95 protein-coding genes, 1 pseudogene and 1 riboswitch (2 of these 97 running past the window's edge) are annotated in these 115,343 nt (G+C 45.3%); of the genes and pseudogenes, 42 read left to right on the top strand and 54 right to left on the bottom strand.

Annotated elements, in window-relative coordinates; translation table 11 throughout:
- From atpD to MRK00_12820, 4 genes are all read right to left on the bottom strand, one after another.
- Positions 1-260 carry the start of a F0F1 ATP synthase subunit beta gene (gene atpD, locus MRK00_12835; GenBank protein ID MDR4518257.1) on the bottom strand. It extends 1,141 nt beyond the left edge of the window, so only the first 260 of its 1,401 coding nucleotides appear in the window; the start codon lies at positions 258-260; its stop codon lies off the left edge, out of view.
- Positions 261-544: 284 nt separating this feature from the next.
- On the bottom strand, positions 545-5,119 hold the full coding sequence (locus tag MRK00_12830; protein MDR4518256.1) for an Ig-like domain-containing protein: 4,575 nt from the start codon (positions 5,117-5,119) through the stop codon (positions 545-547).
- 899 nt (positions 5,120-6,018) lie between these two features.
- Complete coding sequence (locus MRK00_12825; protein MDR4518255.1) at positions 6,019-6,438, bottom strand: CopD family protein; 420 nt, start codon at positions 6,436-6,438, stop codon at positions 6,019-6,021.
- A gap of 67 nt (positions 6,439-6,505) precedes the next feature.
- Positions 6,506-6,715: a dodecin family protein gene (locus MRK00_12820; GenBank protein MDR4518254.1), complete on the bottom strand. Its 210-nt coding sequence runs from the start codon at positions 6,713-6,715 to the stop codon at positions 6,506-6,508.
- 226 nt (positions 6,716-6,941) lie between these two features.
- Between MRK00_12820 and MRK00_12815 the strand changes: the two genes are divergently transcribed.
- Positions 6,942-7,592: a hypothetical protein gene (locus MRK00_12815; GenBank protein MDR4518253.1), complete on the top strand. Its 651-nt coding sequence runs from the start codon at positions 6,942-6,944 to the stop codon at positions 7,590-7,592.
- Between the two features lie 106 nt (positions 7,593-7,698).
- Complete coding sequence (locus MRK00_12810) at positions 7,699-8,235, top strand: RimK/LysX family protein (GenBank protein MDR4518252.1); 537 nt, start codon at positions 7,699-7,701, stop codon at positions 8,233-8,235.
- Positions 8,236-8,380: 145 nt separating this feature from the next.
- Here the strand turns inward: MRK00_12810 and MRK00_12805 are convergent, their stop codons facing one another.
- From MRK00_12805 to MRK00_12760, 10 genes are all read right to left on the bottom strand, one after another.
- Positions 8,381-11,917, bottom strand: a complete 3,537-nt coding sequence (locus tag MRK00_12805; protein ID MDR4518251.1) for an FAD-dependent oxidoreductase — start codon at positions 11,915-11,917, stop codon at positions 8,381-8,383.
- A 259-nt stretch (positions 11,918-12,176) separates the two neighbouring features.
- Positions 12,177-13,373 (bottom strand): EAL domain-containing response regulator, encoded by a 1,197-nt coding sequence (locus MRK00_12800; GenBank protein ID MDR4518250.1) that lies wholly within the window; start codon positions 13,371-13,373, stop codon positions 12,177-12,179.
- A gap of 3 nt (positions 13,374-13,376) precedes the next feature.
- Positions 13,377-15,350, bottom strand: a complete 1,974-nt coding sequence (locus MRK00_12795) for a response regulator (GenBank protein ID MDR4518249.1) — start codon at positions 15,348-15,350, stop codon at positions 13,377-13,379.
- 525 nt (positions 15,351-15,875) lie between these two features.
- Positions 15,876-17,165: a sulfate adenylyltransferase subunit CysN gene (gene cysN, locus MRK00_12790; protein MDR4518248.1), complete on the bottom strand. Its 1,290-nt coding sequence runs from the start codon at positions 17,163-17,165 to the stop codon at positions 15,876-15,878.
- 136 nt (positions 17,166-17,301) lie between these two features.
- Positions 17,302-18,207 (bottom strand): sulfate adenylyltransferase subunit CysD, encoded by a 906-nt coding sequence (cysD, locus tag MRK00_12785; protein ID MDR4518247.1) that lies wholly within the window; start codon positions 18,205-18,207, stop codon positions 17,302-17,304.
- Positions 18,208-18,288: 81 nt separating this feature from the next.
- Positions 18,289-18,987 carry a phosphoadenylyl-sulfate reductase gene (locus MRK00_12780; protein ID MDR4518246.1) on the bottom strand — a complete coding sequence of 233 codons (699 nt, stop codon included), beginning with the start codon at positions 18,985-18,987 and terminating at the stop codon, positions 18,289-18,291.
- Positions 18,988-18,998: 11 nt separating this feature from the next.
- Positions 18,999-19,532 (bottom strand): DUF934 domain-containing protein, encoded by a 534-nt coding sequence (locus MRK00_12775; protein ID MDR4518245.1) that lies wholly within the window; start codon positions 19,530-19,532, stop codon positions 18,999-19,001.
- Between the two features lie 5 nt (positions 19,533-19,537).
- Positions 19,538-21,286: a nitrite/sulfite reductase gene (locus tag MRK00_12770; protein ID MDR4518244.1), complete on the bottom strand. Its 1,749-nt coding sequence runs from the start codon at positions 21,284-21,286 to the stop codon at positions 19,538-19,540.
- A 111-nt stretch (positions 21,287-21,397) separates the two neighbouring features.
- Entirely contained in the window at positions 21,398-21,628 is a 231-nt protein-coding gene (locus MRK00_12765; GenBank protein MDR4518243.1) for a hypothetical protein, read from the bottom strand.
- A gap of 184 nt (positions 21,629-21,812) precedes the next feature.
- The gene (locus tag MRK00_12760) at positions 21,813-22,592 is read right to left on the bottom strand and encodes a sulfite exporter TauE/SafE family protein (GenBank protein MDR4518242.1); all 780 of its coding nucleotides are present in this window, start codon (positions 22,590-22,592) and stop codon (positions 21,813-21,815) included.
- A 306-nt stretch (positions 22,593-22,898) separates the two neighbouring features.
- On the opposite strand from MRK00_12760, the gene cysB reads away from it, so the two are divergent.
- The 4 genes from cysB to MRK00_12740 all read left to right on the top strand — a co-directional run bounded on the left by cysB (position 22,899) and on the right by MRK00_12740 (position 27,995).
- The gene (gene cysB, locus MRK00_12755; protein MDR4518241.1) at positions 22,899-23,828 is read left to right on the top strand and encodes an HTH-type transcriptional regulator CysB; all 930 of its coding nucleotides are present in this window, start codon (positions 22,899-22,901) and stop codon (positions 23,826-23,828) included.
- 168 nt (positions 23,829-23,996) lie between these two features.
- Positions 23,997-25,046, top strand: coding sequence for a class I fructose-bisphosphate aldolase (locus tag MRK00_12750; protein ID MDR4518240.1), 1,050 nt, complete (start codon positions 23,997-23,999; stop codon positions 25,044-25,046).
- An 80-nt stretch (positions 25,047-25,126) separates the two neighbouring features.
- Positions 25,127-26,776 carry a gamma-glutamyltransferase gene (locus MRK00_12745; GenBank protein MDR4518239.1) on the top strand — a complete coding sequence of 550 codons (1,650 nt, stop codon included), beginning with the start codon at positions 25,127-25,129 and terminating at the stop codon, positions 26,774-26,776.
- Between the two features lie 166 nt (positions 26,777-26,942).
- On the top strand, positions 26,943-27,995 hold the full coding sequence (locus MRK00_12740) for an alpha/beta fold hydrolase (GenBank protein MDR4518238.1): 1,053 nt from the start codon (positions 26,943-26,945) through the stop codon (positions 27,993-27,995).
- A 15-nt stretch (positions 27,996-28,010) separates the two neighbouring features.
- Here MRK00_12740 and MRK00_12735 read toward each other — a convergent pair whose 3' ends face one another.
- Both MRK00_12735 and MRK00_12730 read right to left on the bottom strand, forming a co-directional pair.
- Complete coding sequence (locus tag MRK00_12735) at positions 28,011-29,291, bottom strand: aminotransferase class I/II-fold pyridoxal phosphate-dependent enzyme (GenBank protein MDR4518237.1); 1,281 nt, start codon at positions 29,289-29,291, stop codon at positions 28,011-28,013.
- Positions 29,292-29,718: 427 nt separating this feature from the next.
- The gene (locus MRK00_12730) at positions 29,719-30,906 is read right to left on the bottom strand and encodes a DUF4157 domain-containing protein (protein ID MDR4518236.1); all 1,188 of its coding nucleotides are present in this window, start codon (positions 30,904-30,906) and stop codon (positions 29,719-29,721) included.
- Positions 30,907-31,339: 433 nt separating this feature from the next.
- On the opposite strand from MRK00_12730, the gene MRK00_12725 reads away from it, so the two are divergent.
- The 3 genes from MRK00_12725 to MRK00_12715 all read left to right on the top strand — a co-directional run bounded on the left by MRK00_12725 (position 31,340) and on the right by MRK00_12715 (position 34,689).
- The gene (locus MRK00_12725; protein ID MDR4518235.1) at positions 31,340-33,013 is read left to right on the top strand and encodes a methyl-accepting chemotaxis protein; all 1,674 of its coding nucleotides are present in this window, start codon (positions 31,340-31,342) and stop codon (positions 33,011-33,013) included.
- A gap of 58 nt (positions 33,014-33,071) precedes the next feature.
- Positions 33,072-33,278, top strand: a complete 207-nt coding sequence (locus tag MRK00_12720) for a hypothetical protein (GenBank protein MDR4518234.1) — start codon at positions 33,072-33,074, stop codon at positions 33,276-33,278.
- A 199-nt stretch (positions 33,279-33,477) separates the two neighbouring features.
- Positions 33,478-34,689 (top strand): IS256 family transposase, encoded by a 1,212-nt coding sequence (locus MRK00_12715; protein ID MDR4518233.1) that lies wholly within the window; start codon positions 33,478-33,480, stop codon positions 34,687-34,689.
- A gap of 287 nt (positions 34,690-34,976) precedes the next feature.
- Here the strand turns inward: MRK00_12715 and MRK00_12710 are convergent, their stop codons facing one another.
- The 3 genes from MRK00_12710 to MRK00_12700 all read right to left on the bottom strand — a co-directional run bounded on the left by MRK00_12710 (position 34,977) and on the right by MRK00_12700 (position 43,112).
- On the bottom strand, positions 34,977-38,723 hold the full coding sequence (locus MRK00_12710) for a WD40 repeat domain-containing protein (protein ID MDR4518232.1): 3,747 nt from the start codon (positions 38,721-38,723) through the stop codon (positions 34,977-34,979).
- Positions 38,720-40,222 carry a toll/interleukin-1 receptor domain-containing protein gene (locus MRK00_12705; GenBank protein MDR4518231.1) on the bottom strand — a complete coding sequence of 501 codons (1,503 nt, stop codon included), beginning with the start codon at positions 40,220-40,222 and terminating at the stop codon, positions 38,720-38,722. Before MRK00_12705 ends, MRK00_12710 begins: the two co-directional genes overlap by 4 nt.
- A gap of 223 nt (positions 40,223-40,445) precedes the next feature.
- Positions 40,446-43,112, bottom strand: a complete 2,667-nt coding sequence (locus tag MRK00_12700; GenBank protein MDR4518230.1) for a cation-translocating P-type ATPase — start codon at positions 43,110-43,112, stop codon at positions 40,446-40,448.
- Positions 43,113-43,370: 258 nt separating this feature from the next.
- Here MRK00_12700 and MRK00_12695 point away from each other — a divergent pair, with 258 nt between their 5' ends.
- The 5 genes from MRK00_12695 (at position 43,371) to MRK00_12675 (ending at position 52,762) form a co-directional block, all read left to right on the top strand.
- Positions 43,371-43,916 carry a hypothetical protein gene (locus MRK00_12695; protein MDR4518229.1) on the top strand — a complete coding sequence of 182 codons (546 nt, stop codon included), beginning with the start codon at positions 43,371-43,373 and terminating at the stop codon, positions 43,914-43,916.
- Between the two features lie 323 nt (positions 43,917-44,239).
- Positions 44,240-44,515 carry a toll/interleukin-1 receptor domain-containing protein gene (locus MRK00_12690; protein ID MDR4518228.1) on the top strand — a complete coding sequence of 92 codons (276 nt, stop codon included), beginning with the start codon at positions 44,240-44,242 and terminating at the stop codon, positions 44,513-44,515.
- Positions 44,512-45,723: an IS256 family transposase gene (locus MRK00_12685; GenBank protein MDR4518227.1), complete on the top strand. Its 1,212-nt coding sequence runs from the start codon at positions 44,512-44,514 to the stop codon at positions 45,721-45,723. The genes MRK00_12690 and MRK00_12685 overlap by 4 nt, the downstream gene beginning before the upstream one ends.
- Positions 45,724-45,852: 129 nt before the next feature.
- Positions 45,853-52,077 carry an AAA family ATPase gene (locus MRK00_12680; GenBank protein MDR4518226.1) on the top strand — a complete coding sequence of 2,075 codons (6,225 nt, stop codon included), beginning with the start codon at positions 45,853-45,855 and terminating at the stop codon, positions 52,075-52,077.
- 175 nt (positions 52,078-52,252) lie between these two features.
- The gene (locus MRK00_12675) at positions 52,253-52,762 is read left to right on the top strand and encodes a protein tyrosine phosphatase family protein (GenBank protein MDR4518225.1); all 510 of its coding nucleotides are present in this window, start codon (positions 52,253-52,255) and stop codon (positions 52,760-52,762) included.
- A 281-nt stretch (positions 52,763-53,043) separates the two neighbouring features.
- Here MRK00_12675 and MRK00_12670 read toward each other — a convergent pair whose 3' ends face one another.
- Both MRK00_12670 and smpB read right to left on the bottom strand, forming a co-directional pair.
- The gene (locus tag MRK00_12670) at positions 53,044-54,084 is read right to left on the bottom strand and encodes a COX15/CtaA family protein (GenBank protein MDR4518224.1); all 1,041 of its coding nucleotides are present in this window, start codon (positions 54,082-54,084) and stop codon (positions 53,044-53,046) included.
- Positions 54,085-54,127: 43 nt separating this feature from the next.
- Complete coding sequence (gene smpB / locus MRK00_12665) at positions 54,128-54,571, bottom strand: SsrA-binding protein SmpB (GenBank protein MDR4518223.1); 444 nt, start codon at positions 54,569-54,571, stop codon at positions 54,128-54,130.
- 94 nt (positions 54,572-54,665) lie between these two features.
- On the opposite strand from smpB, the gene MRK00_12660 reads away from it, so the two are divergent.
- From MRK00_12660 to MRK00_12650, 3 genes are read left to right on the top strand one after another with little or no spacing between them, the layout of a single operon-like run.
- On the top strand, positions 54,666-55,103 hold the full coding sequence (locus MRK00_12660; protein MDR4518222.1) for a type II toxin-antitoxin system RatA family toxin: 438 nt from the start codon (positions 54,666-54,668) through the stop codon (positions 55,101-55,103).
- Positions 55,090-55,416 carry an RnfH family protein gene (locus MRK00_12655; protein MDR4518221.1) on the top strand — a complete coding sequence of 109 codons (327 nt, stop codon included), beginning with the start codon at positions 55,090-55,092 and terminating at the stop codon, positions 55,414-55,416. Before MRK00_12660 ends, MRK00_12655 begins: the two co-directional genes overlap by 14 nt.
- Positions 55,417-55,476: 60 nt before the next feature.
- Entirely contained in the window at positions 55,477-56,136 is a 660-nt protein-coding gene (locus MRK00_12650) for a hypothetical protein (GenBank protein ID MDR4518220.1), read from the top strand.
- On the opposite strand, the gene flgL is transcribed toward MRK00_12650, so the two are convergent.
- The 11 genes from flgL to flgB form a co-directional block, all read right to left on the bottom strand.
- Complete coding sequence (gene flgL / locus MRK00_12645) at positions 56,137-57,345, bottom strand: flagellar hook-associated protein FlgL (protein MDR4518219.1); 1,209 nt, start codon at positions 57,343-57,345, stop codon at positions 56,137-56,139. It lies immediately after the preceding gene.
- 19 nt (positions 57,346-57,364) lie between these two features.
- Positions 57,365-59,278 carry a flagellar hook-associated protein FlgK gene (gene flgK, locus MRK00_12640; GenBank protein ID MDR4518218.1) on the bottom strand — a complete coding sequence of 638 codons (1,914 nt, stop codon included), beginning with the start codon at positions 59,276-59,278 and terminating at the stop codon, positions 57,365-57,367.
- Between the two features lie 69 nt (positions 59,279-59,347).
- Positions 59,348-60,433, bottom strand: coding sequence for a flagellar assembly peptidoglycan hydrolase FlgJ (gene flgJ, locus MRK00_12635; GenBank protein ID MDR4518217.1), 1,086 nt, complete (start codon positions 60,431-60,433; stop codon positions 59,348-59,350).
- A gap of 11 nt (positions 60,434-60,444) precedes the next feature.
- Positions 60,445-61,551 carry a flagellar basal body P-ring protein FlgI gene (locus MRK00_12630; GenBank protein ID MDR4518216.1) on the bottom strand — a complete coding sequence of 369 codons (1,107 nt, stop codon included), beginning with the start codon at positions 61,549-61,551 and terminating at the stop codon, positions 60,445-60,447.
- 47 nt (positions 61,552-61,598) lie between these two features.
- On the bottom strand, positions 61,599-62,303 hold the full coding sequence (locus tag MRK00_12625) for a flagellar basal body L-ring protein FlgH (GenBank protein ID MDR4518215.1): 705 nt from the start codon (positions 62,301-62,303) through the stop codon (positions 61,599-61,601).
- A 24-nt stretch (positions 62,304-62,327) separates the two neighbouring features.
- Positions 62,328-63,110, bottom strand: a complete 783-nt coding sequence (gene flgG / locus MRK00_12620; protein ID MDR4518214.1) for a flagellar basal-body rod protein FlgG — start codon at positions 63,108-63,110, stop codon at positions 62,328-62,330.
- A gap of 41 nt (positions 63,111-63,151) precedes the next feature.
- Complete coding sequence (gene flgF / locus MRK00_12615) at positions 63,152-63,895, bottom strand: flagellar basal-body rod protein FlgF (GenBank protein MDR4518213.1); 744 nt, start codon at positions 63,893-63,895, stop codon at positions 63,152-63,154.
- Positions 63,896-63,908: 13 nt separating this feature from the next.
- Entirely contained in the window at positions 63,909-65,171 is a 1,263-nt protein-coding gene (flgE, locus tag MRK00_12610) for a flagellar hook protein FlgE (GenBank protein MDR4518212.1), read from the bottom strand.
- A 13-nt stretch (positions 65,172-65,184) separates the two neighbouring features.
- The gene (flgD, locus tag MRK00_12605) at positions 65,185-65,850 is read right to left on the bottom strand and encodes a flagellar hook assembly protein FlgD (GenBank protein MDR4518211.1); all 666 of its coding nucleotides are present in this window, start codon (positions 65,848-65,850) and stop codon (positions 65,185-65,187) included.
- 14 nt (positions 65,851-65,864) lie between these two features.
- Positions 65,865-66,269 (bottom strand): flagellar basal body rod protein FlgC, encoded by a 405-nt coding sequence (gene flgC / locus MRK00_12600; protein ID MDR4518210.1) that lies wholly within the window; start codon positions 66,267-66,269, stop codon positions 65,865-65,867.
- Positions 66,270-66,271: 2 nt separating this feature from the next.
- A complete protein-coding gene (gene flgB / locus MRK00_12595) occupies positions 66,272-66,676 on the bottom strand; it encodes a flagellar basal body rod protein FlgB (GenBank protein MDR4518209.1) in 405 nt (134 codons plus the stop codon).
- A gap of 210 nt (positions 66,677-66,886) precedes the next feature.
- On the opposite strand from flgB, the gene flgA reads away from it, so the two are divergent.
- The 5 genes from flgA (at position 66,887) to MRK00_12570 (ending at position 72,271) form a co-directional block, all read left to right on the top strand.
- Positions 66,887-67,603, top strand: coding sequence for a flagellar basal body P-ring formation protein FlgA (flgA, locus tag MRK00_12590; protein MDR4518208.1), 717 nt, complete (start codon positions 66,887-66,889; stop codon positions 67,601-67,603).
- A gap of 149 nt (positions 67,604-67,752) precedes the next feature.
- Entirely contained in the window at positions 67,753-68,001 is a 249-nt protein-coding gene (locus tag MRK00_12585) for an acyl carrier protein (GenBank protein ID MDR4518207.1), read from the top strand.
- Between the two features lie 21 nt (positions 68,002-68,022).
- Positions 68,023-69,915, top strand: a complete 1,893-nt coding sequence (locus tag MRK00_12580) for an HAD-IIIC family phosphatase (GenBank protein ID MDR4518206.1) — start codon at positions 68,023-68,025, stop codon at positions 69,913-69,915.
- Between the two features lie 19 nt (positions 69,916-69,934).
- Entirely contained in the window at positions 69,935-71,389 is a 1,455-nt protein-coding gene (locus MRK00_12575) for an SDR family NAD(P)-dependent oxidoreductase (protein MDR4518205.1), read from the top strand.
- A 3-nt stretch (positions 71,390-71,392) separates the two neighbouring features.
- A complete protein-coding gene (locus tag MRK00_12570; protein ID MDR4518204.1) occupies positions 71,393-72,271 on the top strand; it encodes a hypothetical protein in 879 nt (292 codons plus the stop codon).
- 27 nt (positions 72,272-72,298) lie between these two features.
- On the opposite strand, the gene MRK00_12565 is transcribed toward MRK00_12570, so the two are convergent.
- Positions 72,299-72,538 (bottom strand): DUF465 domain-containing protein, encoded by a 240-nt coding sequence (locus MRK00_12565; protein MDR4518203.1) that lies wholly within the window; start codon positions 72,536-72,538, stop codon positions 72,299-72,301.
- A 196-nt stretch (positions 72,539-72,734) separates the two neighbouring features.
- A complete protein-coding gene (locus MRK00_12560) occupies positions 72,735-73,115 on the bottom strand; it encodes a DUF393 domain-containing protein (GenBank protein ID MDR4518202.1) in 381 nt (126 codons plus the stop codon).
- Positions 73,116-73,435: 320 nt separating this feature from the next.
- Here MRK00_12560 and MRK00_12555 point away from each other — a divergent pair, with 320 nt between their 5' ends.
- Together MRK00_12555 and MRK00_12550 are read left to right on the top strand one after the other, a co-directional pair.
- Positions 73,436-74,431, top strand: a complete 996-nt coding sequence (locus tag MRK00_12555; GenBank protein ID MDR4518201.1) for a galactose oxidase — start codon at positions 73,436-73,438, stop codon at positions 74,429-74,431.
- Between the two features lie 213 nt (positions 74,432-74,644).
- The gene (locus tag MRK00_12550; protein ID MDR4518200.1) at positions 74,645-74,989 is read left to right on the top strand and encodes a metal-binding protein SmbP; all 345 of its coding nucleotides are present in this window, start codon (positions 74,645-74,647) and stop codon (positions 74,987-74,989) included.
- A gap of 80 nt (positions 74,990-75,069) precedes the next feature.
- On the opposite strand, the gene rpoH is transcribed toward MRK00_12550, so the two are convergent.
- The 4 genes from rpoH to ftsY all read right to left on the bottom strand — a co-directional run bounded on the left by rpoH (position 75,070) and on the right by ftsY (position 78,929).
- Entirely contained in the window at positions 75,070-75,915 is an 846-nt protein-coding gene (gene rpoH, locus MRK00_12545; GenBank protein MDR4518199.1) for an RNA polymerase sigma factor RpoH, read from the bottom strand.
- A gap of 151 nt (positions 75,916-76,066) precedes the next feature.
- The gene (ftsX, locus tag MRK00_12540; protein ID MDR4518198.1) at positions 76,067-76,975 is read right to left on the bottom strand and encodes a permease-like cell division protein FtsX; all 909 of its coding nucleotides are present in this window, start codon (positions 76,973-76,975) and stop codon (positions 76,067-76,069) included.
- The gene (ftsE, locus tag MRK00_12535; protein ID MDR4518197.1) at positions 76,972-77,625 is read right to left on the bottom strand and encodes a cell division ATP-binding protein FtsE; all 654 of its coding nucleotides are present in this window, start codon (positions 77,623-77,625) and stop codon (positions 76,972-76,974) included. Before ftsE ends, ftsX begins: the two co-directional genes overlap by 4 nt.
- Positions 77,626-77,771: 146 nt before the next feature.
- Positions 77,772-78,929 (bottom strand): signal recognition particle-docking protein FtsY, encoded by a 1,158-nt coding sequence (ftsY, locus tag MRK00_12530; GenBank protein ID MDR4518196.1) that lies wholly within the window; start codon positions 78,927-78,929, stop codon positions 77,772-77,774.
- Between the two features lie 81 nt (positions 78,930-79,010).
- Here ftsY and MRK00_12525 point away from each other — a divergent pair, with 81 nt between their 5' ends.
- Positions 79,011-80,405, top strand: a complete 1,395-nt coding sequence (locus tag MRK00_12525; protein MDR4518195.1) for an insulinase family protein — start codon at positions 79,011-79,013, stop codon at positions 80,403-80,405.
- A gap of 187 nt (positions 80,406-80,592) precedes the next feature.
- Here MRK00_12525 and MRK00_12520 read toward each other — a convergent pair whose 3' ends face one another.
- Positions 80,593-81,105 carry a hypothetical protein gene (locus MRK00_12520; GenBank protein MDR4518194.1) on the bottom strand — a complete coding sequence of 171 codons (513 nt, stop codon included), beginning with the start codon at positions 81,103-81,105 and terminating at the stop codon, positions 80,593-80,595.
- A 256-nt stretch (positions 81,106-81,361) separates the two neighbouring features.
- Positions 81,362-81,913: an oligoribonuclease gene (gene orn, locus MRK00_12515; GenBank protein ID MDR4518193.1), complete on the bottom strand. Its 552-nt coding sequence runs from the start codon at positions 81,911-81,913 to the stop codon at positions 81,362-81,364.
- Between the two features lie 112 nt (positions 81,914-82,025).
- Between orn and MRK00_12510 the strand changes: the two genes are divergently transcribed.
- Genes MRK00_12510 through MRK00_12495 form a run of 4 tightly spaced genes read left to right on the top strand, consistent with a single transcriptional unit; the run spans position 82,026 to position 85,167 of the window.
- Positions 82,026-83,285 (top strand): M48 family metallopeptidase, encoded by a 1,260-nt coding sequence (locus MRK00_12510; GenBank protein ID MDR4518192.1) that lies wholly within the window; start codon positions 82,026-82,028, stop codon positions 83,283-83,285.
- 19 nt (positions 83,286-83,304) lie between these two features.
- Positions 83,305-83,634 (top strand): 4a-hydroxytetrahydrobiopterin dehydratase, encoded by a 330-nt coding sequence (locus MRK00_12505; GenBank protein ID MDR4518191.1) that lies wholly within the window; start codon positions 83,305-83,307, stop codon positions 83,632-83,634.
- A complete protein-coding gene (rsgA, locus tag MRK00_12500) occupies positions 83,631-84,527 on the top strand; it encodes a ribosome small subunit-dependent GTPase A (protein MDR4518190.1) in 897 nt (298 codons plus the stop codon). The genes MRK00_12505 and rsgA overlap by 4 nt, the downstream gene beginning before the upstream one ends.
- Positions 84,528-84,540: 13 nt before the next feature.
- Entirely contained in the window at positions 84,541-85,167 is a 627-nt protein-coding gene (locus MRK00_12495; GenBank protein MDR4518189.1) for a hypothetical protein, read from the top strand.
- 17 nt (positions 85,168-85,184) lie between these two features.
- Here MRK00_12495 and MRK00_12490 read toward each other — a convergent pair whose 3' ends face one another.
- Positions 85,185-86,342, bottom strand: coding sequence for a cation diffusion facilitator family transporter (locus MRK00_12490; protein MDR4518188.1), 1,158 nt, complete (start codon positions 86,340-86,342; stop codon positions 85,185-85,187).
- A gap of 127 nt (positions 86,343-86,469) precedes the next feature.
- The gene (locus tag MRK00_12485) at positions 86,470-87,030 is read right to left on the bottom strand and encodes a plasmid pRiA4b ORF-3 family protein (protein MDR4518187.1); all 561 of its coding nucleotides are present in this window, start codon (positions 87,028-87,030) and stop codon (positions 86,470-86,472) included.
- A gap of 581 nt (positions 87,031-87,611) precedes the next feature.
- On the opposite strand from MRK00_12485, the gene MRK00_12480 reads away from it, so the two are divergent.
- The 9 genes from MRK00_12480 to MRK00_12440 all read left to right on the top strand — a co-directional run bounded on the left by MRK00_12480 (position 87,612) and on the right by MRK00_12440 (position 95,704).
- A complete protein-coding gene (locus tag MRK00_12480; GenBank protein ID MDR4518186.1) occupies positions 87,612-88,742 on the top strand; it encodes an ABC transporter permease in 1,131 nt (376 codons plus the stop codon).
- Positions 88,743-88,748: 6 nt separating this feature from the next.
- Complete coding sequence (locus MRK00_12475; GenBank protein ID MDR4518185.1) at positions 88,749-89,558, top strand: ATP-binding cassette domain-containing protein; 810 nt, start codon at positions 88,749-88,751, stop codon at positions 89,556-89,558.
- Positions 89,531-90,433 (top strand): MlaD family protein, encoded by a 903-nt coding sequence (locus MRK00_12470; protein ID MDR4518184.1) that lies wholly within the window; start codon positions 89,531-89,533, stop codon positions 90,431-90,433. Before MRK00_12475 ends, MRK00_12470 begins: the two co-directional genes overlap by 28 nt.
- Positions 90,430-91,056 (top strand): ABC-type transport auxiliary lipoprotein family protein, encoded by a 627-nt coding sequence (locus MRK00_12465; GenBank protein ID MDR4518183.1) that lies wholly within the window; start codon positions 90,430-90,432, stop codon positions 91,054-91,056. Before MRK00_12470 ends, MRK00_12465 begins: the two co-directional genes overlap by 4 nt.
- A 96-nt stretch (positions 91,057-91,152) precedes the next feature.
- Positions 91,153-91,329 (top strand): lipoprotein, encoded by a 177-nt coding sequence (locus MRK00_12460; GenBank protein MDR4518182.1) that lies wholly within the window; start codon positions 91,153-91,155, stop codon positions 91,327-91,329.
- Positions 91,329-92,588 carry a diaminopimelate decarboxylase gene (gene lysA, locus MRK00_12455; GenBank protein MDR4518181.1) on the top strand — a complete coding sequence of 420 codons (1,260 nt, stop codon included), beginning with the start codon at positions 91,329-91,331 and terminating at the stop codon, positions 92,586-92,588. Before MRK00_12460 ends, lysA begins: the two co-directional genes overlap by 1 nt.
- Positions 92,589-92,697: 109 nt before the next feature.
- A complete protein-coding gene (locus MRK00_12450) occupies positions 92,698-93,756 on the top strand; it encodes a phytoene/squalene synthase family protein (protein ID MDR4518180.1) in 1,059 nt (352 codons plus the stop codon).
- Between the two features lie 58 nt (positions 93,757-93,814).
- Positions 93,815-94,798, top strand: coding sequence for an NAD-dependent epimerase/dehydratase family protein (locus tag MRK00_12445; protein ID MDR4518179.1), 984 nt, complete (start codon positions 93,815-93,817; stop codon positions 94,796-94,798).
- A 180-nt stretch (positions 94,799-94,978) separates the two neighbouring features.
- On the top strand, positions 94,979-95,704 hold the full coding sequence (locus MRK00_12440) for a glycosyltransferase (protein ID MDR4518178.1): 726 nt from the start codon (positions 94,979-94,981) through the stop codon (positions 95,702-95,704).
- A 42-nt stretch (positions 95,705-95,746) separates the two neighbouring features.
- Here the strand turns inward: MRK00_12440 and MRK00_12435 are convergent, their stop codons facing one another.
- From MRK00_12435 to MRK00_12415, 5 genes and pseudogenes are all read right to left on the bottom strand, one after another.
- Positions 95,747-100,840: an Ig-like domain-containing protein gene (locus MRK00_12435; protein MDR4518177.1), complete on the bottom strand. Its 5,094-nt coding sequence runs from the start codon at positions 100,838-100,840 to the stop codon at positions 95,747-95,749.
- 187 nt (positions 100,841-101,027) lie between these two features.
- Positions 101,028-101,177, bottom strand: a complete 150-nt coding sequence (locus tag MRK00_12430; GenBank protein ID MDR4518176.1) for a hypothetical protein — start codon at positions 101,175-101,177, stop codon at positions 101,028-101,030.
- Positions 101,133-101,224: riboswitch (cyclic di-GMP riboswitch) on the bottom strand. (Overlaps the previous gene by 45 nt.)
- A 246-nt stretch (positions 101,225-101,470) precedes the next feature.
- Positions 101,471-102,228, bottom strand: a protein-coding gene (locus tag MRK00_12425) for an IS5 family transposase (GenBank protein MDR4518175.1) whose coding sequence is annotated in 2 segments (ribosomal slippage) — positions 101,471-101,877 and positions 101,877-102,228 — 759 coding nt in all. Because the reading frame shifts where the segments join, the coding sequence is not laid out codon by codon here.
- A gap of 98 nt (positions 102,229-102,326) precedes the next feature.
- Positions 102,327-102,425, bottom strand: a pseudogene (locus tag MRK00_12420) (IS1595 family transposase).
- A 12-nt stretch (positions 102,426-102,437) separates the two neighbouring features.
- A complete protein-coding gene (locus MRK00_12415; GenBank protein ID MDR4518174.1) occupies positions 102,438-104,264 on the bottom strand; it encodes a hypothetical protein in 1,827 nt (608 codons plus the stop codon).
- A 385-nt stretch (positions 104,265-104,649) separates the two neighbouring features.
- Here MRK00_12415 and MRK00_12410 point away from each other — a divergent pair, with 385 nt between their 5' ends.
- The 3 genes from MRK00_12410 to MRK00_12400 all read left to right on the top strand — a co-directional run bounded on the left by MRK00_12410 (position 104,650) and on the right by MRK00_12400 (position 109,030).
- Complete coding sequence (locus MRK00_12410; protein MDR4518173.1) at positions 104,650-105,927, top strand: TIGR02270 family protein; 1,278 nt, start codon at positions 104,650-104,652, stop codon at positions 105,925-105,927.
- 256 nt (positions 105,928-106,183) lie between these two features.
- On the top strand, positions 106,184-107,281 hold the full coding sequence (locus MRK00_12405; protein ID MDR4518172.1) for an EAL domain-containing protein: 1,098 nt from the start codon (positions 106,184-106,186) through the stop codon (positions 107,279-107,281).
- Between the two features lie 90 nt (positions 107,282-107,371).
- Entirely contained in the window at positions 107,372-109,030 is a 1,659-nt protein-coding gene (locus tag MRK00_12400) for an FHA domain-containing protein (protein MDR4518171.1), read from the top strand.
- 82 nt (positions 109,031-109,112) lie between these two features.
- Here the strand turns inward: MRK00_12400 and MRK00_12395 are convergent, their stop codons facing one another.
- Genes MRK00_12395 through istA form a run of 4 tightly spaced genes read right to left on the bottom strand, consistent with a single transcriptional unit; the run spans position 109,113 to position 111,806 of the window.
- Positions 109,113-109,523: a sel1 repeat family protein gene (locus tag MRK00_12395; protein MDR4518170.1), complete on the bottom strand. Its 411-nt coding sequence runs from the start codon at positions 109,521-109,523 to the stop codon at positions 109,113-109,115.
- Positions 109,524-109,574: 51 nt separating this feature from the next.
- Positions 109,575-110,321 (bottom strand): IS21-like element helper ATPase IstB, encoded by a 747-nt coding sequence (gene istB, locus MRK00_12390; GenBank protein MDR4518169.1) that lies wholly within the window; start codon positions 110,319-110,321, stop codon positions 109,575-109,577.
- Positions 110,311-111,207: a hypothetical protein gene (locus MRK00_12385; protein ID MDR4518168.1), complete on the bottom strand. Its 897-nt coding sequence runs from the start codon at positions 111,205-111,207 to the stop codon at positions 110,311-110,313. Before MRK00_12385 ends, istB begins: the two co-directional genes overlap by 11 nt.
- A 17-nt stretch (positions 111,208-111,224) precedes the next feature.
- Positions 111,225-111,806, bottom strand: a complete 582-nt coding sequence (gene istA / locus MRK00_12380; GenBank protein MDR4518167.1) for an IS21 family transposase — start codon at positions 111,804-111,806, stop codon at positions 111,225-111,227.
- 100 nt (positions 111,807-111,906) lie between these two features.
- On the opposite strand from istA, the gene MRK00_12375 reads away from it, so the two are divergent.
- A complete protein-coding gene (locus MRK00_12375) occupies positions 111,907-112,401 on the top strand; it encodes a hypothetical protein (GenBank protein ID MDR4518166.1) in 495 nt (164 codons plus the stop codon).
- A gap of 63 nt (positions 112,402-112,464) precedes the next feature.
- Here the strand turns inward: MRK00_12375 and MRK00_12370 are convergent, their stop codons facing one another.
- The 3 genes in view from MRK00_12370 to MRK00_12360 are tightly spaced (at most 19 nt apart) and all read right to left on the bottom strand, a layout consistent with a single transcriptional unit that may run on beyond the window.
- Positions 112,465-113,556: an endonuclease/exonuclease/phosphatase family protein gene (locus MRK00_12370; GenBank protein MDR4518165.1), complete on the bottom strand. Its 1,092-nt coding sequence runs from the start codon at positions 113,554-113,556 to the stop codon at positions 112,465-112,467.
- A 19-nt stretch (positions 113,557-113,575) separates the two neighbouring features.
- A complete protein-coding gene (locus MRK00_12365) occupies positions 113,576-114,964 on the bottom strand; it encodes a mechanosensitive ion channel (GenBank protein MDR4518164.1) in 1,389 nt (462 codons plus the stop codon).
- A gap of 10 nt (positions 114,965-114,974) precedes the next feature.
- Positions 114,975-115,343, bottom strand: the 3' end of a protein-coding gene (locus MRK00_12360) for a DUF2254 domain-containing protein (GenBank protein MDR4518163.1). The gene runs 975 nt beyond the window's last position; the window shows 369 of its 1,344 coding nt (coding positions 976-1,344); the start codon falls outside the window, past its right edge; it ends in the stop codon at positions 114,975-114,977.

Raw genomic sequence — 115,343 nt, 5'->3', positions numbered from 1 at the left:
GGCATTTGTAATGTAGCGCCGGTATTACAAACCCGCATACCTCTTCCCAAACGGCGTGTTGCGTTCAATGCGACACAGCGTACTGTTGAAGGATCCAGATGTGTCTGAACTTCCAGTACAACCTGTCCGGTTGCACCTGCCAGCAATTGAAAATTTCGTGCCGGAAGCGGCGGCGGAAAATGCACATCAACGACGTTCCCCATCACCGCAACAACCTCTCCGTGAGGATAGCTGGATTCAAGTGTCGTGAAGTTCTTCATAGGGTCATCAATAACCAATACACTATCAATTTGATATTGCGGGTTCGTGCGCAAGTCAGTATGCATGAAATGCGCGCCTTACATCCAACCACTCAAATTCTACTTGAGTAAACCGCCGACTTGAAGACAAAAAAAAAAAAAACAAAACGATATCCGGCAATGCCGGAGGCTTATGGCTGAAGCACTCTCTCAATGCAGCACCAAACCACATAACTGTTACGGCAACAGCCGTAACGGTTATGCTCCTGGCAATCCTCTGGCAAAACCGGGATTACTTGCTTTGCTTATTCAAGTAGATATTCAATTTCCAGCGCAGGCCGTAAAGTAACGCCTTCAGCATATTCACTGCTGACAAATGTCTTCGTATTGGTATTACCGCTAACAGGCACCAACTTCCATCCAAAGTTTGCCCTGCCGCTTTGAATCGCCTGCACACCACTGGTCACGTCAACAACAAGCCAATCCGGACCCCACGGTGCAGAACCTTCACCATCGAACTGACTATCGATGTCGACTCCAATACCATTAGCCCCAACCTGGTCCCAGAAAACCGCTAACTGACTCTCGTGCCAGGTCACTTGATTTTCCAGCCAAGGCACGAGTACTGGATGCGCCCTGTAGACATGATCATAGAATGAAGACTTGTACAACTTCAGCTTGGCAGATGTAACTACTGCTTGATCGGGAACCAAACCGCCTTCCGATTCAAAAATCGCAAACTGAACCAGTGTCGCCAAGCGAGAACCTGTTGATTTATCGAAAAGTTTCTTACTTGTACCGAAGTTCACGAAATCATGGTATTCATAAATATAGCTATCCCATACATTGGCAAAGCCATTTACCCCTCTTTGTAATGTAACACGGACACTACCATTATTGATGGTTTGCGTGACATCAATGCCAACTGATTCAGAGGCGCCTGTCAATGCGCCGTCGTCAGTAACAATCGCATGGACTGTATGCATACCTTCGGTTGCATTCGTCCAGGAAAATTCATAAGGCGCTTGTGTCACTTCTCCGAGCAAAGCACCATCAGCATAAAAAGCTACCTTAGTAACAGTGCCATCAATATCATTCGCATCGGCTGAAATCAATATAGGAACGCCTACTTCAAAAATAGCACCGGCACTTGGTGCGGTCAATGACACCACTGGCAGTTGATTGATCAAGTCAGTAATGATAATTGTGGTGCTCAAAGAAACTGTTGTTTTGCCGCCATCGTCAGTAGCCACCGCCTGTAGCGTTTGCGTACCTGGCAATGCATTTGTCCAAGAAAACTCATAAGGACTGCTTGCATCTGCCCCTATCAATACCCCATTTGCGTAAAACTCGACTTTTGTAATCACACCATCGGGATCACTTGCATCGGCAGTTAATAAAACAGGTGTACCTTCAACAAATTCAGAGTCCGACGCCGGCGCTGTCATTCTGACGGTCGGTGGCAAATTTACAGAGCCGCTATCGGGTAGATACTCAATTTCCAACTTTGGCCGTAGCGTCGCATCTATTTGGTATTCGCTGCTGGCGAATTTTTTCAAATTGCTATTACCGCTCACCGGCACCAGTCTCCAGCCATGGTTTTGCCCTGTTGCACTCATGCTTTGGACACCACTTGTCACATCAAGGCTTAGCCATCCTGGATTCCAGGACACAGCAGCTTCCCCATCAGGAGCGACCGCAATATCCTGACCCATGCCTAACGCACCTGCGCTGCCCCAGAGTATCCCAGACTCGCTTTGTTCCCAGGTAACATCTTGCTCGGCCCAGTTCTTTAACACGCGATGGGCGCGATAAACATGGTCGTAAAATGAATATTTGAATAACCATAATTTTGCCGATGTGATCACAGCACCATCTGGCACCGGACCGCCCTCGCTATCGAAAATGGCAAACCGGATAAACGGCGCCAACCGGCTTCCGCTTGGTTTTTCCAGTAACGAATCGCTATTACCATAATTGATGGTACTGAAATGTTCATAAGCATAGGCGTCAGCCGTTCCCGCATAGCTATTCAGCCCTTCCTGAAGTACTACTTTTGTGCCGTTACTCGGCGTGGACTGAATCACATTAATTTGATTGGACTGCGATGTTGTAGCGCTACCGTCATCATCGGTTGCAATCGCATGAAGACTGTATGAACCCACTGCAGGATTCGTCCAGACAAACTGATAAGGCGCGTTAAACACCTCACCGAGCAAGTTTCCATTGGCATAAAATGCCACCTTGGCAACAAAACCGTCCGAGTCAGATGCTGTTGCATTGAATTGAATGGACGTTCCGATCTGAAACTCTGCGTTTTGAAGCGGTGAAGTTAGATTTACAGTCGGTGGAAAATTGTTGGCAACAACTGGGTTCACGGTAATTGAAACACTTGCGGACGTTCTTTTCTTACCGTTATTGTCTGTCGCAACCGCATGTAGCGTGTGCGCACCAACTGTCGCATTGGCCCAAGAAAATTCATAGGGACTGGTCAAGTCTTCATTGAGCAAAACACCATCCGCATAAAATTCAACCTTGGCAATGCTGCCATCCGCATCACTCGCGTTGGCAACCATCAAAACTGGAGAGCCTTCAATAAATGCCGCACCCGCTGTGGGAGCCGTCATACTAACCGTTGGCGCAGAATTTACTGGTCCAGATCCTGAAACGTACTCTATCTCCAAAACAGGTCTTTGTATTGCATTAGCGCTCTCACTGCTTGAAAACCTGATTAGATTATTATTTCCACTGATTGGAACCAGCTTCCAGCCATAATTTTGCCCATTTGCACTCATATCCTGAACGCCCGGTGTCACATCGACCTCAAGCCATCCAACATCCCATGCAATGCTGCCCTCGCCATCGGCTAGATTCGAAAAATCAACGCCGGATGTGTTTGCGCCTGGCGAACCCCAATTTACGCCGGAAGTTCTCTGCAACCAAGACACACTACTGCCATCCCAATCGGATAGTATTCTGTGCAAACCATAGACATGATCGTACACAGAATATTTGTAAAGTGACAATTTTGCTTTTCGGATTAAGGCGCCGTCAGGTATTGGTCCACCTTCACTCTCAAAAATTGCAAATCGAACAAGTGGCGTCAAACGTGCACCGGTTGGCCGGCTATACAAAGTATCTTTTCCGGAGAAATTAAACGCATTCAGACCTTCATCAAGATAGGTATCTATAGTTCCGGTATAGGCATCCAGGCCATTCTGAAGTTTTAATGTTTGAATCGTGTCAGACGATACGACAACATTGATAGGCGAAGATCCGGCAGATGTACCGTCGGTAAACAAGGCGTTAGCGGTTAAAACATACGAGCCGGGGATTCTATTATCCCACTGAAAACCGAATGGTGCGATATCAGATGAACCAATGACATTTCCATCAAGCAGATACTGCACACTCGAAATCGTTTTTCCCAAAGCATAAACAGAGATTTCAATCGACTGATTTGAATATATTACTTCACCTTCTACAAGATTTGCTATCGCTACGCCGTCATTTGCAATTTCAGGTTGCCAGTTTGCCGGCTTATAAACCCAAATATCGCCCGCATTAGCATCATACAGGCCGATATAAGCATCCAGTGCACGCGCATATTTCCACTTGCCAAGAACAGGATTCACTATAGTATTTTGGGGTGCTGCAAGACCATCCGGAGTAAAGCGACTTAATGTCCAGGTCCCGGAAGCCAGATCCGCCGGCGGTATTAATTGCCAAATATCCTGATTACCGTCCCATAAAAGAAAGACCTGACGCAAATGATCATAATCGAGACCAAAGTAGATTAATTTGCTGAAATCAAATGTACCTTCACTATCTACCGGAGAAAAAATTACATTTCTGGCGATTACACCATTTGGCTGATTGAGATCCCAGAAGATAAAACTACTGCCAGCAGTTCGCACAAAAATTTTACGTTGTGGATCATAGGCGCCAGCACCTTGTCCAGAAAAAGTAGATCCGGACTGCACCGTTCCGACAACTTCATAGGTGTCCTGTGATGAATCCGTAGTTGAAAAGGCAGAGTATCGAAACAACTGGCTATTCGTCTGAAGATAAAGTGCATCAACGCCATTTTCTTCAGCATAAGCAGACGCCGTATTAATAAAATAATTCGGCAATACTTCCCCCGGAGTACTTGGAATTAGATTATCCCGGTTAGTCCACATATTTTTACCGACGACATTGGTAAAAATTTCTGGACTCACCTGCGAGCCGGTTGTACCGCCCACTGCATTAGCGTCAGCTAACGCGGGATCAAAGAAATAGGGGCCCGTTGGCGAGCCGTCCGCGTGGACAAAGCGTGTGCCTGTATTAAAAGCAGCGCCGCCAAATGTTACAAACCGATCCAGAATAGGAAAAAATTCCGAGTTATCATAAGTATGTGCGGCGATTGGCGCATTGAATACGCCATCAATAGCCTCATATTGAACACCGGAAATCAGCTTGACATCCGAAGGTAACGAGCCGCGTGTCCAATTCAGTGAAGACGTTTCCCAAATATAGGTTTCGTTCCCAGGATAATTTGCATGGCCGCCACCCCAGATAATGATATTACCCCGGTTAGAGTCCCACGCCATTGAGCTCCAGGCTAGAATGATACTGTGCGGCGACCCGACATTAGGTGCTTCGGGTGGTTTTGGCCTCTGCTCAAATGGCGTCCAGGCATCGTCATATCGATTTGCATTCAGTTTTACCCAACTATTCTCAGGCGCGAGGGCCAGAATACGGGCGATATCCGAGTTGACATCTAACTTCCAACTGCCTTCAGTTCTACCGGGCGCTACAATTAAAAATAATAATAATAAAATGCCAATGAAAACTCTACAGAACATTTTAGCAAACCATTCATATTCCAGTTCTTTCATAATTTCTAATCCTTGCGATCCAGTAGATGTTTAAACGATACTGAATTTGTTCATCAATCAAACAATATCAGTTCGAATGAGACGGGCATCTCTTTCTAGACTTAAAGCAGATTTAGCCCTTTGTTTTTACATTGAATTTATAGTGTTATGGAAACAGGATTCAGATAAACCCCGATTTCTAATGCAGGCTGTTTATTCTGGCAGTGATGCTCTGTCAACAGAATACTGTGCTAAATATTCATTTTTGGCAGTATTAAATTAGAGTGCCAGATACAGATCAAATGGTCACAAATGATTTTCTTGAACAAAGTAATTTTTTGGGGTACCCATAAGATAAGTAGCCATTTTAGCGCTGCACGTTTTTTTGATCATACTGAGATTTCATGCATGCTACCTTTAGTATAAGCAAGAAATGTGCCGAATATAAAATGGCAATTATAAACAGTCTATTATTTAAGTTGCCTCAGTGACCAAAGCATGAGGTGTAAAATTTACCGACAATTATCCCTGTTTATTGTTATGTCAGATAGCGAATAAAGATAATCTCTAAAAACGATGACGCCCATTCCTGCTGCTTTTTCAGTTTGCTGACCGTTGGAAACACTAACGAGGCGGTCGGCACAATGCAAAACAGCCAGAAAAAGAAGTTGATACAGAATAAGTGAGCAATTTAAGCCTGTTATGATTGATAACGCTACTAATGCCCAAGAATGGTTGCCAGCCCAACAGTTATTCCTGAAATGATGCCACATCCAGCTATTCGTTGCTCTTTTGGAATAATCAAACTTCACTACGCATGTTTCGCTGGCACCATTAACAGGAGCAACAAAAATAATTCACTCATTGAGCACAGTCTCTGGAAAAACTTCAGGTAACTGCTCTTCAAATACAGAAGTTAATCAAAACAATACTGGCTTAATCACAACGAGCATCACAATAGCAAACAAGATCAACACGGGAAACTCATTAAACCAGCGATAAAAAACATGGCCATGCGTATTGTTATCCAGTTTGAATGCCTGGACATATTTACCGCAAAAATAGTGATAAACAATTAGCACCATAACCAATGCAAGTTTTGCGTAAAGCCAATCGCCTGTAAAACCATAGCCAAGCCATAGCCAGATACCAAAAACAACCGTCAATACCGCACCCGGTGTCATAATGCCATAATAGAGCTTGCGCTCCATAATTTTGAATCGCTCTTTGCCTGGCGTATCTTCGCACATAGCGTGATAAACAAACAAACGAGGCAAATAAAACAACCCGGCAAACCAGGTCACCATAAAAATGATATGCAGGGATTTTATCCAGAGCATAGGCGTCAGTTCATTGGATCGATAGTGTTAAACGTCCACAGGTGTAACCCAAACCAACTAACATGAATTAATCTCTCAATGTAAAACCCACTTTTATGGTCACCTGCCAGTGCTTGATTGTACCTTCTTCGATATGTCCGCGTGTTTCGGTAACCTCAAACCAGCGCATATCTTTAACGGTTTTAGCCGCTCTTGCGATCGCATTCTCTATCGCGCCTTGCATGCTGACTGTGGACGAACCGGTAAGCTCCATGATTTTATAAATATGATCTGACATGATTGACCTCCCCTATCTCGGTGGTTAGATTAAAATTAGGAGTATACCTAAATTCTGGTTTCAAGAAAGTGGTTTAGGATCCGAATCTATTCGAACAGCATCGTTTTTTTCTGTCATCCGCATTTAAAACAGTTATACTGGCGTTATCGTGACAGCACATACATATCGAAGCAACGTCCAGACAAGCCTCTGCAGCGATCCAGATAATCATTAAACGACTATTACCATGTGTTTTTCAGCAGAAGCGAGCTTTATCGTTGGCGGTTCTCTTTTAGTCGTCGGCGCAGCAATCATCAAAAGAATTGATGCCAAGAAAGATATTCCAGTAGCGCTAGTCCCGTTTATTTTTGCAGCACAGCAAATCGTGGAAGGCCTGCTGTGGCTCTCAATAGACAGTGGTAACCCGCAGGCTCAATTCTGGTTAAGCAATAGTTACGGTGTATTTGTTGGCGTTATATGGCCACTTTATGTTCCTTTTGCAATATATTTCGCAGAAACAGATAACACGCGCAAGAAAATAATTGCATTCATTGGAATCTCAGGCCTGTTGTTGGCACTTTATACTGTTATCGGCATAGCCCGTCAGCCGATTACGGCCGAAATCATCAACGACAATATTTATTATGAACATGATGTTCATATCTATCCGCTGGTCATCGTGCTATATCTGATATCCACCTGTTTACCTTTTATTCTATCGAGTTTTAAAAATCTACACTTGGCCGGTTTTGTCATCATGATTGGTTTTTGTATAGCAATTCTCATCTATGCCAAAACCTTTGTATCTGTCTGGTGTTTTTTTGCCGCCATTGCAAGCACACTCATCTTTTTGTATTTTAAGAATAGAATTCAAAAACCGCTTATTCCTGTTCCATAGGGAACGATGTGAATCAGCTACAATCAAACCCAACATAAAACCAATCCGAATTTAAACTCATTATGGATTCGCACAAATAACACCCTATATTGACTTAAATTTTGTTATGACATTACAAAAAAATCATCAAAACTTTTTAATTAATTCTATTGTTTTGACATTTATTTTTCTGTCTTCATCAGCTGCAATAGCAGAAAAATCTATCTACGGTTATCTTGAACCGGTCACATTGGCACCTGACAAAGTCACACTCACAGCAAAACTGGACACAGGTGCAGAATCTGCTTCTATATCCGCAAAAGAAATACAGCGTTATGAAAAAGATGGCACAGAATATGTGAGGTTTAAAGTTTCTCACCCTGAGATGGAACAAACACTGGACTATGACCTACCCATTGTTCGACATGTGCGAATAAAGAAACGAGCAACCGGAAGCATAAAAACCAAAAAGTCTCATTCGCGACCAGTCGTTAACATGCAAATTTACTTTGATGGGAAACCGCATGAAATCATGGTCAATCTGATTGATCGTTCCCACTTCTCAACCCCAATGCTTCTGGGTCGAAAAGCACTAGAAAAGGTAGGCGCCATTGTCGACAGCACTGTAGAGAATACGCTAGCAACAGAAAACGACAATGTTTAAGGGCGAAATAAGCAAAAAACCACTGTAGTGCAATAGTCATCAAAGTCAACAAGCCCTCAACAAAGCTGAGGGCCAGCAATAATCTTCAATTTCCCGTTATATATTCGGGGTTGTTCCCAATGCGTGAACAACCCCAGCAATTAAGCTACATTTTTTCAAGGCAGCGATCAATCCAGCGGCTGGTTAATTTTTCCTGCACGCTGTTTTGTCGCAAGCGAGAAGCCAGTCCCGCAAAATCAACCTGATCGAGCGGTTGATCCTGATTAAAACAGGAAAAAACATACGTTATCTCGCCCGTATCGGGATCCCGATGTGGTTGCAGGCATTGCGCACAGATTTCTTTCATCATGCATTGCATCGGCGAATTAATTGAACCGATCGCAAAATGCTCCGCTTTCAAGTATGGTTTTAGCTGGTTATGCCGTGCCGCACCCACAGCAGCCATCATACGATCCGAACCAATGGCGATAATCCGGTCGACTTCTGATAACGGCACAGGCTGTTCGCCCAATTGACCGTTGCCATACGCCACCATCGCTTCCACAATATTACCGACAAACTGTTTATCACCTGGCCGTGTCGCTTCAAACCCCGGCGCTTCATCGCAACACCAGACAACCGTATCCGCCGCCGCCTCGATTTCAGCGACTTTATATCGATCAGCAAGTTTTTTATAACCCGCAAAATACAGTACTCTGGAACCTGCTGCACGTGCCGCGGCACCAATGGAAAACAATACGGCGTTACCCAGTCCTCCGCCGACAAGGGTGACAGTTTCACCCGGTTCAATTTCTGTCGGTGTTCCTGTCGGCCCCATTAAGATGACCGGATCGCCTGGTCTTAATGTCGCGCACAAATCGGCTGACCCACCCATCTCTAGTGCAATCAATGATACCAGACCGCGCGAAACATCGACCGAGGCACCTGTCAAAGCAATGCCTTCCATTGCCAGGCGTGTATCGCCTGATAAGGGCGCTAATGTGGCGTAATTCTGGAATCGGTAAAACTGACCAGGCTGAAAGCGTTCCGCAGCCAAGGGCGCATGCACAACCACTTCAATAATATTCGATGTCAGTCTCTCAACTTTATGGACTGTAGACCTTAATTGCTGATTGAGGTCAGTGAAGAACTGTTCAGCTGTTTTGTTTGAAACCGGTGCAATTTGTTCAAGCACGCGATTTACGACAGGATAGCCTTGCTTTGCACTGGACATGGCCTTGACGACATTCCCCGAATACGAGGGGTGCAGATCACCAAAAAAGCTGATAAACCGTCCATCCTGCACATTCCTGTAACGTCCCAATAAAACAGATGCGCCAGACTTCGGATTACCGTATTCCGGTGTCGCTGCATTTCCCATCTCATCGCACGAAGCAAAATAACGCCCGTCCAGCTTATAGATTTCCGCATCTTCCCTGGCCAGCACAGTATTGGGTTGTGTGCCCGCAGCAACCAATAACGCATAAGCAGGCAATTCCACCTCACCCATTTTTTGCCATTGACCATCTTCATCACGCTTTTGAACCGCAAACTGAACAGATTGCACATGCTCCCATTGATTTACATTGACCCGTGTCGGTGTTAATCCCTCAGCAAACCAAATCCCTTCTTCCAATGCCTTCTCAACTTCTTCATGGTTCAACGTGTAAGACGGGCTGTCAACCAGGCGTTTCCGGTAAGCAATGGTAGCACCGCCCCAAGACTGCAATAGCGTCAGAATATTGGCTTCCCGTCCTTCCTGCTCGGCTGCTTCACGTTCTGCACGAATGGCGCGCGCATGATTCAGGAATTCATTGGCTATTTCAGTTTCCTCAGCATCCCAGATTGTGCGTAATTTTTCTTCTCCCTGCACAGCAGCGAGAATTTCAAAACGCTGCAGGAATTTCTCGACTTGTATGGGGTAATACGCCAACGCCTCTGTTGCGGTATCAATTGCAGTCAACCCGCCACCGATCACAATCACAGGCAAGCGCAGTTGCATATTTGCGATAGAGTCGTACTGGGCAGCGCCGCTTAATTGTAAGGCCATCAGAAAATCTGAGGCGGCACGCACCCCCCGCGCCAATCCATTAGGCATATTCAACACCGTTGGTTTACCTGCGCCTGCCGCTAAAGCAACATGATCAAAGCCCATCGCAAACGCATCATCGGTTGTCAAAGTACCGCCAAAACGTACACCGCCAAACAATGCAAACTGATCTCTGCGTTCAAGCAACAGGCGGATCAGCTTGAGGAAATTTTTATTCCAGCGAACTGTAATGCCATATTCAGCCACACCGCCAAAACCGCTTGGCATTCGTTCATCCAGATTTTCTTCCAGCTCGCTAGCAAGCCGTATCGGCTGAAACGGTACGCGCGCTCCACGCATATTGACACCGGAAACATGCTCCGGCAAAGGTTCGATTTTAAGCCCGTCAACGCCCACAACAGCATGCCCTTCATTCATCAGATGATGCGCTAATGTATAACCCGCCGGTCCCATCCCCACAACCAGTACTTTTTTACCCGTCGGTGCTTTAGGTACAGGCCGCTTTAGGTTCAACGGATTCCATCGCGTCAGCAAGCTATAAATTTCATAACCCCATGGCAGCGCCAGCACGTCCTTCAACGTGCGGGTCTCGGCCTGAGGAATATCCACAGGTTGCTGTTTCTGGTAAATACAGGATTTCATACAATCGTTGCAAATACGATGCCCCGTACCTGCGCACATAGGATTATCCAGCACAATCATGGCCAGACTGCCAATGGCAATTCCCTGTGTTTTGAGTTTATGAAATTCTGAAATACGTTCTTCCAACGGACACCCTGCAAGTAATGCACCGAGTTCACTTTTTTTGAATGCAGGCATTTCTTCCGGCGATTTGGCTTTTTCCTTCAATCCTTTGGAGCATGAGTCCTTGCCCTGCTCGTGGCACCAGATACAGTAATTCGCCTCATCGAGCGCACCGACAAGGTCTGTGCCTTCATCGGTCAACGCAAATCCTTTTCGTTGCCGCACATGGCCGAGCCGATGGTGCGGAAAACCGTTTGATTCGTCGGTATCCAGGGATATCAGGTGCTGAAAATCCAGTTTGACCGGTGATTTGAATAAAATGCCGTCTTGCGTATGCGCTTGTCCCTCCGGCGTTCTCAACGCCCAGGCAGCGTATTGCAACGCCATTTTCAGGCGTTCTTCATGTCTTGCTTCGTCTTCCATCCACTGCGATACTCTGGTGGCAAAAACCAGTTCCGAGAACGGCTCGCCAAATTCTGCAACCAGTGAATTTTCCAGCGCAATTCCATCAATCTCTGCAAGTTCATCAGCACTGATTTTTCCCTTGGCACGCCGCTGAACAAACTGCCGTTTACAAAAATACAGCGGCGCCAGTTCATGATGTTTTGCCGCTAACACGTTAACTTCCGATTCAATTCCGAACAATCTTGCTACAAAATCCTCCAGCCATGGTGCAATTTCAATTAACAACGCCGATTCATCCTTTGGCTGTAACAACTCCGACTGGGCGCGGGCAGCACATAGTTTTTCGCACAGTGCTTGGTCACCTTCCCGAAGAAAATCCAAAAATGCCTGATCGATTTTGACTAGTCCGTCCCGTTTGTATAAATCCGGTGTTGTGATATTAAAATGATAGTTTGGCGAAGAATCAGTTGCCTGATTGCGGGATGCCGAATCCAAAGTTGTCATAGCGTAATAATAATTAAATTCGAAGATTAAATGATTAATGGATAATGGGTATTTTTATTAATATGTTATTTTCAAAAAAGATTCATACCAAGCCAGCATCGCAACGGATCTGAAAAACAGGCATAAACTAGGCAACGAGAAACAGATGCTCAAATAACATAAACCAAATATTATAATTATAGAGCATTAACACTGATATGCGGCTCATCAGATTTGTGAGAATTAGAGAAGCCACATTTTAATGAAGCTTGCAAGAAAGTCAGGTGCTCAAGCCGTTCAACTGGCTGAATTCGTCATGCGGAAGTGGTTTTGAGATAAAGTAACCCTGAACTTCAGTACATCCAAGTTTTGCCACAAGGTCCCATTCGGCTTGATTTTCTACACCTTCGGCAACAATGTTTAATCCAAACTCTTTTCCCAGATTTACGCTCGACTCTACAATTGCACGTGATGAGGAATCGCTTACAGCCGCATTAACAAATGTTCTGTCTATTTTAAGTTCAGTGAATGGCAAATTATTCAATGTTTCCATACTGGCATAACCTGTTCCAAAATCATCAATTGCCAACCCGAAACCTTTCAATCTAAAACGCGTCAGAATATCCAAACATAAGGCAATATCTTTTCCTATCTTACTTTCTGTTATTTCCAGAATTATCTTATTCGCAGGCACATGAGCAGCACGCGTCACCTCCTCGAAAACCTCAGGCAAATCATGCCGATTCAAGTTTTCCATGGACAGATTAACCGCGGCCTTTAAGTCGAAGCCCATGTTAAGCCATTGCGCTAATTGCTGCACAGATTTTCTGAATATCATCAGCGTAAACTGATCAATCAGATCATATTCCTCAACAACCGGTATAAATTTGTCTGGGGAAATAAAGCCTCTTTTCTTATGAGGCCACCGTGCGAGACACTCAAATCCCGTTATTCGAGAATTTCTAATTGCCACCTTAGGTTGATAGAATACACAGAAATCATCATTTGAGAGCGCATTCTTGACTTCTTTAACGCTAACAAGAGCATTGTCCTCTGACCGTTTTACTTTTACCGCGGGTTGCCGTTGCGGTATTTCCATCAAAATGGCAGTCAACGCATTCAATGTAACCGGTTTTGACAAGGTGCCCGTCACACATAAACCACTGGCTTTTGCAAAACGTTCTGCAGCCTTCAGCAATTGTCGATCAAGCCCGGAAAACAAAACGATATTACCCGAATACCCCTGAACAGCAATATTACGCAGAAATTCGATCCCATCCATTCCAGGCATTTCAATATCACAGATTAATAAATCTATATCCCGTTTCATGTCCTTTATCACAGCAAGGCCCGTCGCACCATCTTGAGCCACCCATATTTTATGAACACCCAGTTCTCTGAGCAATTCACTGACATATTCGAGCATAAATTGGTCATCGTCCAGCAAAAGGACACGATTCTTTTTTTGAGTATTCATTGACTAAGTAACAATAGTGCTTTTCAGGATATTCTTATTGGCCACATCTTCAATTGACTTCAATACGGATTTCAGTTGAGCAACTGTTTCAATCGCTTTCTCAAACTTTTCCTTATCTTTGCAAGTCTCCAGTATTCCGCATAATTCAGAAAATTGAATCGCGCCAATTGTTGCTGACGATGATTTAAGACGATGGCCGATCACAGCGATAGCGAGCATATCTTGCTTTTCTAGCGCATCTTCCAGTTCGATTATGCCTAGATTGGCCGATTTAATAAACATCAATGTGAACTTATGAATTTGTTCAACTTTTACACCCAACTGGTCCGCTAACACCGATGCTTCGGTAAGTATATGGGCACGCTCATCAATTTTGCCATTCAACTCCGGTTTTTCGGGCTGTTCACTAACAGAAATCCTGGCTGAATTGGGCGCAAGCCATTTTGTGAGTGTAGAAAAAAACAGCGACGGATTAACGGGCTTGGCTATAAAATCGTTCATACCCGCGTCCATGCACAACGCCCTGCTATTCTCATCAGCATTCGCTGTATATGCCAGCACCGGGATATTAGTCCATTCTTCTTTTTCACGAATAATCCGCGTTGCTTCCAGACCATCCATAACAGGCATTTGAATATCCATCAAAATACAGTCAAATTCAGACTGACCAAGATAATCAATAGCTTCCTTACCATTTCTGGCAACCACAACATATGCACCACCCGATTCAAGCATCTCCTGCACAAGCTGCGAGTTAATTTCATTATCATCAACAACCAAGATAATACAACCCTTGAAAGGATGGTGCACGTCTTCAATCAGACTGTAGGGATAAGGGTCTTCATTTTCATCATTGATATCTTCTTTAACAGAACTTAATCGAACGGTAAACCAGAAGCAACTTCCCGCACCCAATTTACTCTTTACACCAATTTCCCCGCCCATCATTTCGACCAGGGTCTTGCTGATCGCAAGACCTAATCCAGCACCTTCAAATGATCGTGAATTAGAAGCATCGACCTGATTAAATGGCTGAAAAAGCATATGGAGCTGACTTGCATCGATCCCAATTCCGGTATCCTCGACTTCAAAAGATAACAAGCAGTCAGTTTCGTTATTCTGAAGCATACTCACACGAATAATAATCTTTCCCCGATCAGTAAATTTGACTGCATTACTGACCAGGTTATAAAGCAGCTGACCCAGTCTTTGGGCATTGCCATACAAACTTAAAGAACTATTCAGTTCAAGTTTCTGAACCAGTGCAATCCCCTTTTTGTTCAGGATAGACGTAAATTTATTAATAACGTTATTAACCAGTTGAGGTATATTGACTAACTCAATTTCTGCGGCATTCTGTATTTCCTTCAATCCGGATTGATCAATGATATTGTCAATCATCGTGAGTAATCTTTCAGATGAAACGAGAATATTTGAAATATACCCATTTTGTTTCATATTCAAATTTGTTCTTTTAAGCAAATGCGCCATGCCAATAATGCTGTTCATTGGCGTTCTAATTTCATGACTCATATTGGTCAAGAATCTGCTTTTTACCCGGTTTGCAGCATGCGCAGCAAGCCTTGCCTGTAACAATTCAGTCTCATACTTTTTTCGCTCGGTTGTATCGATCCGAACCGAAATGTAATTGATTATTTGACCCGTTTCATTCAAATGCGGCACTATTGCCGTGTTGACCCAAAAAAAAGTACCGTCTTTCGCCCGATTACAAATTTCTCCTGTCCAGATTTCCCCTTTACTTATGGTCTTCCACAAGTCTTCAAAGAACGCCTTTGAATGCTTACCGGAATTCATGATGCTATGTTTCTGGCCTAATAATTCTGCGCGCGTATATTTACTGGCAGATAAAAATCTGTCATTAATTTCGAGAATTCTCCCGGCCTTGTCTGTTACAGAAACCAGGACAAATTGATCTATTGCATGCTTATAGCTGAGTAATTCAGTTGCACTGTTCACTATATCTATAGTTTCTTTATTAATATCTTGTTCGTACTTTTAATTGATTTCACTATGGCGCTTCACTATTTGAGATCAAAAACAAGCAAAATACCACTTCACACACACATGACTGCAGGCACTGAAAAACGAATTGCTTATTAAAGTTAACAAAACCCATCTCATCAGAGATTTATTAATCCCACTTTATTTACCGAAACAATTTTCGATAGAAGAAAAGTGCAAAGCGCAATAAAAAATAGGACAAAAAGCAATTACAACGGCAACAAAATACACAAATTCAAACCTATCGATGTGGCACAAGAACTCCACCTCCTGAATCACTTATACTGTGTTGATGACAATTCACATAGCCAGCCCACCAAAACCAGAGTAAAAACATCAGCTTTGCAGAAAGCAGCACCATTTTTGACAAGCTGGTTCATCCAAAGCCGAAATACGAATACTCAAACGATCGCTAATTATGCTTCGAGTGAAAGCAGTTCAATTGAAAGAAAAAAATGGAAAGCACCGCTTAATTATTTGTTAAGAATCGTGCTTGTTAGAACCAATCATGCCAGCCGCAACAGTATTATTACTGCTTTCATCGATTACAATAAAACAACCCATTGAACGATTGTGCTGATAGTCGTCACAAACCAGTGGCTGTTGCACCTTGATACCTACATGTGCAATATCATTCATTTTCAGGGTCTGTACCGACTCATGATCCATTGTATTGACATCAACCCGGTAATCGATGCGATTTATAACGGCCTTGACTATACGCGTCGTATGTTTGATCAAGTACTTTCGCCCCGGATCAAGCGACTGCTCTGAAAGCCAACATACCATCGCGTCAAATTCCTTGGTGACCTGCGGCAAATCGCCTGTTTTTACCAGAACATCGCCACGTGAAATATCCAGATGGTCTTCGATCGTTAAGGTCACAGATTGCGGCGCAACCGCGTCATCAATATTGCCTTCGTATAACACAATTTCTTTGATCCGTGAGTTAAGTCCTGAAGGTAATACTGTAACCGCATCACCTACACACACTGAACCTGATTCAATGCGGCCCATATATCCCCTGAAATCATGCATCTCCTTGGTTTGTGGCCGGCATACCCACTGCACTGGAAAGCGGAAGTCCTCACGATTGACATCATGGGTAATAGAAATATTTTCAAGCAAATCCATTAATGTCGTCCCTTTATACCAATTCAGATTCTCTCCCCGTTCAACAACCATATCGCCATTAAGCGCGGACATTGGAATAAAATCAATATGATGCAGATCCAGTCGTTCAGCAAAACTGGAAAAATCCTTGCAAATTTCATCAAATACCGATTGAGAATACTCAACCAGATCCATCTTGTTGACTGCCACGACCAGATGCGGAATACCTACCAAACTGGCCAGATAGGCATGGCGACGTGATTGTGTCAGCACGCCTTTGCGGGCATCAATCAGGATAACTGCCAGATTTGCAGTAGAAGCGCCGGTTACCATGTTACGGGTATACTGCTCGTGCCCGGGTGTGTCTGCAATAATGAACTTGCGTTTTGGCGTAGCAAAATAGCGATAGGCGACATCAATGGTAATACCCTGTTCGCGCTCTGCCTGCAGCCCATCGGTCAACAAAGACAAATCAACACCTTCCATTCCACGTTTACGTGTGGTGTTGGTAATAGAGCTCAATTGATCTTCAAAAATAGACTTTGAATCATGCAACATACGTCCAATCAAAGTGCTTTTACCATCATCCACACTACCAGCGGTTATAAAACGCAGCAACTCGGTCTGATCAAGTGCAATTTTTTCAATTTCAGACATTTGGATCCCTTCAGGAAATTCAATCCACCGCGGCAACATAACACACGCTATCGTTCATGCTCTGTTCAATATTTGAGTTGATTAAAAGCGGTGTTTTTTCAACCAACTCAATCCGACCGTCAAAAAACAGGAAATGCTAAAAATAACCTTCTTTCTTGCGTAATTCCATGGAAGCATCAGAAGTCTGGTCATCCATTCGCGTGGCGCCACGTTCGGTAATACGCGTCATCGCTGTCTCGGCAATGATATCCTCTACAGTGGCAGCGTCAGATGCGACAGGACAGGTACAGCTCATGTCGCCAACCGTACGAAAACGTACTGTTACCTGCTCAGCTTTCTCCCCTTCCCTGGGTTGCACCAGATGAGATACGGGAAGCAGACCGGCATCCCGCCGAATCACTTCACGTTCATGGGCAAAATAGATTGACGGCACTTCAAGTTTTTCACGCGCGATATATTCCCAGACATCCAGTTCAGTCCAGTTACTGATTGGAAAAACACGAATATTCTCACCCGGATGTGTACGGGTGTTATATAAATCCCACAATTCGGGGCGCTGGTTCTTGGGGTCCCATTGACCGAATTCGTCTCGAAACGAAAAAATCCGTTCTTTGGCGCGTGCTTTTTCTTCGTCACGGCGTGCCCCGCCGATACAGGCATCAAAACTGAACTCAGCGATTGCATCCAGTAACGTTACAGATTGAAATGCATTGCGGCTCTGTGTTTCTGAACGGAGCACTACCCTGCCTTTTTTGATCGAATCTTCCATACTCCGCACAATCAGGCGTTCACCCAGTTCTGCAGCACGATGATCGCGAAACTCGATGACCTCCGGAAAATTATGCTCGGTGTCAATATGCATTAACGGAAAGGGAAAACGGCCGGGACGAAATGCTTTTTCAGCCAAGCGCAATAAAACAATTGAATCTTTGCCGCCCGAAAATAACAAAACGGGATTACTACATTCTGCAGCTACCTCTCGCATGATATGAATGGATTCACTTTCCAACGCATCGAGATGGGTGAAGGGACGATTACTCATATAACATTCTCTCTACTCACAAAAACATCAACAAAACATCCATGCTCGCCGACAAACAATAACGCTTCGCATTAAAAATACTTATTTGAGCGGAATAACATTATTCATATGCAACCCGCATTCTTTATTTTCCGGAGCTTCCCACCACCATCGCCCGGACCGTATATCTTCACCCGGTGTAATTGCACGCGTGCAGGGCGTACAGCCTATACTCGGATAGAACTGATCATGCAGTTTGTTATACGGCACATCGAATTTTTTGAGATACGCCCAGACTTCATCCAGCGTCCACTCTAGCAATGGATTCACTTTCTGCATGCGGTTACTGATATCGTAAGCCGAAACTTTGAGATCTACCCGTGTCGTTGCCTGTTCACGCCGAATACCCGTTATCCATGCATGTTTACCAACCAGCGCGCGTCGTAATGGTTCGACTTTACGAACATGACAGCAGGCCTTGCGTAATTCAATACTCTGATAAAATCCATTGACGCCATTTTTCGAAACATAGGCTTCGACCTGCTTGACATTTGGAAAATAAATACGCAACGGCGTTTGGTAGCGATCACGCACGATCTGCATCAAATCATAAGTTTCCTGAGGCAAACGCCCGGTGTCCAGGCTGAACATTTCAATATCGAGCTTGTAACGATCAATGACATCTGTCAGCACCATATCTTCTGCACCCAGACTATTGGCGAATGCTACCGGAGCAAAATTATGCACCGTATCCGCAAGCACGGTAACTACCTGTTCAATTTTTTGTACCAAATCAATCATGCTCGGCCATTTTAGCTATTTATCGTTTCAGCGGAAGGTTTACCCTTCCGTTGAACACGCCTAAATAGCGGCAGTTTTTCTTCAAAGGAAGTTTGATACACTTCGGAAAAATCCTCAAAACCTCTCATTGCATCATGAATATCACGATCCGGTCTTGGAGCAAAAGCGTCAAAACCAACACGGCGCATATAGAAAAGCTGATCGCGTAAAACATCGCCTATGGCGCGTAATTCACCGGTATACCCCAAACGCGCCCTCAAATTATAGGCGATAGAATAACCCCGTCCATCAGAGAATTTTGGAAAATCAACTGCAATAACCTGAAATTTCTGCACGTCTGCTTTTAAATCCTCGGGGCGTTCGTCACTGGCAAACCAGACACCCAGATCATTGCGCTGTTTTAAACCATCTCGCTGCGCGAACCAAACTTTCAACGGTACAATCACCTTTCCGTCTGGAATGGAGACATTTTCCGCAGTTTCCTGCTCACCTAACCGAATAACCTGCCAGTCGTCTTCCACGAGCATTTTATTTTTAATAATCATCATGATCAAAACCTTGGAGAGTAGAAAGGAATCGCATACTGGGCAGGATCCATCGCCTCGTCGTCGTGATCGTTTTTTACAGGCTCCTCTTCAAAATCTGTCGCATACACATGGTCTTTAAACGGTTTATGGCCTATTCTGCATACCGTATCAATAAAACGTTCGCCTTCGTCGATACGCTCCCTTAGATAAACCTGCAAAATCCGGTCAATCGCTTCAGGTACCTGATGAAACGTAAACGAAGGCCCCAAAATTTTGCCCATTGCGCAATCGTTGCCTTCAGCACCACCGATAGAAACCTGATACCACTCCTCGTGATTCTTTTTTTCAACGCCGGTCACGCCGATATTTCCGATATGATTCTGTCCACATGCATTCATACACCCCGAAATATTCAATGTTATTTCACCGATATCTTGCTGAAAATCAATGCGCTCAAAGCGTTCCGCGATTAATTTGGACAATGGGATAGAACGCGCATTGGCCAACGTACAAAACTCTGCACCCGGACAGCTTATCATATCTGTCAACAAGCCTATATTTGGCGAGGCAAGTTCAAATTTTTCAACTTCATGCCAGAGCGCAACCAAATCGGATTGTCTGACATCTGCAAAAACGACATTTTGTTTATGGGTAATACGCATTTCACCAAAACTATACCGATCGGCCAAATCAGCAATGGCATCCATCTGCGCATCAGTAGCATCACCGGGCGCATTACCCGGCTTTTTCAAGGACAATACCACGATGGCATAACCCGGTACGCGATGCGCAATGACATTCCGTGACATCCAGTTGGAAAAATTCCGATTATCCGCTTTAAATTCATTCAGTTTTGAATCATGGTCCGGTAACGTTTCATAATCCGGATCGGTAAAAAAACTGGCCATGCGATCGACTTCCTCGACAATCAACGTGCCCGGACCATCTTTGAGATCAGCCCAGTCTGCTTCAACCAGACGTCTGAATTCATCTATTCCCAGCGCTTTCACAAGAATCTTGATACGCGCCTTATACTTATTGTCGCGTCGACCGAACTGATTGTATATGCGCAAGATCGATTCCACATAAGTCAGCAAATGCTGCCACGGTAAAAACGCACAAATTTCACTGCCTACAATCGGCGTTCGTCCAAGACCGCCACCCACCAGAACACGAAAACCGATTTCCCCCTGTGCATTTTTCGTAACGGACAGCCCAATGTCGTGTGCAAGTATTGCGGCGCGGTCTTCCTTGCCGCCACTGATCGCAATCTTGAATTTACGCGGCAGATAAGCAAATTCCGGATGGAAGGTACTCCACTGGCGCAAAATTTCTGCATAGGGACGAGGATCGACAACTTCATCCTGCGCCACGCCGGCAAACTCGTCTGAAGTTATATTGCGTATGCAATTACCGGATGTCTGAATCGCATGCATTTGCACGGATGCCAGATCGGCCAGAATTTCAGGCGTATCCTCCAACTTGAGCCAGTTGAACTGTATGTTCTGCCGCGTGGTGAAATGCCCGTAGCCGCGATCATATTTGCGCGCAATATGTGCAAACATACGCATCTGTGTTGAAGAAATCAGCCCATATGGCACAGCAATGCGCAACATATAACCATGCACCTGCATATACAGTCCATTTTGCAGTCTTAAAGGCAAAAACTCCGTCTCCGTCAATTCATTTGCCAAACGCCGACGAACCTGATCGCGATATTGCGCAACACGTTCATCAATAATGTTTTGATCATATTCATCGTAACAATACATAGTTTTAAAGCCCCGTTTATTTTTTCTACCTGCTACTCAAACCGCTCAACAAATCTACCTGCATTTTTATAATCGAATTCAAACATTTTTATCGATCAACTGTATTCAACTTCAGGATTCAGTTTTACTGTAAACTTTGGAGGCAGGCAACTTCAACGCCGCATCCAATGGAAACTTGGCGCCGTATTTCATGATGTGGTCGACATCATCATCTTCATCATGCCTGAGCGCCATACCGATATAGGCAAAATCGCCTGTCTCTCCGACCACAATACCTATACGCCCGCCACATCCATTAAACCAGGTAACCTGTTTCGGTTTATTCTCTACATTCGTACTCATAACAATAATTCCTTGTTTCGTATTAACTTAAAACCGTTGAAGCAATTCCTGGCCAATTCATCCCGTAGCCTTTCTCAAACCACATCGCTTTTATACTCCTCCGATTCAGTTCCCAAATTCAATTATAAAACTTCTATCGATAGGCATCTTTACATGCATCCATCAATTACATCCCCAATTATCGCTACAAAATCAGCTTGACGCCAATCAGAATAAGTATTGTCGCCAGCACCGGCCGTAAAAAGCGATCCGGTATCCGTTTACTGACATGACTACCAAAGTATATTCCTGGTAAAGAACCTACCAACAGACTCATCAACAAGCTGTAATCCACCGACCCCATATAAGCGTGTCCCATGCCCGCGACCAGTGTCAATGGTACGGCATGGGCAATATCACTGCCCACCAGCGTGACAGCGGGCAAACGCGGATACAGCATAAATAATACAACCATACCCAGAGCACCCGCACCAACCGATGAAATGGTAACAAGCACACCCAGAATTACGCCTGTAATAACTGTCGCAGATAAAATATGCCGATCACGCCATTCTACCAAAAAACCAAAATGCGACCTGCCCAGACGCGTCAACTGCTGTCGGAATAACAGTGCCATCGCAGTCAAGATCAAGGCAATACCAAGTGTGCTGGTAATCAAACTGGAAAAAAATTCTTGATCGACACTGATAACGCTTAAAAATATAATTGTAGCAATAGCCGCCGGCACACTCCCCATTGCCAGATGACCAACAAGCGTCCAGTGTACCGTTTTCTGCCTACCATGAACCCACGCGCCACCAGCCTTTGTCAATGCAGCATACAGCAAATCTGTTCCAACCGCTGTGGCCGGCGGAATATTAAATACCATAATTAACAATGGCGTCATCAAGGAACCGCCGCCTACACCGGTCACGCCAACAATAAAACCAACAACGAGCCCCGATAACGTATAACCCCATTCCATTATGTTTACCTGGTTATGGGCTTCCCTAAAAACTCATATTTGCGAGCATCCGCATCGCGGATTGCCTGCATACCCCGTTTCGTTACAGTGCTGCTATACTCACAAAAAATGTTCCCTGCAAATCAATCAAATTGCGTCAACATTTTTTGTTCTCGCCGCTTATTGTATAGAGCGCTGAATTTTTAGAGACACCCTTATTATTTTTAATTTTTTTGGAAAGGCGGCATCTTAACAACATCTCTATATAATTCAAAATACTATTATGTTAGATTATTATAATAATAAATTATTAAAATCGGCTTTTAAATGAAATTACAGCAATTACGTTATCTCTGCGAGACTGCAAACCAAAGTCTCAATCTGTCCAAAGCCGCAAAAAAACTGTACACATCGCAGCCCGCTATCAGCAAACAGATCCAGCAACTTGAAGAAGAACTGGGCGTGCTGATATTTATTCGCAACGGCAAACGCATTGTTCAAGTAACGCCTCAAGGAGAAATCATTATTCAGATTGCACGAAAAATATTGCAAGAAACTGAAAATATGAAAAAAGCCGCGCAAGATTATACGCGTGAAGGTGGAGGATCATTGACCATTGCCACTACACATACACAAGCCCGTTATGCCTTGCCGCCCGTTATTAAGCGCTTTACCACGCTTCACCCCAAAGTCCGGCTTGTTTTGCGCCAGGGCAGCCCTACCCAGATTTCCGAACTGGTTTCCTCGGGTGAAGCCGATATCGCCATCGCAACCGAAGCGATTGAACATTTTCAAGAACTCATCATGTTGCCTTGCTATCAATGGAACCGTTGCGTTGTCGTTCCGCCTGACCATCCATTGTTGACTAATACAGTGTTGACACTCAAAGCAATCAGTCAACATCCTATTATCACTTATGACTTTGCATTTACCGGCCGTTCTAAAATAAACCAGGCTTTCGAAAGAGAAGGGCTCACGCCCAATGTCGTATTAACAGCGATCGATTCCGACGTCATCAAAACCTATGTGGAACTGGGATTGGGTATCGGCATTCTGGCCAAAATGGCGTTTGACCCCAAACGCGACAAACAACTCAGGGCAATCGACGCAAGCCATTTGTTCGAACCCAGCACAACACGCATCGGCATCAGCCGCAACAGCTATCTACAAGGATTTGTGTTCGATTTTATCGAAATGTTCGCACCGCACCTGAAAAAAGCCGAGGTCAAATCCAAATTGAAAAATTATCCAGTTTGAATTTTTATATCATAGTTCACACAGTCATTATTATTATGGCAAGATATCAGTGCTCACATATTCCGGGCAGGCAAGTTTTTCTGACAATTTTTACTGGAAACTCGTTACGCAATCAACGATTCCAACAGCCAACCGATCAATCCGCACTTGATCCAAATAGGAGGAAACATGACAAACATCTCTGCCATCCTGAAAGAAGAGGTCGATATACTGCTCAATCATGCCTGCAAAACTATTCCGAAGGAAAGGCTGCACATTCCGGGTCCCGATTTTGTCGATCGCGTGCTGATCACAAACAATCGCAAGCCAGGTGTATTACGCAACCTGCAGTCGTTATACAACCATGGACGTCTTGCGGGAACAGGCTATTTATCCCTGCTGCCGGTCGACCAAGGCGTTGAACATTCCGCTGGCGCGTCCTTTGCGCCCAATCCGATGTTCTTTGATCCGGAGCATATTGCCAGACTTGCCATCGAGGGCGGCTGTAATGGTGTCGCATCCACTCTGGGCGTACTCGGCAGTATTGCCCGCAAGTATGCGCACAAAATACCGATGATCCTCAAAATTAATCACAATGAATTACTGACTTATCCCAATCACTACGACCAGACCATTTTTGCCAGCGTTGATCAGGCCTTCGAGATGGGCGCCTGCGCAGTCGGCGCAACTGTATTCTTTGGTTCTGCAGAATCGCGCCGGCAGATACAGGAAATCACGGAAGCATTCGAACATGCGCACGACTTGGGCATGGTCACCATCCTGTGGGCTTATACGCGTAATCCGGCCTTTCAAACCGCGGATAGAGATTACCACGTCAGCGCCGATCTGACAGGCCAGGCAAATCATCTCGCGGCAACCATCGGCGCCGACATCATCAAGCAAAAAATGGCCATCAACAACGGCGGCTACAACGCGCTGAAATTTGGCAAAACAAGCTCCAAGGTCTATGACGAACTGACCACAGACCACCCGATTGATCTGGTTCGCTACCAGGTCGCCAATTGTTATATGGGACGTATCGGCATGATCAATTCAGGCGGCGAATCCGGCAGCGATGACTTGCACCAGGCGGTACGCACCGCAGTCATCAACAAACGCGCCGGTGGCATGGGTCTTATTTCCGGGCGCAAGGCATTCCAGAAACCGTTCGAGGAAGGCATCAAACTGCTTAATGCCATTCAGGATGTGTATTTATCCAAAGAAATCACCATCGCATAAACAATGCTGGAGAATCGCGCTTTAAAGGGACAACCAAATTGAATGAGCACTGAAATATGGATATTTCTTAGTCCGGATTTATGAAATTATCCGATGAAATCATGCTGGACAGAGAAGACGCGAGAAATAACCCATCGTTATGGTATACCTCGTCATCAAACGGAATTGTTACCTCGGCGCACTATAAAGCCACTGAAGCCGGTGCCCAGGTGCTTGCGATGGGCGGCAATGCGGTGGACGCAGCCGTTGCAACATCGCTCGCTCTTGGCGTTGTAGAACCGGCGGGCTCGGGCCTCGGCGGCATGGGCATGATGATGGTTCATTTAAAAAAGGAAGCCAGAACATTCGTCATTGAAGGTCCTTGCCGTGCCCCGGCAAAGGCAAAACCTGAAATTTACATTTCCATGGCGAATGAATATATGAATCATCGCAGCATGGAATCCACGCGCGAAAATCTTGAATCAGCCGCAGGTATTGTCAGGAAATCGGGTTACCCGGCAATAGCAATCCCCACGAATCCAGCCACGCTCTCACATGCGCTTAAAAATTACGGTTCAATGAATCTTGAACAGATCATGGCGCCCGCCATCAGTCTCGCCGAAAATGGTTATCTGATCACACCCTTCCAGAACAAGTTAATGACAGAATACAGGTCTCAGGTCAGGAAAGGGAATGCGGCCAGTCTCCTTTTCGGCGGCAGCGATGATGTTCCCAAATCGGGCACGCTCGTAAAGAATCCATCCCTTGCCAAAACCCTCAAACACCTGTCCAGGCATGGTTTGGAAGATTTCTACAATGGCGCAATTGGCAAGGAAATCGTTGAAGACATGCGTCTAAATAACGGTTTCATTACTGCCGACGACATGGCAAACATACCTTGGCCCCGCGAATCCAGGCCAATTAATGGAAACTTCAAGGACTGGAAAATCATGAGTACGCCACCGCCGGGCGGAGGAACCACGCTGATCCAGATGCTAAATCTATTTGAAGCAATGACCCGGGATAACTTTGACCCTGACACACCCGAAGCAGCCGTGCTTTTTGCTTCAATAATTAACAAAGCAAGGATTGACAGAAGAGATTCCTTCAAAAAAGCGCACGACAAATCGGAAAACCTTTCAAGTGGCACATATGCTTCTCAGACCGCCGACCGGCTCAGGGCAAATCTTTCCGGCGAAGGTGAAACAACCCATTTTAACGCGATTGACCGGTATGGCAATGTTGTATCCATGACCCAGTCCATAGAACGGTCATTTGGGTCGAAAATTGCCACGCCGGGGCTCGGTTTCTTATATAACGGCTTCATGAAGGCTTTCAAGCTCAGAAACAAAAAACATCCTCATTACCTAAAACCCGGCGCCGTCGCGCGCTCAAATGCTTCACCGACTATCGTTTTCAAGGATAAAAAGCCGATATTTGCAATCGGTTCAACCGGTTCCGAACGGATAGCCTCGAGCATGTTCCAGGTTTTGACAAGACTTCTTAATCAATCGCCTTTTGAGGCGGTAAAAGCACCGAGACTGCACTGTACCCCCGAAAGACAGGTATTTCTCGAAGCCGAAAGATTTAGCACAGATACAATATCATTACTAAAAAAACATGGCTTTGAAATAAACCCCTATGATGCATGGTCATTTTCTGTCGGAGGACTTCACCTTGCCGGGACAAATGACAACAAATGCTGGGGAGTGGCTGAACCCAGAAGAGATGGAGCCGCGGCAGGGTATTGAATTTAGATTCGGTATTTTTTACCTTGTTAGGCCTTCAACTTTGTAGCTCATCAGTTTCATTTGTTTTGGCGACAATCCACTTTTGATTCACAAAACACACTGCATTGAATATCATATTCATCGCTTTATAAACGCATCAAATAATTCACCTCAAGAAAATATCACTATGGATGCAAAACAGTATTACACCGCCGAAGTACATGGTGAATATCGGATTTTCGAACTAGGCGACTTTACCGTAGCCGAAGGCGCCACCATACCCGATTGCCAGCTTGCCTACACAACATTGGGTACGCTGAATGCCGCCAAAGATAACGTTATTCTAGTCCCCACCTGGTTTTCAGGCAGCCACCAGATCATGCAGCAGGTCTATGTCGGCGAAGGGCGCGCATTAGATCCGGAAGAATACTTTATCGTCATTATCAATCAACTGGGAAATGGCTTATCCAGCGCACCGCACAACACACCATTTCCGCGTAATCAGGCCAATTTTCCGCAACTGCGTATCAGTGACGATGTCGGGGCGCAGCACCAACTGTTAACCGAACTATATGACATTGACTCTTTGGCATTAGTTGTTGGCGGCTCAATGGGTGCGCAGCAAACGTATGAATGGACAGTGCGCTATCCTGACATGGTAAAACGCGCAGCACCGATTGCCGGAACTGCACAAGTCACACCGCATAATTTTCTGTTCACACAAGGCCTGCAAAACAGCATTATGTCCGACCCCGCTTGGTTGAACGGCTGGTATGAACAATCAACGGATGTGCATATCGGATTAAGACGGTTGGCTGAACTTTGCAACTTGATGGGCTGGAGTCCGGTGTTTTTTACCCAGGAACGCTGGCGTGCGCTGGGTTTTACCACGCTGGAAGATTTTATCACCCGGTTTATGATCGGTTATTTTGGGGCGATGGATCCGAATAACCTGTTAGCCATGATCAAAAAATGGCAGCTTGGCGATATCTGTTACCAGCGCAGCGTTACGCTGAAGGATGTGCTGGCCAAGATAAAAGCCAAGGTTTTTGTCCTGGCCATTGAGGGCGATTTAATGTTCCCACCAGCAGATTGCAAGAACGAACAAACAATGATTCCGAACAGCGAATTTCACATCATCCGCACCGCGGACGGACATTTTGCTTTATTTGGCACGGATCCACACTATCTGGAACAAGTCGACGCTCATCTTAAGACACTTCTTGCCACACCCGCCTAAACTGCTGACAAATCGTTAACTCCCTGAGGCAACATCCAGGGCTTGACGAATATCGGCTAGAATATCGTCAATATTCTCGATACCGATAGAAAGTCGCACCAGATCACGGCTGACACCCGCTCTGGCCAACTCTTCATCGTTTAACTGACGATGCGTGGTCGAGGCGGGATGGCAGGCCAGCGACTTTGCATCACCGATATTAACCAGCCGCAAAATCATTTGTAAGGCATCGATAAACCGGACGCCAGCTTCAAAACCGCCTTTGATGCCAAAACTTAAAATTCCCGAAGCCTTGCCACCGGTTATTTTCTGACACGCTTGGTAATACGCACTGTTTGGCAGCGCCGCATAATTTACCCATTCCACCTGAGGATGATTCTGTAAGAAAACAGCGACTTTCCCGGCATTCTCGCAATGCCTTTCCATACGCAATCCCAGCGTTTCCAGACCTTGCAGAATCAGAAACGCATTAAACGGAGACAAAGCCGCGCCCATGTTTCTTAGCGGAACCACCCGGCAGCGCCCGATATATGCCGCAGCTCCCAAAGCCTCGGTATACACCACGCCGTGATAGGAAGGGTCCGGCTCATTCAGCATCGGAAATTTGGATTTGTTCGCCACCCAGTCAAACTGGCCGGAATCGATAATCACCCCACCGATACAGGTTCCATGACCGCCGATATATTTGGTTAGCGAATGCACCACAATATCGGCCCCCAGTTCAAACGGGCGGCACAAATACGGGGTGGCTACGGTGTTGTCGACCATTAACGGAATACCGAATTTGTGGGCAATAGCGGCCAGACGCTCAATATCAACGACATTTCCGGCCGGATTGCCGATCGATTCGCAAAAAATGGCCCGGGTATTTTCATCGATCGCTTTTTCAATCCCGTCGTAATCGTCAAACGACACCATGCGCACAACGATACCCTGTCTGGGCAACGAATGTGCAAACAGATTATACGTGCCGCCATAAAGCTGGCTGGTACTAACGATATTGCTGCCGGTATCACAAATGCACTGAATTGCATACGTAATCGCCGCCATACCCGACGCAACTGCCAATGCACCGATACCGCCCTCCATTGCAGCCAGACGCTTTTCCAACACATCGGTCGTTGGATTCATGATGCGGGTATAAATATTACCCTCAACCTTTAGATCGAATAAATCCGCGCCATGCTGCGTATCTTCAAAGGTAAAAGATGTGGTTTGATAAATCGGCACAGCTGCCGCGCGGGTAGTGGCTTCTGAATTGTAGGCATGATGCAATGCAAGTGTTTCAAGTTTCATTTTTTTATCCAATGTCTGTGTTCAACCTTAAACCGGCAGATACAAATTTATACCAAACGTTTACCAGCGTTTTCAGACGTTGCGAAACATCAATACACAAGCAAGTTAATTCCATCTGTCGGCAAAAAAGTATTCAGTTCAGTTTGCCACCGGCTTTTCCGTAAAAACACGTCGCCATATAGCATTGCTCCGTGTTTAAAATATCTTCCTGACGTTGATCAATCTTACGACGAATCAAAAATTTTAGCATTCACTTTTTATTGTTTCATTGAAATATGAGTACGCCATCAAATCCGGCAGCGATGATTTGTATCCGGTTTTATTAGGCCGCAATCATCAATAAACGCACCGGTGGCATGGAATACATTTCGAATACAAGGTATTCAGAAAACCTTCGCTGAAGACATCAAACAACCCAATGCCATTCCTACAAATCAAGTTCTTCAGCGAGATAATCTGGAAATTCCCGGTAAATATCAACCGGTGTACCACTATAAGCTTGTCCTTCTTCATTATAAGTTTGGTAAAAGGACGTCGTACCTGGAGCAGGCATGTAGGTTATCGGGTTATCAGAACCCGGATAATAGACTTCAATTGTTCCGTTGGCATATAAGCGCGCATCAGCCTCCTGGCCCATGAACGTGTTGCTCATAGACACAACAGGTCCATACCGTGTTACGGGATCATCAGGGATTTCGATATCCGTCGGTAATACACCGGAGGAAACTTCATGCGCTTCACTAGCCGGCTCTTCTGCCGGCTGCGCAGCTCCAGGTTCATCTGTAAATACCATCAACACCCCGCCGGAAGGGTGCACCCAGAAATCAAATCCTTGTCCGGTCAGGCCAATACGATTCCAACCCCGGCTTTCAAGCCGCCTGCGATCTACTGTTCTGTAGTCGCTGTAATTGCGCACAGTCACGGGGCCACGCATTGAATCCGCAACACGTTCAAATGATTCGACAAAACCGGTGCCATGGCGGGAAACCATTAGGCCGAGCAACTGCCCTCTTTCGGCTGAATCCAGTTGCGGCCATCTCACCAAAGCCTGACTTGGGTCATTGGCAAAAATCTGAAGCTGCTCCCGGCTGAATGCCTCACCTCCTTCCCCCGGTGATCTGTACAGGACAGGCGAATTGAAATGCGTCTTTCTTTGCTGCAAAACATGGGCCAGTTCATGCGCCAGCAACTTTCTTCCACGGCTTGTTTCGGGCGCGTATTGTCCGTTTTCAAAAACAATATTGTTCTTAACCGTGTAGGCCAAAGCATTGACGGTTTGTGCCGACTCGCTGGCCACAGCATCTGTATGCACACGGACACGGCTAAAATCCTGCCCGAATCGCTGTTCGAAGAAAAACCGGGTAGCGGGATCCAACGATTGACCATGAGAACGGATGACCTCTTCCGGCATACTTGTATTGACAACATATTCAGACTGCGCATTCGCTTGCACATCTCGATCCATCGGGACTTGACCAGATTTCTGATTCACCCGCTCTGGATGCAAAATGGAACGTACCGCAGGCGTTTGCCCGATGACATTACGTCCTTGCGCTACCGTACTGACAGGAGTCTTGCGCTGAATCGACTTCGGTTTCCGGGAAAAAATAAGCACAACCGAGGTTCTCCTCTTCAAACATGTCATAAATCACGGAAACTACTATTCCAAAAGCAGATTCCATCCGGTCATGCTACCAGATTTCTACTGCGTAGATCCACACTCGAAACATGACATACTTGCCCATTTTGAAACAGCACATCGCATGACAGCTGACATCTTCATGCCCGACAATTACCGAAACTCAACACGTGCTTGCACGGGTTTCCCGATTGATCAACAAATGCCAACGATGCGCCTATCTCTCCGGTTTAACAGAATCTTGAATTGAAAAAAGCGGACATCTCAATCTTTAATTGATAAATTGATTGTGCGATCAATCATATATATTGGCAAGAAATTGCAAAAATAGAGGGCCACTTCGCTGAGCAGTAATTTTTTCAAGCTCGGTCGAAGATTTTTGGTTAATAGTCATTGATAGAAGGAAAAAATGAGAGTCAATTTACCGATAACTGAGACTGAATATCCAATTGATGATGATACATTGATCTTGTCAACAACTGATACTAAAGGTCGCATAACTTATGTGAACCCGACTTTCATTGAGGTGAGCGGGTTCACGAAAGAAGAATTGATAGGTAAAGCACATAATATTGTTCGACATCCCGATATGCCGCCGGAAGCTTTTGAAGATTTATGGAAAACATTGAAAGCTGGCTTGCCCTGGACTGGTCTGGTCAAAAATCGTCGCAAAAATGGTGATTATTACTGGGTGCTGGGTAATGCTACGCCTTTAATGGATAACGGAAGAATTACTGGCTATTTGTCTGTTCGCACTAAACCCCCGCGGGAATTAGTTGAAAAAACGATACCAATTTATCGTCAAGTATTGGAGGGAAGCGCAAAGAATCTCCGAATTGAAAAGGGCAGAGTAGTTCGAACTGATTTTGTGAGCAAGATTATGTCATTTCTTGGAATGACAGTCAGTAAGCGTATTGCCCTTTTAGCTACAATTTCTTTATTATTTCTGATAATTACCAGCGGTGTAGCTTGGTGGGGAATGACACAACAAACCACGCCTTCATGGTTGAACGATTTTCTAGTTGGAATAACATTGAGCGGTATCGCGTTAATATCCTTAATGGCTGTCAATGTAATAAAAAATACAGTTTCGCCTTTACGGCAGGGAATTAGCATTGCCAATACACTTGCCGCAGGTAATCTTGTGACACAAATTCCATTGTCAAATCGCGATGACGAATTCAGCGAACTTGTAAATGCACTTAGACAAATGGGAATAAACTTAAGGGCAACAGTAGCTGATGTACATTCTAATGCGCAATCAGTACGCCTTGCAGCTCAGGATATCGCTTCAGGAAATTGGGATTTGTCGCAGCGCACAGAGGAACAGGCGTCTTCTCTCGAAGAAACATCTGCAAGTATGGAAGAACTCACATCAACGGCAAACCAAAATACAGATAACGCCATGCAAGCTTATCAATTGACTATCAATTCCGGGAAAATAACGGAGAAAGGCGATGCAATGATGCAAGACGCCATTGCAAAAATGTCTTCTATTAGTGATAGATCTAGTCAGATAGCCACCATTATTAATGTCATTAATGACATCGCTTTTCAAACCAATATTCTTGCCTTAAATGCCGCCGTTGAATCTGCACGCGCAGGCGAACATGGCCGTGGTTTTGCGGTTGTGGCATCTGAGGTACGCAATTTAGCCCAAAGAAGTGCTACTGCTGCTAAAGATATAAAGACTTTAATTGATGGTTCAATTAAAAATGTGGATGAAGGCGCAGAGTTAATTAACCAACTGGGCATTACCATGGGAGAGATAACGCATTCGATTAATCGCGTAACCGGTGTTATGACAGAAATTTCTGATGCATCGCGTGAGCAAAACGCGGGTATTGAACAAATTAATCAGGCAGTGACACAAATGGATCAAGTAACACAGCAAAATGCGGCCTTGGTTGAAGAGTCTGCCGCCGCCGCAGATATCCTTAAGCAACAGGCCGTGGAGCTTGAGGGCGCTATTTCAATCTTTAAAATTGGTCAAACTGCAAAAAACGATGCAGATATTGTTCAATTATCCTCTGATAAATCTTTTTATAAGTCAGGAAAACAATCAACAACCAAAGCTGCATGATAATGAGGGTTTCCGGGCTGCGTTTTAACGCAGTCTCAGGGCACCATGGAAGCACATCATGAAATCAAAACGAATGCTTTACTTATCTGCTGGAATTGTTGCACTTTTCCTCCTCGCATGTATGGCAACGCCGCATTCTGACGGGCCGGGACTTTACGGGAAACAGGCTATTACAATAATACGGGGTTTTTTAGTGGTGTCGGCGCAAGTTTCGGAAATCACCCGTCCTCTTATAGCAATCAAAGACACTTTGGCAGAACAATAAACTCTAGCAGCGGGCATATTCATGTCGATAGCGGGCACGGTGGAAAAGGTCATAATATCATTATGAATGGGCAACGGGGCGGAGGACGCAGAAGCAGTTTCTAAAGATGAGACAGTTTCGATCATTCAATGTCAGATTTCGAGGGAGTATTAGAAATTCTGTGTCATTCCTTTAGTATTAAATTTTATAGGAGTGACGAATGAACAAGACTACAGTGCAATTTGATTTTGAAGAAGCTCTGGAAGCCTTAAAAGCAGGGCGCGATTTGAATGGAAAAGATGGCATATTAACGCCATTGATCAAACAACTCACTGAAGCTGCATTGGCGGCGGAACTTGAGCAGCATATAAAATCCGGGAATGAACAGAACCGGAAGAATGGCACGACGCCAAAGACTGTAAAATCAGCATCAGGTAGTTTCCAACTGGATACACCCAGAGACCGCAACGGTACATTTGAACCTCAGTTGGTTAAAAAGCATCAGACTCATCTTACCGATGAAATCGAACGCAAAATTCTATCGTTATTTGCGTTGGGCTCCAGCTATCAGGATATTTCTGGGCATATTGCCGAACTGTACGGCATTGATGTTTCAACGGCGACGATCAGCGCAGTCACAGATAAGCTTATTCCGGAGCTTAGGGAATGGCAACAGCGCCCGCTGGATAGTCACTATCCGTTCGTGTGGCTGGATGCCATACATCACAAAGTGAAAGACGATGGCCGGTATGTCAGCAAGGCAGTTTATACCGTACTCGGCGTAAACATTGAAGGAAGGAAGGAAGTGCTGGGGTTGTATGTTTCGGAAAGCGAAGGCGCCCGATTCTGGCTTTCCGTACTGACAGACCTGAATAATCGTGGCGTACAGGATATCCTCATTGCCGCCGTTGACGGCCTTACGGGCTTTCCTGAGGCGATCAACAGCATATTTCCTGAAACCGAGGTTCAATTGTGCATCATTCATCAGATCCGCAATTCAATGAGATATGTGGCGTCAAAAAATCAAAAAGCGTTCATGGCTGATCTGAAGCCGGTATACAAAGCATCGGCCATTGATGCAGCCGAAGATGCGCTTGATGCATTGGAGGCCAAGTGGGGAAAACAGTATCCCATCGTGATCCAGTCCTGGCGCAACAAATGGGAAAATTTATCGGTATACTTTAAATATCCAGAACCGATACGCCGTGTGATTTATACAACCAATACCATTGAAGCCGTACATCGTCAGTTCCGCAAACTGACGAAAACCAAAGGTGGATTTCCAAATGAAAACAGTCTACTAAAGCTACTGTATGTCGGAATTAAAAATGCCAGCAAGAAATGGACAATGCCAATACTAAACTGGAATTTGACATTATCCCAGCTTGCGATATATTTTGAGGGGCGTTTGGATGCGGCGCTGGATTTATGAATTTAATACAGATTTTTATGTCACCGCTGAAACTGGTTAGCGTATCGACACGAATTGTGTCGATCGGTCACCGGTTTCAGTGGTCAACAAGCGAAGCGCGTTAGGTGATTGGCAAACTGACACAGAATTTTGAACACCCTCGATTTCGATTTTGATTTCGCGTTCCGTCCAACCGCGCATCAGCGTTGATCACCACGCTTTTTTGTGTTCCACTGAAACTGAACCGCAGCAGCTCATAACGGCTTCAATGATTACGCATTCAAATTCCTGTAAAAAGCTCTAAATCACTATCCGCAGGCACGCTGCTGGTCGGGGGTCAACGGTCTTTGTGCGGCTTCAGCCTGCGGGTCGATCAGATGCAATTGCTGGCGTTCTTCCAGGCTTAACGGGCAAAGTTTTTCCGCCTTCTCAACCAACTCCTCTAATGATGCCATAATTAATCCCGCGTCCCAGATACGCAATGTATAATCCCAACTACCAGAAACGATCCGTTTGCCATCGGGCGAAACCGCCACACTTGAAACACGACTTCCATGGCCTTTCAGTGGTTCACCAACCGGTTTGCCTGTCTGTACATCCCAGATGCGCAACGTTTTATCCCAGCTCCCCGAAACAATGCGCTTGCCCTCAGGGAAAACCACCACACTCGTAACTCTGTCTTCATGACCGCTGAACGGTTCGCCAATTGGTTGGCCCGTCAGCGCATCCCAGATACGCAGCATCTTGTCGGAACTCCCCGAAACAATGCGCTTGCCATCGGGCGAAAACGCGACACTCAAAACAGGTTCTTCATGGCCCTTGAGCGGTTCGCCGATCATATGGCCGGTCAGAACATCCCAGATGCGTAGCGTTTTATCTTCACTTCCCGAAACAATGCGACTACCATCGGGCGAAAAGGCAACACTCCAAATTCCATCTTCATGTCCTTGAAGTGGTTCGCCGATCTGTTTTCCCGTTTGCGCAACCCAGATACGTAGCGTGTTGTCAGAACTCCCTGACACTATGCGGCCGCCGTCGGGCGAAATCGCTACGCTCCTAACAGAACCTTCATGGCCCTTGAACGGTTCGCCAATCAGTTTTCCAGTCAGCGCATCCCAGATACGCAGCGTTTTATCAGAACTCCCCGAAACGATGCGGTTGCCATCGGACGAATATGCCACACTCAAAACAGAGTTTTCATGACCCTTCAACGGTTCACCTAACTGCTTTCCGGTCTGCGCATCCCAAATGCGCAGCGTTTTATCCCAACTACCCGAAACAATGCTGCTGCTATCGGGCGAATACGCTACACTATTAACGCGATATCCATGCCCTTCAAGCGGCTCCCCGATTGACTTACCGATCGATACATCCCAGACACGAAACGTCTTGTCTTGACCACCTGATAGGATAAAATTGCCACTAGGCAAAAATGTAACACCTGTAACACTTGCTTCATGCCCTGCCAAAAGTTTTCCTATTTGCTTTTTAATTTCCACATTCCAAATACGTACCGTCTTATCGTCGCCACCCGAAACCACCTGACTTCCATCGGGTGAAAAAGCGACACTGTTTACCGGTCCTTGATGACCTGCCAATTTTTTTGTACTTTCCCCTCCAAGCCACACACGTATCGTACCATCGTGACTGCCCGAAACAATAACAGCACTGTTTGCCGCTGAAAATGCAACGCTTGTAACCGCCTCTTCATGTCCGGTCAGTGGTTCACCTACTGCTTCTCCTGACTGGGCATTCCATATTCGCACTGTTTTATCCTTACTGCCCGATACAATACGGCTGCCGCCATGAGAAAAGGCTACGCTTGTAACGGCATCCTGATGACCTGTCAGCGGACCAGCGATCTGCGCCCCTGTTTGACTATCCCAGATACGTACCCCCCCAGTTCTGCTGCCAGAAACAATACGGTCGCCATCGGGAGAAAACGCGACGCTTAAAATTGGCCCTATAGCAGAGCCTACATGACTGAAACCGATTGGCTGATCTGTCAGTCTACTGGTTTGTGTATCCCACAAGCGGATTGTGCCGTCAAAGCTACCCGACGCCACGCGCCGATTATCGGGTGAAAACGCAATACTTGTCACACGATCATCATGGCCGGTTAATTCACGAACTTGCTTTCCCGCAAAAACATCCCACAAACGCAACACGCCGTTACTATCGCCCGATACCATGTAACTGCCATCGGGTGACACCGCAAAACTGGATATTGGGCTCGGCTGCATCCATCGCCTAATCTCAATAGGCTTTACCAAAGCATCAAGAAATACAGCCCCTGCTTCATGCACATAACTGGGATCGTCTCTTCTACGACTTTCAGGCATCACTTTGAGCGCAATCAACGCGCCGATACGGGCATTACCGCTATCGACAAAACTTTTTGCATAGCCTGTGGCCACCAATGCCGCTGCACGTGCCTGGCGTATTGTTTCCACTTCCTGACGTTTTGCCTGCTCAAGGTTTCTCAACGCTTCCCTGGCATTATTCTGCGCCAGTTCATAATTCATCCATGCCAACCCGATACTGATTGTCAAAACCACGGTAATCGCGCTCAAGATCGAAACAGCGATTACGCCATTTTTAATTAAACTCTTGCGGATGAACTGACGTATCATTTCCCAGGCATCGCCATATCGTTTCGCCCAAACCGGACCGATTTTCTTCCGCTTGATCCAGCGGCGCGCCTGCCACGCATCGGTCAGAGACAATTCCTGCTGGTTTTTCTCACGCCGCACCAGATCCCACCAGTAATGGCCGTCATCACGTTCTTCAACAAGCCATCCGTTTTTAAACCGACGGTCTTCGCCGCATAACCGCCGCCAGCTGCGGATCAGCGCTTCATGGCCGATATCGATTTCCGGATCGTCACTGCCGCCCAGCTGAATATAGCTTATTTCTTCGCTGGCCAGCACTGCAAGCACACGGTTCAGTGTTGCTTTAGCTAATTGCTCATCTTTGGCCGCTTCTGTGAGCAGTGCCAGCAGATCACTGCGTTTCTGCGGCCGCCGTGTCGCGCGGCCCTGCTCGTCAAGATCGGTAATCGCTTTCATCACGCGTTTCAGCGTACTGAAATCTTCCGGGTGTATTTGTATGAGTCCAGCTACGATCTGTTCCGCCTTGAAATCGATCGAACCGGCGATACCGCCAATTGTCTGATAATCTTCCTCACGCAACCGGCGCTGCCCGGACTCAACCGGCGCCATTTCCCATAACCGCCGCAACGTGTGCTGCAACGAGGGCAAATGTTCGGTCTGTTCGGCCACTTCAAGCAGCAGCCGCTGCACCAGCGATTCATCGATTGCGCCACCGGCGTCGAGAACGGGTTTGCGGATGATATCCTGCATTTGATCGCGCCGCGGCAAGGGTACGAGGTATTGCGACGCGCTGACCGCCTCGGCTAACCCATCGTATACCGCGCAATTGCCGAAAAAGTCGGAACGCATGGTCAGAATGACATGCAAACGGCCGTAAGCCTGCGATGCTGCGGTCAGCAGCAGTTCGACAAACGCGCGGCTTTCCTCCACCATTGCTGCTCTTTCAGCCCCTTGCGCTTCCTCGCCATAGCGGAACAATTCTTCGAACTGGTCGATCACCAGCACCAGGCGCGGCGCATCGGACGCAAGCTGCTGACAAATTTTAGTCAGGCCGTAGGCCGATTGGCGCAACAAGACGTCATAGCGGAACAAACGCGCATCAGCCAGGCTATCGCCAGTTGTTTCGCCCGTCTTTAAACCGTGCGCCGTTTTACTCAACGCAGCGGCTAATTTGGATATCGGCGCCGAACCAGGTTTGGCGATAATCGCCTGCCAGCCATCTTCGGCAAGCGGCACCAGAATTCCCGCGCGCACCAGCGATGATTTGCCCGAACCTGATGCACCCACGACCGCGGTAAACCGGTTGTTGCGCACCTTGCGCAACAATGCCGCAATTTCACGTTCGCGGCCATGAAACCAGCGGTGATCGGCGCTATCAAACGGCCGCAGACCAACAAACGGGATCAACGCATTGACTTCCGCTTTCTTTTTCGATTCCGTCATGTTTTTTCTTCAGCCTGGGTTGATCGGGACGGCAGGACAACAATGCCCAATGCTTCGAACAATGCAATGACTGCATTGCGGTCAGCAGGCAGCGTATCAAGCTTCTCCAGCACAATATTTTCACGGAAAAAACGGCGTTTTGCCTTTTCATCGCCACCGGGCAGCCGCAGGCAGACAATTTGCCCCGCTGGAACAAACCTGTCGAGCATCGCATCCAAATCGCCCCCATCAGCTTGATTCCACGGTATCAATATCAACGCATAACCGCTCTGAGACGCTGGTGTCGACTCAAAATCAGAACTGTCATCGCTGAAGCAAGGCCGCACGGAAAATCCGCTGCGCTGAAGTAGATTGGCAAGATCGGCGGCCAGTTCGTCATCGTCTTCATGCGCCGACATAACACAAATACGATCGAACGAAGTCGAACTGGTTGCGTTCAAGGCATCGTTTGCACTTGAAACCGGTTGAATCCGCTGGCGCAGCCATTGCGAAAGATCGGTGACTACGCCATGATGAATTTCTTCTTGTTCCTTCAATCCATCAAAACGCTTGATAATGTCAAACGGATTACGCGGACTGCCCCTGTGGTTAGGCAGCCAGCGCGGCACCCAGAGAATGCGTGGCAATCCTGCCTGACGCGCAAGCCGCAGTTGCTGATTGACAATCGGTTCCGAACCGCCTTCAACCGTTATGCCACGGTTTTCACCGATCAAATGCACGGCGTATTCCGCTTCAGTCAGCGCTTTGTTCAGCATTGCCTCCAGTGCATCGCTGGTTTCAGGCAATGCGCTGTCTTCCGGCAACACGGTAAAACCGGATGATTTCAGATCATTAACCAGCCGCTGACGGGCGTCTTTCAAATCACTGGCTGCCACAGCAACAAACACTGTTTTTCCCTGTCCCGATACAGACGGTTTTAACGACGTCATCGGCTTTGACGGCACAATACCCAGCCGTTCAATAATAAACTGTGCAATCTGTCTGACCAGATCGAAGTAGGCGTCCTGGTCTTTCAGGCCGCGCCAGTAGAACTCATGAATTTTTCCGGTATCGTCCGACGTGAAAAAACGAAAACCGACTCGAGCCTGATAACCTCGTATCAGCACCGGCAAAAGTTCCCGGTGTAGATCGCTTTTATAAACCGGCACAATTCGATCACTGGCGTCGGTGTGTTGTTTTCCGAACCAATCAATTTCTTCCTGGCACCATGTACTTTGCACCCAGTTTTCGGAAAATACAGCAATTAGCATACTGGCCTGTGCCAGCGCCTGCTCTATTTTTGGCGTGAACGCTTCGGCAGGTTCAATCTGGTAACGGTCGAGCCAGAGTTCCGCCTGCTTCGCACCACGATCAGTCAATTCAAAACGCAACTGATGCCAGAAAAAAGTCACCCAACCCTGTGTAGACTCTTCAAACGGTGGTTTCTGATCGTCAGCACGCGCATAACTGATAAAAACAAAATCATCACGCGAGACTGTAGATGTAGAAGGTATTTGCATATGAGTCTTGCTAACTCCACTATAAAACCAGCCATTATCATACTATTCGTGCATTTATTTGACCAGAAACCATACAAGGGTACCTCTAAAAATTCAGAGTTTTAAACAAGACGAGGCGAGAACAAAAAATATTGACGCAGCATATGATTGATATGTAAGGAAGTATTTTTTGCGGACAACGACGTATTGTGACAAAATATGGATTTTTAGAGATGTTCACAAGTTATTGATTCCCATACAACCACCCCCGCCGCACCATCCATTTCTCAATTTCAACCGCGACAAAGACGACAGCAGCCAGTAAAACGCAGATAAACAAATCATATGCAGGCAATGGTGAAGTCTTGAAGATGTCATTGAAGACCGGCACATAAATCACCGCGAGTTGCAGCAGAACAGTCAGGAATACCGCGACGAGCAACTGGGGATTACTGGCAACACCGATCTGGAATAATGAATCGCGTTCCGAGCGTATGGCCATGACATGGAATAACTGTGCAAATGTCAGCGTCGTGAACACGATGGTCTGCCAATGTTCCACTTGACGGTCGAGCGCCCAGATTTGCGCACCGATCGACAGCACACCGATCAGAATACCGATGACGACAATGTGCTGCCACATGCCGTGTGCAAAAATGTTTTCCTGCGGCGGTCGCGGCGCGCGCTGCATGACCTTGCGTTCGGCGGGTTCCGAAGCGAGCGCGAGACCGGGCAATCCGTCTGTAACCAGATTGATCCACAGGATATGAATCGGCAGCAACGGCAGTGGCAACTCCAGCAGCATCGCCAGCACCAGCGTCCAGATTTCGCCGGAATTGCTGGTCATGGTGTATTTGATGAATTTGCGGATATCATCAAAAATGCGCCGTCCTTCCTTGACCGCAGCGACAATAGTGGCGAAGTTGTCGTCAAGCAAAACCATATCGGCTGCTTCACGCGCGACATCGGTGCCTTTCTTGCCCATGGCTACACCGATACCGGCGCGTTTCAGCGCGGGCGCGTCATTCACACCGTCACCGGTCATGGCGACAAATTCACCCTGCTGCTGCAGTGCACTGACAATGCGGATTTTCTGTCTGGGATCCACGCGCGCATAAATACGCAAATTCTTCACCTGGTCAGCCAGTTCAGCATCGGAGAGCCTTTCCAGTTCCTTTCCGGTCATGACGTGGTCATGATCATCGGCAATTCCCAAACGCCGCGCGATACTGCGTGCAGTGGCCGGATGGTCCCCAGTAATCATGACCGGCACGATACCCGCAGCCTGGCAATCGGCAACAGCCTGTGGCACTTCTTCACGTGGCGGATCCATCAGGGCGACAAGCCCCAGAAAAATCAATTCGGATTCTATTTTTTCCGGCGATTGTTCGTCCGGCATGGTGGCATACTCCCTGAATCCAATGGCTAGCACGCGATAACCGTCTTCAGCCAGTTCATCCGACTTTTCCAGAACCCGTTTCTGGTCGAATTCCTGGTAACCCTTGGTGGTCAGTGTGCTTTTGCAAACTGCCAGTACCGCCTCCGGTGCGCCTTTGGTAAAACTCACTACATTTGCATCCAATTGATGTATGGTCGTCATGCACTTACGTTCTTCATCAAAGGTCAGTTCACCCACCTTCGGCAACTGTCCGGATAATGTCTCTTTATCAAATCCAGCATGTTTTGCAGCCAGATACAGGGCAATCTCTGTAGGATCGCCCGCCAATGATTCATGTACAAATTCTTCTTGATTGGATGAACGATTGTCCACTTCATTATTGAGCGCCAAAGCCTGACCTAGCCGCTGCCATAGCAGACTTTGCAGATTCTGGTTTTCCCCGGCAGGCAGTGCATTCAACTGTTGGTCATCCGCAAACAACACTTCCACATGCATGCGGTTTTGGGTCAACGTGCCGGTTTTATCCGAACAAATGTAAGTCACCGACCCCAGTGTTTCGACTGCAGGAAGTCTTCTTGCCAGCGCATTGCGTCGGCTCAACTTGCGCGCGCCGAGTGCCAGTGAAATCGTCACGACCGCTGGCAGCGCTTCGGGAATCGCGGCGACAGCGAGACTCACAGCCGTGAGAAACATCAATAACACGGGTTGTTGTTGCAACAACCCAGCGGCAAAAATTAATGCACAGACAGCAAGTATCGCGAGTGCCAGGTGTTTTCCAAACCGCGCCAGACGGATCTGCAAAGGCGTTCTGGCGCTTTCTGCTTGCTGGAGTAGTTCTGCGATATTGCCAATCTCGCTATTCATCCCTGTCGCCACAACCAGTCCCTTGCCGTTTCCACGGGTAACCATCGTGCCATTAAATGCCATGTTGCGGCGATCACCCAGAGGGAGATCATTTTCCTCAAGCGCTTCGGTATGTTTGGAAACCGTATGCGATTCACCGGTCAACGCGGACTCATCCACGTACAACTGACTGGTTTCAAAAAGCCGCAAATCTGCCGGTACCACATTGCCCGCTTCCAGCAAAACCAGGTCACCCGGCACCAGGCTAGATGCTGAAATCGATTCGGTTTTTCCGTCACGGATGACGGTTGCATCTGGCGCGGCCATTTTTTGCAGCGCCGCTATTGCCCGCTGAGCACGGTATTCCTGAACGGTGCCAATAATGGCGTTGAGTATGACAATGACAATAATAGCAGCCGCATCACGCAATTCGCCCACGATGCCCGATACGACTGCGGCGACCAGCAACACCAGAATCATGAAATCGGCAAACTGCGCCACAAAAATATGCAACGGCGTGCGCTGCATGCCACGCTCGATACGGTTAGGCCCATACTGCGTTAAGCGCCTGGCTGACTCTACAGCCGTGAGCCCTTGCGAATAATTACTGTTGAGCGTTTGCGCTGTTTTATCAATTGACCAACAATGCCATGGATTATTTTGCGTCATGAAAGCAGGCTAACTTATTTATTCCAGATGGAAAAACTTTTACAGCAAGTAAGATAGATTGAAGTATAAGCGTGCGTTTAATCACAGTCTATTCGATTAGAAACCGTTAAAGTCACAATCGTAAAATGTTATCAATTGTATTAAAACACATTAAAACTCAGTGATGATTTTAGTTTATAAAGATAACACAATTTTTTATAAAGCAAAGACATCAGTCTTTAGATTAATCAATTTATAAACAATAGGATATATAAGCACATGAGTACTAAATATGGAACCAAAAATAGTGATTTGTTATTATCTGGAACTAATTATTCAGATACTATCTACGGGTTAGGTGGTTATGACTGGATAGAAGGAAATGGAGGAAACGATTATTTATACGGCGGAGCTGATGGTGATAATATCTTCGGCGGCACCGGAAATGATCGGCTTTATGGAGAATCAGGTTCCGATCATCTTCGCGGCGACGCAGGAAGTGATTATCTTTCTGGAGGATCAGGTAACGATATATTAGAAGGTGGCGCTGGTAACGACAACCTTTATGGTGGCAGCGGAAGCGATACTTTTTGGCTTGAATTAGGTTCTGATGTTGATTATATCTGGGATTTTAATAGGGCAGAATCGGATCATATACAAATGTATAGTTCCCTGAAGGGCAGCATAAATCTGGTACCGGTTTATAATTTTGGAAATCCCTATCTACCCGACACCTTTATTTATAGTGATGGAGATTTACTCGCTATAGCTGTAGATGACTGGATCGTGCCTTCTGATATTACATACCTTACCCCAGTACTTTAATTAACCTGAAATATACAGTAGATTACAGTCAGGCAATCATATTGTTTAAAAGCTACCGATTTCTATCGGTAGCTTCATGTTCAAGGTAATAAATTCAACATCACAAAGCAGTCAAGAAAGTACCGGACATTTCAATCAATCCCTTGTAATTCCTCTAAATGCATAAGAGTCGTGCGAATTTACAGCGAGTAAATTTTCGAATTTCTCTGCAAACTCATATTTGAGCCTTGTTTAAGCAGATAACAAAATAAAACAAAACTACAGGAATATACTTATAATCCTGGAATAGATCGTTGTTTACGACTTCATGAAAAAACTCACCCATGAGTGATATTTTTATCTGCTATTCCAGACAGGATTTGTCAATCGCCGATAAATTAATCCGGTATTTGCAAGAATCTGGCTGGACGGTATTTATCGACAGGCAAACACATGTAGGCCAGCGCTGGCATCAGGAAATCGAACAGGAATTACATGCCGCCAAAACTGTTGTGGTGCTCTGGTCCGCCAGTTCGCGCGAGAGTGACTTTGTGCTCGAGGGAGTATTAGAAATTCTGTGTCATTCCTTTAGTATTAAATTTTATAGGAGTGACGAATGAACAAGACTACAGTGCAATTTGATTTTGAAGAAGCCTTGGAATCCTTGAAAGCGGGGCGGAATTTGAATGGAAAAGATGGCATATTAACGCCATTGATCAAACAACTCACTGAAGCTGCATTGGCGGCGGAACTTGAACAGCATATCAAATCCGGGGATGAACAGAACCGGAAGAATGGCACGACGCCAAAGACTGTAAAATCAGCATCAGGTAGTTTTCAACTGGAAACACCCAGAGACCGCAACGGTACATTTGAACCTCAGTTGGTTAAAAAGCATCAGACTCATCTTACCGATGAAATCGAACGCAAAATTCTATCGTTATTTGCGTTGGGCTCCAGCTATCAGGATATCTCTGGGCATATTGCCGAGATATACGGCATTGACGTTTCATCGGCGACGATCAGTGCAGTCACTGACAAGCTTATTCCGGAGCTTAGGGAATGGCAGCAACGGCCATTGGATAGTCACTATCCGTTCGTGTGGCTGGATGCCATACATCACAAAGTGAAAGACGATGGCCGGTATGTCAGCAAGGCAGTTTATACCGTACTTGGCTTAAACATTGAAGGAAAGAAGGAAGTACTAGGGTTGTATGTATCGGAAAGCGAAGGCGCCCGGTTTTGGCTTTCCGTACTGACAGATTTAAATAACCGTGGCGTACAGGATATCCTTATTGCCGCCGTTGATGGACTCGTGGGTTTTCCTGAGGCAATCAACAGTATTTTTCCAGAAACCGAGGTTCAGTTATGCATTATTCATCAAATCCGCAATTCGATGAAATATGTGGCGTCAAAAAATCAAAAAGCATTCATGGCTGACCTGAAACCGGTATACAAAGCGCCGACCATTGATGCAGCTGAAGATGCGCTTGATGCATTGGAAGCCAAATGGGGAAAACAGTATCCCATCGTGATTCAATCCTGGCGCAACAAATGGGAAAATTTATCGGTATACTTCAAATATCCTGAACCGATACGCCGTGTGATTTATACAACCAACACCATTGAGGCCGTACATCGCCAATTTCGCAAACTGACAAAAACCAAAGGTGGATTTCCGAATGAAAACAGTCTACTAAAGCTACTGTATGTCGGAATTAAAAATGCCAGCAAGAAATGGACGATGCCGATACAGAACTGGAATTTGACATTATCCCAGTTAGCGATATATTTTGAGGGTCGTTTGGATGCGGCGTTGGATTTATGAATTTAATACAGATTTTTATGTCACCGCTGAAACTGGTTAGCGTATCGACACGAATTGTGTCGATCGGTCACCGGTTTCAGTGGTCAACAAGCGAAGCGCGTTAGGTGATTGGCAAACTGACACAGAATTTTGAACACCCTCGTGCTCGAAGAAGCCGAGTATGGCAAACGCAATCATCTGCTCTTTCCCGTTTATATTGAGTCAATTGAACCCCCCTATGGATTCAGCCGCATCCAGACTGCAGATTTAACAGGCTGGATAAGCGGTACGGACAATTCCGGTTTGCTACAGCTGACCAAAGCACTGCGTCAACACCTGCGGGTCATAAATGCTCCTTTCGCTACGGGTGAAAATCCTTACCAGGGACTGACAGCATTCAAGGAGAGCGATACGGAACGATTTTTCGGACGCGACGAAGAGATCGAAAAGTATCAGCAGCAATTCCAGAGCCTGATTGACAAACCGTTACATGATTCGACACCAGCGCGTATCCTTTTTGTTATCGGACCTTCCGGCAGCGGCAAGTCTTCACTGGTTCAAGCCGGTTTGTTGCCACGTCTGCGCAAAGTATTTGCACCGCCCGGAAAGGGACTGCTTCATGTATTGGTATTCACGCCACGCAACAGGCCGCTGCGTCAATTGGCTATCGCGCTGGCGCGTCTAAGTCCAGAAGACACTTCCAAAGCTACGCGCATTCATGAATATGAAATGCTGCTTAAACAAAAAATCGATGGGCATTTTAACGGATTGGCCGATATCGTTGATGCACTGAATGCAGAAACGGATTCGGAATCGCAAGCCAGTCAGCATCTATTAATTGTTGCCGACCAGTTTGAAGAAATTTACACACAGGCTGGCCAGAATAGCGCCGAAGCGGACATGCTTGTCAGTAATCTGCTTGAAGCCGCACGTGAGCCGAGAGGCCGGATAGCCATTATTATCACACTACGCAGCGATTTCTTGGAGCAGCTCACCTACCGGCATAAAGCATTGGCGGGTATTTTTTCTGCGCAAGCAGCACTGCTGGGCCCTCCAACCCAGCAGGGTTTACGGCAAGCCATTACAGTTCCCGCGGCAAGCGCCGGCTCACCATTAAACGAGGTTGTCGTTGATCAACTGGTAGAACAAACATTGGATCGAAATGGCGCACTGCCGTTGTTACAAGTCGCGCTGGGTTCGATATGGGAAGGCATGCAACAAGGCATCCAACCCGAAGTTACATTACATCAACTGGGTGGCGTTGGCGGCGCCTTGCATGAACAGGCTGAACAGCTATTCAACGCATTAAATGATACAGAACAAAAACTGGCCCGGCATGCGTTGCTGGCCATGGTGCAAATTGGAGACAGCCCTATACCGGATACACGCCGGCGTATTCAGGTCGATGAATTGATAGCCGATAGTGAGCATCCGCAACAGCTCGAACAAGTGCTGCTTTATCTTTCTGGAGCAACCACTAACCCGTCTAGTCATACCGGCAGTTTGCGTTTGATTACGCTGTCATCGGCTAAAAATGATAACGATCAGCACCAGGATGAGGAAGGCGCGCGCTACGCCGAAATCGTGCATGAAGCCTTGTTGCAACGCTGGAAGCGCTTGAAAGCATGGATTGATACCAATCGTGACAATCTGCGCATTCGTGAACGCATACGCGATCGTATGCAGGTATGGCAGGAAAACAAATGCCCGAATGACCGACTGTTGCCAAGCGGCAGTGAGCTGGAAGACGGCCGCAAACTGCTGACTGTAGATAAAGACATTCCAATTTCAGATATTAAGCCGTACATACAGCGCTCGATCACGCATCGACAACGCAATGCCAGAATTGAAAAAATAGTGTGGGGAAGTGTTACTACCCTTCTTGCAGGTTTTCTCTACTGGGCCTTGATTTCCGAACAAGAGGCGCAACAAAACTTGCTGTCGGCCAATTTCAAATCAGCCAATTTCTACGAAGAACGCTCGCTGAATGCGCTTACCGATGCACATGACAACAATGATACTGGTCATTATCGCGCAGCCTGGCTGTATGCACTGGAAGCCGCTCTGTTGCCGATACCGGCAGAAAAACAGGCGCTATCTGAAGAAACCATTGGCGCATTATTATTTGGTGGATTAATACGCAATGCATTTAATGAATACTGGTTTTCACCGAGTATGGATCTGGGTGACAGCCTTGGCCAGGCTGCAATCAGTTCTGATGGACGATTGCTGGCTGTAGGACAAGGCCAGAAAGGCGCATTTGGTCTAAACAAACAGCTCTTTTTCTGGGATATTGCCAGCGGACAACTGGTACGCCGGTTTGAAGACCCTAAACAGGGACCCATTTCAGGGCTGGCTTTTTCACCTGATAATCAGTTTGTCGCAACCGTTTCCCGTAGCAACAATATTTTTCGTGCACAACTGTGGGACCTGAATAGCGGAAATAAACAGCATGTGCTGGAACAAAAAGACGATCTTTACGATTTAAAGTTCTTTCCGGATGGTCAGCGTCTGGCCATCTCGTCGTCTAAAGGTATTCTGGAATGGACGCCGAATGACACAGATACTGAAATAAGACATTTCAAAACAGAAGTAAGACCATGGGCATTTGACCTTGATGCTTCGGGAAAGTGGTTGGCGGTCAGTAACGATTCAAATAAAGCCCTTATTTATGCAATCGACAGCGACGAATTGATTCATACCTTCAAACCAATCGATGAATCTATAGATTTAGCCCGAAAATCCGAATGGCTTCAGTCGTCGTTAGGAATATCACCCGAAGAAACTTCCAAACGTGCCGCAGGTGTTGTTTATCTAGTAAATAATATCACATTCAGTCCGGACACAAGCTTGCTGGCAATCACAGACTCAAATCATGTAAACATCATGAAAATTCAAACTGAGGCACTCTGGCGTCAGTTGAAGCAAGATGGCGGCATGATTACCAGTTTGGCCTTCAGACCTGATAGCCTAGCATTAGCTGCTGGTAACAAGAAAGGTGTAACACACCTATGGAGTTTGAATAATGATCGTGAGGTTGAAGTACTTCAGGGCCATAGCGATTCCGTTAATGGTATTGCGTTTACCCCGGATGGCAAGTATTTGGCGACAGTTTCCTCCGACCGGTCTGCGCGCATCTGGGATGCCGGTACAGGAAAGCCCATCCAACCGGGCGACGGTCACTGGGGCGTTATCTACAGCATTGCGGGCAATCCCGATGGACAACTCGTTGCATCGGGTTCAATAGACAAAACGGTACGGCTCTGGAATGTGGCAACCGGTCAGCTCGTTTCAACCTTCGAAGGCCATTCATCTAATATTTTTGACGTCAAATTTGATTCGGCCGGCAATATACTGGCTTCAGGATCATACGACGGCACCGTCAGAATATGGGACGCTATAAACCATAAGCTATTGCATGTGCTATCGCCCACCACGGGAGACGAGAAAATTGAAGTGAAGGGGATTTCAAACTTGTCATTCAGTCACGACGGCACTCTTCTTGCGGCAAGCAGTGAAAATACTGCTTTTCTCTGGTCGGTCACCAATGGAAAACTGCTCAAACGATTCAACAGCAAGTATGGCGCAGTCTGGACGGCTTTCGATTCCAACAGCAATACACTCAATGGCGTCACGATTGACGACGATCTGGTCATCCGCTTTTGGGACATGCTCAGCGGAAAGGTGTTGCACAAGTTTGATGGCGCATCCTTAAAGCGATTGTCCGGCCTGGGTTTCGACCCAACGGGGCAGATTTTCGCCACAACCGATTATGATTATATTCCTGCTAAAAGCGCCATGCATTTATGGGATGTGCATAACGGACAATTGCTGCGGGCGATACCCATGGATTTTGGGTCCGATAGAATCGCATTTACCAGCAATGGCAGCTTGATCGCTGCGCCAAAAAACAATCAGGTTTATATGTGGAACACCGCCACGGGCGACCTTGATCGTATTGTCAATACCGATTGCCAATGGATGCGAAGCATCGCGTTTTCCAGTGACGATCAAATGCTGTTGGCAGGCTGTGAAGACAAGACCTTGCGCATGATCAATGCTGGCGGCAGTGCAGCCAAATTAACACTCAACAAAACGAAAATCGATAGCACCAATCAAGAAGCCCGCTTCAGCCCCGACGGAAACAAGCTCGCTCTGGCTGGCATGTCGCCTGTCGTTGAGCTATGGGATACGCATTCAGGCCATCTTACACGTGAATTACCCAGTCAAAGTGTCGCTTCCTGGGATATCGCATTTCATCCCAATCAACCCTGGCTTGCAGTCGGGTCGAACAGAAGCCCGGTCAGCGTTTGGAATGCGACTAGCGGTGAGCTTTTGCAACGTTTCGATGGCAATAGCATGTCCCAGGGGTTTATTGTGAGCCCTGACGGCCGATTTATTGCCACCCTCTCACCGGATACGAGATCCCTGATACTGTGGGATATACAACGTGGCGCACTGCATCACACCATTGACATTCGACAACAAAATATTACGGACTTTACTTTCAGCCCCGACAGTCAAACGATTGCAGTGACATCGTTTAATCGCAGCAAGAACGGAGGCGAAACAGTCAGTCTATGGAATATTGCAACGGCTGAAAACAGTCAGACCCTGCCGCATGAACAATCCGCAAATTCAGTGGTCTTTAGCACGCATGGCGGTACGTTATTATTTAGCCCGGATGGCGGTGGGTTATTAGGTGGTAGCAGCAGCAATTTCTGGCTGTGGAACGTCAACACTGAATCTTTGATGCATTCTTTTGACTTGGGCGCCGGCGCACACAGTACCGTACAATTATTCAGCCCGGATGGCGCGTTGATCGCTTTTTTTGATCCACGAGGCAATATCCACTTATGGGAAACCGGCTCGGGAGCAAAAGTGGATACCTTTGCCGTGGGTCAAAAGACCAGGGGCATGGCTCAGGCTATACAGTTTTTATCCAATAACCTGCTAATGGTAGCCGGTGGTCAGCTAGAAATTCTCAACACTCAAACAAAGGAATGGCTGACGCCGGACGAAGTACTGGAAGCCGTCCATTTGAACGAACAGAGTGGCACAAACCAATTGTCCTTGCCTGCCTGGATGGGTGGTCTGCTGCTGGTTAAAAACGATCGAACAACGGTTCGTGCTGAAAAATCCGCGCTTAGCCCCAACGGTCAATGGTTGGCCAGCGCCGGAGAGAACGAATCCATCCAAATTCGCAGCCTGCAAAACGATACATTGATCAAACAGATCGGCCATCACGCTGGCATTCTCCAAAAAATTGCGTTTACCCCGGATGGCAAAAAAATCATTACCCAATACTATGGTGCATACGTAAACCTGTGGGATATCGACGCCGGGCAGTTACTGGGCAAACCGATTGAATATGGCGAAGTTGCCGGTAGTGATAGGTTGGAACGCATTGTATTCAGTCCGAATGGTTATTTTCTGGCCGCTCAAGGACCTAATGGGCAATCTATTCAGATACGAAAAATCCCTGAAGGAACCCTTCATCAAACCCTGCCGGGTGATAAACACACGGTAACCCACCTTGCGTTCACCCCTGATAATCAGAAACTGATTACGGGAGCCAGGGAATCGTTAAAGGTCTGGAACGTCGAGACCGGCGATCTGATTGAAATCCTACCCACCGGTAGCAGTATGCCACCCAATGCACTGGCCATCAGTCCAGATGGTAAATTTCTGGCTAGCAATCGTTCTGGAATAACTCCTGATGAGATTTATTTATGGAACATGGAATCACTACCCATATTGCATGTATTGAAAAATGGCAGTGGATCGCTGGCATTCAGTCCCGATAGCAGAATTCTGGCCGCAGATACCGGAGAGAGCGAAGTCGCGCTCTGGGATGTCACCAACGGACAAAGACTGCACACAATACCTGGAAAGATTGATGAAAGTGGAATTGGCGCATTCAGTCCCGACAGCCGAGTGATTGCCACTCGATTAGGAAATGGAGCATTGATTTTCTGGGATACCCGAACCGGCAACAAGCTGCATGAACTGCCGGGTAATCATCCGTTCTCATTCTCTCCCGATGGACAATCCTTTGTTGCGGGTATTGGTGGTGAACAGAACGGGGTTAATATCTGGCCGCTCGAAGCGGCAAAACTGTGGGATTTGCTGGCCGCAAATACGGATCAGCAACGCGCTGTCTTAAGCAATCTCAAGCAGGCATCCGAGTTTTTATGGCAACGCAGGGTTGACGGTCTCAATATCGTCGATGCGCCGCATCAGCCGCGTCTGTATCCACATAATGGCTATTTCTTCGAACATGAAAACCGCATGCGCCCGCTGCTCGACCCGCCCTCACCTGGTCAAAGTAAATTTGATCAGGTTTATCAGTGGGCTATTGAACAAACGAAGTAAGAATATTCTTCGAAATTGGTCGTTCCAGGCTTTATCCGCTTTATCATGATTCCGGTTAAAGTCAACAAGAACTGGATTAACCAAAAAACTACAAACTTGTCAGTTTTTACCTTATCATCCAGATTGTCTGATTTATACATTAAAGAACTAAATTCCATAAGAAACGAGGCTTATCATGAAATATTTAGTCACACTTACCCTTGCGCTTGTTGCACTGCTATCAAGCACCGCGTTTGCTGAACGAATTCCATTCGGACACCAGGTCAGCACTGTTCAAAACTACAACCGTGCTACTCCACAAGTGGCCACATCCGGATTAATCGGCGATGGCGGCGCGCCATTACTGGCGGCGCATGGCTTTAGAACAGTCATCGATATGCGCACGGTTAATGAAGGTACACGTGAAGAAAAAGCACTGGTGGAGGGTGCGGGAATGGTCTATGTCAATATCCCGATGACGGTCGCCGATCTGAGCAACGAACACCTGGAAGCTTTCACAAAAGCGATGAATCAATCACCCAAACCCATTCTGGTGCATTGTGGATCGGGTAATCGGGCTGGAGCAATTTGGGCAAGTTATCTTATCAGCCAGGGAACAGACCCTGAAAAAGCATTGGCCGAAGGCCGTAAAGCTGGCATGCGCCCACCTCTGGAAAAGATAGTTAAAACACTTTTTATAAACTAAATCGCAAAAACAGTCTGCCTAAATTTCACGCAGACTGTTTTTTGTCAGGATTAATCTTTTTTAACCTTCATAGACTTTCTGAAATCATATCTTCGGTGCCGCTTGTAGCCATTCTGTCCATTTTATCCGCAACGCCTCTGGCATAAAGGGTAATCCAGACAAATCATTTGCGTCATTCCCGGGTAGTTTTTTCGTTCCCTATTCTCTACAAACCTAGTTGATTTGGTTGATGTGTAATAAATTGCCTATGTTGCCGCAATATTTTATGCATGATTGCCGCTCTATGCTGATTTTCTCAAGCGATGACTCACCCAAAGCGATGCGGCAAACAAGAGTACCGCACCACCTTGATGTGCTGCAGCCAAATTAATCGGCACGACATGTAACAAGGTGGCAATACCCAGACTGACTTGTATCGCCAGCGTAATCAGGAACAGGTGACATGCCAAGCGTGTTGTTCCGGATAATTCGGCTTTGAAAACGGCTTTGAACCAGAACAGTGGTACGGTAAATATCAGTATCCATGCGATCAGCCGGTGGTCGAATTGTACCGTTGTCATGTTTTCAAAGAAATTGCGGTACCAGGGCTCGAGTATGAAAAGATCCGGTGGAATGAGATGGCCGTTCATCAATGGGAAAGTGTTGTAGGCCAGTCCGGCACGGATACCGGCGACAAAACCACCCGATAACACCATTAAAAAAATAAGCCACGATAATCCATACGCAAAGCGGCGGAGCCCTTTCAACGGATCAGCTTTCTGATTTGCCGATACATTAGCAGGTTGTGATAATAGACCTAACGCCACCCAAAACATGGTTGCAAAAATGATGAAGGCGAGTCCCAGATGGGCGGTAAGACGGTATTGACTGACACGCGGGTTGTCTACCAGGCCGCTCATGACCATATACCAACCCATGAATCCTTGTAACCCACCGAGAATGAAAATACCGGTGAGTTTGTAACCCAATGGTTTGTCAATTTTCTTTTTGACCAGGAAATAAACAAACGGAATGAAAAATACCAAACCGATAAGCCGTCCCAGCAATCGATGCAAATATTCCCACCAGAAGATGGTTTTAAATTCATCGACGCTCATGCCTTTATTGACTTGTTGATACTGCGGCGATGAACGGTATTTTTCGAGTAGTTCGTCCCAGTCTCGCTCGGTGATTGGCGGCATGGTGCCGACCAAAGGTTGCCACTCCACAATGGAGAGGCCTGAGTCGGTCAGACGTGTAACACCACCGACAACAACCATGGCAAATACCAGGGCACAGCAGATCAGCAACCAGATTGCAATGGGTTTTTTTTCTGTATTCATGGATGATTCGACTAAAAAATTAATACGATGAACTTTGAATTTCTTATTTGGCGCGCATTAAACGCTGTTTCTCCCGATCCCATTCTTTTTGTTTTTCGGACTCGCGTTTATCATGCAGTTTTTTTCCTTTGGCAAGACCGATTTCAAGTTTGATGCGCCCGGCTTTATAATGCATATCCAGTGGAACCAATGTATAACCCGCGCGTTCAACTTTGCCAATGAGCCGTTTGATTTCCTCAGCATGTAATAATAACTTACGCGTTCTGACCGGATCAGGCAGGATGTGTGTCGATGCCGTATTCAATGGACTAATATGGCAGCCAATGAGGTATAATTCACTGTTACGGATAATAACATAGGCTTCTTTTAATTGAACGCGCCCGGCTCGGATGGCTTTGACTTCCCAGCCTTCTAAAACCATACCTGACTCGTATTTTTCTTCGATAAAATAATCGTGAAAAGCTTTTTTATTCTGAATAATACTCATGCAGGTTTTATTAAAAAGATGATTGTTTTTTAAATTTTGTGTATTTTATCAGTTTTTCGATGAGACCTCATTTGAACAAGAGACGGTTTATTTTATGGCAGAAATAGAAAAGACAGTTTTAGTGGAATATTCAGCAGAACAGATGTTTAATCTGGTCGATGGTGTTGAACAATACCCGGAGTTTCTTCCCTGGTGCGGCGGCACGGTGGTAAAACCACAAAATGAAACCATTACGCATGCAACCGTGAAGATCAACTATCATCATGTTAAACATAGTTTTACCACTGAAAATAAACGCAAACCTCCCGAACTCATCGAAATGACTTTATTGGATGGGCCGTTTGAGCATCTCGATGGACACTGGCGTTTTATTCCATTATCCGACAATGCTTGCAAAATAGAGTTTCGTCTGCATTATACGTTTTCACATAAAATCCTGGAAAAACTGGTCGGGCCAGTGTTTCATATGATTGCCAACAGTTTTGTGGAATCATTTATAGAGCGTGCTGAGTCGGTCTATGGTAACCCATGAACGATCTGGCTGTCTTGGGGCAACACATGAGTTTATTGAGGTTGAAATTGTTTATGCATTGCCTAAGCGCCAAATGCTTATCAAGGCACAAGTGCCAGCGGGAACAACTGTTGAACAGGCAATTTTTCATTCCGGCATTATGAGTCAATTTCAAGAAATTGATTTGAATGAAAACAGGCTTGGTATCTTCAGTAGGTTGGTTGAAAGAAGCACGGTTTTACAGCAATTCGACCGTATCGAAATCTATCGGCCATTGTTGATTGGGCCTAAGGAAGCCAGAAGATTACGTATAAAACAAAAATCTACAATGTAAATGAACGGCAATCCTTGAAAGAATTCTGTATCAAGCTAATATTTTAGTGAGGGTTTATACATGAAGATGATATTTTTTCGAACCCTGTCATTGGCAGCGATTCTGTATTCGAGCACGATATTTGCGCAATCTATTTCATATCAAGGATTTGAGTGCTTTAATGCAGTCAACTCGAATGACCCAACACCGACAGAAAAAATTGTTGAGAGCCGATTTGAGGTCATCGAAGTGCTGGATGGCGGAATGGTGCGTTTAAGCTTGTCAGGAGGACTACCGAGATTTGTAAACAACAATCAGAATATTTGTATTGATCGGGACACGGCCATTGGTTTCCTGGGCACACCTGAGGCGGCAGGAGCAGGCGGATTGCCGGTAAAATTGGAGAATATTGATGCCACTGCATATTTTAATGGCCGCGAACTGGTAATCGTAGTGAATTCGATCTTCACAGACTTGGATGCAACACGGGGAACATTCTCTTCTTTCAGCACCAGCCGCGTACAGCCGGTTTCAAATACACTTATATTGGAATATGATCGGCAGACAACATCATTCTTGCTCAGAAAGCTAATTCATAACAAAGGGTTTGTACATACCAGCGGCTCAACGGCTTCGTTTCCATTTATCGAAACCATAGTTCCTTCATTTGGAGAAACGGGGTCGTTTGAATTACCCTTGATCCTGACGCCGCCGTCAAGAATAGCCTACCGGTTGGAATAATTAAATAAAGTCAAATAGAGAAAGACCTGAAATTGTGGCAAATGACTTCTGTGCAGCTTCTAAGTAGATCTGTTGCCGATTGAGATCCGAAATTGCCTTAGCAAAGTCTACATCACGCAGTTCAGAAAGTCTTTGCTCATATTGAATATCAAGATCTTCTCCCATACTTTCGAGTGATTCAATTTCCTGGAGTCTTGAACCAACTGAAGCACGGGTCGAAAGAATTTTTTCAAGGCCATTATCCAGGTTCTGTAACGCAGAATTCAAATTGTTGGTTAATTGTGCACCGCCGGGTTGGCCGCTTGAAGGTGCTTCCAATGCAGTAATCAAATTGCCAATTGTAGTAAAAATACTTTGATTGGTGCTTGGTGATACCGTGAACTTGTCACCGTTCGCCGGATCTCCAGTAATACTGAATTGCAGACCGTCAAAGCTGATAGTGTTGTTATTGACAAAAGAATTTCCCGTTGAAAGCGTATTGCCAGACGTGGTGTCTACAATATCGTAAGTAGCAACACCGCCGGACACAGTAAAGGAAACTTCATAGTTGTGACCGGTAAGACTAGCTGGTGCAGTTACTGAACCGGAATTGACTATCCCAGTACCCGTATTTGAGGCATTAGCCGCAGTAGTGAAAATTCCATTTCCATTCCTTATGCGTTCAAAAACATCAGTTCCAGAGTTACTAACAGCAATTTGACGCGTAGGGCCTACCTGATTCAACCGCTGTCCCTGGTCGCCATTATATTGAACATTGAGCCCTTTGTTAGTGAACGGCTGTGTACTTTCCTGAAAGCCGGAAAACAGAAAATTCCCTGTACCATCGGTAATGTTTGCTTGCCCAAGCAATGCTTCGAATCTTCCTCGTAACTCAGTCGCAAGACTTTTTCTATCGGTGTCGGTTAACGTTGGATTACCCGCGTTTACAGTAATTTGCCGAATATCCTGCAAGTTCGATGAAATGTTTCCTAATGTCGTTTCAACCAAACCAAGGGATGACAAGGCATGGTCACGATTTACTGAATACTGTGTGTTTATGGACGAGGCTTGCGAAACACTCAGTGCCTGCGCAGCTGCGATTGGATCATCAGCGGGGGTAAGAATCCGCCGCCCGGTTGAAATTTGTTGCTGTGTTTTAATTAAGGCATCCTGCTGTTGCAATATTGCAGATGTTCCCAAATCATACATTCCGTTCGTGCTGACCCGCATAAATTAATCCTCTAGTCTCTTAACCAATTCGAAGTATGGAATCAAAAAGGGAGCTGCTGATTTCGATCACTTTACTTGATGCTTGAAAAGCTTGCTGGTAACGTAATAAATTAGCTGCTTCTTCATTCAAATTAACACCCGAAATAGCTTCTATTGATTGTTCGGTCTGTGTTACCAGATTGGCCTGCGCTTTACTGGTAATCTCCAGTTCTCTTGTTTTATTACCTATCAAACTGACCATCTGACCATATGCAGCTTGGAATGATGCTGTGCCACCAGCCATCGTGTTTTGAGTCTGGAGATCCGCCAGCAATAATGCATTGCGATTGTCGGCGTTACCATTGTTATTCGATTTAATGGTAAACACATCTCCCGCTGCAGGTGTTCCGTTAATCTGAGCAGTCCAGCCATTAAAGGCAATATCGGCGCCATCTGTAAATATCTGGTTATTGGCCGGCAATCCAGTACCAACGCCAGTAACGTCAAATTGACCATCATAGGGTGAATGAAACGTAATGGTAACAGGTTGCTGCAGATTTGCATCAACTGGCAATGGATTGATACTGCCTTGACTGATAGTGGCATTACCGGTGTTGGAAAGCGCTGATTCAGTACGTACAGGTGCGGCCGCAGCAATAGCCGCTGTATCTGAAATGTTCACTGCAACGTTTTTTGCACCATTAATGGTTGGCTGAATCAGGAACTTCTCATTGGCATTGATAGTAACATTGGTGATACTGACACCATCCATAATTAACGGGGAGCCTACTGTAGGTGCTGCAGCGCTGCTGACAGAGTTATTATCTGATAAACGGGTCAGTGTATAGTTCGCGCCATCATATGAAAACTGATAATCACTGGTTGTTAAAGCGCTAACATCACTGATGCTGGCGGTGATATTGGATGCTGGATTGTTGCTTGTAGATGAAAAAACCTGCGGACTAGGCACAGAGAAAAAATCAGTCCCCAGAACGCCATTAAGATCAAGGCCCAACCGATGTTGTGCATTAAAAGCTTGGGCTAAATTGAGCGCAATTCGGCCCAATGAATTTTGCGCAACATTCAGTGAATCATTGCGGAAATCCAGAATGCCGCCTAAACTGCCCCCCTGAATCTGATTTTCTGGCAAAATAATTGTTTTATTACCGTTTACAAGACCAACAGTGACTTGTTGCGGATTTTCTGGCGATATCATTGCCTTTAGCGTCATGGACTGCGTTCCGACGACCAACGCCTGTCCAGTACCTATAAAAACGTTCAGCGTTCCATCACTTTGTTTTACCACGTCTGTATTGACAAGCTTACTTAGCTGATGGATTAATTCATCTCGCTTATCGAGCATATCATTTGGCGCATGTCCACCAGAGGCGCCTTCGGCCATCACTATATTGTTATTAATTTCCGAGATTTGTTTTGCCAAGGAATTTATTTCACCGACATGACTTTTGATTTCGGTGTTAGCACCATCCTGCATTTCAGATAAACGCTGGTCCAGGCTATGAAAACGTGAAACCAAAGATTCTGCATTACTGATCAGAGCCTGTCGTGAAGGTACAGATGAAGGGTTTGCCGCCACATCATTGACACCACTAAAAAAATCTTGCAATGCGGGCGACAATCCGGAAACAGGATCAGCCAATAAATTGTCAATTTGCTTGATTTGTGAATAGTGGGCATCTAGCTGGCTACTTTGCGTCTGCACCTGTAACAATTGTGTTGTGAGGAATTGATTATGAATTCGCTGAACCGTTGTAACATTCACACCACGTCCGATAAACCCGGCGCCGGTTGACAGAGGAATATTCGTGCTTTGAATTGCTTCCTGGCGTGTATAACCGGGCGTATCAGCATTTGTAATATTATGGCTGGTCGTCAATAGATTGGTTTGTGCCGCATTCAGACCGGAAATGCCTGTTCCTAGAATATTTCCCATTGCTATAATTGAGTAGTAAACTATTTATAAATTAAATCTTTATATGGAAACGGCAAAAAAACCAAGAAATTAAATTGCTTCCTGATGATATGAAACCGAATTGTTTAATATGCGCAAAAGCTTATCTGCATACTGTGGATCTGTTGCATAACCAGCCCGCTGCAGGCCATTGGCAAAATCAGCAGCATTTTGGGTATTGATTACTTCAGCATAACGCGGATTATTGGATAGTAAATTGGCATAATCGCGAAATCCCTCTTCGTATGAATGATACGCGCGGAATTTTTCAACTGTTTTTTGTGGCACACCATTGACGTATTCGGTGGTTATTGTTTCAACTATTTCACCTTTCCAACTACTACCCGCTTTAATACCAAAAAGATTGTGGCTTGGAGAATTATCCGGATGACGTATTTCGTGTTTACCCCAGCCACTTTCAAGCGCAGCCTGCGCCAACATAAAATGTGCTGGAATACCTGTTGACTCAGACGCTACGCTGGCGTGGGGCATGAGTGCAGTAAAAAAATCTGTTGCTTTATCTGATTTGTTCCTATCCGTCTTGTTATCAGGGGCGGGTTCGTCAGTCAGACGCGTTATGGTTTGATGATTTGACCATAGCTGATGAGACATGTCCGTATCAGGTGTAGCGTTGGAAGTAACCGCCACATCGGGTCTGGACGAGGCGGACATAGCATCCTCACTTGAACTGAGCTGCTCTGGCTGATTCGTTGCCGGAACATTTTGTCGATTGTCAGGTTGAATTTCCACTTTTTTAGGAGATGTAATGTTTTCTTCTGGGGTTTTTCCAAGGGCCTCTTGTGATTGTGATTGTGATTGTGATTCAGGAATATTATAAGTGCGTGTTAGTTGTTCCACCATTATATCGGCTAGTCCGATTCCTTTTGCTGACATGCTTTGAGCCATTTGCTGATCATACATTTCTGTATAAAATTGGGTCTGCTGACTGTCTATAAGGCCACTTTTTAGCGTAGCGTCTCGCATGCTTTTAACCAACATCTGCAAAAACAGTGCTTCAAATTGTTTAGCTGCCTCCTGTAACGCCCTTTTCGAATCCTGTTTTGACAACAGATGAAGATCATCAATACTTTTTGTATCAATCGCAAGCCTGTTGGTCATATCAAGTGAATTAATCATGAGTCATTTCCCTATATGATTTCCAGATCGGCACGTAATGAACCGGCTGCTTTTAATGCCTGAAGAATGGATAATAAATCCTGTGTGGTTGCGCCAATCGCGGTTAATGCCTTGACGACTTCGCCCAGGTCAGCGCCACTTGGCAAAAGCATCAGATTTCCTTCATCGCTGCGTATCTCAACTTGTGCCCGTTGAGCCACGACAGTTTCTCCGCGTTCAGCAAAAGGCCCAGGTTGACTGATAATGGGTTCATTATTGATGATGATAGACAGATTGCCATGCGCGATGGCACTTGACTCCAATGTAACTGCCTGATTCATGGCAACCGAGCCGGTGCGTGAGTTAACAATCACTTTTGCTGCATCTTTGGCTGGCGTAATATCGAGATTTTCTATTTGTGAAATAAACATGACACGCTGATTATTTTCTGTGGGCGTGCTAACCTGAATCGATCGGCCATCAATGGCTTTTGCCGCATCGGGATAGGAGGCGTTTATTGCATTTACAATACGTTTGACATTTGTGAAATTGGTTGTGTTGAGTTCCAGATTGATATATCCAGTTTGACCGAGTGCGGAAGGCACTTCGCGTTCAACTGTGGCGCCGCCACTTATCCTTCCAGCGTTCAAATGATTGACTTGCACACTGCTGCCTGCGGCGGCTGCACCGGCGCCACCAACCAGTATATTGCCTTGAGCCATGGCATAAATTTGATTGTCTACACCTTTTAGAGGCGTCATCAGAAGTGTTCCGCCTCGCAAACTTTTCGAGTTACCCATTGATGAAACGGTAACATCGATTAATTGACCGGGTCTGGCAAAAGCCGGTAATGTTGCTGTTACCATAACTGCAGCAACATTACGAAGCTGAAGATTAGTTCCGGGGGGCAAATTGACACCCAATTGCCCAAGCATGCTGATGATACTTTGAACGGTGAATGGCGTCTGCGTTGTCTGGTCGCCGCTGCCATCTAGCCCAACGACAAGTCCATATCCAATTAATTGGTTGCTGCGCACACCCTGTATACTGGCCAGATCCTTGATACGTTCAGCCTGGCTGAAACAAGGGATTAATAGCAGAACGGCGATAACAAAACAAATTAGGCTAGGTTGTTTCATAATTCTGTTGATCTCATTTTTATCAATAAACGTTTTTTCAACAAATTCTAGAATGGTGAAATATTGAGAAAGAAACGTGATAACCAACCCATAGTTTGTGCTTCATCGATATATCCATTAGCACGATATTCAATACGGGCATCCGCAACTTGTACTGATGAAACAGTATTGTTCGTAATATTAATTGGATTAATAATTCCTGAGAGGCGAATAAATTCATGACCTTGATTAATACCGATCTGTTTTTCCCCACTAACTAACAAATTTCCGTTGGGAAGCACTTCGATAACGGTTACCGTTATCGTGCCAGTAAAATCATTGTTGCTGGAACTTGCGCCCTTTCCATCAAATGTATTGTTGGATGCTGCTTCCATCTGTGTTCCACCCAGAAAGTTTAATGGCACACCCAGAATGGCCGTGGGGATTGAAAAATCGATGCTGCCTGAACGATCAATATTACTGCCTGATCGTTTGCTTGCATTGGTTCTTTCATTTAATGTAACAATAATCGTATCGCCGATACCTCTGGCACGCCGATCTTCAAAAAGTGGCGTATAACGTGTGACAGAACTACTACTTATGCTTTGGAAAATTCCACCATTCGCTTCGGTCACTACCACGGGCTGCTGTGGTAGTGATGATGCAGGTTGGTGGATACTGGTTGACGGTGTTATTGCACATCCTGTGGCCAACATGACCACAATCAGCACCACCAAAAATCGTATTTTGTTTTGCAGCAAGTTATGAATCATTGCCTGTCCCAATTCTAAGTCATCTTATAATTGCGCCAGTCGTTGGAGCATTTGGTCTGATGTCTCAATCGATCTGGAATTGATTTCATAGGCACGTTGCGTCTGTATCATACCAACCAATTCTTCCACGACGTTGACATTAGATGTTTCTACAAAACCTTGATTTAACAATCCAAGTCCATTTGTACCGGGCGCATTGGGATTGGCAACACCACTGGAGGCTGTCGGCAGGTAAAGATTTTCACCGATTTTTTGTAATCCTGCAGGATTAATAAAGCTTGCCAGCTGAATGTTACCGACTTGTATAGGTGTTGCTGCACCGGGAACCAAAGCTGAAACGGTTCCATCACGTCCAACGGTTATACTTAATGTATTAGGCGGAATAGTAATGGCGGGTTGTATGACATAACCACTTGAAGTTACAAACTGTCCATTGATGTCAGACTGAAAAGCACCATCCCGGGTATAAGCCGTTGTTCCATCAGGCATTAAAACTTGAAAAAAACCTTCACCTTGGATTGCGATATCACGTGAATTACCCGTTTGCTGGAGACTACCCTGCGTAAAAATACTCTCTGTGGCAACAGGACGAACACCAACGCCAAGCTGCAATCCAGAGGGTAATTGGGTTTGCTGAGATGATTGCGCACCAGGCTGACGAATGGTTTGGTAAAGCAAGTCTTCAAAAACAGCGCGAGCACGTTTAAATCCATTCGTACTGACGTTTGCCAAGTTGTTGGAAATGACATCCATTTTGGTTTGCTGGGCGTCAAGACCGGTTTTTGAAATCCATAATGAGCGAATCATAATATACTCCAGTCGTATTGTTTTGGCATTCTTGTTATTGTTTATGCTCTGATAACCATTATTTCACTGGCTTGTTGAGCATTCCGTTCCGCACTTTCAAGTACCTTCATATGCATATCAAACTGACGTGCCAATGCGATCATGCTGACCATTTCATGAACCAGATTGACATTGCTGCCTTCAAGCGCACCGGCAACCAATGTGACATTAGCGTCAGGAAGTGGAACAGTTTCATCTTTCATTCGGAAAAGTCCATCCGTACCTTTCACTAACTGATCTTCAGGAGGATCAACGAGTTTGATGCGACCAACGATAGCAACAGTATTAGGCAAGGGCGTAATCGGTACGGCAGAAATTGTACCGTCTTTTGCAATGGTAATACTGTTGTCCTGGGGCACGGTAATAATACCGGCATCGCCTTTTACATTAAGGCCGTTATGTGTCTGTAAAACTCCGTTAGGGCTGATCTGTAGACTGCCATGACGGGTATACGCTTCTTTGCCGTTAGGCAGTTCGACAGTAATCCAGCCAGAACCGCGAATCGCAACATCAAGATTGCGATCGGTTTGTTGAATTGGGCCCGGTGCAAAGTCGGCACCGGTTGTTGAATCGACGACAAAAGCACGAGTTGGCAAGCCATCACCAAAAACCGGAACGGCACGAAAAGCATTCGTTTCTGCACGATAACCCGTAGTTGATGCATTGGCTAAATTGTGCGATACCGTTGCTTTTTGATTCAGCGTATGCGCTGCACCTGTCATTGCAGTATAAATTAAACGATCCATGGTTTCTAAACTATTAGAGGTTTACCAACGTCTGCAAAATTGCATCTTGTGTTTCGATTGTTTTCGCATTTGCCTGATAGGTTCGTTGAGTTGTGATCATATTGACGAGTTCGGAAGTAAGATCCACATTCGAATCCTCAACAGCAGAAGACTGAAGAACGCCCATTGTGCCGGTTCTTGGCGCACCCACCAGCGGTTGACCGGATGCTGATGTTTCAATCCACTGATTATTGCCAATTGGCGATAAACCTTGAGGGTTACTAAAATTGGCCAAGACAACCTGTCCAAGCGTTCTGGACTCTCCATTTGTGTAATTGCCGCTGATAATGCCGTCGCCATCAATCGCAAAACCTGCAATGCTGCCAGATGAATAACCATCCTGGTTGAGCGCGTTGACACCAAAAAAAGTGCCAAACTGAGTGGAGCCCGTCAAATCCAAGGCAAAGTCTAATGGTGATGTGGCGCCTAACGTCGGATCGATTGTTGCCAAATCAACTGAAACTGCGATCGGCGTTACTGGGGCTGTCAAGTTACCGTTGCTGTCAAAAGTAACCGCTTGAGAAGGCCCACCGTCAAGTGTGATACCAATCGGCACACCAGCAGGCGTTGTTGCGCCATCAACAGTGGCGAAAAGATCCCATGTATTTGATGCATTTTTTTGAAAATATAATGAAAGAATGTGCGAGTTGCCCAGACTGTCAAAAATAGTTCCGGATGTTGTGCCGCTATAAGTAGATGGATCAGTTGCGTCAAAGACTGGCAACGGTGAAGGAACAGTGACACGGGAATCCAGATTCAACTCGGCGTTGAAACCGGTTGTTGCGTTCGGCGCCAGCGCAGCCGTGGAAATTCTTAAATTTGTAGGATCTGCGGCAAGAATATTTCCTGTGGCGTCTGTGGCATATCCGGTCAAATTCAAATTAGTGTTATTCACGATGAAACCATTATCGTCGATATGAAATTGACCATTACGACTGTATGTGACCGCGCCGTTGTCGCTCAAACGAAAAAAACCATTGCCGTTAATTGCGATATCCAATGGATTGTTTGTTGTAGTAATGGTGCCTTGAGAGAACTGTTGCGCAACATTTGCAACCTTGGCGCCTATGCCGGCATTGTCTCCAGTTGCACCGGATAATGAATTGGCGTAGATATCACTAAATTGCGCATGTGCCTGCTTAAAACCTACCGTATTTGCATTTGCAACATTATTACCGATTACATCAAGGCTTTGTGAAGCAACACTCAGTCCGCTTAATCCATGTTGAAAACCCATGATTGACTCCTTCTTAAAATATTTGTTTAATATCTGTCATGCCGACGAGACCAAGGTTGCCCATATCCAGTACCGCATCATGTTCGCCGGGAGATACACTTTTGACGAGGCCGAGTGCTAGTTGGTTGACAGGAATTTCTCGATCACCCTGTTTGGCACTAATGGTAAAGCTGTAATTGCCATTGGCCGCCAGACTGCCGCTATCCGTAACGCCATCCCAGACAAATGTATTCACACCGGATGCCTGCGCGCCCAAATCGAGTGTGCGTACCGCGATACCTGAGCCGTCAAGTATGGTCACACTTAACTGATCCACCGATTGCGGAAGCTCATATCCACCGACGGCAGCATTTTCTTCAAGGGACAGCGCTGAACCAGGTACCAAAGCTTTATGACCGATCAGATTTGCCGCTTCCATTGTTCGACTGTCTTCGATTCCAGACAATAAAAGTTGCAACGTATCGTTCAGTTTGTCTATGCCGGTCACCGTACTGATTTGTGCAAGCTGACTGGTTACTTCCGCATTATCCAACGGGTTAAGTGGATCCTGATTTTGCATTTGTGTAACAAGCAGCTTTAAAAACCGGTCCTGAGGATTTTCAATACTGTTTTTTTCTGATTTGACAGTGCTATTTGCTGCCTGAAATATCTGCTTGCTCGTTTCCTGTACCGAATTCATACCTGTTCGTCTCCTTACTGACCGATGGTGAGCGTTTTTTGCAATAAAGACTTGGTTGTGTTCATCATGTCCACATTGTTCTGATACGAACGTGATGCTGACATCATGTTGACCATTTCGTCGACGATATTGACATTCGGTTTGATAATGTAGCCATCCTCGTCGGCGAGTGGATGATTGGGTTCAAAAACCTTTTTCATCGGGGATGAATCATGTACGACACCTGCAACCTTGACACCGCTGGCACCATTTGCATCCGCTTTTAATGTGCTAAATACCACTTGACGCCCACGGTAAGGTTCGCCGGAGGAATTTGTAACACTATCGGCGTTTGAAAGATTGCTGGCAACCACATTCAAACGATGAGATTGTGCAGTCATTGCCGAACTTGCAATATCAAATACCTTGAACAATGACATGATTAGCGCTCCTGTATCGCTGTCAGCAGGTTCCTGAATTGTCCGCTGATAAAAGTCAGACTTGCGTCATATTTAATAGAGTTATTGGCAAAACGAGTGCGTTCTGCGTCCATATCAACGGTATTTCCATCCGCACTGGGCTGTAATGGCACACGATAAAGAATATTGCTGCTTATGCCGTTTCCTCTATTGTTGTTGATATGCATGGGTGAAGTTGTTGAGAGTGTTGTTGCCGGCGTTGTTGAAGAAAGCTTTTCCTTGAGCACACTTGAGAAATCAATATCTTTAGCTTTAAAATTGGGTGTGTCAGCGTTGGCAATATTACTGGCGAGCAGTTCCTGCCTTGCTGCCCTGAGTCCCAATGCCTGCTGGTGAAAGTGAACTGCTTTGTCTAGTTTGCTGATCATTTGAATTCCTGATTAAATGTTCTATTTTCTTTTAAGCATTTTCTGTGCCAACAATACTATTGCATTTATGCTGTTAATGAATGAATGAAAAGCATGTGAAACTGCCTTTAACTCAAAATTCAGTGAAAACTATTTTTCTTTAATATATGACTGAGACGGCAAAAATTGCCGGTTAAGGCAAAATGCGGCAAAAATTATTGGGAAAATATGATGCGACACGCTAGCTTGAAATTCTGCGTATTCTTGATATGCGCAAAACTTTCTTTTCAATTGTTTGCTGAAAATCAGCATGTGTTATCGCAATATCAGGAGATACCACTCATCCAAAAAGCAATTGAGGAGTTTATTTACAGCCATACTATCGGTTCTGCTGGTGAAGTCAAAGTTGAAGTAGGACAGATCGACAAGCGAATTACATTGCCTAAATGTGCAAAACTTTCGCCTTTCATGCCACCTGGCAGCCGTTTATGGGGAAAAACCTCGGTGGGTGTGCGCTGTGAAGAGCAGGAATCCTGGACAATATATGTGCAAGCGGAAGTTAAAATTATGGCAGATGTATTGCATATTGCACGGCCAGTGTCGCGTGACCAGATAATTGATTATGGCGATGTTGCGCTTCAGATTGTTAATCTGACACAAATGCCCGAAGGCGTCCTAACATCGTATACACAGGCTGTCGGGAAGATCGCCGTAACGAATCTGTCCTCAGGACAACCTTTGCGTCAAAATATGCTGCGGGCGCCCTATGTCATTTTGAGAGGCCAAAATGTAAAACTAATGGTTAAAGGCCGTGGATTTAGTGTCAGTTCAGAAGGCCATGCACTGTCAGATGCCGCTGAAGGACAAGTTGTTCAAATACGAAATCCGTCGGGTCGTATAATAAGTGGTCTTGCAAGGCATAATTCTATTGTTGAAGTGAGCCCATAAGATTGATCTGCCGGGAACATTAAACACCGTTAACACTATCTTTGGTTAACAAGCTAAAATTGCAAGGTGGAATAATTACATCCAATAGTATTTATTGACAACCAAGTAGCGTACAACTGACTTTCTTAATAATTTGGAAGATTCGAATAATGAAGCAAGACAAGGCAGAAATACTCGAGCAGCTGGAACTGATTTTTCAGGATACTTTTACGGAAATTAATCATACTTTTTCAATTGATATGGCACGAGATGATATTGAAGAGTGGGACAGTTTGAGTCATATCCGATTGTTGACTGCTATTGAAGCAGGTTTCGGCGTCCAGTTCGATCTTGATGAAATAACGAACATGAACAACGTAGCCACTATTGTGGACCTATTAAGCGAGAAGTTACAATAAAATACTTTTTTCTGATTTCTCATGCACGATCTTCCTTGGTTACTCAAGCCCACAGATAATTTTAATGAACGCTGCTCCATGCTGGCAAGCCACAAAGAACCAGTTAGAGAAATACTTGCATTAGCAAATTGTGCGTTAACCATTAATCAATCCAATCGCTTATATCGAGCCATACAAAAACTCAGCGCAGAAATACGTGCTGTACTGTACGGCACATTGACACCATTTAAATTAGGAATCGTGAGCAATGCCACAATGGATTTGATAACGCCACCACTGGTAACTGCGGCAATGCGAAATGGCGTGAACCTTGAAGTAATAATTGCAGATTTCGGGCAAGTGGCGCAAGAAGCATTAGATCCGGCTTCAAAACTCAATCAATCAAAACTGGATGCCGTTTTGCTGGCACTCGATTATCGCGCTTATTCCTTTTTTGCCAAAGATTCTGCCCCTTTTGAAGGCAAATCCAGTCATAAGGCATTTTCATATTTGCAGCAAATCAGGGAATCATTTACAAATAATGGCGGTATGATTTGTATAACGCAAACACTCGCCTGCCCGCCCTATGAATTAAGTGGAAATTTTGATGCCCAGCTTGATGGCATGTTACGTAGGTCTATCACCGAATTTAATCTCACATTGGCCAACGATGTAAGAAACAGTGCCGATGTTATGCTCGATGTTTCAACAATGGCCAATATGGTCGGCACTTGCCAATGGTTTGACGAAAGGCAATGGTATACGTCAAGGGTTCCGATGGCCAATACATTCATCCCGTTTTATGCTGAGTATTTGACAAAATTGATCACAGCATTACGTGGCAAAAGCAAGAAATGCCTGGTACTTGATCTGGACAATACACTATGGGGCGGTGTAATTGGTGATGACGGATTGGAAGGAATCCACATCGGACAAGGGCATCCAATCGGCGAATCCTTTTTAGCGATTCAACACTGGGTAAAAACGTTAAAAGAACTGGGTGTTATTATAGCGGTATGCTCCAAGAATGAAAAAAATACCGCCCTGGAAGTATTTCAGAAACATTCTGGGATGTTGTTGCAGGAAGAGGATTTCGCAGTTTTTATCGCCAACTGGGAAGATAAAGCGTCGAATATTCGTCGTATAGCAGAAATACTGAATATTGGACTCGATGCTATTGTTTTTGTCGACGATAATCCGGCAGAACGCGAAATTATCCGGACAATGTTGCCTGAAATCAGTGTACCGGAATTACCCAAAGATCCTTCACAGTTTCTGGGAATATTATGCGCGGCACGTTATTTTGAGAAAATTGATTTTACCGCTGATGACGCGCAACGCAATGCGCAGTATGCCAGTAATTTCCGGCGCCAGGAAATTCAGAAGACCGCACCCAGTCTGGAAGACTATCTGATTTCTCTGGAGATGCACATACGTTTTGCACCTTTCGATGAAATGGGCCGTAAACGCGTGGTACAGCTGATTAACAAAACCAACCAGTTTAATTTGACGACATATCGCTATACTGAAGCCGAGGTGCTACAGTTTGAAGAATCAGACCAAAATATAACCTTTCAAATCCACTTGCAGGATAAATTTGGTGATAATGGCATGATCAGTGTTGTCATTTGCAGAATCAATGGCGATTGTCTGGAAATCGATACCTGGTTGATGAGTTGCCGGGTCATTAAGCGCAGAGTTGAGGAAGCAGTATGCGATGAATTGGTTGCACTTGCGCGTTCAAAAGGTATGCATAAACTGCGCGGATTTTACCGTCCGACAGAAAAAAACAAACTCGTTAAGGAGCATTATCCACAACTCGGATTTGAATTTGCTTATTCGAATGATTCCGGGGAAGTTTGGGAGCTTTCAATTGAACAATATCAAAAACGAAATCCTCCGATTAAGGTGGAAAAATCGTCTGTAATAGTATAAAAGCGGTTAATAAAATAAAATGAGCTGGAAAAACATAGGAGCATTTCAGGTTGATCAGGCGACAAGCTGCCAATTTGCGCAAGCTTCGGGTGATTTTAATCCGTTGCATGTTGACCCCATACTCGCACGCCGTTATCAGTATGGTTCAACTGTGATTCATGGGGTCTGCGGCATTCTTAAAGCGCTTGACATACTTCTCATGAATTTGGACCGCCCTGTGTCTTTGACCGCTATAAAAGCTCACTTTACCAGGCCTATTTTACATGGCGATCATGTTGAAGTATTCAGCTATCAATCAACATGGCATGATCAAAAGCTGCGATTGTCGGTTCATGGCAGGCGTGCTCAGGATATCACCTTGGTATTAACGGAGAACGGCAAAGGGCCTGAAATTACAAAAAATGCACCCATTTCAGCGAGTAAGCCGCAACCCGTGGTGTTAGGGTTTGAAGATGCACTGGGTATGGAAAGTACATTCGACTTGGTTTGGAATCCAGAATTAATGCAAATTTTGTTCCCGCATGCCAAACAATTCCTGCCTGATTATCAAGCAGCGGTATTACTGGGATTGACCAGGATTGTCGGCATGAAATGCCCGGGATTACACTCAGTTTTTGCCGGATTAAATGTTCATTTTGTTCAGAATCCGTCAGTCAGCGATGTAAAGATGCATTTTAACGTCACAAAAAATGATAGCCGCTTCTCCATGATTACACTCGGTGTAACGCATAATACTGCAAATGGTGAAATCACTGCGCTTTTTCGGCCCAAGCCGGTTTCCCAGGAAAAGTATATTGAATTACAGGCGATTGTACCGAAAAATCAATTCGCAAATCAAAAGGCGCTTATTATTGGTGGATCGCGCGGTATCGGAGAAGTTACGGCAAAATTGATAGCGGCTGGCGGCGGCCATCCCGTGATTACATACTATCGGGGCAAGGATGACGCGGATAGAATAGTCAGCGACATCCGATCACATGGTGGAAAATGCGATGCGGTTTCCTACGATGTCTTGTCACCTTCAAAAACTGTGAACATGGACTGTTCCGCAGATGAACGTGTAACGCATATTTATTACTTTGCTTCTCCGTTGATTGAAAAAGGTGAACACCTGGTTTGGGATGATGCGGTTTTTCAGAAATTCTGCAATTATTATCTAAGCGGTTTCGGGCAATTAATAGAAAACTTTCTATCTGATTCCTTGTATGCCAAACAGAAAATGACAGTATTTGTCCCTTCTACAATTTTTCTGGATCAACCACAAAAGGAATTCAATGAATATATTGCAGCAAAAGCTGCAGTTGAAGCCCTGATTCGGCAACTGACTGTTAAATTGCCGAACTGGAAATTTATGATCCCCCGGTTACCCAGAATGCTGACCGATCAAACAAGCGGCGTAAATATAGACTCGTCGCAAAAAACAGCCGAAGTTATGCTGGACGCCCTTACCTCACTGGATAACCCTTCCGATTAAACAATGTCAAGTAACCAATTTACTGCCGACAAAACGGTATTATGCCCGATCAGTATCAACGATCTTGATGAAGTTGCATGTTTCTTACATCACCATATGAGCGACCGGTTTACACCGCAGCAATGGAAGCAAGGGATCAGTAGATCGTGGTTATCAGATGCGCCAAATTATGGCTTCATGTTAAGAAATAACGCCCAGATCGTGGGTGTTCTATGTGCCATTTATTCTGAACAAAATATTGCAGGTAGCCAGAGGCGGTTTTGTAATCCGCATAGCTGGTGTGTGCTTTCTGATTTTCGCACACGCAGTATTGACTTGGTGTTAGCGTTAATTCGTCAGAAAGGATACACGTTTACCATGTTTTCACCGAATAAAGAAGGCGTGGAAATTTTTAAGTATTTAAAATTCAAACCATTGAATGATGCGCTTTTGATATTTCTTAATGTGCCGTCAGTAAGCGGATCGGGCAAAGTGGTAAGCCATCTGGATATTGAACAAGCAAAAATGCATTTGCCGGCCCATATTGCGCAACAGTATACTGATCATGCTGATTTTCCATGGCTTAAATTCCTGTTCTTCAGTGAGAAAGATCAGTATGGGTTTTTGATTTATAAAAAACAGCACTATAAAAGACTGGCGAGTGCATGGATTATGTATATTAGCGATACTGCATTGTTTAGCCGCTGCTGGCCCGCCATACGCACGCACTTGCTACTCAAGCATGGATTCTTCACCAGCAAAATAGAAGCTCGTCTATTAGACCACCTTATGCAAGTCAGGTTAAAACCGCAACCGGGCCATCAGAAGTTTTACATGAGCGAAGAATTATCAGCCGATAACATTCAAAATTTATACAGTGAACTAGTTACACTTGACCTATAATTTCAGCAACTCCCTCACGTTCAATAACTATGTATGGAGGATCATTTCATAGAGCCGGTCCTTTAACAACAAACGTTTCTTTTTTAAATCTTCCAGATATTCGTCGGATGTATTTTCCACACCCTCCTCTATACGGCGAACTTCCCGGTTTATATCGTGATATTGCTCAAACATTTTTGCGAAATGGGCATTACCAACCTTCAACGCATGAATGCGTTCATGATGTTCAGGAAACTCATGATGTAAATCATGTTTCTCAGGTATCATCTAATCCTCTTATAATTTTATTGACAAAAATTAAGATTTGCTTTGATAAAATTCTTTCATTATCTATTGATTCTAATAAAATTCACACTGATTTAGATCAAAACCAAATACTATCATAGCCATATCCAACAAATAGCAGTCATTTGCAAATAATCATCAAGTTAACCAGAAAAATATTCCAAAAACCTGTATTTTCTCATTCCGATTCCAAGCGCCCACTTGCCTTTAGCCGGCGTTCAACCATCCCCCTGTAAAGCATTGACAATAAAGGCCGAATCACTGGCAAACCGATCAACCAAGCAAGCGGCTTTAGACGGGGCACACGACTCATCAGCAAAATATAGGCATCCAGTTCAGATAGAACATTCTGATGCTGATCACTGACATGCAGCTCAGTCATGGCTTTGTACGGATCAATCCCAAGATTACGCAATTGCTCATCTTGCCCCGTTATATCAAACCAGCAAACGTCTTCACCTGCTTTACTTGCCATTTTCTCGTAACTTTCTCTATCTTTAACACAACTGGAACAGGCGCCGTCATAATAGACGGTAATTTTGTTTTTGCTTCGATCCATCTCGACCCCTTTACAGAAAACGTTGAATACAGACAATAGTACTTAGGAAAAGTATCCGGCACCATAGCCACCGCAAAGACAAATTGTACTTTTCATAATTTAATGAAATGTAACCGTAACAGCAATTTAAAATAGTTGAGAACCCGCATCAGGGCAATTTTGGGTTGATAACAAGAGTCTCAAGATAATCGATGTTTTATCGATCAATCATGCAGTTATTCTGCTCATCAATCCCTCGCAATCCTTAAGCATTGCAGCATTCTAATCTTGTAGTATCTTACCTACAGACCAACCGGATTTTAAAAACAGGAAAACACCACATGTTAAAGCACAAAACGATACCAGCAACATTCATTGTCCTTTTTTTACTTACAAATACAATACCGGTCATAGCCGAATCTGCAACCGGCACCTGGAACCAAGGTGCGTCCGCACCCACCAAGCGCACTGAAATCGCCGCTGCAGCACTCGATGGCAAAATCTATGCCGTGGGTGGTTTTAATCAACCAAGACTGAGTAGCGTTCTGGATTTTGCGATCAGCCGCGATGTTGAAATATATGACCCGGCAACAGACATCTGGTCAACAACAACGCCATTACCTGAAGGACGGCACCATGCCGGTATTGCTGCAGTTGATGGCTTTCTGTATATCATCGGCGGATTTTCAAAATCAGGTTTTTCTGTCTGGCACGCAGTAAATACGGTCTATCAGTTTAACCCAGCCACACAGATTTGGCGAAAAGTAGCTCCAATGCCCACAGCTCGCGGCGCGCTTGGTGTAGCTGTTTATCAGGGAAAAATATACGCCATAGGCGGTTATGATGGGAAACAAAACTCAGGCGCAAATGAAATTTATGACCCAAAAACCGATAGCTGGTCAGCAGCCGCACCACTTATGGCGCCCCGCGATCACCTGGCCGTTGCTACAGCGGCTTCCAGAATCTATGCTATCGGCGGCCGATCCAATTTAAAATATCGGCAGAATACAAGCGTGGTGGAATCGTATAATCCCGACACCAACCAGTGGCAATACAAAGCCAGTTTACCCACTGCACGCAGCGGAATTGGCGCTGGCGTTATCAATGGTCAGATATACGTGCTCGGCGGAGAATCCGGCGAAGGAACATTTAACCAAAACGAAAGCTATCGCCCTGATGAAAACCGCTGGGTAACGCTGGCGCCCATGCCAACTGCACGTCATGGACTGGGAGTAGCAGTCGTCAACGAACGGCTCTACGCAATCGGCGGCGGAACCTCGCCGGGCGCATCCTTTAGCCAAATCAATGAAATCTTTGCACCAGAAGAGCCTTTATAGCATCGCTAAATGCTCAAATTTGTCAACACTACCGCGAATCATCGTTATTACTGCAACGTCCCTAGGTATTCATACTTATGTTTTTCTTCGTTGCTTTATGTTATAAGTATATCCATGTGCTTGTTTAAGAATTTTATGTAGTAATAAAATGCAAGCGCATTTACACAGGGCTATCCATATAAATTCATAGCTACATACAATAAGGAGATCATTATGAAACAGGTATCAACGACATTGGCAATTGGCGTTTTGGCTTTGTTCCTGAGCAATCAAGCATTGGCTTCCGACGCTGGACATACTTCTGAAGCCATGGAGCATGCTGGGCAAGCGCTTGCACATGGTGAAGACGGCCATGCAGACGTAATGGTAAAACATGCGGAAAAAGCTTTGCATCATGCAAAAGCAGCTGAAAAAGCACATGCTGAAGCGCATGAGCATATGTCCGAAGCCCTTAAGCATATGGAAGAGTCAATCAAGCACGGCAAAATGGGACATGCTGAAGAAGGCGCAAAACATATGCAGGAAGCGATTAAGCATATGCGCCATTCAGGTCATTAATTCACAAACCAGATTTATATTCATAAAAAAACCCTCATTACTTCTGAGGGTTTTTTTATGCGGTGTCAGGACTGCGCCACTTACTCTGTTATCATCACATGGCGTATTTTCTGAATAGCCTTTGCTTCGATCTGACGCACCCGTTCAGCCGAAACACCCAACTCTTCAGCCAATTCATGCAATGTTGCAGTATCTTCTTCCCTAAGCCAGCGTGCCTCTATAATATGACGGCTGCGTTCATCAAGACTGGCAAGTGACTGCTGCAAACCTTCACCGCGCATAAACCTGTCCTGTGCAGCCTCGAGCACCTGCGATGGATCCGAACCATCCGTTAGATAAGCAATTGGACTATAATTGCTCTCACCTTCATCTTCTGACAACGGTTCAAGTGAAATATCATTGCCATTGAAACGCTTTTCCATCTCAATTACTTCTTCAGGTTTAACATTGAGCTGTTCGGCAACTTCATTGACTTCACGGGGGCTCATGGTATCCAGTCCCTGCTTCATACTGCGCAGATTAAAAAACAGTTTTCGTTGCTGTTTGGTTGTTGCGATTTTGACCAGACGCCAGTTACGCATGATAAATTCGTGGATTTCGGCTTTGATCCAATGCACTGCAAAGGAAACCAAACGAACACCACGTTCAGGATCGAAACGTTTGACAGCTTTCATTAAACCTACATTGCCTTCTTGGATCAAATCTGCTTGTGGCAAACCGTAGCCTTTATATCCTCTTGCAATCGTTACGACAAAACGCAAGTGCGACAAAATCAATCGCTGTGCAGCTTTGATATCATCTTCATCCCGCAAACGTTTTGCCAGTCTCATTTCTTCTTCCTGCGACAAAATAGGAAAGGAATTAACTGACTGGATATAGCTTTCGAGACTTCCTCCCATTGAAGGCATCGTTAAAGCGTACGTCATGGTATTCTCCTTTGTTCCTCTTTTAACAATATAGAAAACTAACATATTTTTATTTTAGCACTCTCATCCTAAGAGTGCGAATTAAACAAATAGTTCATCATTATGTCAAATTAATTCGGCCCTCTTTTTCGCCTCCCCGATCAGCTTCATGTTAGGGTTCGATCTGCCATAAATGACTTGCAACGGATAGGCGCGCACCCAACCAGCTCAACCATGTTGCAAACAGCAACAAACTGATACCGTCTTCCGTCGACAGATGCTTTAAATGCAAATCGATTGAATAAAGCCGGGCAAGTTCCAAGAGTTCATGATTCATCGTTTGCAGCGCCAGTGCAATAATCAACCACGCCGCAATACCTCCCGCCAACCCCTGGATGGCGCCAAAATACAAAAATGGTCGCCGAATAAAACCATCTGTTGCACCGATCAGTTTGGAGACTTCTATCTCCTCTCTTTTTGTCAGTATCTGCAAGCGGATAGTATTGAACATCACTGCAATAATGGCAACGCTGAGCAGTGTAAACAACATCAAAGCAACCACATGACCAAAATTCAGTATCGCATCCAAACGATTAGCCCAGTCCGAATCAAACTGTACATGTTCAATGCCCGGCCACACCTGCATGACGGCACGTAGCTGATCCAGTGCATTAGCACTTGCATCCAGCGTGTCAACGATAAACGCATCGGGCAAAGGGTTATATCCAAGACTACGCATAACATCATTGAGTCCACTATTTTGCTGTAATTGATGTAATGCCTGAGCCTTTGAAACAAATTGAAAACGCACGATCTGATCACTTTCTTCAAGCCGCCGCCTGATTTCATCGATATCTTGTTGTGCAGTATCCTGCTTTAGGAAAAGACTCATTTGCGGTACGGTAGCTGTCTGACCGCTAATTGCATGCAGATTTTCCACAAGGATGTATATACCGGCCGGAAAACTAAACGCAATTCCCATCACCAGAATACTGAGCAAACTGGTAACGGGTGTTAATACAATCCGTTTCAAAGCCAAAACAAACACAAACATATGTTGACTCAACCAGGCTTTAATCATGACATCAGTTTCCCGTGTTGCAACGATAAAATCCGGTGCTGTCTGTCTTCAAGCAATGCCGCATCATGTGTGGCAATTAACACTGTCACACCCACTTGATTGAACAAATGAAACATAGCCATAATGTCGCGCGCATAGGCCATATCGAGATTCCCGGTTGGTTCGTCCGCAATCAGAATAGAAGGCCGGTGTACCACAGCCCGGGCTATGCATAACCGCTGTCTCTCTCCACCGGAAAGCGTGATAGGCATTGATTTTTCCTTTCGTAACAAACCGACTTTATCCAGTGCTGCGCGAACCCGGCTTGCCACAACTGATTGATCAAAACCACTGATCTGCAGCGGCAACAACACATTCTCATATACATTGCGATCAAACAACAGTTTATGATCCTGAAAAACAAAACCGATTTTCCGCCGCAAGAAAGGTAACGCACCGGGTTTAAGCTGGGCGATATTTTGCCCGCTGATTGTAATGCTGCCGGACGTCGGACGCTCCATTGCCGCGATCAATTTCAGCAACGTGCTTTTACCCGCACCCGAATGTCCCGTGACGAAAACCATTTCACCTGCATCGATGTCTAGGTCAACATTGTTCAGCGCAATATAACCGTCTGGAAACCGTTTGCTGACATTTTTAAATTGGATCATTGGCAGTCCGCCCCTTGAATAGCTAATTATTTAGCAGAATATCGAAGCTACCCAAAACATACCAAGACTCAGAAAAATTCGTGTGCATTCGTTCAACCTGTAAGGATACAAATTGTTTTTTTGGACTAAAGGACATCACTAACCCGTTAATCAAATATGGCGTCAACAAACGCTTCAGCATTGAATGGGCGCAAGTCGTCCACGCCCTCACCAACGCCAATGAAGCGCAGTGCAGGCGGATCCTGCGGATACTGGCCGCAGATTGCGGCAACGACGCCGCCTTTAGCCGTGCCGTCGAGTTTGGTCAGAATTAACCCGGTCACATCAAGCGCTTCGTCAAATGCCTGCACCTGGGTAACAGCATTTTGACCGGTATTGGCATCAAGCACCAGCAACACTTCATGCGGCGCATCCGGCATGGCCTTGGCAATGACGCGTTTCACCTTTTTAATTTCTTCCATCAAATGCATCTGCGTCGTTAATCGACCCGCCGTATCCGCCAGGACGATATCGATTCCTCGTGCTTTGGCTGCATTGATTGCATCAAAAATCACGGCAGCCGGATCACTTTTTTTATCTGGACTGCTATCGGGTGCAATAACCGTTACGTCATTACGTTCTCCCCAGGCAATCAACTGTTCGCGTGCAGCAGCTCGAAAGGTATCTCCGGCCGCAAGCAAAACCGACTTGCCCTGTGATTGAAAATATTTGGCCAATTTACCGATTGATGTTGTTTTCCCAACCCCATTCACACCGGTGATCATGACTACAAATGGTTTGTTTGTCGTAGTATCCAGCGATCTTTCAAGGGGTTTCAGCATATTGACGAGCGATTCCTTGAGCGCCAATTTGAGTTGCGCCGCGTCAGCCAGGCCTTTCTTTTTAACTTGTTTGCGCAAATCTTCGAGCAGCCAGGTAGCTGCATCCACACCGGTGTCCGCTGTTAGCAAAATGGTTTCAAGTTCTTCGTAGAGCGCTTCATCGATTTTCCCCCCACCGCTAAATAGACTGGATAATTGTTTACCCAGATTTTGGCGTGTACGCGACAGACCAAACCGGATTTTGCTCGCAAAACTGAGCGGCTTGGCTTCACCTGTTGCTTCGTCTTCTGACTCAGTTGCCGTGCCGGAATGCGATTCCGATTTCTGCTCCGAGTCCGTAGCATATCCAGGTTCAGGCCGGACCACAAGCCTGTCTTCTGCCCCTGCTGCTTTATTTTCAGAGGCTTCGACAACTGCTTCTGATGTTTCAGATTGATCAGGCTGCTCGGGTTTTTTGTTTTTAGATTTAAAAAAATTAAACATTCTGGTAGGCTCTATCCAAGTTGCATTAAATTTTCACACAACTTAATTTTATTCTGTTTAGTCACATTTAGGTAAGCAAAAATGAAACCCGTTCACCCAACAATTTTTTCGATCGGCGCCTTGCTGATCATATTCCAGTTCTGGGCAAATCCAGCAATTGTCACCGCCAACCCGCATGAATTCAGGCTCGATAATGGATTGAGAGTGATCGTCAAAGAAGATCATCGTTCACCCGTTGTCGTTTCATTGCTGATGTACAAGGCTGGCAGCATTGATGAAACAAATGGCGTGACAGGCGTTGCACATGTTCTGGAACATATGATGTTCAAAGGCACAAATAATGTTCCCGGCGGCGAGTTCTCTAAACGCATAGCCGCAGCTGGCGGACGTGACAATGCGTTTACCAGCCGTGATTACACCGGTTATTTCCAGCAACTGCACAAGAATCATCTGCCACTGGCGATGGAACTGGAATCCGACCGCATGCATAACCTATTGCTGACTGATGAAGAATTTTCCAAGGAAATCAATGTTGTCATGGAAGAGCGGCGTTTGCGTACCGATGATCAGGCGCGTTCGTTGCTCTTTGAAAAAATGATGGCGGTAGCCTATCAGTCACACCCATACAAACGCCCGGTCATCGGCTGGATGAACGACCTCGAAAACATGACCGCAGATGATGCACGCAAATGGTACGACCAATGGTATGCGCCCAACAACGCGATACTTGTCATCGTTGGCGATGTCGATCCTGGCAATGTAAAAGCCTTGACGAATAAATACTACGGCGGCATTCCATCACGATCACTGCTTGACATTGACGCACGTAAACCTCAAACCGAACCGTCTCAACTTGGCATTAAACGCATCACCGTAAAAGCGCCAGCGGAGCTGCCTTATCTGATTATGGGTTACCACACGCCCGTCATCCGTGATACTGCAAAAGACTGGGAACCATTTGCACTGGAAATGCTGGAGGGTATACTCGATGGCCATGCTTCTGCACGATTGAATAAATCATTGGTGCGTAATCTCAGGACAGCCAATTCTGTCGGCGCAAGCTATGGCGCTACAGGACGTGGCAACAGCATGTTTATGCTCAGTGGTACGCCAAGCCCCGGCAAGACAGTTGAAGAACTGGAACACGCATTACGCGGTGAAATCAAGAACGTTATTGAAAACAATGTCACTGAAGAAGAACTGAACCGCGTAAAAGCACAGGTAATTGCCAGCCATGTCTATCAATTGGACTCCATCTTTGCGCAGGCCATGCAAATCGGCAGGCTAGAAAGTATCGGACTTTCATATCAGGATATCGATATCATCCTAGAGAAATTACAGGCTGTAACCGCAGACCAAATTCGCACGGTTGCTGAAAAATATTTCAATGACGACAGACTGACTGTCGCCGTGCTCGATCCGCAGCCGCTTGAACAAAAACAGCCCGCCAAAGAACCTTCCGGGTTGCGGCACTAATACACTATTCACATGATATTGCCTAATCCAGTGAGCTTGTCAGTGTCCATGGCAAGCGCGTTACAGGAAATAGTCGTTCTATAGCCAAAAAGTGCAATCTAGCTCATGGGTACTGACAGTTATTGGTGCAAACACCGGGCACACCAATAACTACCATGTCCCACTTAACCCATCCACAATTCAAGCATTAGCCATGATCGCCATGTTTCGCATCACCGTGACTTCCGTGAGGTGAATCATCATCGGCTTCATCATCATGTCCATGCCCGTGATCGTGTTTATGTCCGTGGCCCTCCCCATGACCTTTTTTACCATGGTCGTCTCCATGATCATGCCCTCCTCCATGACCGTGGCCATGGCCATGGCCATGTCCTTCTCCTTTTTCATGACCATGCATATGCTTATGCATATCTTCCATCATCCAATGAATTTCATCCATATCAAGAAAGCGGTCCTTATTTAGATCATGTTTGTCAAACATCTCACCATGATGCTTCATAAATTCTCTTCTGCTAATTTTGCCATCACCGTCAGCATCCATTTTGGACATTTTCTTTTCACAATGTTTACACATATTATGATCATGATCATGATCGTCATCATGCCCCGGACCATGGGCAATAACGGGAGCAGCACTGAATACGAACACAAACAATACAGTGATAATTGCAACGGAAATCCATTTTTTTTGATCGAGCATGTTTTATCTCCTTTTTGTTAACTAATAAATAAAAAAACCTTTAGGTTATTGCGCTACGAAAAAAACACCAGCTGGCATAGAAAATTGACCGAACCAATTGACTAATGGCCACCTCTAAAAATTCATACTTCGTTACAATACTTCGTTGTTTACAAAAAATGTTTCCTTACATATCAATCATATGCTGCGTCAAAATTTTTTGTTCTCGCCTCGTCTTGTTTAGAATTATGAATTTTTAGAGGTGCCCTAATACGGGTTACGCCACGATAAAATGCTCACGGTAGTACTTGAGCTCATTGATCGAATCATAAATATCCGCCAATGCTTCATGTTTACCTTCTTTTTTTAATCCTGACGCAATTTCCGGTTTCCAGCGCTTGACGAGCTCCTTGAAAGTACTGACATCCAGATTGCGATAATGGAAATAAGCTTCCAGTTGCGGCATCCAGCGTGCCATAAAGCGCCGGTCTTGGCATATTGAATTGCCGCACATGGGAGAAGTTCCTGACGGCACATAGTGTTGCAAAAAAGCAAGCATTTGCGCCTCGACCTCTGCTTCTGTCAGCGTAGAAGCTTTGACTTTATCAATCAAGCCCGATTTAGCATGTGTGGACTGATTCCATTTATCCATCTCATCCAGCACCGCATTAGGTTGATGGACAACCAACACCGGGCTCTCGGCAATCCTGTTCAATTGCCCGTCGGTTATGACAATTGCAACTTCAATGATGCGATCCTTATCGGGATCAAGGCCGGTCATCTCCATATCAATCCAGATAAGATTATGATTAGTGCTTTCTTGTGCCATAATTTATAAAAATATTAAGATACAGTAATGATTGAATGTAATTTGTTTTATTGTGTCATATTGATAACTCGACGTCACTTTTATCATTGATTACTTAAAAAGATAATTATTTATGCACGCTTTTACTTTAATTTTTATTGGTGTACTACTTCTGACTACATTTGTTCAGGTTTGGCTTTCAGCGCGACATATCAATCATGTCCGCGCACACCAGAACAAAGTCCCCGAAAAATTCGCCGACCAGATCAGCCTTGCTGATCACCGTAAAGCAGCCGACTATACCTGCGCAAAAACACGGTTTGGTTACCCTGCCATTTTTCTGCACACCATTATTCTGCTGATACTCACGCTGGGCGGTGGATTGAACGCACTCAGCAGTTTCTGGGCTGAATGGACAAACAACCCGATCATACATGGTATCGTATTAATCATAAGTACTTTTATGATCATGGGGCTGGCTGATATTCCATTAAGCTACTACCGTACATTTGTCATTGAAGAACGGTTCGGTTTCAATAAAATGACACCGGGTATGTTTTTTGCCGATTTGGTCAAACAGGCATTGCTGATGTTTTTACTGGGCGCACCCTTGTTATTCGGCATCCTGTGGTTGATGGAAAAAATGGGCGAAAACTGGTGGCTCTATGCCTGGACTGCATGGATAGCATTTAATTTATTCCTGTTGGCGATTTTTCCCACCTGGATAGCACCATTATTCAACAAATTCACACCCCTGGAAGATGAATCGCTCAAAACACGTATTGAACAGTTGATGAAAAAATGTGGCTTCAAGTCCAGCGGACTGTTCGTCATGGATGGTTCACGCCGCAGCAAGCATGGCAATGCCTATTTCACCGGTTTCGGCAAAACCAAACGCATTGTTTTTTTCGACACCCTGCTCTCAAGCTTAAAGCCTGGCGAAATAGAAGCTGTGCTTGCGCATGAATTAGGCCACTTCAAGCATCGCCATGTCATTAAACGCATCATTGTTTCGTTTGTCATGAGCCTCGGATTCTTCTGGTTGCTGAACTACCTCATGAATCAACACTGGTTTTATGAAGGACTTGGCATTTCAGTTGCCACCACCCCTGAAACGGCCATGGCGTTACTGCTATTTTTCCTGGTCATGCCAGTATTCACGTTCTTGTTTCATCCTGTCTCAAGTATTTATTCGCGTAAACATGAATTTGAAGCGGATGCCTATGCAGCACAGAATTCATCCGCTGACGACCTGATTCGCGCGCTGGTCAAGCTCTACCAGGATAACGCGGCAACGCTGACACCTGACCCGTTGCATTCAACATTTTATGACTCGCATCCTCCAGCTGCAATACGAGTGGCGCATCTGGAAGATCAGTTACAAGTTCGATAAAGGCTAAAAATACAAAACCATGAATGAGCTGACACAAAAAAAATGCAAACCCTGTGAAGGCGGTGTCGCACCGCTGACTTCCGATGCTGCATCTCGATTATTGCAGCAACTCGATGGATGGCAATTACTGGAAAAACAAATCAACAAACAGTATGCGTTTAAAAACTATTACCAAACCATGGCCTTTGTTAACGCCGTGGCATGGATTTCGCATCAGGAAGACCATCATCCCGACATGATTGTCGGCTATAATCGCTGCGATATTATTTATACAACCCATGCCATTGGCGGATTGTCTGAAAATGATTTCATCTGCGCCGCCAAAATTGACAAGCTGTTCGCCGTTTGAACACCGTCAATAAAAAATCCGCAAAAAAAACTCCCCACCATGCAGGCCGCATCATTGCCGCATACGGCAGACATTACACCGTAGAAACATGCGATGGGGAATTACTGTCATGTGTCATGCGTGGCAAAAAAAGCGGTGTTGCCTGTGGCGACCTTGTAGAGATTCAAACGGGAACACCCGGCCAGGGTGTAATTGAGAAAATCAATCCACGCAAAACTTTGCTATACCGCAGCGATCTCTTCAAGGAAAAAATTATTGCCGCAAATGTCACGCAAATAATAATCGTGGTTGCTGCTGAACCAAGTTTCAGCGAAGAATTGATCAACCGTTGCCTCGTTGCTGCAGAAAATGAACACATCCAAACCATTCTTGTCTTCAATAAAACCGACCTGACCGAACTGTCTGATAGTGCCGCAAAGAAACTGTCGCTGTATGAATCAATAGGGTATCCCCTGGTCAAGATCAGCGCAGTTCAGGATATTTCACCGCTCAGACCCTATCTTGAAGGCCAGGTCAGCGTTCTCGCCGGGCAATCCGGCATGGGAAAATCAACCATTCTCAACGCGTTGATCCCTGAAGCGCAACGCGCGACAGCAGAAATTTCGGTTGCTCTGGATTCGGGTTGCCACACCACTACACATACCCATCTTTATCATATTGACACAGACAGTGATATTATAGATTCACCAGGTATTCAGGCATTCGGGCTTAATCATATCAAGATAGAAGACCTGGCTTGGGGGTTTATCGAGTTTCACCCCTATATCGGACACTGCAAATTCCATAACTGCCGGCATGTCAACGAACCCGGCTGTACGCTAATACAGGCAGCAGAAGCTGGCAAAATCAGCGCCAAACGGCTTGGCTTTTATCACAAGCTGCTGCATCACTAACAGGAGTGACTCAATGAATAACATCAAGCAGTATATAAAACAGTGCGTCATAAGCATGGCTGTTTTTTCAATCACATCCGCGCATGTGATGGCAAGTGATGTGGGGATATCAGTCAGAATTGGTCAGCCAGGTTTCTACGGCGAAATTCATCTGGGCGACTTTTATCCCGTACCCGACCTGATTTATCCGGAACCGGTGATTATTCACAGGCCTTCGGCATATATCGGGCAGCAGCCCATTTATTTACATGTACCGCCCGGTCATGCCCGGTTATGGCACCGCTATTGTTATCAATATAACGCCTGCAACCGGCCAGTCTACTTTATACGCGAGAACTGGTACAACAACGTATATATTCCACAATATCGTCAGTATGACAGCCATCAACACCGACACCATGAAAATCCACAACACCGCCATTATGAGAGCTATCCGCAACGCCAATATGATTCAGGGCGGCCCTACCCGGACAGACACTATGACTCGAATAGGCGCTATGATGATGACCACGATTACCAAAAAAAACACCGGTATAAAAATAATGCCCATCGTCATGACCATGATAAATATGACCGCTACGATAAACATGGCAAGCACGACAAACATGACCGGGGGCGCGGCAGAAAACATGATGACTAAGGCGTACAGCGCGGCAGTTAAACTTTAAACCGCACCTGTATATCATTGACATATGACAATGCACCAGATGCCTTTCTAAGCTCTCTCACCAACTCGGCGGCATTATCGATATCATGCAGAATCCGGATGGGCAAATCCAGCTCAATCTGGATTTCTCCGGACAAATAATGCAACGTTACACCCTCAATTGCAGAAGCAGGCAATTGCGGCCAGCATTGTTTAAGTTCCGTGATTATCTTGTCCCGGTGCGGCAGATTGCCACAAGACGATCCGGACTCATCGTCCTCGGGATCTATATGTACGGTCACATCCGATACCACATCCACGGCATCGAGCAAACGCTGACGCACCGCGTCACCGATCTGATGACCTTCGGACACACTGAGCAACGGATCAACCTGGATATGCACGTCAATAAAAGCATCACCGGCGCTTTTGCGCGACCGCAGCATATGAATCGCACGCACACCCTTCACATCAAAGATATGTTTACGAATAGCACTGACTTCATCTCGATCGAGCGCGGTATCGATCAGCTCGCGTGTACTGGAACGAACCAGATCAAAACCAATCTTGGCAATCATGACGGAAACAACTACTGCTGCAACCGCATCCAGATAGGGATATCCGTACATGGCGCCCGCGATACCGAGCACAACCACAATCGACGAAATCGCATCCGAGCGGCTGTGCCAGGCATTTGCCATCAACATATCGGACCGCAGTCTGCGCGCGGCGGATACGGTATAATGATAAATCCATTCCTTGGAAACAACCGACACAATTGCAACAACCAGCGCCAGACTACCAGGCACCAACAGGATTTCGGGTACATTTAGCCGGCGGACTGAATCATAGGCGATTCCACAGGCAACCACGATCAATGCGATTCCCAATCCAACTGTTGCGAGTGTTTCGATGCGGCCATGCCCATAGGGATGTTCTTCATCTGCTGCCTTGTGCGAATGCTTGGCGGCATAAAGAACAAAAAAATCCGTAAACAAATCGGAAAACGAATGAATTCCGTCCGCAATCAGTGCTTGCGAATTCGCTATCCAGCCGACAAATATTTTCGCAACACCCAACAAAAAATCGATAACAGAACCAATCAGCGTGACCTTGCGTATATCCCGATAACGAAGCTGTTGTGTGGTTAAATCAGGTTCAAGACTCATATCCACTGTTCCATGCACGGCACTGTAGGCGCAAACTGTTTATCAAAATCATGAAGAAAAAAGCAAAATCAAGCAACTCTCGCAACACTGCTGTAAAGTCATCAGGTATTTTGACGGTCAGTGACTTCTAGCAATATTTTCGCAATAAACCATTGACCTCATCGAGATCAAAGTGCTCCGAATCGAAGTCCTCACCCACCCAGTCCAGCATTTCTTCATGTTCGGGATGATCAGAGTCCAAAACAGCTTCCAGAAACGCTGCATAGCCCCATACACCGCCTATATCTTCTGGTGGACAGGCGCGTTTTCCTTTAATACAAACCGGCAAGACCAAACCATGCTCGAAAGGAATAATTTTCTCAAGCAGCACTTCATGTTCCCAGTTATCGCCAAAATCATAGGTATAAATCAATTTTTCTTTCTCGTGCTTCAATAGCTTTTCGAGACGAAATTTACGCTCATCTTGACTTTCTGAGGCGAAGCCTTCATCCAGTTCCCCATAGCGCACAGCGTTTTTTTCGAACTCATGCAAGTGAGAATTTGTCCATCCCATTACAATTTGTAACGTATGGTGCACCTCATCCAGCTTGGTATCGCTTGCAATTAAAAATCTGCGCCATATCGGTGGTCGAAGCGATTTGAGTGTAATTTTTAACTGATATATTGAACGTAACGATCTCGCACTCATGCAATTCTCTGAATATTTATATAGTTACTCGTTCTCGAAGAATGTATGAAGGTCACTGCCGTCCCACTAACTGACAGAAAAGCAGGTTTTTTTCAACCAATATTGTTACCATAGGATTTTTATAACGTATTGAATAAGACTAGGGAATCAAGCAATAGCACATTGTAATACAATCCCTCCTCAAACTCTAAGATTTGTTCCAGGGTATGAATTCGGGTTGCTATCTAACCAGAAACTTACAGGCCATACATCCCATATTGCAATCAGATAGTCTCAGTTTGTCACCTTGTCGATGGCACAATTATCCGACCGTACAGCTAACGCAACATTGCAGGAGCACGCGTGTGCACGCACATCGCCCTTATCACCCTGACAGCGTAAAGTTGACACATTCCATTCAATTCCGTTTCAGAAAAAACTTCCATCCGACGGCAAGCTACTCTGGAGCATCTGCCAAAGCAGAATTAAAATATGTTACGCAATTCATTTGCAGATAATGCCATACCCACTATAATTCACCAAGACTCAAAAAATTCTCCAACTCCAGACACGCCATACTGTTAAATTAAATTTTGATGCCAATGAACACAACCCAATCAAACAACAATTGGTGTCAGTTAATTCATGAAAACGATTCAGCACGTCTGCTTTTGACTGGAGATTTTACCCTTGTCACCATCGAAAAACAGTTTAAAGCACTCTCGTCTGAACTGAGTCAACACGCAAAAAATTCTGATCTTTGCTGGGACTTAAGCGGCATTCATCACATGGATACCGCCGGAATCGTATTGATATGGAAAGCCTGGAATGCACAACGCCCCCATCAATTAATATTGCGGCCGGAACATGAAAAAATGCTTAGAAGCATTGAAAACTTGCCAACTGAAAAAATTGAAACTCCAAAAAAAGATCTGTTATGGCCTGTACATTCGATTGGTAAACAAGCACTCCTGTTATGGGAAAACATGATCAGCGTCATTATGATGATCGGTCAATTACTGCTTGACAGTTTATTTTTTCTGCGGCACCCCGGTTATATTCCCTGGCGAGAAATTTCCGCCAATCTGTACCGTACAGGCGCTCAGGCTTTAGGGATTACCGCTTTAGTAGGATTTCTGATTGGCATAGTACTCAGTTATCTATCCGCGGACCAGCTACAAATGTTTGGCGCTGATGTCTTTATCGTCAATATTCTTGGCATCAGTATTATCAGGGAACTGGGTCCGTTACTGGCTGCAATTCTCGTTGCCGGACGATCCGGTTCGTCAATGACGGCTCAACTCGGTGTCATGCGGGTTACGCAAGAACTCGATGCATTAACGGTTATGGGTATCTCGCATAGCCAACGACTGATTTTTCCCAAAATTATCGGGCTGGGTTTGGCAATGCCGTTACTCGTACTGTGGACCAGCGCCATCGCCCTTCTAGGCGGCATTATTGCTGCTGAAATCCAGTTAGGACTCAGTTATTACTATTTCATCCATGCGTTACCGGATGCCGTCCCGATCGCAAACTTGTGGCTCGGACTTGGAAAAGGCGCAGTCTGTGGTATGGTGATTGCAATTATCGCGTGTCATTTTGGCCTCAGGGTTAAACCGAACACAGAAAGTCTTGGAGAAGGCACGACAACTTCTGTTGTGACATCGATTACTGTGGTGATTATTATCGATGCAATATTCGCTATTGTATTTTCAGACGTCGGGATTATATAAATTTGCATGACAAACCAAATTCCTTACATTATCGAAATAGAAGGATTGCATACGCAATTTGATCAGCATGTTGTCCATGAGGATTTGAATCTGAATGTTAAAAAAGGTGAAGTGCTTTCTTTGGTCGGTGGTTCAGGAAGTGGCAAGACCACACTGTTACGTCAGATACTGGGACTTGAGCGCCCCACAAAAGGGAACGTCAAAGTGTTTGGCAGTTCACGGTATAATTGCGATTTTACTTTGGGTAAAAGTATCCGCAATCGAACAGGAGTCTTATTTCAACAAGGCGCCCTGTTTAGTGCCTTAACCGTTTTTGACAATATTGCATTACCACTGCGCGAATTGCGCACTCTCGATGAACAAACAATACATGAGCTTGTAATGATCAAACTCAACATGGTCGCCATTGAACCGGAACACGCTTACAAGATGCCGGCAAACTTGTCCGGTGGCATGATTAAACGCGTATCACTGGCGCGTGCACTCGCACTCGACCCGGAATTACTGTTTCTGGATGAACCGACTGCAGGGCTGGATCCCCAATTAAGCGAGAGCTTTGTTCAATTGATTCAGGATATGCGCAAAGAACTGGATTTAACAATTGTGATGGTAACGCATGACATCGATACCTTGGTTGATTTATCTGACCGCATTGCTGTTCTGGCTGATAAACAGGTTATTACTGTAGGAACGCTCGCACAAATATGCCATCACACGCACCCATTTATCAAAAGCTTTTTTAAAAGTATTCGGGATAAATATCAACATATCGATAACAGGGAACTTTCATGGAAAACCGGGCCCATGCCCTCATAGCAGGTCTCTTTGTGATCTGTTTTGGCGCTGCTGCACTTCTTATTGCCGAGTGGTTTAAAGGCGACTCTATTGAGCATGATCACTATCAAGTGGTGTCGCAGGAATCGGTTACAGGTCTCGGGTTGCAGGCATCGGTATATTACCGTGGCGTAAATATCGGCAAAGTAAACCGGATTTTTTTTAACCCCGAAAATATGCAACAGATTTTGATCGATATTGTTATCGACGGCAGCATCAAATTACCCAAGAATATCTATGCTCAGTTGGGTTATCAGGGCATAACCGGTTTGGCTTATGTCCAGCTTAGAAATGACAAGGAAATTTCCCCTGAGGTTTTACCGGAGGATGCACGCATACCCATGCGTCCGTCATTGCTGGATGAAGTAACCGGTTATGGTCAAAATATTCTTAACAACGTCAACGAACTGGTGATTAAAATGCATCAACTTCTCAATGACGACAATCAGGCGCAAATTTCAAGCATTCTAATAAATATTGAAAAAGCATCGCGTAATTTCGACGGCATCGCGGGTAATTTACAACCCATACTTGAATCAATGACACATTTAACCGCTGAATCCGGTGTTCTGGTAAAACATCTCGATGAATTGCTCACCGAAATCAACCAGTCGATGCGCAGCGTTAATCAGCAAGGTGGAATTATCGACAGTCTTGCAACCAGCGCACAAGAAATGGCAACAACCATTCCCGAGTTACGTAAAGTCAGTAGTGGTCTTGTCCGAAATTCACAAAACTTGGATCGTGTTCTACAACAACTGGAAGAAAATCCGCAAATGCTGTTGCTAGGACGCCCGTCATCACCACCAGGCCCCGGTGAAGACGGTTTTGTTGCACCTTCTGGAAATATCCGATGAAAATTTTATTTGTCGTATTCGTTACTGTTATCGTGTTGCTGTCAGGATGTACAATTTTTCCTAAACCGAATACAACCGTTGCCACTTTCAACTTCATAGCGGACACCTCTGCGAAAAATAACCAACTTGATCAACCAGCAGCCAAAAGCGGAAAAAAAATTCTGATCACGCACACCACCGCCCCACTCTGGCTGGACACACAAGCTATTTACTATCGTCTTGCCTATCATAATCCCTTTCAGTCATACGCTTATTCAAATAGCCGTTGGTCTTCGCCCCCTGCTTTTCTGTTAACACAACAGATTAAACAAAAAATTGCGGCCGATACCAATCACTTGATTATCAAGGACAGCAGTATGGCTATCGTGGAAAATGAATTGCATATCGAACTCGAAGATTTCTCACATATATTCGATACGTTGACAGATAGCCGGGTTGTCATACGTTTTCAAGCCAGTCTTGTTAACAATTCACACCGGCTGATTGCCCAGAAAGTCTTTAGCGCACAGCAGATGGCTCAATCGCCCGATGCCACAGGTGCCGTCAATGCTTTTTCCATTGCCAGCAATCAATTAATGGACGAATTAATCCAGTGGTTGAATATTGAATTGAGCAAATTATAGATTTTTACCGCGTATCAGGTTCAAAAAACAATCAGGACAAATCTTGCAATGCGTTATGGTAGTATCCTTAACTTAAAAAAATAAAGGAGGTTTTTTGTGCATTTGATGGTGCGTTATTTTTTCTTGACTGCCTGTACTGGAATGGCTTTAGGTATATTGGTCGCATGTGGTAATAAAGGACCGCTTTATCTGCCTGATAATGAAGAACCACCAGTTTCGATGGCGCCAACAACACCCCCTGCTGCCGCAACTATTAAAGATGAAACTGAATGATGAGTACTTTCCCCCAATTTGAATATCACCAAAATTCACTGTATGCCGAGTCAGTTCCGCTGGAATTAATCGCCAAAAAATTTGGAACACCATGCTATGTCTATTCACGCACTGCTTTGACAGCCGCCTACCATGAATTTGAAAAAGCCTTTGCCGACGATGATTTCTTAATTTGCTATGCGGTAAAAGCCAATTCCAATCTTGCCATTCTCAATGTGCTTTCAATGCTTGGTAGTGGGTTTGATATCGTATCCGGTGGTGAGTTGCAAAGAATCATCAAGGCCGGGGGAGACCCGCGGAAAACTGTTTTTTCAGGCGTCGGCAAGCTGGCGGATGAAATGCGTGTGGCGTTGGCCGCAGATATCCTCTGCTTTAATGTCGAATCCATTGCTGAATTGCAAATGCTTAATCAGATTGCAGCCGCTATGAATAAAACAGCCCCTGTCAGCCTGCGGGTTAACCCCGATGTAGACGCCAAAACACATCCGTATATTTCAACCGGATTAAAAGAAAATAAATTCGGCATCCCAATAGAAGAAGCCGAGCATATCTATCTATCAACAGACATTTTCCCACATATTCGGTTCACCGGATTAGATTGTCATATTGGTTCACAATTAACAGAGCTGGATCCATTCGTACAAGCAGGCGAAAAATTAGTTAACCTGCTGCAACGGCTACAATCCAACAAATTACAGATAAACCATCTCGATCTTGGCGGAGGTTTGGGTATACGCTATTCAAATGAAACACTCCCTTCAATCCAAGACTATGTTTCAGCAATACGTAAAACACTGGGTACAATTAAATTACGTTTGTTAATTGAACCAGGTCGTTCATTAATAGGAAATGCTGGTTTGTTACTGACACGAACGGCCTATATCAAGCATACCCCTGAACGTCATTTTGCAATTGTTGATGCAGCCATGAATGACTTAATGCGTCCATCACTATACAAAGCGTATCATCAGATTTTACCCGTTATCAAAAGAAAAGAAGGCGATATTTGTAATTACCAGGTTGTCGGCCCCGTCTGTGAAACTGGAGATTTTCTAGGGCATGACAGAAAACTCAATTTAAAGTCCAAAGATTTGCTCGCGGTGATGTCGACCGGCGCTTACGGCATGAGTATGAGCTCGAACTATAACACTCGCCCTCGCGCTGCAGAAGTTATGGTTGATGGCAATACAATTCACCTGATCAGAGAGCGTGAAACCATTGACCAGTTGATTGCTCAAGAAACAATTTTACCTGCCTAAATGTTAATCAACATAATCATTCGCAACAATCATCGAATATGCTCAGGTAATCCGAGTTCGAGATACCGTATTGTAGTAATATTCTAGCTTCATATTCATAAAATCAACAATGATCAGTCAACCGCCGAGCCTAAATGACACACAGTATCAAAATGATATCTTGAAGGGTGTCTCTCGTACATTTGCACTGACAATTCCGCAACTTCCCGTAGCACTTAGGAAAGTTATCGGTAATGCATATCTATTGTGTCGGATTACTGACACAATAGAAGATGACAATGCACTGACTTCAGAACAGACACGCCACTTATCTGCTATGTTTTCCGAAGTGGTGAGCGGCAATATCGCAGCTGAACAATTTGTCGATGAACTTTATCCGCTGCTTTCAGACCATACTATTCCAGCTGAGCATGATTTAATTAAAAACACACCTGCGGTTATTCGCGTCACCCATAGCTTTAATACTTCACAGCGCAAGGCACTAGAACGCTGTGTACGAATCATGAGCCGCGGTATGGCAGACTATCAGGACACAGAAACACTCGACGGTCTCAAAGATCTCCCTGCCATGAATCTCTATTGTTATTACGTGGCTGGCGTTGTAGGAGAAATGCTCACTGAGCTGTTTTGTGATTATTCGCCAGAAATAAACCAAAACAAATCTGAATTAATGAAACTTTCTGTTTCATTTGGCCAGGGCTTACAAATGACCAATATTCTGAAAGACATCTGGGACGACCGTAAGCGGGGTGCCTGCTGGCTACCACAGGATATTTTCCTCGAAAAAGGTTTTATTCTTCGGGATTTAAGTCCCGATCACGCAGACACCCGTTTTCAGGAAGGTCTGGCCGATCTGATAGGCGTCGCCAGAAAACATTTACAAAATGCACTAACCTATACCTGCATGATTCCAAGCCATGAAAAGGGAATACGCAAGTTCTGTCTATGGGCATTGGGCATGGCAATTTTAACCTTGAATAAAATTAATTGCCACCGTGATTTTAAAAACGGCAATCAGGTAAAAATTACACGACGCACTGTTAAAGCAACGATTCTGACCACCAGTCTTTTTGCCAGTAACGATTGGGTGTTGATTCAACTTTTCAAAATGACTGCGCGGAATCTCCCGGTTACCGATATGCCCGATGACTTATTCCTTAAAAAATAAACACACTATAAAATGCAAAAAAATAGTCAGCTATAATTGGTAATGTGAAATCACATCTATGAAATCATTAGTTACGGGTGCTACAGGTTTTCTCGGTTCTGCGGTCATGCACTGTTTACTGAAAGCAGGTCACGATGTTCGGCTGCTAGTCAGACCCAGCAGCGATAGGCGTAATATAGAAAATTTACCTATTGAAATTATCGAGGGTGATTTGCGCAACCATCCATCTCTGGAAAATGCAGTTAAAGGGTGTGATTACCTCTACCATGTTGCTGCGGATTACCGATTATGGGTGCCTGATCCACAAACCATGTTTGATATCAATGTCCATGGCACAAAAGCTTTAATCATCGCAGCGGCAAATGCGGGACTAAAACGCATTATTTATACCAGTAGCGTTGCAGCTTTGGGCTTAACTTCTGACGGAACACCCGCCAATGAAGAAACACCTTCCTGCCTAGAAAAAATTAACGGGCCTTATAAACGCTCAAAGTATATTGCCGAGCAAACAGTCCTCGAATTGACAGTTCAACATCAATTACCACTGGTCATTGTCAATCCTTCCGCTCCAATCGGTCCGCGAGACATCCGTCCCACACCAACCGGACGTATCGTACTAGATGTCATGCACAACAAAATGCCTGCGTATGTCAATACCGGATTGAACATTGCGCATGTCGATGATATTGCCCACGGTCACTTGCTGGCATGCGAACTAGGGAACGCCGGCGAACGATATATCCTGGGCGGGGAAAACTTGACCTTGCTCGAAATTCTCGAAACACTTGATGACATCCTCGGCCAACGAAAAAAACGCATAAGTCTTCCCATCAACGTAATGCTGCCAATCGCATGGATTATGGAAAAAATTGCCGCGATCACACATAAGGAGCCACGGGCAACATTGGACAGTATTCACATGGCAAAAAAACTCATGTACTTTACCAGCGACAAGGCCATCTGTGAACTTGGTTATCGATACCGCCCAGCCAGATTAGCACTTCAAGATGCGGTGAAATGGTATCAGAAAAATGGTTATTAAAAGCTTTTTGAAAGAACGTGGTGAACAGGGAAAAACATTTTACAATAACTAGCCTTCACAAACCTTCCAATTTTATCCGTTACGTTTATACTGCTCTTGACATCCCATTACAACCTACAGCTTTTTTTTGAAAATTAGCCAATCCAATTATCTTAATGAGAATTTTTTCAAAACTTAATTATGCATCTTTCCGTTATTATCCCAGCATTTAATGAAGAACGTTTGATTATGCATTGTCTTAAATCAGTCTCAGAGTCGGCCGACAGCGTTCGCAGCACTGGTTTTTCATATGAAATTATTGTCGTCGACAACAATTCTACAGATCAGACAGCCGAACTGGCCAGGCAATTCGGCGCACAAGTAGTATTTGAGTCAATTAATCAAATTGGGCGCGCACGTAACGCTGGCGCCGCAGCCGCAAAGGGCGATTGGCTTCTCTTTGTTGACGCAGATAGCTTACTCAATCCGGGCATGATCACTGATATACTGAAATTGATTGAGTCTGGCAAATATGTTGGCTGCGGCAGCGTTATGCTAATGCCCAGCTCCCCGTGGTGGGGCGCAACAATTTTAAAGATCTGGACCTTAGTTTCAGTTACATTCTGTTGGGCGTCAGGTGCGTTGATCGTCTGCCGCAAAGATGCATTTCAACAAGTCGGTGGTTTTGATCAGGATTTATACGCAGCAGACGAAATTACCCTGAGTCGATCACTAAAAAAATGGGGGCGCAAGCACGGCCTTAAATTTACTATCCTAACACGGTATCCGCTAGTCACATCTGCTCGGAAACTTAAATTGTATTCAGGGCGTGAAATAGCAAGTCAATTTTTTCAAGTTCTCATGAACCCGCGTAAGACATTGCAAAATAAATCGAAACTACCCATATGGTATGATGGGCGACGTTAACACAACTCAAAGGCCACCGGTTCTCCGGCAGCCTTTGACGTTTTAATAATAGACATTAGCCTTCTGCGTAGTAACATTACCTGCAAAATCACTGGCTACGACAGATACAACATGTGGTTTTATCTTATTCCCGTTACCTTTACGGTTTATCTGATAGCTTATAGCATCACCCTGACTAACCATCACCTGACTACCATCTATAAATAACGCCATTTGAGAAACACCTGTATCATCGGTCGCAGATGCATTTATCACTTCTTTAGGCTGCAACGTCAAGCCATCATATAGATTGAATACGTTTATCACAGGCGCTAATGTGTCTAATTCCACATTATTGACAGAAATTAATACAGTGGCTGACACACCTTGATTGCCGGCCTCATCAAATGCATGCGCAGTGAGCGTATAATCGCCATCTGCAGCTGCATTCGTATCCAATGTGAATGTAAATGGCGCCTGGGTATTTTTTCCGACAAGTTGTCCATTTGCATACAGATCCACCGATACCACGCCAACATTATCCGAGTAACTGAAATCAACCGGTATCGTTCCGGATACCGTTCCCGCAACCGGACTGACGATACTGATGACCGGCGCCTCTGCATCCACCGCCGGAGCAGCATTGTTATTGTCGACTATCATACTGAACTTGAATGAAACGCCTTTGTTGCCAGCCTGATCAAAGGCATATGCCTGAATATAACCGGGGCCGTTTGCCGTTTGCGTCGTATCCCAGTTGATCGTAAACGGTGCATCTTCGCTTGCGCCTGCAAACACGCCGTTGGCATAAAGTTCAACCCGGACAGCGCCGACATCGTCAAAGACATTGAACGTCACCGGCTTGATGCCTGAAGCAACTTCTCCAGAGACTGGCGATGTAATCCCGATTCTCGGGTTTTGTGTATCCGATGGAATATTATCCACCGTAACTGCTACAACGTTTGAAGCACCCTGGTTGCCGGCCTCATCAAATGCATGCGCAGTGAGCGTATAATCGCCATCTGCAACTGCATTCGTATCCAATGTGAATGTAAATGGCGCCTGGGTATTTTTTCCGACAAGTTGTCCATTTGCATACAGATCCACCGATACCACGCCAACATTATCCGAGTAACTGAAATCAACCGGTATCGTTCCGGATACCGTTCCCGCAACCGGACTGACGATACTGATGACCGGCGCCTCTGCATCCACCGCCGGAGCAGCATTGTTATTGTCGACTATCATACTGAACTTGAATGAAACGCCTTTGTTGCCAGCCTGATCAAAGGCATATGCCTGAATATACCCCGGACCGTTTGCCGTTTGCGTCGTATCCCAGTTGATCGTAAACGGTGCATCTTCGCTTGCGCCTGCAAACACGCCGTTGGCATAAAGTTCAACCCGGACAGCACCGACATCGTCAAACACATTGAACGTCACCGGCTTGATGCCTGAAACCACTTCCCCAGAGATTGGCGATGTAATCCCGATTCTCGGGCTTTGCGTATCGGACGAGCTGGAATTGTTTCTTACAGTAATCGCCACGTTACCGGAAATATACTGCTGACCCTTTGCATCGAAGGCATGAGCCGTCAATACATAATCACCGTCAGCAACTGTCGCAGTATCCAGGTTAAACATAAACGGCGCCTGGGTATCTGTGCCATAACGCTGATCATTGATATATAAATCAACTGACACTATCCCTGCTGTATCCGAATAATTCAATTCCACCGGAATAGTACCCGACACCACTCCGCTCGTCGGCGAAACAATACTAATCACCACACCTTCACTTGTACCTCCACCTCCACCTGAAGTGCCATTATTCACCGTGAAGGTAACTCCGGAAGAACCCTGGTTGCCCGCAGCATCAAATGCAATAGCACTTAATGTATTTTGACCGTCGGCTAATGATGTCGTGTCCAGCGTATACGCAAATGGTTCTTGGGTACTCTTGCCGTGAAGCGCACCATTCACATAATATTCTACCGACACTACACCCACATTGTCTGAATAACTGACTGCTACCGGAATAACACCCGAGACTTCACCGCCGGTTGGGTTGGTTATTGAAATATTCGGTGCTTTAGTGTCGCCCGTTCCGGGTACGCCTGAAGTATTGTTCAAAAACCAGCTTACAGAGCGGTAAACTTCGGTCGTGTTACCTGCCAGGTCGCTCACACGTGCGTAGATTTCAACATCAGGATCGCTCAACGCACCGCCCAGATCAACCACGGTAACGCCATGTTTTTCAGCAGCGCCTGCAAGATTATTACAACTACCGTCGGTCCCCAGAATACACACCATAAGACTATTGGGATTAATACCACTGCCCAGATCAACGGTGCCCACATGTAACCGCGATACGCCACCATTGCCATCGGCCGACGCCAGGTGCAATGTCGGTTTCTGGGTGTCTTTCAATTCCTGCGTTCCACCCGGCACGCCAATATCGATCCATCGCGACAACAAACCGAGCTCTTGTGCACTGATCGTAGTGGGATGGGGGGTACCTCCAAAATCAATATCATCCGCATATTGCGCATCGCTTCTGTTGTCTGTGCGATGATTCGCCGCCTTCCAGTAAAGCAGACTGCCGCGCGAATTGAATGCACGGATATAACGCGTCAGCTGCGGGCGCCTGAAAGTTGTTCCTGCAGGCCCCTTACCTGTTGCCGTCTGGTTTTCCGGTGCGACGCAACTTTGACTATTATCGGCCACCAGGCACCACCAGGTGGAGTTTTGTGTATTGTTGTCGCCGCCGGTAACATCAAGTGCAAGTCCCGCAGCCGGCGCACTGCCACCGTGACACGATATGCAATGCTGATCAAAAATAGGTTTGATATCCTTGGTGAATTCAATACGCATGCCGTAACCCGGTACTGTACGCGTCTGAACAGCATTGCCCGATTTACCCGCCAGCAGCGGCACGGTGCCTTCGCCCAGGCGCGGAATGCTATACGCCGATGTTGCCGCAAACGTTGTCTCAAATTGTGTGCGCGCCGGTCTTGAATGCACATGACAGCCATTGCAGGTTTTCTGCTCGCCGGGACGCAGGCTCTGCCAGGTCTGGTCGGTATTCAGTGTGCGTCCGTCACAGTCCACGCCCTGCATTAAGTACGGCATATTTGCAGGCATGCGCACCAGAAAACTGGTATCGGGATGACCGCTTTGATCGATGATGCGGCTGCCATCTGTACTGCGGTTTAATACCGGAAATTCACCCAGAATTGAAACCCGCTCTCCAGTAATGTTGGCAATGTCTTTTACTGTATTCCTGCTCCGGTTCGGCATAACGCCGAGTATACGCACGCCGCACAGATCATCATCAGTATAATCAATGGTGTCGGTACCCTGGAGATTAAATTGATGCTCTCCGGCAAAATGTATCCCGTCCCTGGGATCGGTTTCACGATCGGTAACCGACGCAGCGCCGAGCAGCCCAAAAGGTGTACCCGTTTCCAGGCTCGCATGGGTGGTGCGCACATCCGCCCGCTCAATGACTGCCGGTCGATCAACACCATGGATGACAAAGTACGGAACAACTGCCCGCCCCATAATCTCATGCCAGTCCGGCGAATCAACAATGAGCTCCAGATCGCTTGGATGCTGCGACGGGATCCGGGTGGCGCGATAGAGACCCACATCGCACCCTGGCGTATCCAGACCCAGCGATGTAATCAAATTCATGGCCACGCCGCTACCGCTGCCATTTGTTAACGGCGGCGCAACCATACCAAGTTCTGAAAAAACTTGATTACTAGTAACTGTACTGCACGAACCTTTTCCCCATGCCATCATCAGGCCATTACTCGGTAATGCAGCCGGGTGACCCAATTTACCGGCAAATGGCAGTGGATCGGTATAATTCGGATGATTAACGATTTGACCGCCAAGGCTACCCATCGGATGAGATGACTTGTCATAACTATGCGCCCAGGAAGCAAAGTTAATTCCATCGCGCGGCACAAAGATATCGGCATGCGTTGTGGCTTCGTGCGGACCAATGCCTTCCTGGCCTTTCGGCTCAGGCATCACACCAACGAGCGATCCCAGACCGTTATTATTGCCACGATAATAATCAGCAAACCAGATGCGGTCATCGCTCGTCTGCGTAATAAAATGCGATGCCTTATGGTCTACGCCAAAATAACTTGGATGATGATCGCCGCTATGCTGTCCGTAAATCGGGAAATTACCTGCGCCATCCGGATCCTGGGCGTAAATATGAAACAAATTGTCAATTGTTGTAAAACCGCCCACTTTTCCGTTTCCGTAACGAAATGGTAGTCCACCAAAAATTTGCCAGCTTGAATAGGCCAAGCGCCCATCCTTTAGCATGAATGGATGCTGTTCCTGTGATAGCGAATGATGGCTTGCCAAGTCGGGATTTTTACCGTCCACGTCAACGGTCCAGATACGGGTACCCAACTTTGACGCAGTAGATCCCCAGACCACTGTCGTTGTATGTTCGTCTCTGGTCGAAGTAAATGCAATACGCTCGTTACTGATAAATGCAGGCCCGGAATCATAGATGCCTGCTTGATACGGCATTCCAACGAGCGCTCCGGTTGAAATATTATAAAAGTGCAGATGAGCACCCTCTGTTGCCAGTCTTTTATTGGGCAATTCTATCCAGCCTAGATTAACGGGATCAGCCTCCGGGTGTAGAACCTGTGAATGAATATTCTCCCGATAATTAAACAGGCTACCGCGGAAAACTGTAAATGCTATTGTTTTACCATCGAAAGAAACCGTGGGATCAAGTGCAGCACATGAAGAGTTTTGTGTCGAACCTGAAGAACAATCGAAAATTATGGTTTCTACACCACTCGGATCACGATAAATTAAATCACAGGGCGCACTGAAATTAGTGAGGAAATTGGTCACATCGGGCAACACATCATAGACGTCCAAACCTGTCATACGTCTTGTAACTGTTTGCGCCTGACCATTTATGGTGACATTAGCAGTAAGATCAAACTCTGTCGTTGTACGTTCACACCGTGTGTAAACGATAGCTTCATCGGCATGTGCAAGCGGAAATTCTAAAACCCCTACGAGTAATAACAGAAATACATATTTAACTATTGTTTTTGATGAGAAAGATTCATTTTTACATTGCTTATGATGGCGCTCTAGAATTTGCATTAGTTTCTCCTCGGCGCTGATAAACCAGGTGAAACATGTCAATGCAAATATTAGAGGGTATGAAAATTATTGCGACTTCACTACTTTATAGACAGAAAATATTGCGTCTCCATCCTTCGATTGAAGCTTTCTTCATACTACAGCTAATATCATTTTGAAAATACCGGAAAAAGTTCAAGCAACAGGGTCAACTCAGATAACTGATAACACCAGCTTGCTTGATCCAATCAATCGGTGATTCTCGATTGAGTGAAACACTTTTACCCAGCATCATCATAAATTGACTAAACACTTTGGTAACCCCGCTATCTTCCTGTTCAAAAACTGAACGGCTCACCGGAGGCTTTGCGTCCCCATCTCTCAATGGGTTTGCCTTTATCAGATGCCTGTTACGATTAAGATATTAAATCCAAAAATAATTTTTCTATTTTTTCCCAAAAATTGGGTACCAACATTTTCTGGAAAAAGTAACCTTCCGGCTTTATCGGAGGTCATTGTGTTCAATTAACGGCGCTATTTGGAATCTACCTTAATAACAAATGAACATTAAACATCATTCCGATATAACCCAACATCTACAAAGTGTAGTCCTAGATGATAGAATTTTGGATAAGTAGCTAGAGAGTGTCGTCACGAGATACTAGCCCAAATAGCGATGCATCGTATATGGACAGCCGCCAGAAACGATGCAGCATTCTTCGCATATCGTGTTGCAATGCCTCTCCAACGCTTTAGATGTAAGAATGCATTTTCCACTAAATGTCGATATTGGTATAAGTTTTTATCATGATTACGCGGGCGAATACGATTTTTCTTCGATGGAATTACTGGTTCTATTTGTTTAGTCTCACAGTGTTCAACTATCTCATTGGTATCATAAGCCCGATCAGCCAACAAATAGTCGGCATTGATGCCTCTGATTAATTCAACAGCTTGTGTACAATCCGCTGTGGTACCGTCTGTAATAAACATTCGGACCGGCATACCATGCGCATCCACGGCCAGGTGTAATTTCGTGTTGAGCCCCCTTTTGTGCGATTCATCGCTTGGTTCCCGCCTTTCGCGCCAGATGCATGCGGATGTACTTTAATATGACTGGCATCAATCATTAACCATTCGTAGTCCGGATCATTGACCAGTAATTCCAGTAACTTTTCCCAAACCCCTTTGTCCCGCCATCGGCAAAATCGTCGATGCGTGTTCTTCCAGTCGCCGTAATCCGGCGGCAAATCCCGCCAGGGTGCGCCCGTACGTAAAATCCAGAATACCGCGTTGATAAACTGACGATTATCTTTTGCAACACCTCCCCACGATCGCCCTGGCAAATGGGGTTCCAGTAACGACCAGACATGATCTGACAGATCATGTCTACGATGAGCTTCTGACATATTATTACCATTTATAATAATCACTTACAGCATAATTATATAGTAATTTCTAACTTGTGACGACACTATCTAAGAATAATGACTTTTAGAATTTCTCTCTTTTTGACGTTGCCGCCTCGCTTAGGCGCTGCACGCGGCATTCCTCTTTTCTTGCCTTTGAAGAATTGCGAAAAAAAGGCTTCATCGGCTTCTTCTATATCAGTAAGGTATTAAGGCTGATTCATACCCAACAAGTTATCTTTCGATGCTAGCGATTCCACAAATTCAAGCCGTGATTCTTCAATAGCCTCAAGTATTTGTTGTTTAAATTCATCACGTGAATAATGTTCTTCGAGCTTCAACAGTAATTGCTCCACACCAAGACCGACAGAAATCCCGCCTATTATCCCACCAATAGTCGCGCCGATCGCCGTTCCAACACCAGGAACAACCGAACCTACAGCCGCACCAGTGGCGGCGCCTGCGCCGGCACCGCCCAGAATGCCGGCGGCCTTGCCGGTTGCAACTTTCACCAATGCCTTGGCGCCCAACTGAATTGCACCTTTGGCAATTACTTTTGCTGTGATTTTACCGGCTATCACCGCCGTAATTGCACCTGTTCCCCCTGAAACCAACAAACGGTTCTCAAGATCAACAACAACACTATGGCTAGGTGGTGCTTTTAATGCATCTAGCGATGATGATTGAATAACTTCCTGGCGCCACCCAACGGTATTAATGTGATTTTCCGCCAGTATTGTATTGATTTTTTCCTGATATTCCTTGTGCAATGCTTCGTTCTTTTTTAATGTTTCTTCGATAGATTGTTGGACGGGGCCGAATGCATTGCCCTGTGTTAAATAGGCCTCAAGTTTTTCGATCATCCACGCTTCAAGTTTTCCCGTCGCCAACGCCGCAATGCGTTCATATTCTCCGGGAAGGCTGTAGTACCAGTCCAGGTAATCGTCTACGTTTTCAGCCATCAATTGAAAGCTTGCATCGGTAGTTTTTCTTAATTCAACAATTGAGATATCCAGTTCTGTGATCACTTCCAGATAAGCCAGCCGGGTTTGCTCGATTGTGCCGGATTGATAGTACTCGTCGCCTATTTTCTCAATTTTTACGGTAAATTCGTTGAATCGACTAACGACCTGAGGCGATGCATGCAACCAGGCGTCAACGTATACCGTCAGCGGCACATAAATGAACAGAATAAAAAAACTTGTAACCGCTGAAGCAATCGCAAGTGTTTTGGGCGGTATTTTTTCGGGTTCCTCTGTATCCTGCAATGGAGAAAATACACGCCTGTACTCAGATAGCGGGACCATAAAGCTTGAAATGGCAAGTGCAATATTGTAGAAAAAAACAATACTTCCAAGAAAAATGAAGAGAAGAAACACGAAAACACTCAGTGTATTCAGGCTGCCCAAAACATAGGCTTTAAGCCCTTCTACGAAACCCAGTACGCGAATGACTTCATGAATTAGAACACTGTTAGTGGCGCCATTTACGCCCAGACTGCGCTCTTTTATGGCTTCACTAAGCGTTTCATAGACCGGATACTCGCCGCTCAGTTTTACATACAAAACATAAAATATCGCCATGCCTATGGCAGTGGACCAGCGTGTCCAGCTCAGGGATTTATGCAACGCGATATAGGGCTTGAATTCTTTAGTGGCTATCGGTAAAAAAATGGAATGAATCGACAGAAATACCGGTATTGACAGAATAAAAACTATCCATTCAAATTTTCGCGCCACACCCATATAAAACAGCAGCAAGAACGCAAAGATAATCGCCCAGAAAGCCCAGCCGATGTAAGGCAGAATTCTTCTGTTCAAAAACCAGTAAAAAATACCTATATTACGCAGCTGATTGGCGCGATGAATACGTTGAATCGTCAATGCATAGGTTGCCGCCAGATACAAAGGTAATCCAAAAACGATGGTAGCAACCAAAGCGAACCATAACTGTTGGTCAGGAATCATACGGCCACAAAAATAGGCAAATGCCAGCCAACCTAGAGACAGCGGCAAGAACCAGATTAATCTTTTCATATAATTTTACTCAGGTTGTCTGATTGGTTCGTATTTTAAATATTCTAATATTCCACACAGCCGTCAGCCAAAAATAAAAACAGATCATCGTATCATCATAATTACATAACAACAGAACAAGTAAATCAGTGGCAAATATCACAGAAAGTTGCTATCTTTCATAGCAAAATCATTCTGTCAATTACTGATAGCACAGATGCTGTTTACAAAAGTGACTTATATTTTTGTGGTATAAGGATAACACCAATGAATCAAATTGTTATCCAAGTTTCCCAGATATTAATGCGCACCTTGAAAACAAATAGCGTATCAATTGAATTGGTAACAGCGAGTCGCTAACATTATGATATTCATTAATTATTGTTAAAATAATTTTAAAAAGCGTATGGCTTTATCTGTAATCCCGCACATTATCGATCAGCATGCCGAAGAAGCTGCTTTTCTTTGGCAACTAAGGCACAGTGCAGTTGATGCGCCGCATTATGATTTAACAGACCTTATTAAACTGGATAATCGGGTTGCCGCACATCTGGATGGACTGTCTATCGCGGCCGATTATGGTACCAGAGTCTGTGAAATGGCAATGGAAAACCCAGGGCCTGGAGAAGTATTTGTTTCGGCGGTTAGGGCGCTAGAAGATAAGAATAATCAATGGTTGGATCACTTATTTGCATTGGTTAACGCTGAGCCCAATTTACAAGCCGGTTTATTTGCCGCTTTCGGGTGGGTGTCAGCATCCTGCCTGCAAGGAACAGTCGCCATGTTGCTTGCTTCTCATAATACTCTGAAACAATTAATCGGTATCGAAGCGTGTGTCATGCATCGTGTTGATCCAGGCAAATCACTGAATCATATACTTATGCAACCAGCCGACAGCGAACTTTGCGCGCGGGCATTGCGCGCTGCTGCAGAATTAGGCCGAGTTGATTTGTTGTCAGCTTGTGAGCAATATCTTGATGATCAAGATGAGGAATGCCGTTTTTGGGCTGCGTGGTCAGCTGCCTTACTGGGAAATCGTAAAAAACCACTTGATATACTTTATGCACTTGCACAAACTCAAAATCCGCAGCAGGAGCAATCTTTAAAACTGATTCTTAAATTTTTGCCGGTTCCTGATGCGCATGCATTATTAAAAACCCTTGCACAAGATCCCATCAACCTGAGGCTTGTCATTCAAGGTGCGGGTATTGTCGGCGATCCCTATTATGTCCCATGGCTGATTAAGCAAATGGATGATTCGCAAGTTGCCCGTCTGGCAGGAGAATCGTTTAGCTTTATTGCTGGACTCGATCTTGCGTATCTGGATCTTGAAAAAGATGCACCGGAAGAAATGCTTTCCGGACCAAACGATAACCCCGCAGAAAGTGATGTATCGATAGACAAGGATGAAGATCTAGCTTGGCCTGATACGTCAAAAATTCAAGTTTGGTGGGATGCTAACAAACATAATTTTATTAATGGCCAGCGTTATTTTATGGCCGTACAAGTGTCCCGTGAACATTGTTTCGAAACACTTAATGTTGGTTACCAACCCCAACGACATGCAGCGGCGCTGTATTTGAGCATTTTAAATCCTAAAACAGGCTTGTTTCCAATATCTGCACCGGGGTGGCGGCAAAAACGATGGCTTGGAAAAATGACTCACGAAGCATGCGCCGCCTAGATGTGTTTTTATCATAACCGTAATTGGGCAATAAAAAACTTATCGGATAAAGAATGTTTACGTTTTGGTTAATTCCAATAGTGTTCGCTATTTTTTCACTGTATTTTGCGAGCTTACTGATTAATGATTATCTGCGATCGCTTGGACATGCCAATCCCGCTCGCAAGGCATGGTGGAGGTTGTCCATTATTTTTGCGGCAATTAGTATTGGCTTGATTACTCTCTATATTTTTCTTTAAGCTGATTGCTTATTAATATGGAAATCTGTTTTCTAGAAGGCTTCTTCACTCCAGAGCAAGTCTACAGCAAGGTGGTCGTGAATCATTTACCTTTTGTTATAGGCCGCAAGTCAGATTCTGATCTCGCTATCGACGCAGATACGCTTTCACGCCACCATGCGGAGATTATCAATCTTCATGGAAAACTTTGCCTTAGAGATCTGAACAGCACCAACGGCACTTACCTTAACGATCATGAAGTTACCATAGGCACACCGATTGAGGACGGTGATGTTATTCGGTTAGGCGATATTCAGTTGAGAATAATTATTGATAAATGGGAAGAAAGTTCCATTAACACAGACAGTGAGCATACTATTATTGCAACCGGAAAGGTTGTGCATGAATTTTCCAAGGATTCAAAAGAGATTGAAACACTTATAGCACAGAAGCTTGTAAAAAGTGTTTTGCAACCAATCGTCAATACCAAACTGGATACTGTTGCTTATGAATTATTGGGAAGAGGTTGCCATTCCTTGCTACCTGAATCACCCAGTTCTCTTTTTTATCTTGCAGAACAGAAAGGAAGTGAAATCGAGTTAAGTAAACTGTTTCTTGAGGCAGGACTATGTGAATTAAAAAATTATTCATCGGATTGTCTTTTTTTCTTTAATCTTCATCCAAAAGAACTTGAAGACCTGGACTACTTGTTTCGGTGGATATGTAAAATACGCGAAAATAATAGTGAAACCAGATTTGTATTGGAAGTACCTGAAAAAGCGGTCACGCACATTGATAAACTTAAGCGATTGAAACACTATTTACAAACACTGGACATAGGTCTGGCCTTCGATGATTTTGGCGCCGGACAAGCGCGTTTGCTTGAATTGTCGGAAGTGTCGCCCGACATCTTGAAACTGGACTTTTGCTTGATACACAATTTGGATACTGCAAGTCCCGCACGCCAGCGCATGATAGAAATGCTGGTTAATTATAGTCATGATTTAAATATCAAGTTACTTGCCGAAGGGGTGGAAACGGCGGCAGAAAGCGAATACTGCCGCCAAATCGGTATAGATTTATTGCAAGGCTTTTATTATGGGCAACCCGGTCATAACGCGCTTAGCCTTTCCTAACAGGCATTATTATTCTAATTTCAACTTATTGGATTATAGAGGCATTTATTCCATTCCTCCAGCAATCCATTAGACAGTGTCGTTACAGATATGAATGACAAGACAGTAATATCGCCATCGTCCGGCAATCAAAAGCAAGATGAGACAGATCATACTGTCATGATGCGCCCCGAGGTAACAGTCAATCTGATTAATGGCAGTGGAGAAATCATGCAGACTTTTAGTTTCTCCCAGGCTTTTACCGCTGGCCGGGCTACCGATAATGATATTGTCATTCCGGACAAACTGGTCAGCCGCCATCATCTTGAGATCAAATATCAATCAGTCTGGGTTGCCTACGATCTTAATAGCGCCAATGGCGTATATATCAAGAATCAACGCATCAAAGAAAAAGCCCCACTGAATTTACCGGCAGTAGTCGCCCTGAGCAAATCGGGGCCTTATCTGGAAATAGCATCCCAAGGCCAACGCAATCAACCCAACTTGCATGAATTTCTTGAAAATAAGCAAAACAACAGCAACAGCTTGTCTTCAACCCCATCAAACAGAACCAGCAGCGCACAGAAAAATTACAGCAAGGCGGAATTAAGAGCGCGATTACTCTCCGAATCCGATGGCGAAGATTTCGGCCATTACACGCGCATGGTCAGAAAAATCATACATGAAGACAGAGCTGATCAAAAGAAAAGTTATAAAAAACTGATCTGGTCACTCAGTACTGTGTTTTTAATGTTATGCGTACTGATCGCTTATCAGCAGATCTCGCTTGCTAACGCGCGCAATCTGGCAATCGATATGTTTTACGATATCAAAACGCTCGAAGTGAGTTTATCGCAGTCCGAAATCAGGCTGAGCGAAAGCGGCGAGATATTGGAACTGACAATAAAAGCCATTCTTGATCAGAAATTAGAAATAGATCAGCAAAAAATCGTCGCCGAACAGCAAAGAATCGAAGCCGAACGAAAACTGATTGCCAAAAAAAGGCAAAAACTCAATGAAATGCGGCAACGGTATCAAAATTACGTCAATGAAACAAAGACTTTAAATTTTTCTTTTTCCGGCAAATCGCAACATGAAGATGATTTGATTCTTAAAGTTGCCCGCGGCTTTGGAGAAAGCGAACTGGAACTTCCGGATGGATTCATTGCTGAAGTCAAACGTTATATCGATTACTGGAAGCAATCCGAGCGGCTGCATCAGGCAATGGCGCATCTCGAAACACTAGAATACTCACCGCTCATCATCAACGCGCTCTCCAGAGAAGGGTTGCCACTGTATTTTGCCTATTTGCCATTACAGGAAAGTAATTACGATACCAATGCCATCGGCCCGGAAACACGATTTGGAATTGCCAAAGGCGCCTGGCAATTCTTGCCGAATACTGGCCAGGAATTTGGTCTCAGGCCCGGACCTTTAGCGCACAAACCCAAATTTGACGCACAGGATGAGCGTTTTAATTTTGAACAGGCAACCCGTGCTGGCGCGAAATATCTCAAATATTTATACAGCACTGAAGCACAGGCATCCGGATTGCTGGTGCTGGCCAGTTACAATTACGGGCAAACGCGGATACGGCAGGCACTGAATCAAATGCCGGACAATCCCCGGGAAAGAAATTTCTGGAAATTTATTCAGCAATCCAAATTACCCAAGGAAACATACGACTATGTGCTGCTCATTTTTTCTGCAGCCGTAATCGGGGAAGATCCGCTGCATTTTGGTTTCGGTTTCAAACCGTTGCTGAATTAAACCGATAAGCCTGTGGTGGATCGGCTGAAAAATCACCTGAGTTATTGATCAAACCAACCAACCCAATTTTTTGCGACCACAGCTAATACCTTCGGTTGAATTGCTGTTCGATGATTTGCAGTTGCTCTTGTGCTTGCAATAACCCTTGAGCTGCAGCTTTGCGGTACCATTCTATTGCTTGTGTTAAATCCTGATTTATACCACGGCCATAATGAAGAGTTTTGCCAAAATTGAATTGACCATTTCGATCTCCCTGATGCGCCGCTAGTCGATACCATTTAACGGCCTCATTGTCATTTTTGGATAAATGACCTTTTCCATGCCAATACATATTACCGAGATTATTTTGTGCACCTGCATGCCCTTGTTCTGCTGCTTTCCGGTACCACTTTTCAGCTTCTCTATAATTTTGAGACGCACAATGCCCACTATCATACATATAACCAAGATTGTATTGTGACGATACTAAACCAGACTTCGTGTCAATCGGCATTGAAAATTTTCCAGTCATCGGCGTCGAAAAGTTTCCACCTTGTTTAGTTGGTTAATTGGTTTTTATACATTGTTTTCGATGTTTGAAACGGTAAGAATCATTGCCGGTTTCCAGGATGTCGCAATGATGTGTAATACGGTCTAACAATGCAGTGGTCATTTTGGCATCGCCAAAAACCTGCACCCATTCACTGAATTTCAGGTTGGTCGTTATAATGAGTGAAGTGCGCTCATACAGCTGGCTGATCAAGTGAAACAGGAGTGCGCCACCTGATTCCGGGAAAGGCAGATAGCCCAGTTCATCAAGGATGACTGCGTCAATCTGAATGAGCCTTCTGGCCAGGTGTCCGGTTTTATTCAGTTGTTTTTCCTGCTCCAGCAGGTTAACCAAGTCCACAGCGTTGAAGAATCGAATGCGTTTGCCATGATGAATAGCGGCAACGCCCAGTGCTGTGGCCAAATGGGTTTTGCCGGTACCGGTGCCACCGACCAGGATGAGGTTATGTGCATCATCCATAAAAGCAGCCGTTGAGAGCTGTTCTATCTGTTGGCGTGAGAGTGGCGTTTCATTCCAGTCGAATTTCACCAGGTCGCGGTGGATTGGAAACTTTGCAGCCTTCATCTGGTATTTCAGGCTGCGTAGCTGGCGTTCGGCTATTTCGGCATTGATCAGTTGGCTTAATACGGTTTCCGGCGATATTTGCTTGCGTTGCGGCATTTCAGCGCTTAACTCAGACCAGGCGTCGCTCATGCCATACAGATGCAATGCTTTGAGTTGGGTAAGCAAGTCAGTGGACATGGCGGCTTCCAAGCAAATGATCGTAACGCTGGAAATCGGCCAGCGGTTCAGTGGTTAGTTGTAAGGTATCGCCGGTATTCAATGTCTTGGAACGAACTGGTTCAATCAAACGCCGTATAGCATTCTGCAACACACTGGCATTGACAACACCGGATTCCAACGCCAGTTCACAGGCTGTCTCAAGTGCATCAAGACCGGCTTCGCGGGTCAATAACAACAGATCAACAAAAGCGCGTTCATTTTTATCTTGCTTCTGAAGTTTCTCACGTACGTGACGGATCGATTCCGGTAGTTCCCAGTTCTGGAATGGCGCGCCGTGACGGATAGCACCGGGTTTCTTCTCCAGCACGGGCAAATAATGCCATGGATTACAGATCAGCTGATCGCGCAGGAAATTGCGTTGATGCGTCGCAATCGCTTTTCCCTCCGCCACAATATCAAGATGACCGGCAAATACTCTGACCGAAACCACCTTCCCGGACCATTGGGCCGGTACACTGTACTGATTCCGGTCAACACGCACCAGGCAGGTTCTGGAGACTTTCATCAGGTGCTCAACATAACCGGCAAATGGTGTTGTGATTTGCCGCAATAACGGTTGTTCCTGCTGAAAACATTCCGCAATGGTTTGTGCAAAATCAGGATGCTTCCTGTTTGACAGCTCATGACAACGCTGCGCCAGCCAGCGGTTTAAGTCATCCAGCGTTGCAAACTTTATGCGCGGCGTGAACAGCCATTCTCTGACATTACCCACCTGATTCTCTATCTGACCTTTCTCCCAGCCGGCCGCCGGCGTGCAGGCAACCGGTTCAAACAAATAGTGATTCGCCAATGCCATAAACCGCCGATTAAACTTTCTCTCTTTGCCCATCAAAACCGCATCCACAATTGTCTTGGGATTGTCTAAACCATCTGCAGCGGCACGCCACCAAAGAACGCAAATGCACGATTATGCGCATCCATCAGCATCTCCTGCGCTTCCCTGAAATAAGCGACGACAAACATCTTGCGGCTGTAACACAAACGAAAATGCGCCACCTTGACGACTTGTTCCCGCCCACCCAGATCAACAACTTCCTGACTCCAGTCAAATTGACAGACTTCACCGGGTTTAAACGCTAAAGGAACAAACGTTTGCCTGGGTGCCGGGGTATCCTTGTTCTCTGCTTTCCACTGCTTTACAAAACGCCGAACGCTGTCATAAGCGCCTGTATAACCTTCAATTATCAAACCTTCATATAATCGCATTGCTGTTCGACGCTGCTTTTGCGGTAGCAATGCCTCTGTTTCCAGCCAACTGGTCAATAACGCTTTAAATTCTCCTAGCTTCGGCGCACATTGCGTTTGACGCCGATATTCCGGTTCAGCCTCCGTCTTTAAATGTTTCCTGACTGTAGGACGGGACAGCCCCAATGAACGGGCAATTGAACTGATTTTTTCTTTACTGACAAAATGTCGCCTTCTGATTTCGGCAATTATATCCATCTCTATCACTCCAAAGTTCTCCAGCAAAATGCCGGTAATTTATCATCTCAGAGTGGAAACTTTTCAACGCCGATTTTCCGAAAATTCTGGTAAGTTTTACATGCCGATTTACACACCTGTGGACAATTCTTTTATCCAGAGCATCATTCATCCAATTAACTGGGGTCTTGATGAAGCAATAACACAAATAAAATTTTTAAATACTGATATGGCCGCGATTATCAAACCACACTATCAATCTGACCCAGAAGATATTCGTGAAGGACTCAAGATCAGGATTTATCTTCATTGGTTGAAAAATAATCAGCGCATACAATTATTCAGCGATTGTATAGATCCGGAATTATCCAGCAACAACCAATTTCTGGCTGTATCCTGTGTCACGGAGAACGCTGCTGATCATCTTTTGCACAGCACCAGCGTTTTCTCGCTTGCCGATGGTTCATTGATCTTCAGGCAAAATCGTTGCCGTGAACCGGAATTCGCCGAAAATCAATTGACTTGCCAGGAAGAAACCGTAGATGCTGATGGAAAATTACTGCTAAAGCCTGCTGAACATATGTTAAAAGAAAAAGTCCCCCGGCTTAAAACATGATTCCAGAAACCGGAAAGCGGGCAACCCCACTCAACTCCAGCTGACATCGATCACAACAGCGAGTTACACCAAATGCTTTTCCGGTTGCGGAACATCACTTTTGCTGACATTCCGATTCATTGCTTTCATTCTTGCCCAGGCTTCGTCATCGCCTTCGACATCCAGTCCACTCTGTTCATCGTTACGATCATGTTCAAATACAAGTTCGGTATATAACGCAAAATGATCCGAGTCGAAGCTGCGCAGTCTTTCCAAACGCTGGAGCGTAAAATGTCGGCTATGAAACAAATGATCCAGCGGCCAGCGCAGGCACCAGTAATCGGCGTGAAACGTATTAAACATACCTCGACCCACTCTCGGGTCAAGCAGTCCACTGATTTTCCTGAACAGTCGTGTTGTTTTCGACCAAGCCACGTCATTCAAGTCACCCGTCACGATAACTGGCACATCGGAATCGGCCACGCTTCTGGCCACAATGACCAGCTCTGCATCGCGCTCTGAAGACGCTTCATTTTCAGTCGGACTCGGGGGCGCCGGATGCAGAAAATGAATACGCACCGTATGCCCGGATGGCAGCATAGTCAGCGCATGCATCGAGGGTTTGTCAGGCTCGACCAAATATTCGATCTGACAATTCATCATCGGAAATCTTGAGTAGACATGCATACCGTAGAGATTATCCAACGGACACTTGATTGTAAAGGGATAATCGGTTTCGAGACTATCCAGCTGTGCTTCCCACCAGCTATCCGACTCTAATGTCACTAAAATATCCGGCTCATTTTCACGAACCAGTTCAAGGAGTCCGACCGCGTTTCTATTCGGCATCAGCACATTGGCGGTAATAATTTTGATACTTTTTTTGTGATCTGGCGCCTGCGCTGTTTTGACTTCCACAGGAAAAAGAAATGTATAAGGTGCGATCCACCAGGCCTGGTAGATCAGGCACAGCCATACCAATGTGACAAGTCCCCAGTTAAGCGGCAAGGACAAATCCAACAACAGCAGTTCCAGTGCAAGCGTGATCAAAATAATCAGGAAAAGCTGTAACCGGGGAAAATCCAGACCACGAATCCACCAGGCTTCATGCCGCGAAATCGGCAGCACGGTCAGCAGAGTCAAAATGACGGTAATAATCAGAAAAGTAAGCTGCATTTACTGGAAAACTCTTTCATCATTCCTGAGCGGTATTTTTATCAAGCAGATTCTCGGCATCGACGCGCTCGTGTTCATTTTCGACTTTTTTCTCGATCGCATCGTCATTGCTGATATCGACTGCGGCATGGGTGATTATCCCAGGTTGTAGGCTGGCCGGGTATGGCGTTTGCCGGGCGCCTTCTTTTTTTTGCACAAGATCAGTATTTGTTTCGTTACCGCTCATTTTGATTTGATAAGCAGGCTCCGGCATAATGATTTTTTCCCGGTCAAAAGTCTCTTTTATCTGACGGATGGCCTCGCTGCGTACTTTCGGAAAACTGTACTTCTCCTGATCGGTCCACCCATAAATCCTCAGAACGATGCTGGAATCTCCCAGTGCTTCAATAGTAATCATCGGTTTGGGCTCACTCAGTACCCCTTCAATGGAATCCAGAGCATGCAAGGCAATTGTTTGAACATTCAACAGGTCTTGATGAGTATCTATACCGACATCAAACTGAAAACGCCGCTCCGCACTGCGCGTGTAGTTAACAATAACGGCCTTAAAAACACTTGAATTGGGAATTCGAATATGATTCCCATCGGGAGAAATCAATATGGTAGCGCGTGTGGTCAAACGCGCTACATTACCTTCGATACCATCGATCTCAACCAGATCATTGACTTCAAACGGATTGCGCAAGCTCAATAAAATACTGGCGATATAGTTCTCAACCGTATCTCTGACAGCAAAACCAACCGCAAGTCCAATAATACCGGCCGCTCCAAGTATTGAGCCTAACAAAGCAGTAAGATCCAACAGCGATAAAGCAAGCGCCAATCCGAGCAAAATGAAAAAAAGCTGGGTCATTTGTCCGAACAAGTTCGCAATAAAGTAATTGGGCGCAATTCTGCGGTAAAGGCTTTGTCGCCGTGATAGCCATCGGCCAAAAAGCCAGGAAAGTATAAAAGTGATAATTGCGAGCAGTAAAACAGGCAAGCTTGTCAGGATTTCTCTTGCGATTCTTTCGAATTTCTGCCATGTATTCTCCAGGCGTTCTTTCAGATCATGCGTAATCACCAGTTCATTCTCGACTTCGACGACACCTTCAACCTGCTGAGATAGCTGTATCGCTTTGTCTTCCGCTGAAGCCGAATTAACATTGCCCTGTAGCGTTACAATACCATTGCTGACCTGGATGCTGATCTTTTTCAAACCCTCCATTTCAGAGAAAATTTTTTGCAAACGTTTCTGAATCTTTTTGTCGTCCAATTCGGAGGCATTGACCTCAATCACCTTCGAGGCGGCGGCATCCTGTTTCGGTTCGGCTTTCCCGGCGATCAGATCAGTTAATTGATCGGCGCATAACGGACTTGCGACAAGCACCATGCCTAGAATAAATGCCGACGATATTGTTGTGTACATGTGTTGAACTCTATTGATAATGGCAACCAACCAATCCGGTTTTGGTATTTTTATAAATTGCCTGGCATTTCTCAAACCGTTTGGCAATCTCCTCTGCATCCGAAGGATTCCGGAAATTTTCTTTTGACGATTTCATGATCAATTCCGCGTGGTTAAATAACACATCAGAATACTGAGATTTCCTGGAAACCTGCAGAATTCTTGAAATCGTCTCGAGCAAATGAATCATGACCATTTCATTGGTCGTAACATTCTGTCTTAACGGATGAAACATCGTATCAACCGCATCCGTAAAGCAGAATTCGCGTTTTTTTACGCGCACAACACCGTTTGAATCTTTCAGATACTCCAAGGGAAAATTTTTGTTTGTCATGCGGCC

Origin of the sequence: Nitrosomonas sp., assembly GCA_031316255.1 — a bacterium.
Lineage (GTDB): Bacteria > Pseudomonadota > Gammaproteobacteria > Burkholderiales > Nitrosomonadaceae > Nitrosomonas.
This window is presented reverse-complemented; position numbering and strand designations above follow the sequence as displayed.

Excerpts from the sequence above, each read along its gene's own strand:
- flgL (MDR4518219.1), bottom strand. The coding sequence starts at position 57,345 with ATGCGGGTCAGCACGAACGGAATGTATGATTTGGGAACATCTGCAATA.
- MRK00_12800 (MDR4518250.1), bottom strand. The coding sequence starts at position 13,373 with ATGAATACTCAAAAAAAGAATCGTGTCCTTTTGCTGGACGATGACCAA.
- flgE (MDR4518212.1), bottom strand. The coding sequence starts at position 65,171 with ATGGGTTTTCAACATGGATTAAGCGGACTGAGTGTTGCTTCACAAAGC.
- MRK00_12400 (MDR4518171.1), top strand. The coding sequence starts at position 107,372 with ATGAATGACAAGACAGTAATATCGCCATCGTCCGGCAATCAAAAGCAA.
- MRK00_12475 (MDR4518185.1), top strand. The coding sequence starts at position 88,749 with ATGACAAACCAAATTCCTTACATTATCGAAATAGAAGGATTGCATACG.
- flgJ (MDR4518217.1), bottom strand. The coding sequence starts at position 60,433 with ATGATTAATTCACTTGATATGACCAACAGGCTTGCGATTGATACAAAA.
- MRK00_12470 (MDR4518184.1), top strand. The coding sequence starts at position 89,531 with ATGGAAAACCGGGCCCATGCCCTCATAGCAGGTCTCTTTGTGATCTGT.
- MRK00_12435 (MDR4518177.1), bottom strand. The coding sequence starts at position 100,840 with ATGCAAATTCTAGAGCGCCATCATAAGCAATGTAAAAATGAATCTTTC.
- MRK00_12560 (MDR4518202.1), bottom strand. The coding sequence starts at position 73,115 with ATGGATCGAAGCAAAAACAAAATTACCGTCTATTATGACGGCGCCTGT.
- MRK00_12670 (MDR4518224.1), bottom strand. The coding sequence starts at position 54,084 with ATGAATACAGAAAAAAAACCCATTGCAATCTGGTTGCTGATCTGCTGT.
- MRK00_12675 (MDR4518225.1), top strand. The coding sequence starts at position 52,253 with ATGAAATATTTAGTCACACTTACCCTTGCGCTTGTTGCACTGCTATCA.
- MRK00_12715 (MDR4518233.1), top strand. The coding sequence starts at position 33,478 with ATGAACAAGACTACAGTGCAATTTGATTTTGAAGAAGCTCTGGAAGCC.
- MRK00_12415 (MDR4518174.1), bottom strand. The coding sequence starts at position 104,264 with ATGAAAAGATTAATCTGGTTCTTGCCGCTGTCTCTAGGTTGGCTGGCA.
- MRK00_12565 (MDR4518203.1), bottom strand. The coding sequence starts at position 72,538 with ATGATACCTGAGAAACATGATTTACATCATGAGTTTCCTGAACATCAT.
- flgC (MDR4518210.1), bottom strand. The coding sequence starts at position 66,269 with ATGTCATTGTTCAAGGTATTTGATATTGCAAGTTCGGCAATGACTGCA.
- MRK00_12580 (MDR4518206.1), top strand. The coding sequence starts at position 68,023 with ATGCACGATCTTCCTTGGTTACTCAAGCCCACAGATAATTTTAATGAA.
- MRK00_12700 (MDR4518230.1), bottom strand. The coding sequence starts at position 43,112 with ATGACGCAAAATAATCCATGGCATTGTTGGTCAATTGATAAAACAGCG.
- cysB (MDR4518241.1), top strand. The coding sequence starts at position 22,899 with ATGAAATTACAGCAATTACGTTATCTCTGCGAGACTGCAAACCAAAGT.
- flgB (MDR4518209.1), bottom strand. The coding sequence starts at position 66,676 with ATGATCAGCAAACTAGACAAAGCAGTTCACTTTCACCAGCAGGCATTG.
- MRK00_12405 (MDR4518172.1), top strand. The coding sequence starts at position 106,184 with ATGGAAATCTGTTTTCTAGAAGGCTTCTTCACTCCAGAGCAAGTCTAC.
- MRK00_12585 (MDR4518207.1), top strand. The coding sequence starts at position 67,753 with ATGAAGCAAGACAAGGCAGAAATACTCGAGCAGCTGGAACTGATTTTT.
- smpB (MDR4518223.1), bottom strand. The coding sequence starts at position 54,571 with ATGAGTATTATTCAGAATAAAAAAGCTTTTCACGATTATTTTATCGAA.
- flgD (MDR4518211.1), bottom strand. The coding sequence starts at position 65,850 with ATGAATTCGGTACAGGAAACGAGCAAGCAGATATTTCAGGCAGCAAAT.
- MRK00_12705 (MDR4518231.1), bottom strand. The coding sequence starts at position 40,222 with ATGCAAATACCTTCTACATCTACAGTCTCGCGTGATGATTTTGTTTTT.
- MRK00_12720 (MDR4518234.1), top strand. The coding sequence starts at position 33,072 with ATGAAATCAAAACGAATGCTTTACTTATCTGCTGGAATTGTTGCACTT.
- istA (MDR4518167.1), bottom strand. The coding sequence starts at position 111,806 with ATGGATATAATTGCCGAAATCAGAAGGCGACATTTTGTCAGTAAAGAA.
- MRK00_12650 (MDR4518220.1), top strand. The coding sequence starts at position 55,477 with ATGAAGATGATATTTTTTCGAACCCTGTCATTGGCAGCGATTCTGTAT.
- MRK00_12365 (MDR4518164.1), bottom strand. The coding sequence starts at position 114,964 with ATGTACACAACAATATCGTCGGCATTTATTCTAGGCATGGTGCTTGTC.
- MRK00_12375 (MDR4518166.1), top strand. The coding sequence starts at position 111,907 with ATGCCGATTTACACACCTGTGGACAATTCTTTTATCCAGAGCATCATT.
- MRK00_12815 (MDR4518253.1), top strand. The coding sequence starts at position 6,942 with ATGTGTTTTTCAGCAGAAGCGAGCTTTATCGTTGGCGGTTCTCTTTTA.
- MRK00_12810 (MDR4518252.1), top strand. The coding sequence starts at position 7,699 with ATGACATTACAAAAAAATCATCAAAACTTTTTAATTAATTCTATTGTT.
- MRK00_12805 (MDR4518251.1), bottom strand. The coding sequence starts at position 11,917 with ATGACAACTTTGGATTCGGCATCCCGCAATCAGGCAACTGATTCTTCG.
- MRK00_12570 (MDR4518204.1), top strand. The coding sequence starts at position 71,393 with ATGTCAAGTAACCAATTTACTGCCGACAAAACGGTATTATGCCCGATC.
- MRK00_12575 (MDR4518205.1), top strand. The coding sequence starts at position 69,935 with ATGAGCTGGAAAAACATAGGAGCATTTCAGGTTGATCAGGCGACAAGC.
- MRK00_12750 (MDR4518240.1), top strand. The coding sequence starts at position 23,997 with ATGACAAACATCTCTGCCATCCTGAAAGAAGAGGTCGATATACTGCTC.
- MRK00_12765 (MDR4518243.1), bottom strand. The coding sequence starts at position 21,628 with ATGAGTACGAATGTAGAGAATAAACCGAAACAGGTTACCTGGTTTAAT.
- MRK00_12440 (MDR4518178.1), top strand. The coding sequence starts at position 94,979 with ATGCATCTTTCCGTTATTATCCCAGCATTTAATGAAGAACGTTTGATT.
- MRK00_12625 (MDR4518215.1), bottom strand. The coding sequence starts at position 62,303 with ATGATTCATAACTTGCTGCAAAACAAAATACGATTTTTGGTGGTGCTG.
- flgA (MDR4518208.1), top strand. The coding sequence starts at position 66,887 with ATGCGACACGCTAGCTTGAAATTCTGCGTATTCTTGATATGCGCAAAA.
- MRK00_12695 (MDR4518229.1), top strand. The coding sequence starts at position 43,371 with ATGAGTACTAAATATGGAACCAAAAATAGTGATTTGTTATTATCTGGA.
- MRK00_12775 (MDR4518245.1), bottom strand. The coding sequence starts at position 19,532 with ATGATTATTAAAAATAAAATGCTCGTGGAAGACGACTGGCAGGTTATT.
- ftsY (MDR4518196.1), bottom strand. The coding sequence starts at position 78,929 with ATGTTTAATTTTTTTAAATCTAAAAACAAAAAACCCGAGCAGCCTGAT.
- MRK00_12710 (MDR4518232.1), bottom strand. The coding sequence starts at position 38,723 with ATGACGGAATCGAAAAAGAAAGCGGAAGTCAATGCGTTGATCCCGTTT.
- MRK00_12505 (MDR4518191.1), top strand. The coding sequence starts at position 83,305 with ATGAATGAGCTGACACAAAAAAAATGCAAACCCTGTGAAGGCGGTGTC.
- MRK00_12550 (MDR4518200.1), top strand. The coding sequence starts at position 74,645 with ATGAAACAGGTATCAACGACATTGGCAATTGGCGTTTTGGCTTTGTTC.
- MRK00_12490 (MDR4518188.1), bottom strand. The coding sequence starts at position 86,342 with ATGAGTCTTGAACCTGATTTAACCACACAACAGCTTCGTTATCGGGAT.
- MRK00_12770 (MDR4518244.1), bottom strand. The coding sequence starts at position 21,286 with ATGTATTGTTACGATGAATATGATCAAAACATTATTGATGAACGTGTT.
- MRK00_12825 (MDR4518255.1), bottom strand. The coding sequence starts at position 6,438 with ATGCTCTGGATAAAATCCCTGCATATCATTTTTATGGTGACCTGGTTT.
- MRK00_12740 (MDR4518238.1), top strand. The coding sequence starts at position 26,943 with ATGGATGCAAAACAGTATTACACCGCCGAAGTACATGGTGAATATCGG.
- rpoH (MDR4518199.1), bottom strand. The coding sequence starts at position 75,915 with ATGACGTACGCTTTAACGATGCCTTCAATGGGAGGAAGTCTCGAAAGC.
- MRK00_12830 (MDR4518256.1), bottom strand. The coding sequence starts at position 5,119 with ATGAAAGAACTGGAATATGAATGGTTTGCTAAAATGTTCTGTAGAGTT.
- MRK00_12485 (MDR4518187.1), bottom strand. The coding sequence starts at position 87,030 with ATGAGTGCGAGATCGTTACGTTCAATATATCAGTTAAAAATTACACTC.
- MRK00_12685 (MDR4518227.1), top strand. The coding sequence starts at position 44,512 with ATGAACAAGACTACAGTGCAATTTGATTTTGAAGAAGCCTTGGAATCC.
- MRK00_12660 (MDR4518222.1), top strand. The coding sequence starts at position 54,666 with ATGGCAGAAATAGAAAAGACAGTTTTAGTGGAATATTCAGCAGAACAG.
- istB (MDR4518169.1), bottom strand. The coding sequence starts at position 110,321 with ATGTCCACTGACTTGCTTACCCAACTCAAAGCATTGCATCTGTATGGC.
- MRK00_12410 (MDR4518173.1), top strand. The coding sequence starts at position 104,650 with ATGGCTTTATCTGTAATCCCGCACATTATCGATCAGCATGCCGAAGAA.
- cysN (MDR4518248.1), bottom strand. The coding sequence starts at position 17,165 with ATGTCTGAAATTGAAAAAATTGCACTTGATCAGACCGAGTTGCTGCGT.
- ftsX (MDR4518198.1), bottom strand. The coding sequence starts at position 76,975 with ATGATTAAAGCCTGGTTGAGTCAACATATGTTTGTGTTTGTTTTGGCT.
- MRK00_12655 (MDR4518221.1), top strand. The coding sequence starts at position 55,090 with ATGGTAACCCATGAACGATCTGGCTGTCTTGGGGCAACACATGAGTTT.
- MRK00_12495 (MDR4518189.1), top strand. The coding sequence starts at position 84,541 with ATGAATAACATCAAGCAGTATATAAAACAGTGCGTCATAAGCATGGCT.
- ftsE (MDR4518197.1), bottom strand. The coding sequence starts at position 77,625 with ATGATCCAATTTAAAAATGTCAGCAAACGGTTTCCAGACGGTTATATT.
- MRK00_12520 (MDR4518194.1), bottom strand. The coding sequence starts at position 81,105 with ATGCTCGATCAAAAAAAATGGATTTCCGTTGCAATTATCACTGTATTG.
- MRK00_12450 (MDR4518180.1), top strand. The coding sequence starts at position 92,698 with ATGATCAGTCAACCGCCGAGCCTAAATGACACACAGTATCAAAATGAT.
- MRK00_12445 (MDR4518179.1), top strand. The coding sequence starts at position 93,815 with ATGAAATCATTAGTTACGGGTGCTACAGGTTTTCTCGGTTCTGCGGTC.
- MRK00_12555 (MDR4518201.1), top strand. The coding sequence starts at position 73,436 with ATGTTAAAGCACAAAACGATACCAGCAACATTCATTGTCCTTTTTTTA.
- MRK00_12630 (MDR4518216.1), bottom strand. The coding sequence starts at position 61,551 with ATGAAACAACCTAGCCTAATTTGTTTTGTTATCGCCGTTCTGCTATTA.
- lysA (MDR4518181.1), top strand. The coding sequence starts at position 91,329 with ATGAGTACTTTCCCCCAATTTGAATATCACCAAAATTCACTGTATGCC.
- flgK (MDR4518218.1), bottom strand. The coding sequence starts at position 59,278 with ATGGGAAATATTCTAGGAACAGGCATTTCCGGTCTGAATGCGGCACAA.
- flgG (MDR4518214.1), bottom strand. The coding sequence starts at position 63,110 with ATGATTCGCTCATTATGGATTTCAAAAACCGGTCTTGACGCCCAGCAA.
- MRK00_12745 (MDR4518239.1), top strand. The coding sequence starts at position 25,127 with ATGAAATTATCCGATGAAATCATGCTGGACAGAGAAGACGCGAGAAAT.
- MRK00_12370 (MDR4518165.1), bottom strand. The coding sequence starts at position 113,556 with ATGCAGCTTACTTTTCTGATTATTACCGTCATTTTGACTCTGCTGACC.
- MRK00_12525 (MDR4518195.1), top strand. The coding sequence starts at position 79,011 with ATGAAACCCGTTCACCCAACAATTTTTTCGATCGGCGCCTTGCTGATC.
- flgF (MDR4518213.1), bottom strand. The coding sequence starts at position 63,895 with ATGGATCGTTTAATTTATACTGCAATGACAGGTGCAGCGCATACGCTG.
- MRK00_12465 (MDR4518183.1), top strand. The coding sequence starts at position 90,430 with ATGAAAATTTTATTTGTCGTATTCGTTACTGTTATCGTGTTGCTGTCA.
- MRK00_12735 (MDR4518237.1), bottom strand. The coding sequence starts at position 29,291 with ATGAAACTTGAAACACTTGCATTGCATCATGCCTACAATTCAGAAGCC.
- MRK00_12780 (MDR4518246.1), bottom strand. The coding sequence starts at position 18,987 with ATGATTGATTTGGTACAAAAAATTGAACAGGTAGTTACCGTGCTTGCG.
- MRK00_12510 (MDR4518192.1), top strand. The coding sequence starts at position 82,026 with ATGCACGCTTTTACTTTAATTTTTATTGGTGTACTACTTCTGACTACA.
- MRK00_12820 (MDR4518254.1), bottom strand. The coding sequence starts at position 6,715 with ATGTCAGATCATATTTATAAAATCATGGAGCTTACCGGTTCGTCCACA.
- cysD (MDR4518247.1), bottom strand. The coding sequence starts at position 18,207 with ATGAGTAATCGTCCCTTCACCCATCTCGATGCGTTGGAAAGTGAATCC.
- MRK00_12725 (MDR4518235.1), top strand. The coding sequence starts at position 31,340 with ATGAGAGTCAATTTACCGATAACTGAGACTGAATATCCAATTGATGAT.
- MRK00_12480 (MDR4518186.1), top strand. The coding sequence starts at position 87,612 with ATGAACACAACCCAATCAAACAACAATTGGTGTCAGTTAATTCATGAA.
- MRK00_12760 (MDR4518242.1), bottom strand. The coding sequence starts at position 22,592 with ATGGAATGGGGTTATACGTTATCGGGGCTCGTTGTTGGTTTTATTGTT.
- MRK00_12395 (MDR4518170.1), bottom strand. The coding sequence starts at position 109,523 with ATGCCGATTGACACGAAGTCTGGTTTAGTATCGTCACAATACAATCTT.
- orn (MDR4518193.1), bottom strand. The coding sequence starts at position 81,913 with ATGGCACAAGAAAGCACTAATCATAATCTTATCTGGATTGATATGGAG.
- MRK00_12690 (MDR4518228.1), top strand. The coding sequence starts at position 44,240 with ATGAGTGATATTTTTATCTGCTATTCCAGACAGGATTTGTCAATCGCC.